The organism is Hymenobacter citatus, assembly GCF_014333615.1.
GTDB lineage: Bacteria > Bacteroidota > Bacteroidia > Cytophagales > Hymenobacteraceae > Hymenobacter > Hymenobacter citatus.
The window spans coordinates 172,682-288,024 of sequence record NZ_JACSCY010000001.1 but is presented as its reverse complement, the minus strand read 5'-3'; the positions used below and the strand labels follow the sequence as shown (position 1 = coordinate 288,024).

86 protein-coding genes (2 of these 86 running past the window's edge) are annotated in these 115,343 nt (G+C 58.3%); 36 read left to right on the top strand and 50 right to left on the bottom strand.

Annotated elements, in window-relative coordinates:
- Positions 1-152 carry the 3' portion of a DUF427 domain-containing protein gene (locus H8B15_RS01135; RefSeq protein WP_185283399.1) on the top strand. 130 nt of this gene lie to the left of the window's left edge, so 152 of the gene's 282 nt are visible here — the last part of the coding sequence; its start codon lies beyond the left edge, outside the window; it ends in the stop codon at positions 150-152.
- Between the two features lie 94 nt (positions 153-246).
- A complete protein-coding gene (locus H8B15_RS01130; RefSeq protein ID WP_187317812.1) occupies positions 247-870 on the top strand; it encodes a hypothetical protein in 624 nt (207 codons plus the stop codon).
- A gap of 149 nt (positions 871-1,019) precedes the next feature.
- Here H8B15_RS01130 and H8B15_RS01125 read toward each other — a convergent pair whose 3' ends face one another.
- The 14 genes from H8B15_RS01125 to H8B15_RS01060 all read right to left on the bottom strand — a co-directional run bounded on the left by H8B15_RS01125 (position 1,020) and on the right by H8B15_RS01060 (position 18,808).
- Positions 1,020-1,997 (bottom strand): acyl-ACP desaturase, encoded by a 978-nt coding sequence (locus tag H8B15_RS01125; RefSeq protein ID WP_187317811.1) that lies wholly within the window; start codon positions 1,995-1,997, stop codon positions 1,020-1,022.
- Between the two features lie 116 nt (positions 1,998-2,113).
- Positions 2,114-3,748 (bottom strand): hypothetical protein, encoded by a 1,635-nt coding sequence (locus H8B15_RS01120; RefSeq protein WP_187317810.1) that lies wholly within the window; start codon positions 3,746-3,748, stop codon positions 2,114-2,116.
- A gap of 354 nt (positions 3,749-4,102) precedes the next feature.
- A complete protein-coding gene (locus H8B15_RS01115; protein WP_187317809.1) occupies positions 4,103-5,062 on the bottom strand; it encodes a GNAT family N-acetyltransferase in 960 nt (319 codons plus the stop codon).
- Between the two features lie 47 nt (positions 5,063-5,109).
- A complete protein-coding gene (locus H8B15_RS01110; protein ID WP_187317808.1) occupies positions 5,110-5,517 on the bottom strand; it encodes a sugar 3,4-ketoisomerase in 408 nt (135 codons plus the stop codon).
- 75 nt (positions 5,518-5,592) lie between these two features.
- The gene (locus H8B15_RS01105; protein ID WP_187317807.1) at positions 5,593-6,582 is read right to left on the bottom strand and encodes a glycosyltransferase family 2 protein; all 990 of its coding nucleotides are present in this window, start codon (positions 6,580-6,582) and stop codon (positions 5,593-5,595) included.
- Positions 6,579-7,835 carry an MATE family efflux transporter gene (locus H8B15_RS01100; protein ID WP_187317806.1) on the bottom strand — a complete coding sequence of 419 codons (1,257 nt, stop codon included), beginning with the start codon at positions 7,833-7,835 and terminating at the stop codon, positions 6,579-6,581. Before H8B15_RS01100 ends, H8B15_RS01105 begins: the two co-directional genes overlap by 4 nt.
- A 69-nt stretch (positions 7,836-7,904) precedes the next feature.
- Complete coding sequence (locus H8B15_RS01095) at positions 7,905-8,936, bottom strand: GNAT family N-acetyltransferase (RefSeq protein WP_187317805.1); 1,032 nt, start codon at positions 8,934-8,936, stop codon at positions 7,905-7,907.
- A 210-nt stretch (positions 8,937-9,146) separates the two neighbouring features.
- On the bottom strand, positions 9,147-10,451 hold the full coding sequence (locus H8B15_RS01090) for a sensor histidine kinase (protein ID WP_187317804.1): 1,305 nt from the start codon (positions 10,449-10,451) through the stop codon (positions 9,147-9,149).
- A 418-nt stretch (positions 10,452-10,869) separates the two neighbouring features.
- Positions 10,870-12,240: a sigma-54-dependent transcriptional regulator gene (locus tag H8B15_RS01085; RefSeq protein ID WP_187317803.1), complete on the bottom strand. Its 1,371-nt coding sequence runs from the start codon at positions 12,238-12,240 to the stop codon at positions 10,870-10,872.
- Between the two features lie 107 nt (positions 12,241-12,347).
- A complete protein-coding gene (locus H8B15_RS01080; protein ID WP_187317802.1) occupies positions 12,348-13,523 on the bottom strand; it encodes an ABC transporter permease in 1,176 nt (391 codons plus the stop codon).
- 20 nt (positions 13,524-13,543) lie between these two features.
- Entirely contained in the window at positions 13,544-14,794 is a 1,251-nt protein-coding gene (locus H8B15_RS01075) for an ABC transporter permease (RefSeq protein ID WP_187317801.1), read from the bottom strand.
- A gap of 101 nt (positions 14,795-14,895) precedes the next feature.
- Entirely contained in the window at positions 14,896-15,624 is a 729-nt protein-coding gene (locus H8B15_RS01070; protein WP_187317800.1) for an ABC transporter ATP-binding protein, read from the bottom strand.
- Positions 15,625-15,963: 339 nt separating this feature from the next.
- Complete coding sequence (locus H8B15_RS01065) at positions 15,964-17,463, bottom strand: TolC family protein (protein WP_187317799.1); 1,500 nt, start codon at positions 17,461-17,463, stop codon at positions 15,964-15,966.
- 94 nt (positions 17,464-17,557) lie between these two features.
- Positions 17,558-18,808, bottom strand: a complete 1,251-nt coding sequence (locus H8B15_RS01060) for an efflux RND transporter periplasmic adaptor subunit (RefSeq protein ID WP_187317798.1) — start codon at positions 18,806-18,808, stop codon at positions 17,558-17,560.
- A gap of 234 nt (positions 18,809-19,042) precedes the next feature.
- On the opposite strand from H8B15_RS01060, the gene corA reads away from it, so the two are divergent.
- Positions 19,043-20,254 (top strand): magnesium/cobalt transporter CorA, encoded by a 1,212-nt coding sequence (corA, locus tag H8B15_RS01055; RefSeq protein ID WP_187317797.1) that lies wholly within the window; start codon positions 19,043-19,045, stop codon positions 20,252-20,254.
- A 187-nt stretch (positions 20,255-20,441) separates the two neighbouring features.
- Here corA and H8B15_RS01050 read toward each other — a convergent pair whose 3' ends face one another.
- Positions 20,442-23,177, bottom strand: a complete 2,736-nt coding sequence (locus H8B15_RS01050) for a hypothetical protein (protein ID WP_187317796.1) — start codon at positions 23,175-23,177, stop codon at positions 20,442-20,444.
- A gap of 130 nt (positions 23,178-23,307) precedes the next feature.
- Between H8B15_RS01050 and H8B15_RS01045 the strand changes: the two genes are divergently transcribed.
- Positions 23,308-24,780, top strand: coding sequence for an APC family permease (locus H8B15_RS01045; RefSeq protein ID WP_187317795.1), 1,473 nt, complete (start codon positions 23,308-23,310; stop codon positions 24,778-24,780).
- A gap of 81 nt (positions 24,781-24,861) precedes the next feature.
- On the opposite strand, the gene H8B15_RS01040 is transcribed toward H8B15_RS01045, so the two are convergent.
- A complete protein-coding gene (locus tag H8B15_RS01040) occupies positions 24,862-25,308 on the bottom strand; it encodes a carboxypeptidase-like regulatory domain-containing protein (RefSeq protein ID WP_187317794.1) in 447 nt (148 codons plus the stop codon).
- Positions 25,309-25,765: 457 nt separating this feature from the next.
- The gene (locus tag H8B15_RS01035; RefSeq protein ID WP_187317793.1) at positions 25,766-26,143 is read right to left on the bottom strand and encodes a hypothetical protein; all 378 of its coding nucleotides are present in this window, start codon (positions 26,141-26,143) and stop codon (positions 25,766-25,768) included.
- 187 nt (positions 26,144-26,330) lie between these two features.
- Here H8B15_RS01035 and H8B15_RS01030 point away from each other — a divergent pair, with 187 nt between their 5' ends.
- Complete coding sequence (locus H8B15_RS01030) at positions 26,331-26,561, top strand: hypothetical protein (protein WP_187317792.1); 231 nt, start codon at positions 26,331-26,333, stop codon at positions 26,559-26,561.
- 152 nt (positions 26,562-26,713) lie between these two features.
- On the opposite strand, the gene H8B15_RS01025 is transcribed toward H8B15_RS01030, so the two are convergent.
- The 6 genes from H8B15_RS01025 to H8B15_RS01000 form a co-directional block, all read right to left on the bottom strand.
- Positions 26,714-27,961 carry a tol-pal system protein YbgF gene (locus H8B15_RS01025; protein WP_187317791.1) on the bottom strand — a complete coding sequence of 416 codons (1,248 nt, stop codon included), beginning with the start codon at positions 27,959-27,961 and terminating at the stop codon, positions 26,714-26,716.
- A gap of 618 nt (positions 27,962-28,579) precedes the next feature.
- Positions 28,580-29,638 carry a LacI family DNA-binding transcriptional regulator gene (locus tag H8B15_RS01020; protein WP_187317790.1) on the bottom strand — a complete coding sequence of 353 codons (1,059 nt, stop codon included), beginning with the start codon at positions 29,636-29,638 and terminating at the stop codon, positions 28,580-28,582.
- A gap of 288 nt (positions 29,639-29,926) precedes the next feature.
- Positions 29,927-30,826, bottom strand: a complete 900-nt coding sequence (locus H8B15_RS01015; RefSeq protein WP_187317789.1) for a hypothetical protein — start codon at positions 30,824-30,826, stop codon at positions 29,927-29,929.
- Between the two features lie 60 nt (positions 30,827-30,886).
- The gene (locus H8B15_RS01010; protein ID WP_187317788.1) at positions 30,887-31,429 is read right to left on the bottom strand and encodes a heme NO-binding domain-containing protein; all 543 of its coding nucleotides are present in this window, start codon (positions 31,427-31,429) and stop codon (positions 30,887-30,889) included.
- Positions 31,430-31,564: 135 nt separating this feature from the next.
- Entirely contained in the window at positions 31,565-32,419 is an 855-nt protein-coding gene (locus tag H8B15_RS01005) for an anti-sigma factor domain-containing protein (RefSeq protein ID WP_187317787.1), read from the bottom strand.
- A 2-nt stretch (positions 32,420-32,421) separates the two neighbouring features.
- The gene (locus tag H8B15_RS01000; protein WP_343069120.1) at positions 32,422-32,979 is read right to left on the bottom strand and encodes an RNA polymerase sigma factor; all 558 of its coding nucleotides are present in this window, start codon (positions 32,977-32,979) and stop codon (positions 32,422-32,424) included.
- Positions 32,980-33,213: 234 nt separating this feature from the next.
- Here H8B15_RS01000 and H8B15_RS00995 point away from each other — a divergent pair, with 234 nt between their 5' ends.
- Positions 33,214-34,611, top strand: coding sequence for an NAD-dependent succinate-semialdehyde dehydrogenase (locus H8B15_RS00995; RefSeq protein WP_187317786.1), 1,398 nt, complete (start codon positions 33,214-33,216; stop codon positions 34,609-34,611).
- 140 nt (positions 34,612-34,751) lie between these two features.
- On the opposite strand, the gene H8B15_RS00990 is transcribed toward H8B15_RS00995, so the two are convergent.
- The 4 genes from H8B15_RS00990 to H8B15_RS00975 all read right to left on the bottom strand — a co-directional run bounded on the left by H8B15_RS00990 (position 34,752) and on the right by H8B15_RS00975 (position 41,958).
- Complete coding sequence (locus tag H8B15_RS00990; RefSeq protein WP_187317785.1) at positions 34,752-35,525, bottom strand: ElyC/SanA/YdcF family protein; 774 nt, start codon at positions 35,523-35,525, stop codon at positions 34,752-34,754.
- A gap of 62 nt (positions 35,526-35,587) precedes the next feature.
- Positions 35,588-35,929 (bottom strand): thioredoxin family protein, encoded by a 342-nt coding sequence (locus H8B15_RS00985; protein WP_187317784.1) that lies wholly within the window; start codon positions 35,927-35,929, stop codon positions 35,588-35,590.
- A 388-nt stretch (positions 35,930-36,317) separates the two neighbouring features.
- Positions 36,318-38,108 carry a DUF885 domain-containing protein gene (locus tag H8B15_RS00980; RefSeq protein ID WP_187317783.1) on the bottom strand — a complete coding sequence of 597 codons (1,791 nt, stop codon included), beginning with the start codon at positions 38,106-38,108 and terminating at the stop codon, positions 36,318-36,320.
- Between the two features lie 241 nt (positions 38,109-38,349).
- Entirely contained in the window at positions 38,350-41,958 is a 3,609-nt protein-coding gene (locus tag H8B15_RS00975) for an ATP-dependent DNA helicase (RefSeq protein WP_187317782.1), read from the bottom strand.
- Between the two features lie 397 nt (positions 41,959-42,355).
- On the opposite strand from H8B15_RS00975, the gene H8B15_RS00970 reads away from it, so the two are divergent.
- The 10 genes from H8B15_RS00970 (at position 42,356) to H8B15_RS00925 (ending at position 57,787) form a co-directional block, all read left to right on the top strand.
- Positions 42,356-42,901 carry an RNA polymerase sigma factor gene (locus H8B15_RS00970; RefSeq protein ID WP_187317781.1) on the top strand — a complete coding sequence of 182 codons (546 nt, stop codon included), beginning with the start codon at positions 42,356-42,358 and terminating at the stop codon, positions 42,899-42,901.
- A gap of 343 nt (positions 42,902-43,244) precedes the next feature.
- Positions 43,245-44,135 (top strand): FecR family protein, encoded by an 891-nt coding sequence (locus tag H8B15_RS00965; protein ID WP_187317780.1) that lies wholly within the window; start codon positions 43,245-43,247, stop codon positions 44,133-44,135.
- An 18-nt stretch (positions 44,136-44,153) separates the two neighbouring features.
- Entirely contained in the window at positions 44,154-47,612 is a 3,459-nt protein-coding gene (locus tag H8B15_RS00960; protein ID WP_187317779.1) for a SusC/RagA family TonB-linked outer membrane protein, read from the top strand.
- Between the two features lie 63 nt (positions 47,613-47,675).
- Entirely contained in the window at positions 47,676-49,157 is a 1,482-nt protein-coding gene (locus tag H8B15_RS00955; RefSeq protein ID WP_343069119.1) for a SusD/RagB family nutrient-binding outer membrane lipoprotein, read from the top strand.
- Between the two features lie 90 nt (positions 49,158-49,247).
- Positions 49,248-50,876, top strand: a complete 1,629-nt coding sequence (locus H8B15_RS00950) for an alpha-L-fucosidase (protein WP_187317777.1) — start codon at positions 49,248-49,250, stop codon at positions 50,874-50,876.
- A gap of 188 nt (positions 50,877-51,064) precedes the next feature.
- Positions 51,065-53,380: a glycoside hydrolase family 20 protein gene (locus tag H8B15_RS00945; RefSeq protein WP_216859033.1), complete on the top strand. Its 2,316-nt coding sequence runs from the start codon at positions 51,065-51,067 to the stop codon at positions 53,378-53,380.
- Positions 53,381-53,386: 6 nt separating this feature from the next.
- Positions 53,387-54,691: a GntT/GntP/DsdX family permease gene (locus H8B15_RS00940; protein WP_187317776.1), complete on the top strand. Its 1,305-nt coding sequence runs from the start codon at positions 53,387-53,389 to the stop codon at positions 54,689-54,691.
- Positions 54,692-54,862: 171 nt separating this feature from the next.
- Complete coding sequence (locus H8B15_RS00935; protein WP_187317775.1) at positions 54,863-55,327, top strand: RidA family protein; 465 nt, start codon at positions 54,863-54,865, stop codon at positions 55,325-55,327.
- 269 nt (positions 55,328-55,596) lie between these two features.
- The gene (locus H8B15_RS00930; protein WP_187317774.1) at positions 55,597-56,709 is read left to right on the top strand and encodes a D-TA family PLP-dependent enzyme; all 1,113 of its coding nucleotides are present in this window, start codon (positions 55,597-55,599) and stop codon (positions 56,707-56,709) included.
- Between the two features lie 4 nt (positions 56,710-56,713).
- Positions 56,714-57,787: a dipeptidase gene (locus H8B15_RS00925; protein ID WP_187317773.1), complete on the top strand. Its 1,074-nt coding sequence runs from the start codon at positions 56,714-56,716 to the stop codon at positions 57,785-57,787.
- Positions 57,788-57,820: 33 nt separating this feature from the next.
- Here H8B15_RS00925 and H8B15_RS00920 read toward each other — a convergent pair whose 3' ends face one another.
- Both H8B15_RS00920 and H8B15_RS00915 read right to left on the bottom strand, forming a co-directional pair.
- On the bottom strand, positions 57,821-58,825 hold the full coding sequence (locus H8B15_RS00920) for an endonuclease/exonuclease/phosphatase family protein (protein ID WP_187317772.1): 1,005 nt from the start codon (positions 58,823-58,825) through the stop codon (positions 57,821-57,823).
- Between the two features lie 358 nt (positions 58,826-59,183).
- Positions 59,184-60,626, bottom strand: coding sequence for a M48 family metalloprotease (locus tag H8B15_RS00915; RefSeq protein ID WP_187317771.1), 1,443 nt, complete (start codon positions 60,624-60,626; stop codon positions 59,184-59,186).
- 354 nt (positions 60,627-60,980) lie between these two features.
- Here H8B15_RS00915 and H8B15_RS20920 point away from each other — a divergent pair, with 354 nt between their 5' ends.
- Both H8B15_RS20920 and H8B15_RS00905 read left to right on the top strand, forming a co-directional pair.
- Positions 60,981-62,405, top strand: a complete 1,425-nt coding sequence (locus tag H8B15_RS20920) for a DNA/RNA non-specific endonuclease (protein ID WP_187317770.1) — start codon at positions 60,981-60,983, stop codon at positions 62,403-62,405.
- Between the two features lie 135 nt (positions 62,406-62,540).
- Complete coding sequence (locus H8B15_RS00905) at positions 62,541-64,238, top strand: sensor histidine kinase (protein ID WP_187317769.1); 1,698 nt, start codon at positions 62,541-62,543, stop codon at positions 64,236-64,238.
- Between the two features lie 166 nt (positions 64,239-64,404).
- On the opposite strand, the gene bglX is transcribed toward H8B15_RS00905, so the two are convergent.
- The 11 genes from bglX to rsmA form a co-directional block, all read right to left on the bottom strand.
- Positions 64,405-66,723, bottom strand: coding sequence for a beta-glucosidase BglX (bglX, locus tag H8B15_RS00900; RefSeq protein ID WP_187317768.1), 2,319 nt, complete (start codon positions 66,721-66,723; stop codon positions 64,405-64,407).
- A gap of 104 nt (positions 66,724-66,827) precedes the next feature.
- Positions 66,828-67,628: a carboxylesterase family protein gene (locus H8B15_RS00895; RefSeq protein ID WP_187317767.1), complete on the bottom strand. Its 801-nt coding sequence runs from the start codon at positions 67,626-67,628 to the stop codon at positions 66,828-66,830.
- Positions 67,629-67,841: 213 nt separating this feature from the next.
- Positions 67,842-69,260: a glucoamylase family protein gene (locus tag H8B15_RS00890; RefSeq protein ID WP_216859032.1), complete on the bottom strand. Its 1,419-nt coding sequence runs from the start codon at positions 69,258-69,260 to the stop codon at positions 67,842-67,844.
- 112 nt (positions 69,261-69,372) lie between these two features.
- Positions 69,373-70,857 (bottom strand): RagB/SusD family nutrient uptake outer membrane protein, encoded by a 1,485-nt coding sequence (locus H8B15_RS00885; RefSeq protein ID WP_187317766.1) that lies wholly within the window; start codon positions 70,855-70,857, stop codon positions 69,373-69,375.
- Between the two features lie 27 nt (positions 70,858-70,884).
- Positions 70,885-74,181 (bottom strand): TonB-dependent receptor, encoded by a 3,297-nt coding sequence (locus tag H8B15_RS00880; protein WP_187317765.1) that lies wholly within the window; start codon positions 74,179-74,181, stop codon positions 70,885-70,887.
- Between the two features lie 126 nt (positions 74,182-74,307).
- A complete protein-coding gene (locus H8B15_RS00875; RefSeq protein WP_187317764.1) occupies positions 74,308-75,339 on the bottom strand; it encodes a FecR family protein in 1,032 nt (343 codons plus the stop codon).
- A 148-nt stretch (positions 75,340-75,487) separates the two neighbouring features.
- A complete protein-coding gene (locus tag H8B15_RS00870) occupies positions 75,488-76,075 on the bottom strand; it encodes an RNA polymerase sigma factor (RefSeq protein WP_187317763.1) in 588 nt (195 codons plus the stop codon).
- Positions 76,076-76,221: 146 nt separating this feature from the next.
- Positions 76,222-77,115, bottom strand: a complete 894-nt coding sequence (locus H8B15_RS21220; RefSeq protein ID WP_187317762.1) for a nuclease A inhibitor family protein — start codon at positions 77,113-77,115, stop codon at positions 76,222-76,224.
- A gap of 201 nt (positions 77,116-77,316) precedes the next feature.
- A complete protein-coding gene (gene greA, locus H8B15_RS00860; protein ID WP_185283340.1) occupies positions 77,317-77,790 on the bottom strand; it encodes a transcription elongation factor GreA in 474 nt (157 codons plus the stop codon).
- Between the two features lie 145 nt (positions 77,791-77,935).
- Complete coding sequence (locus H8B15_RS00855; protein WP_246455261.1) at positions 77,936-78,886, bottom strand: NAD(P)-dependent oxidoreductase; 951 nt, start codon at positions 78,884-78,886, stop codon at positions 77,936-77,938.
- Between the two features lie 174 nt (positions 78,887-79,060).
- Positions 79,061-79,846, bottom strand: coding sequence for a 16S rRNA (adenine(1518)-N(6)/adenine(1519)-N(6))-dimethyltransferase RsmA (rsmA, locus tag H8B15_RS00850; protein WP_187317761.1), 786 nt, complete (start codon positions 79,844-79,846; stop codon positions 79,061-79,063).
- A gap of 132 nt (positions 79,847-79,978) precedes the next feature.
- On the opposite strand from rsmA, the gene H8B15_RS00845 reads away from it, so the two are divergent.
- The 12 genes from H8B15_RS00845 to H8B15_RS00790 all read left to right on the top strand — a co-directional run bounded on the left by H8B15_RS00845 (position 79,979) and on the right by H8B15_RS00790 (position 92,604).
- Positions 79,979-81,430, top strand: coding sequence for a leucyl aminopeptidase family protein (locus tag H8B15_RS00845; protein ID WP_187317760.1), 1,452 nt, complete (start codon positions 79,979-79,981; stop codon positions 81,428-81,430).
- 200 nt (positions 81,431-81,630) lie between these two features.
- A complete protein-coding gene (gene pdxA / locus H8B15_RS00840; RefSeq protein ID WP_187317759.1) occupies positions 81,631-82,647 on the top strand; it encodes a 4-hydroxythreonine-4-phosphate dehydrogenase PdxA in 1,017 nt (338 codons plus the stop codon).
- Positions 82,648-82,753: 106 nt separating this feature from the next.
- Positions 82,754-85,630 (top strand): glycoside hydrolase family 2 TIM barrel-domain containing protein, encoded by a 2,877-nt coding sequence (locus H8B15_RS00835; protein WP_187317758.1) that lies wholly within the window; start codon positions 82,754-82,756, stop codon positions 85,628-85,630.
- Between the two features lie 273 nt (positions 85,631-85,903).
- Positions 85,904-86,251 (top strand): helix-turn-helix domain-containing protein, encoded by a 348-nt coding sequence (locus tag H8B15_RS00830; protein WP_185283335.1) that lies wholly within the window; start codon positions 85,904-85,906, stop codon positions 86,249-86,251.
- A gap of 77 nt (positions 86,252-86,328) precedes the next feature.
- On the top strand, positions 86,329-86,862 hold the full coding sequence (locus H8B15_RS00825) for a YceD family protein (RefSeq protein WP_187317757.1): 534 nt from the start codon (positions 86,329-86,331) through the stop codon (positions 86,860-86,862).
- A 49-nt stretch (positions 86,863-86,911) separates the two neighbouring features.
- Positions 86,912-87,136 carry a 50S ribosomal protein L32 gene (gene rpmF, locus H8B15_RS00820; RefSeq protein ID WP_187317756.1) on the top strand — a complete coding sequence of 75 codons (225 nt, stop codon included), beginning with the start codon at positions 86,912-86,914 and terminating at the stop codon, positions 87,134-87,136.
- 71 nt (positions 87,137-87,207) lie between these two features.
- Positions 87,208-88,149 carry a phosphate acyltransferase PlsX gene (gene plsX, locus H8B15_RS00815; RefSeq protein ID WP_187317755.1) on the top strand — a complete coding sequence of 314 codons (942 nt, stop codon included), beginning with the start codon at positions 87,208-87,210 and terminating at the stop codon, positions 88,147-88,149.
- A 57-nt stretch (positions 88,150-88,206) separates the two neighbouring features.
- The gene (locus tag H8B15_RS00810; RefSeq protein ID WP_187317754.1) at positions 88,207-89,211 is read left to right on the top strand and encodes a beta-ketoacyl-ACP synthase III; all 1,005 of its coding nucleotides are present in this window, start codon (positions 88,207-88,209) and stop codon (positions 89,209-89,211) included.
- A 116-nt stretch (positions 89,212-89,327) separates the two neighbouring features.
- Positions 89,328-89,891 carry an elongation factor P gene (efp, locus tag H8B15_RS00805; protein WP_187317753.1) on the top strand — a complete coding sequence of 188 codons (564 nt, stop codon included), beginning with the start codon at positions 89,328-89,330 and terminating at the stop codon, positions 89,889-89,891.
- 30 nt (positions 89,892-89,921) lie between these two features.
- Complete coding sequence (accB, locus tag H8B15_RS00800) at positions 89,922-90,422, top strand: acetyl-CoA carboxylase biotin carboxyl carrier protein (protein ID WP_187317752.1); 501 nt, start codon at positions 89,922-89,924, stop codon at positions 90,420-90,422.
- Between the two features lie 118 nt (positions 90,423-90,540).
- Positions 90,541-91,887, top strand: coding sequence for an acetyl-CoA carboxylase biotin carboxylase subunit (gene accC, locus H8B15_RS00795; RefSeq protein ID WP_187317751.1), 1,347 nt, complete (start codon positions 90,541-90,543; stop codon positions 91,885-91,887).
- A 99-nt stretch (positions 91,888-91,986) separates the two neighbouring features.
- Complete coding sequence (locus tag H8B15_RS00790; protein WP_187317750.1) at positions 91,987-92,604, top strand: Uma2 family endonuclease; 618 nt, start codon at positions 91,987-91,989, stop codon at positions 92,602-92,604.
- Here the strand turns inward: H8B15_RS00790 and H8B15_RS00785 are convergent.
- Both H8B15_RS00785 and H8B15_RS00780 read right to left on the bottom strand, forming a co-directional pair.
- Positions 92,601-93,173, bottom strand: coding sequence for a DUF3109 family protein (locus H8B15_RS00785; RefSeq protein WP_187317749.1), 573 nt, complete (start codon positions 93,171-93,173; stop codon positions 92,601-92,603). The genes H8B15_RS00790 and H8B15_RS00785 overlap by 4 nt on opposite strands.
- A 115-nt stretch (positions 93,174-93,288) precedes the next feature.
- The gene (locus H8B15_RS00780) at positions 93,289-94,452 is read right to left on the bottom strand and encodes a glycosyltransferase family 4 protein (RefSeq protein ID WP_187317748.1); all 1,164 of its coding nucleotides are present in this window, start codon (positions 94,450-94,452) and stop codon (positions 93,289-93,291) included.
- Positions 94,453-94,563: 111 nt separating this feature from the next.
- Between H8B15_RS00780 and H8B15_RS00775 the strand changes: the two genes are divergently transcribed.
- The 3 genes from H8B15_RS00775 (at position 94,564) to murA (ending at position 99,084) form a co-directional block, all read left to right on the top strand.
- The gene (locus tag H8B15_RS00775; RefSeq protein WP_187317747.1) at positions 94,564-96,819 is read left to right on the top strand and encodes an ATP-dependent helicase; all 2,256 of its coding nucleotides are present in this window, start codon (positions 94,564-94,566) and stop codon (positions 96,817-96,819) included.
- 147 nt (positions 96,820-96,966) lie between these two features.
- Positions 96,967-97,662, top strand: a complete 696-nt coding sequence (locus tag H8B15_RS00770) for a DUF4290 domain-containing protein (RefSeq protein ID WP_187317746.1) — start codon at positions 96,967-96,969, stop codon at positions 97,660-97,662.
- 117 nt (positions 97,663-97,779) lie between these two features.
- Positions 97,780-99,084, top strand: a complete 1,305-nt coding sequence (murA, locus tag H8B15_RS00765) for a UDP-N-acetylglucosamine 1-carboxyvinyltransferase (protein ID WP_187317745.1) — start codon at positions 97,780-97,782, stop codon at positions 99,082-99,084.
- 84 nt (positions 99,085-99,168) lie between these two features.
- Here murA and H8B15_RS00760 read toward each other — a convergent pair whose 3' ends face one another.
- From H8B15_RS00760 to H8B15_RS00725, 8 genes are all read right to left on the bottom strand, one after another.
- Positions 99,169-99,504, bottom strand: coding sequence for a phage holin family protein (locus H8B15_RS00760; RefSeq protein WP_187317744.1), 336 nt, complete (start codon positions 99,502-99,504; stop codon positions 99,169-99,171).
- A 98-nt stretch (positions 99,505-99,602) separates the two neighbouring features.
- Positions 99,603-100,694 (bottom strand): agmatinase, encoded by a 1,092-nt coding sequence (gene speB, locus H8B15_RS00755; protein WP_187317743.1) that lies wholly within the window; start codon positions 100,692-100,694, stop codon positions 99,603-99,605.
- 110 nt (positions 100,695-100,804) lie between these two features.
- Positions 100,805-101,428, bottom strand: a complete 624-nt coding sequence (locus H8B15_RS00750; RefSeq protein WP_187317742.1) for a chemotaxis protein CheC — start codon at positions 101,426-101,428, stop codon at positions 100,805-100,807.
- Positions 101,429-101,507: 79 nt separating this feature from the next.
- Positions 101,508-103,142 carry a chemotaxis protein CheA gene (locus tag H8B15_RS00745; RefSeq protein ID WP_187317741.1) on the bottom strand — a complete coding sequence of 545 codons (1,635 nt, stop codon included), beginning with the start codon at positions 103,140-103,142 and terminating at the stop codon, positions 101,508-101,510.
- The gene (locus H8B15_RS00740) at positions 103,139-104,209 is read right to left on the bottom strand and encodes a chemotaxis protein CheB (RefSeq protein WP_187317740.1); all 1,071 of its coding nucleotides are present in this window, start codon (positions 104,207-104,209) and stop codon (positions 103,139-103,141) included. Before H8B15_RS00740 ends, H8B15_RS00745 begins: the two co-directional genes overlap by 4 nt.
- A gap of 53 nt (positions 104,210-104,262) precedes the next feature.
- Entirely contained in the window at positions 104,263-104,646 is a 384-nt protein-coding gene (locus tag H8B15_RS00735; RefSeq protein ID WP_185283316.1) for a response regulator, read from the bottom strand.
- An 89-nt stretch (positions 104,647-104,735) separates the two neighbouring features.
- Entirely contained in the window at positions 104,736-105,248 is a 513-nt protein-coding gene (locus tag H8B15_RS00730; RefSeq protein WP_187317739.1) for a chemotaxis protein CheW, read from the bottom strand.
- A gap of 76 nt (positions 105,249-105,324) precedes the next feature.
- Positions 105,325-109,116 (bottom strand): HAMP domain-containing protein, encoded by a 3,792-nt coding sequence (locus tag H8B15_RS00725; protein WP_246455260.1) that lies wholly within the window; start codon positions 109,114-109,116, stop codon positions 105,325-105,327.
- Between the two features lie 345 nt (positions 109,117-109,461).
- Between H8B15_RS00725 and topA the strand changes: the two genes are divergently transcribed.
- From topA to H8B15_RS00710, 3 genes are all read left to right on the top strand, one after another.
- On the top strand, positions 109,462-111,945 hold the full coding sequence (gene topA / locus H8B15_RS00720; RefSeq protein ID WP_187317738.1) for a type I DNA topoisomerase: 2,484 nt from the start codon (positions 109,462-109,464) through the stop codon (positions 111,943-111,945).
- Positions 111,946-112,018: 73 nt separating this feature from the next.
- The gene (locus H8B15_RS00715; RefSeq protein ID WP_187317737.1) at positions 112,019-112,711 is read left to right on the top strand and encodes an SIR2 family NAD-dependent protein deacylase; all 693 of its coding nucleotides are present in this window, start codon (positions 112,019-112,021) and stop codon (positions 112,709-112,711) included.
- Between the two features lie 59 nt (positions 112,712-112,770).
- Positions 112,771-115,343 carry the 5' portion of a BamA/TamA family outer membrane protein gene (locus H8B15_RS00710; protein ID WP_187317736.1) on the top strand. 1,153 nt of this gene lie beyond the right edge of the window, so the window shows 2,573 of its 3,726 coding nt (coding positions 1-2,573); its start codon is at positions 112,771-112,773; its stop codon lies off the right edge, out of view.

Sequence of the window (115,343 nt, the reverse complement as noted above, 5' to 3'; positions counted from 1 at the left end):
GCCCCTGGAAAGGGCGCGCCAGCTACTACTCTGTGCGGGTAGATGGTGAGCTGAACAAGGACGCGGCCTGGTATTATCCCGAGCCCAAAGAAGCTGCACAGCAGATCAAAGGGCGTGTGGCTTTCTGGAAAGGCGTGCAAGTGACTTCCTAACGGGCGTAACCCTCTGGGCGGGCCGGCGTTTGTAGAAAGATGCAGCCGTGGCTGATACCCTTTTTCTACCTACTCTCCTGCTCCGACGAAGCCTATGCCTGCTTTTTCCTTACCCCGTTTTTTGCTACCCTTGCTGGGCGCCACATTGGTGCTCAATGCCTGTGACTCGCAACGCTCTACTACCGAAACGGCCGACCCGGCTACCATGCGCTCGGTGCCTACCGAGGCCGTGAGCTTCCGCAAGGAAGTAACCGACGGCGACCATCGCTTTGTGGTGCAGACCACCGGCGAGGGCAGCCAACGTCAGCTTATGCTTCGGGCCGAGAAAAACGGCCGCGAACTGACGACCACCCGGCAACCACTTAACGGGCAGGTGTCCGATGTGATGGTAACCAACCTCAACGAAGATGGCTTTCCCGAGCTGCTGATCTTTGTGGCCGACGCGGGCAGCGGCTCTTACGGGCAGCTGTTAGGATACGAATTTATGAACCAGGGCCGCCGCCCAGTAGACCTACCCGACCTGAGCGGCCCTGCTGCCCAAGGCTACCAAGGGCACGACGAGTTCAAAGTAGTGGGCCACGAAGTGCAGCGCATGTTTCCCATCTACCAGCCTGCCGATGCCAATTGCTGCCCCTCCGGCGGCACCCGCACCGTGCGCTACACCCTACCCCCCGAAGGCCTCACGCTACAGCAGGTAGCATTTGCCGATCAGAAGTAAGCCTTGTAAGATTTACGTCACAAAAAGGCCGTCCTGCTGAGCGGAGCCGAAGCATTTCTACTGCTAGTAATTTGATTACTCACGGTAGAGATGCTTCGGCTCCGCTCAGCAGGACGGCCTTTTACTATTTGTCTAAGCCTATGATGGGCTTAGTCAATCCACTTGAATTTATACTCCAGCTTAGGGACGGGCATACGGTCGGCCACGCGGCGCAGGCGGGCGGGTAGGGCCATCACATAGTCGCGGGCTTTCTCGGCGGCGGCGTTCAGGTCGGTGCGGTCGGCAATTTTCCAATCAACCAGCAGCGTGTCCAGAATGTCGGTGTAGTCGGCGCTGGTGTACACACCGATGCGCTGGGCAGCGTCGGTGAAGTGGCCGAAGGTTTTGCCCATTTCGATGCCCAACTCGCGCATGTAGTGCGCCGGCATCACGATTTTCTTGCGCATCATGTCCTCAAAAGCCAGCATCATTTCTGAGGGGTCTACCTCAAAAATCTTGTCGACGAAGGTTTTGTAGACGCGGGCGTGGCGGGTTTCGTCGCCGGCAATCATGCCGCAGATTTTGGACAGTTGGTCGTCGCCGGCTTTGCGGGCAAACTGGCCCACGCGGCGGTGCGAGATGTTGGTGGCCATTTCCTGGTAGCTGGTATACACAAACGCCCGGTAGGGGTCGTGCGCCGTGCCTAGGTCGAAGCCATCGGCAATCAGGTGCTGGGTAGAAGCCTCAAACTCGCGCATGTTCACGCGGCCCGAGAGGTAGAGGTAGCGGTTGAGCAGGTCGCCGTGGCGGTTTTCCTCGGCCGTCCAGCCCCGAATCCACTGCGCCCACCCGTTGTCCCGGTCGCGGTTCAGGTCGTCCAGCTCGTGAAACCAGGCCTCATAGTTGGGTAGGGCTTCTTCGGTGATGGTGTCGCCTACCAACACGGCCAGCAGATCATAGCTAAGGCCGGCAGCCCGCTCACGGAGCAGCTTCACCTCATCAAAAAACGTATCGAGGCGCGAATCAGGAATATAGTCAGATGGCTGCCAGCTGTCTTCTACGGTACGGAGAAAGGTGCCAATATTTTCCTTGACGAACGATTCGAGGTGCATCAGCACTTCGGCGCGGGAGATGGCAGTAGAAAGCATAGCAGGAGAAGCAAAAAAAGAGAAAAAAGCAATTACGCGTCAAATGTATGTATTCACTACCCCGTATTGGGCAGAATAAGTCCATTTGTCTCCTAAAAAATTTTGGCTTTACTAGGTTACTTCACGGGATGTACATCCGGTGCGTACGGCTGCGGTTGGCTAGCAAGGCGGGTAGAATCGGGCGCCAACACGCGTAGCTCCACCGCTGGTTGGGTGGCTGACCTGGTGCGTTTCAGCTGATTGTTAATTACTTCTGCCCCGGCTGGGGTTAGCACCCATTGCACGCCCTGCTGCGTAGCCAGATGCCGCAGCGCATCGGGAACAGCCCGCGTGCCGGTGTGGGCTGCCCGTAGGGTTGCCTGCTCGGGGCTAAGGGACTGCCAACCCGAAAGCGACACAATACGCCCTGGCAGCGGCCATGTTGCGTCGAATGGGCTGCGGGATTTGTAATATGTTTCCAGGCCATCGGCTACGAGCAAGGTGGTGGCTGGCTGTGCCAGGCTGCGCAGCATGTGGCTATTGGCGCGCTGCTCGGCATGAAGCACCTGCCGCCGGTGCACGGTTTTGTAGCCATACAGGCCCATCACTACCACCAACCCTACCACCACCGGCCACGGGCGGCGCGGTAGCCGCTCGGCGCGCTTCAGCATAAAGACGCCATTGGCCAGAACCCAGGCATCGAGATAGGGCAACGCCAGGCGAGGGGGCAGCTTGAGGATGCCCGCCAGTAGCAGCAGCCCTACCCCAAAGGCCAGCTGCACCAGCACAAACTCGCGCCGCCCAATGTGCCTGGCGCGGCGCGCCACCCACACCCAGGACAGCAGCAGCAGCACAAGCAGCGGAAAATAGTTCTGCACCAGCAACTGCGCGGTTTCCCGGAGTTTGGCCGGTAGCGTCTGCTGCACAAAGTATGTCGCATCCAACGGCAGTGCCCGCTCGAACAGTGCCTCGTTAACCAGGGTAGAATCGGCCAGCAGCCAGTGCTGCACGGCGCGCACGCCCAGGCTATCGGGGGCGGTGCGGGGGGTAGGGCGCAGCAGCTGGTAGTCGTTGAGGCTGGACTTAAGCACGTCGAGGCGGCGGTAGGTGGCGGCCGCGGGCGAGCGGGTGAGACTAATGGCCAGCGCGCCTACCAGTGCCAGCGTAGCCGCACTGGCTACTACCCGCCAGCTACGCCGCCCACCTAGCCACCAGGCGCCCGGCACGGCCAGCAGCAGCCCCAGCACCGCCGCGCTCGGCCGAATCAGCCACGCTAGGCCAAAGGCCAGTATCCCTACCGTTAGCGCGGTATTTCGCGCTGGCCGCGCTGCCGCGTACCACACGCCCGCCGCGGCCAGTAGCAACGGTACCCGCATGTAGTTGAACCACATAGCATGTTCCAGCCATCCTATCAGGAAAAACAGCGCCAGGGCCAACACCGTTTCGCCCGGCCGCAGCCAGGCACGCAGTAGCCTGTATAGCACTCTAAAAAGCAAGGCAGTAGCCAGGTAGAGCAGGCCGTACAGCAGCAAGCCGTACCAGGGCACGGCGGGCCATTGCTGATAGAGATACGCCAGCGGCGCGGCTACCCCGTGGAAATAGAGGTGCAGGCTGGTGATAGGTGCGGCGCTCATACGGCCCTGTAGAAACAGGGTCAGCACGGTGTCGTCGTTGGTTTCGTAGTAGCTACCGAGCCCCACTACGGTAGCCAGCAGCAGCAACGCGGGCAACAGCCAGACAAAAAGCCAGCGCCGGGATTTGCGGTATACCATAGCCCGCAAAGAACGGGGATTTAGGGTAGTGTTAGCGCCGGACTGATTTTTATGCTGCTCCCCAGCGGCTCGGCTGCTTAACTTGCCGCGTGAACTTCTCTGCCTCTCGCCTACCCTTGCTCACGCTGCTGTTTGTTGGGGTGATGACCGTCGCGTTTTTCGTCTTCGCCCACGAAGGGTTGTATGCGCCATCGGCACATGAGTAACTACCCTCAGCAACGACGAGCTGACCCGCACGCTCATCCGCTACTCCCCCGACTCTGTCCTGAGCTGGTTTCCGCGCCGGCAGCTAGTGGCGCAGGACGGCCCAGTGGAGTTGTATAGGATAAACAACCTTAAATCAACCAATTAGAGCTATAAGACTTTTGTATAGGTTTCTACCACTTCTGCTCTGGCGCCGAATCCCTCTTTATAACTGAGCAGTCCATAATTAACATCTCCTTTCACAGTGGATATACCAAATGAAAACCGTCGATAATCAGCTTGCGCCAGCTGCATAATGTGAAATAGAATAGCGTCAACGGCACCAACCAGCTTACCCTCTGCATTTGCAGAAATATACTGACTATGTATATAGCCTTTATTTATTTCCTTAAATACTACTACCCCTCCTACTATCCTATTTTCAATGTGAGCCACATACAGCGCTATGTTGTCGGGATGTTTCTTTGCCAGATATTCTATTTCGGCTAGCGTATGCACTGGCTTCACGCCGTGCGCCTGCCAAAGATTATCGGTTAATAGTTGCCAAAATACATCAAATTGTTCTGAAAGCTCCACTTGCACAGCACTCTTACGTGCTTTACGAAGATTATTTTTCTGCCGGGAGCCCATCTTGAAATCCTGCGTTAAATCAACAACAGAATTCAATTCTCTATCTTTTAATTCAAAACTATTTTTATGAAGTACAAATAAACTATTATCGGAGTATCGCTTACAAAATACTTTTGGTATTAGCTTTATTGTCAGCTGAGCAAATCCGTTATTTTTTAGGAAGCTAAACAAGGCCCGATATACTTCTTCCAGCGCTGCATATTGTAAATCAACAGCTGTAGCTAATCCGCCATACGTTAGGCCTGGATGCGCTATAAGCATCCCATCATGTTCTCGTTGCCGTGGCATAGCCGCCGCAAACACAGCGACTAGTTTGTTATTATTCCATAGCAAAAACGAAAAATCATCAAATCTATCTTGATGATATTCCATAAATGAACGCTTCAGGATGAAGCCACCGTTAACGGATTGTTCAATTAGCTCATCCCAACTAAGCGCAAATTCTGAAGTGTATCGCTTGATTTGATAAGCAGCAGCCATAGCACTACAACAAGATGTATTTAAACTAACCTATAGTGGACCATTCCTTATTTATTAGCTAATGATTTAAAATCCTCAAAGTTTCTGATGTAATCCTCTTCATTGTATTCAGTGGAAGCCAAACAGAGCAGAACGGCATCATGAGAGAAATTAATGGTTCGCCAGTGCATTTCAGGAATAAACAATCCAGTATCTGGTTTCTCCAAACGGAATGTTGTTTTTTCTCCCCCTATGTTCTCCAATATAAATTCAATGCTCCCATGCACAGCAATAACTACTTGTTGTAGCTTGTGGTGCGCGTGGTGTCCTCTGGCTACCGTTTCAGGCGTACAATAAATCCAGTAGGTTCGCTGTATCTGAAAAGGCAATGCACTGTTTCCAGCTACAGCTATATAGCCTAAATCGGGCGCACCTATTGTATCGAAAGTAAGCAAATACGGTTTTTGCACGTTCATTATTCTGTTCAAAAAGCATTGCGCAGCGTATCCATGCTGGCGGGGTGGGCGGCACTGTACAGCGCCAATTGATAGCTACGCAAAAGACTGGTTTAGCAGGCGTACTACCTTCGGAGCCAGGCGATACGTCAGCCAGTCGAGCGGGCGTACGGCGCGCAGTTGCCGGAGCAGCCGGTACAGGTCGTGAATTTCCACCTGGTTGCCCCAACGTACGGCCTGGCGCAGCTCCCAGCGTACGCGCACCGCCAGCGCAGCCCGTTCGGCGGGCGTGCGACACAGCGCTAATCCTTTGTAACACACCTGGATAGTGGACGCCAGGTAGGGGTCGTGCGGACGGTAGGCCACACTCGACTTACTACCAGGGTGCAGTCGCTTGCGGGTAGAAACGACGTCGAGAAAGCGAAATTGCCACGAGCGCGCAGCCCGTACCCAGAAGTCGAAATCCTCGTACGTCAGCGTTTCGTCGTAGCCGCCGAGGCTGAGCAGCGTGGTGCGGCGCATCATCATGGTGGGGGTACTGATGAAGTAGCGGCACAGCACATCGGCAAATATCCAGCCCTCGGCGGGGCGGGGATGCAGCCGGCCGCGGGCGTCGCGGCGGTGGTGTAGGCGTACAGGGCGCGAGGCTTCGTCAATCAACTCCGCATCGGTATACACAACGCCGTATTCGGCTGGTAGCTCCTGAAAAGCTGCTACTTGCTGCATTATCCGCGTGGGGAGCAGCACGTCGTCGGTGGCAAAATCGATGATGAATTCGCCCTGCGACTGACGAAAGGCGGCGTTGAAGGCGGCGCAGTTGCCCACATTGTGAGGTAGAAACAGGGTTTTCCAGCGCGGGTTGGCCTGCGCATAGCGGGCCAATACGGCTTGGCTGTTGTCGGTGCTGGCATCGTCTACCAGTATCACCTCCAGATGCGGGTAGGTCTGTGCCAGAATTGAATCCAGGGCCTCGATCAGGAAAGGCGCATGGTTGTAGCACAGCGCCACAATGGACACCAACGGCATTGCCTCTACCTGGTGGGCAGACGGTGCAGCGGGGCGGAGGTTGGCATCGGTAGTACTCATGCGGAAGGGCGCCAATCGGCCCGGAAATATACGGCGCACGCCACTAGCAGCAGGCAGTAGTGCACGGCGTGGGTCAGGGTGGCGCCCAGCAGTTGGTAGCGCGGCAGCAAGATGGCCAATATGCTTACGTAGAGTGCAGCGGCCCCCATCTGCACCACCACGTAGCGCCCTACCTGGGCGCGGGCCGTGAGCTGATACAGCAGTAGCCAGCTCAGAAATTTGGCCCAGTCGCCAAGCAGTTGGGGCGCAAGCAAGGGCCGGGCCGCCAGAAAGCGCGGCTCGAACAGCAACGGCAGCAGCCAGCTTTGCAGCAGGTAGATAAGGCTGAGGCACACGGCCAGCACCGGAGCCAACAGAAAGAGCACCGTGCGCACATAGCGCCGCATGGCAGCGGGCTGGCCTACCAGCGCCGCCAGCCGGGGGTAGTACACACTGCTTATCACCGCCGAAAACACCATCGTGTAGTTATCAGACAGCTTCGCTACGGCCTGCCACAAATCGGTACGAGCCAGGCCGTAGCGTGCTATTAGTAGGTCGCGCACGGCAAAGTCTACGGCTTTGCCGAAGAGCAGTAGGCTCACGGCCATCAGCAGAAACCGCCCCAGCCCCCGCAATGCCGCTGCACTCATCCGGCCCCGCCAACGATGCACCAGCCCACCCCGAAATGCCAGCGCCAGCGCCGGCACAGCCATGCTGCCCTGGGCCAGCTGATAGGTCAGCAGCGCCTCACCTGCCGAGCCGCCCCGTAGCAATACCACTGCCACGGCGGCTACGCTCATTGCGCTCAGCAGTACCGTGAGCAGCACGTAGTTGCGCAACCGGCCGGCAGCCAACAGTAGCGTTTGCAGCAGCGCATAACTCACCAACAGCACTACCCCTACCCCAAAACCCAGCCGCAGCTTGAGCCCCGTCCCCAACAGCTCTGTAAGCAGAGCAGGACGCAGCAGCAGCAGGGCCATACCCAGTAGCAACGTGCCCGCATTCAGCAGCACTCCGGCGCCCAGCCACGCCCGGTAGCGCCCCGAGCCGGCCCGCAACGGCGCCAGGTATTTGGTGATGCCCACGTTCACGCCCTCACCGGGCAGGGTAGTGAATAGACTCAGCAGATTCTGGAAGTGTGCCAGCAGCGTCAGCCCACCGGGGCCGCCGTACACTGCCAACAATTTGTTGAGCACCACGGCTCCTACCCCCCGCGCTGCCACAGCCACGCCTGCCCCCGCCGAGCCTCTCAGAAACCGTTGTAGCGTAGACATGGTGATATGGTGAGTGGTGAAATGGTGAGTTTGATGTTCTCACCGCGTCAATGGCGCAAGTTGCGCAGTTTACGCCAGTAGAACGTCAAAAGCACCATCTCGCCACTCCAACGTCGGGCGCGGGCTAAGTACGCCGCCGAGGTGGCGCCGGAAGGTCAGCAGCGACTCATCGGGGCCGGTAGGGAGCGTGGCAATGCCTAAGTCCAGCAGGCGGTAGCCGCTGGCTTGCCCAAAGGCGTGTAGGCCTTGGGTAAGGAGAATGACTGGACTAAACGTATTCCAACTGAGTGGGCTGGCTGGGGGAATGCAGTAAAGTACTTCGTCGTTGACGCGGATGAGTACCGCCATGGCGGCCCAGGCACCGGCTGTGTCGCGCACAGAGAACAGAAAATAGTCGTTGGGAAATGCGCGAAACTGCGCCTGCAACCGCTCCAATGGCACCGACAAGCTTTGCCCTTTTTCTTGCTGACACTGCTGCATAAACTCGTACGCCAAGGGTAGGAACAGCGGCGTTTCCTGCTCAACGCGCAGCCCGTGGCGGTGACATTTGCGTAAGCGTCGCCGCGCCGAGGGATGCAATCCTTCCTCGAAATTCTGCGCTAACGGAAGGATGTGATTGGTTTCAGTCAGCGTGATGCGGTATCCTGATTCTTCCAATACGGATAGCAGCACATTGCTCGCGGCCTCATCGTAACTCGTAGGGTAGGCGCGCACATGCACCTGTGCTACCCCGTTTGCAACTAGGGTTTGGTGCACCGTCGTTACAAAGGCCTGTACTATAGCCGCAGGTACGTCAGGTGCTATTTGCCAACCCCCAAACGGTGCCTGCCAGGGGCTGTAGGCTTGGTGCTCTACTACGGTCAGCGGCCATTGCCCTACCGTTTGCCCCTGCTGGTGGTCTTCGAGGTAAAAGAATAGCGCTTCGCTAGGGGCGTGTTGCAAGGCTACGTACGCCGGCCGCAGATATAGATAAGGCTCATAAGCCAGCGGCAGCGTGACATCGGGCGCAGGTGGCACCGCGCACCGCAGTTGGTAGCGGTTATCGGATGAAGAAAGTGGCGTGATGGTAGGAAGCAAGGCAGCAGGGCGAATACTACTCAAAAGTACGGCAGATTTCGCGTCTATTGAAAAGAGCATTTGCACTCGCTCGGCTGTGCCGAGTGCTGGAAAAGACTATCTACCAACGACTCGTTCTATCGTGAGAAAGTCCTTCGCAAGCTCAGGATGACAAACTTCCTACCCTACCCTACCCTACCCTACCCTACCCTACCCTACCCTACCCTCGACTCACTCACTCACTCACTCACTCACTCACTCACTCAACCAAATAGTAAACACCGTGCGGCCGGGGGCCACAGTTTCCAGCCGGAACGGAAAGCCGTGCTGTAGCAGGATGTCGCGCACCAGCGTGAGGCCGATGCCCTGGCCGTCGCGCTTGGTGCTGAAAAAGGGCGTGAATAAGCGCTGCTGCACGTGCGGCGGAATAGCCGGGCCGTTGTTTTCCAGTTCGATGAGTAGCGGATCGAGTTGGGTGCGCACTGTGAGGGTACCGCCGTCGGGAAGGGCTTCCAGGGCGTTTTTGGCGATGTTGAGCAGGGCCTGCTCCAGTTGCTGCTGGTCCAGAGAGGCCCACAGCGGCGCGTCGGTCAACTGCCAGCGCCACGTGATGTGGCGCCGCTCGCTCACCACGTGCAGCAGGCGCGCCAGTTGGTGCAGCAGGGCATGTACATCGGTGGGGTAGCGGGTAGGTGGGGGTAGGCGCACCAGGTTGGCAAAGCCGCCCACAAAGTTGCTCAGGTTGGTGTTGCGCTGAATGGATACGTCGAGGGCCTCGCGGAAGTCGGGCTGGTCGGTGGGGCTGAGCTGGGGCGCGTAGTGGTGAAAGCTTTGCAGGATGGAGTTGATGGCCCCGATGGAGTTGTTGATTTCGTGGGTCATCATCCGAATCAGCTGCTCGTAGGCCTGCTTTTCCTGCCGGATCAGCTCCTGCGTCAGCTCTTCCAGCAAAATAAAATAGCGCGTGAAGCCCCGGTCGAGGAAGTGGGCGCGGTGGGCGCGGTAGGTTTGCACGCCTGAGAGGCGCACCACCTTGGGCGCGTCGGGTGGCAGCTTGCTCAAAGTAGCACCCCACACGCCGGGGAGGGTAGCCAGCGGCTGCCCCAGCAGCGCGGCGGCGGGGAGCTGCAGCATCCGCTCGGCGGCAGGGTTGGCGCTTTCAATGGCACCCTCGAAGCTCAACAACAGCACTCCGGCGGGCGAGGCGCGCAGCAGGCTATCCAGCAGAAAGCTCTTCTCGTGCTGCGTTACCCGCTCCCGGCGCAGCTCGTCTATCATGTGGTTGTACACGCCGATGAGCTGGTCCATTTCGCGCTGACCAACGGGCACAAACTTCAGCGAGAAGTCCTGGGCCTGCATGGCCTCGGTACCGGCCGCAATCAGCTGAAACGGCCGCACGAAGCCCCGGTACAGCTGCACTGCTAGCCCAATGCTTATCAGCAGCAGCACTTCCGCACCGATAAACAACGGCACGTTGGTGTGCCGTAGCTGCGCCGCCAGCACCAGCAGCACCGCGTGGATCAGTGTGACAAATAGCAGGAATTGCAGGCGCAGGGACATGGTGAACGGTGTAGAGGCGCCTTGCAGGCGCTCGGCATGATGGGCGTTTAATCGGTAGACCGCAGGAACTCAGGCTGCAAGAACGTCAGACCGCAAGAACGTCATTTCGACTAGCAGGAGAAATTTCGCGTGCTGATGCTAGCAGGTTGGTCATTTCCGCTGTCGGGTGCCGGTCCGACGCCGTAGGCGTCCGACCGGTTGCCGGCTGCTGCCGCTCGCGCCGCATGGCAACCATCAGCACGAAGCTTGTTCAACGGCAACCGGTCGGACGCCTGCGGCGTCGGACCGGCACCCGACAACTTGCCTGAATTCATCTACCAGATACTATTCTACATCAGCACGCGAGATTTCTCCCGCTGGTCGAAATGACGTTCCATTTTAGCAACGATGGGCGCCTGCAAGGCGCCCCTACCCGTCCCTACTCGTAGGGAATCTCGTATTTCTCCAGTCTCCGATACAATGCCGGGCGACTCAGACCTAAGGCTTTAGCTACCCGGCTGATGTTGCCCTGATAATGTTCCAGGGTATTCCGAATCATCTGGGCTTCCAGCTCGTCCAGCGTCATGGTGCCGGGGGCAGGCAGCTCGCCGGGCTCGGGGGCACGGTTGGGGAGGGACTGTGCCTGGGCTTGGAAGTCTTCGGGCAGCAGCTCGTCGTGGCCGGAAACCAGGACGGCGCGCTCTACCAGGTTTTTCAGCTCGCGGATGTTGCCGGGTAGCGGCTGTTCTTGCAGCCAGTGCAGGGCCCGCACGCCTACCTTCAGGGCGGGGCGGGCGTAGGTGGTGCGCAGGCCGGCCACAAAGTGCTGCACCAGCAAGGGAATATCCTGGGGTCGTTCGCGCAGGGCGGGTAGGCGCACGGTAATCAGGTTGATGCGGTAGAATAGGTCTTCGCGGAAGCGGCCGGCGCGCACTTCTTCGGCCAGCGTGCGGTTGGTGGCGCAAATCACCCGGATATCGAGGCGGCGGGGCTTACTGTCGCCCAGCACCTCGTAGGTGCGGTCTTGCAATACGCGCAGCAGCTTTACTTGGGAGGACAGGTCCAGCTCACCTATTTCGTCCAGGAAAATGGTGCCGCCGTTGGCCAGCTCGAAGCGCCCTACCCTATCCGTCTTGGCATCGGTGAAGGCCCCGCGCCGGTGGCCAAACAGCTCACTTTCAAACAACGACGCCGAGATACCGCCCAGATTCACCTTCACAAACGCCTTGCCGCGGCGCGGACTATTGCGGTGCACAGCCTCGGCAATCAGCTCCTTGCCCGTTCCCGACTCACCCTCAATCAGCACCGAGGCGTCGGTGGCGGCCACCTGCCCTACTTGGCGCAGCATGTGCAGCAGGCCGGAATCTTGCCCCACAATATCCCGGAAATCGTACTGCTGATCGAGCTGGCGGCGGGTGGGCGTCAGCGTCTTTGCTTCCTCAAGGGGTAGGCTGAGCAGCGTGCGGATGGTCTGAAGCAGGGCGTCGTTGTTCCAGGGTTTGGTTATGAACTCGGCGGCCCCGGCCTTCATACCTTCCACGGCCAGCGCAATACTGCCCCAACCAGTGATGAGCACCACGGGCACTTGCGGGGCCAGCTGTTTCACTTGGGCCAGCAGGTGCAGACCGTCCTGGCCGGTGGTGTCGAGGGAGAAGTTCATGTCCATGAGCACCAGTTGGGGCGTGGTTTCGCGCACTATCCGCAGGGCAGCCTCCGGATCTGCAACGGCCTGCGCAGAGTAGCCCGCTTGCTTCAGCAGCAGACTAAGGGAGATGCGAATGGCGGGGTCGTCGTCGATGATCAGGAGCATGTTGTCTGGTTGTTCCGGTGTTGTTTCTCGCAGAGATTCGCGGTGGTTGAGTGGGTAGGGTTGGCCGCTCGACCGCCAATCCGGCCGAGCGTCTTCGGTGGTTTTGCCTACTCTTCCCGCAGCGCCACGGCGGGCTGAATGCCGGCCGCCAGGCGGCTGGGGTAGAGCGCGCACACGGTAGCCAGCAGGTAGAGCAACCCCGCCGCCAGCACCATGGCCGTGAGGTAGACGCTGGTTTGCACGCTGAATACCCCGAGCAGCGGAAACTGCGCCGCCACCAGCAAGCCCAACCCCAGCCCGAAGGTAGTGAGCACCAAGATTTCGCCCAGTACCTGCCGGCTGATGTTGCCGGCCGTGGCGCCCATGGCGCGGCGCACGCCTATTTCGCCGCGGCGGCGGCTGATGTTGAGCCAGAGCACGCCAAACAGGCCCAGGGCCACGTTCAGCAGCAGAAAGAAACTCATGCTACCTAGCAAAATAGGCCGGGTCAACAACTGCTTCATCTGGCTCTGGTGCATTTCAGCGAGTGGCTTAATGGTACTCGACCAGCCCGGCCCAATGCGCCGGACATCGTCGGCCAGCTGTTTTTCGAGGGCGGCGCCACTGCCGGGGCGCACCTTCAGCAGGATCGACTGTGGCAGAAAGATGGTATCCGTAGGCAGAATCTGCCAAAGCACAGATGACAATGGTTCCTGCAGTTCACCGTCGGTACGATAGGCGCTGACTACGCCGATAATACGCTGCTCTTTCTTGTCGAAAGGAAACATTTTGCCCACCGCAGACTCGCCATCGGGGTACATGGCGCGCTGCATCCGCTCGTCGATAACCACGGGCGGGTTAGCGCCCGATGCTACGTCGCTCCTATCAAACCACCGACCCGCTACCACCTTTAGGCCCAGCACCTTGGGCAGCTCTGGCCCCACGTTGTAGACGTTTACATTGTTGATGGAGCGCTTCGTTTTGCCCTTTTCATCCTTCATCTCAATGGAACTCCGACTGTCATTGAACGAGAACGGCGTATTGGAAGCCGAAAGCGCTACCTCCTCCACACCCGGCGTAGAGCGGAGCCGGGCCAGCAATTGCTGCAAGGTGCCAAACTGCTCGGCGCGGGGCTGCTGCCCGGTGGTAAAGTTCAGCTGCCACACATCGGTGTAGGTGAAGCCCAACGGCTGGCGGTAGTTGCGCCAGAGTGTGGTACCAATGCTGCCCACCGCAAACAGCACTACAAAGGCCAGAAACATCTCCACAATCAGCAGGGCGTTGGCCCGGCGGCGGTTCCACATCAGAGTAAACAAATGGCGTATCATACGGCAGCTCCTCCTTTTAAAGCCTGATTGGCAGGCAGTTTCGACATCTTATAAGCCGGGTAAGCGCCCGACAACAACCCAAAAACCAGGGCCAGCAGCAGGCCTACCCCGAACACGCGGACGTTTAGCCCCAGCTCCGCGTAGGGCAAGAAGTGGCTGCTATTGATCAAGGCTAGCACAGCGGCGGCCAGCAGCAGACCCAGCACGCCGCCCAGCAGCGTCAACAGCATATTTTCGATTAGAAACTGCCCTACCAAGCGCCGGGCCGTGGCCCCGAAGGCCTTGCGCACGCCTATTTCGGCGGCGCGCTCCAGGGTGCGGCTCACGTTGATGTTGATGAGGTTGAGGGCGGGCAGCAGCATAAACAACAGCCCCAGACCTATCCACTGCCGCCAGAAATGCGCCGCGTCGCCATCCTGGCCGGCGTCGTTGTTGTGGTTGGTCATGTAGTGCGCCAGCAGCGTGCGGGCGTAGGAGCGTATTTCCTGAAATTGTTTGGGGTCGGGGATGGGTAGGCGGTGCAGCATCTGCTGGTACTCTTCCTGCACGGCTGGTACGTCGGCCGCCTGCCGGGCCAGTACAATTGCCTGAAAATCGCCCAGATAGTTAGGGTCGCGCAGGTCGGCCATGGTGGTGGTCACGGGTAGCCAGCATTCGGCGTAGGTTAGCTCCCGTACGGTGGGCACGTCGCGCACCACGCCCACTACCCGGTAGGGCTTGCCATCTACCTGCACGGCCTGCGTTACGGCCGCGGCGGCTGTGCCGAAACAACGGCGGGCAATGGTTTCGTTGAGCACCACCACGTGCGCGGCGTCGCGCACTTCGGCCACGCTGTATGGCCGCCCGGCCACAAAGTCAAAGTCCAATACCTGCCACAGGTTGCCATCCGTGTAGCGGCGGTCTGCTTTCACAGCCTGTTGCCCCACGTAAAGTGTTATACTGATTGGGTAAGCCTCGCTGATAGACACCTTCTCCGGCATGCGTAAGGTACTGACGTGCTGTTTCAAAAACGAATAGCCTACGCCGGAAGAGCTCATCGACCCATCGCCCCGCAATATCATGCGGTTGATGAATAGTAGCCGATCAGTGTGGAGCTCAGGCCGCCGCGCCCCCACGGCGTGGTCAAATAGGGCATACACCACCAGCAAAATCATCAGCGTAAAGCTGATGCCAAACAAGCTGATGAAGGTGAAGAACTTGCGCCGAAGCAAGACCTTCCAGGCTATTTTAAGGTAGTTGAGAAGCATAGAGAAGCGGTGAGATGGTGAGTGGTGAAATGGTGAGTTGCTGGAATAACGGCGCGGCTTGAACTTCAAACTCACCATTTCACCACTCACCATCTCATCATTTAATTGACCTGGCTGCCGTCGAAAAAGCGGATGATGCGCTCGGTTTTGAGGGCCTGTTGCTCGTCGTGGGTCACCATCACGATGGTGGCGCCCTGCTGGCGGTTCAGGGTCAGCAGCAGGTCCATAATTTCCTCGCCCATCACCGAGTCGAGGTTGCCGGTAGGCTCGTCGGCGAGGATGATTTCGGGCCGGCCGGCCAAGGCGCGGGCAATGGCTACGCGCTGGCGCTGCCCGCCCGAAAGCTGGCTGGGGAAGTGCCGGGTGCGGGCGCCCAGCCCCACCGTATCGAGGGCGGCCAAGGCGCGCTGGCGGCGCTCCTTGCCACTCACACCACTGCGGTAGAGCAGGGGCAGCTCCACGTTGTCGAGCACCGAGAGGTCGTTGATGAGGTGGTAACTCTGGAACACGAAGCCGATTTTGTGGTTGCGCAAGTGGGCCAGCTCCCGGTCGGAGTAGCTGGTCACGGCGCGGCCGTCGATGGCTACGGTGCCGCTGGTGGGCTCATCCAGCAGCCCCATGATGCTGAGCAAGGTAGACTTGCCGCACCCGCTCGGCCCCATCACCGACACAAACTCCCCGCGCTGAATCGACAGGTTCACGTGGTTCAGGGCCACCGTTTCGATGGTTTTGGTCTGATATATCTTTTCGATGCCCGTGAGCTGGATAACGGCCTCGGCAGCGGCCACCACTGGGGCTGGCTGGGTGGCAGGGGTAGGAAACTGGTTCATAGGGGGTAGGCGAAAGTGGAAGAAGTGTCCGGTTGTATGCGGCGCAACGCTGGTTTCTAGTAACTATAGCCAAGCCATGTGCCATTCAATCAAATATCTATTTATCAACTAATTACGATTAATTGCCGTGAGACGCGCTTGCTAAAATATGTCCGCAAACGAACACGTTGTTCGGATTCATCAAACCAGCATCCGTAATAGCCTTACCTTTTTAGATTGTCATCCTGAGCAGAGCGAGGGACCTTCTCACGGCAAGATTATTACCAAACGCTTGTTGTTCTGGCGTGAGAAGGTCCTTCGCTCCGCTCAGGATGACAAGAGTTGTGGACAATCTCCATCCTACTCCTGCCCCAGCGGCTGCTCCTGCTCGAAATCGTACAGCGTAAGGGCTCGCAGGCGGTAGTGGGCTACCCAGGCGGCGCGCAGGGCGGCAATGTAGGCGCGCTTGGCCTGGTCTTTTTCGGCGAGGGCAATGTTGAGGTCGGTGAGGCTGATGCGGCCTACCTTGTAGGTTGCCTGGGCAATGTCGTAGCGCTGCTGGGCCAGGGTGTCGGCTTGGGCGGCTAGGGCTAGCTGCTCGTGCAGGCCACCGAGCTGGGCCGCCTGCGTGGTCACGCTTTGCTCGAAAGTCAGCTCTTCCTGGGCCACCGTTAGGGCCACTTGCTGACGACTCAGCTCGGCCGTTTTCCGCACCGAGCGTTGCCGACCCCAGTCCACCACCGGCAGCGCAAACCCCAGGCTTACTTGCTGTTGCTGCTGGGGTTGATGGTAGGTACGCCAGAAGTCCTGTGCACTGTTTGTATAGCCTACGTTGGCCTGGAGCGTCGCCAGAAAGCCGGTGGTGCCGCGGGCTTGCGCTACGGCGCTTTCGGCTTCCAGCAGGCGCCGCCGGAAAGCCAGCGGTGCGGCGCGGTACTGCCGGGCGTAAGCCAATGCTTGGGTAGGCGCTACTACCGGGCGCGGGGCCACGTCGGGCACCGCGAGCAGCAGCGTATCGGCGCGCAGGCCGGTGTAGCTTTGCAGGCCCACGGCGGCTTGCTGGGCATCAAGGCGGGCCTGCACCAGGGCCTGGCGCGAGCGGAGCAGGTTCAGCTCCAGCAGCAGCAAATCGTTTTGGGAAAGGCGGCCCAGCTGTTGCCGCTCCCTACCCAGTCGCAGCAGCTCGGCGTTGGCCTGAGCATTTTGGGTAGCCACGCGGGCATTCACCTGTTGCAGCAGCACATCAAAATACAGCTCCGTGATGCGCTGGGCAATGACTTCGCGCTCCTCCACAAACTGCCGGCCGGCTTCCTGATAGCGCAGCGGCTCGATGCGACGCGCCCAGCGCAGCGCATTGTAGCGTCCCAACGGCTGCGTCAGACCCAGGCTAAAGGGCTGATTATTATAAAGGCGGGTGCTGCGGTTGAAATCGTCGAAGCGCTGGGCCTCGGAGGTGACGTACACCGAGCCGCCCGTCACGCCAATGGCCTGGCTCAGGGTGAGGCCCAGGGTAGAGTAGTTCTGGCGCACCGCCTGAAACTCAATGGTACCATCAGGCTGCACCACGGGCGTAATCACGCGGCTGAAGTTGGGCACCGTGCCCTGCAAAGCCAGCTGCGGCCGGTAGTTCGACTGGTAGGTGCGGTACTGCCAGTAGCTGGTTTCGCGGGTGGTAGCCGCCTGCCCCGCCACCGCCGATTCCTTCAGCGCCGCGCTGATAACGCCGGGCAGCGTGAGAGTTTGGGCGCGTAGGGGTAGGGAGACGAATAACAGGAGAAGCAATGTCAGCAGGTGGAGCACCCCACCCCCCGGCCCCACACTCGCTTCATGCGCGACATCCTCCGGGAGAGGGGGAGCCATGGTGGCGCGGACTTTTGCTACTGTTTGCTGATGTTTGGCTCCCCCTCCCCCTTTGGGGAGGGGGCTGGGGGGTGGGGTCAATCGTTGCATCATCCTATTCCGTTAGCCGCAGACGCGGGGTGTCCTGGTGGTCTTTCATGTCGCTGAGAACGATTTGCTCGCCGGGGCGCAGGCCGTTCAGCACTTCCACGTAGTCGAAGTTGCTGTCGCCGAAGCGCACGGTGCGGCGCTCGGCCCAGCCGTCTTTCACCACAAATACCGGCTGCTCGCGGCCGCCTTGGTAGAAGGGGCCATTTTTCACGCGCACGGCCTTGGGGTGGGCCTTGGTCACCACAAACACGTCGGTGCGCAGGTTGGGGCGCAGGTCGGGGTGGTGGTCCTGGGCCAGCTGGGCGTAGAAGGTCACTACGCCCTTGTCGGCGGCGGGGCTGATGGTGCCGATGGTGCCGCGCAGGTCGGTGTCGTTGTTGAGGCGTACTATTACATCGCCGCCGGGGCTCAGCTGGCCGGCGTAAGTATCAGCAATGGTGGCGCGCACCCGGAAGCTGCTCAGGTCGGCCACGCGGGCCAGCACGTCGCCCTGGCGCACGGTGCTACCCAGATCCTCATTCACCCAGGTCAGCACGCCGGGCCGGGGGCTGCTGATGTCGGCCTGGGTGAGCTTACCGGCCAGCTCCGCAATGCTGCGCTGCTGCATCTGCATGGTATAGCCCAGCTCGCGCACGTCGGCGGCGTTGGCGCGGCGCTGGTTGCCGATCTGCTCTTGTAGGCGGCGCAGCTCCAGCTGGGCTACTTTTAGATTCAGCTCGGCTTGGCGCACGCTTTCGGCGGTGCCGCCGCCGATTTTTAGTAGGTACTGCTCGTCGCGCAGGGTGGATTGCAGGCTGCCTACCTTGGCGCGCTGCACCTGCTCCTGGGACTGCAAATCGTTGAGGGCGCGCTCCAGCGTGAGGCGCAGCTGGTCGCCTTTATTGCGGTTTTGCTGCTGGGCGTCTTCCAGCTTGGCCAGCTCCGTGGCGGTCAGGTCCTTATCCAGCTCCAGAATAGGCTGGCCCGGCTGTACGCGCTGCCCTACCTGCCGCACCACGCGGCGCACGGTACTGGCAATGGGGCTGGTGAGCACGGCCTCGCGGGCCGGAATGACCAAGCCCGCGGCCGTCAGCGACGCCTCTACGGGGCCGGTATCCACGGTGGCGGTCAGGATTTCGGGGCGACGGATGCTGGGTTGCAGCACCGTGCGAAAGGCCACGAGTGCCGCGCCTACGGCTGCTAGCCCCAAGGTTAGCCACAGCCCCAGGCGTAGGTAGCGGCGGCGTTGTACCGTTGGCGAAATAGCTCTGTCCATTTTTGTACGGGAAGAAGATGGTTTCCCATATGCATTGCCAAGCGCCGCGCCAAATTCACAATCATTTATATGTCAAATAGTTAAACCATAACACTTCCTCGGTCACTGCACAAAAACTGTCCGCTTACGGACAGGCTGTTCGCTCCTGGCATTGCCAATAGCGGTTCCCTACCCACTCACCTTTTACCCGCCCAGCTACGTACTTTAGCGATACGCATTTCTTTTTTACCTTTTATGAATTCCACCACGGCCCCTCCCGTTGCTGTCCCTACCCCGCCCCTACCCCACCCCGATGACGAGGACCACGACCTGGAGGAGGCCAGCGGTATTTCGGACCGCGACGCTACCCGCGAAGCCCGCGACCAGGTAGTAGGGCAGCGGCCGGGTACGCTGGTGATTTCGCCCCGCGCCCTGCGCCCGCGCCTGTTTTTGTACTCCTACGACGAGCAGCACATGCTGGAAGAGGAATATGATACCTACGACGAGCTGATGCGCTATTTCCGGGCCCATCCCGAGCAGCGCCATTGGATAGACGTGCGTGGCTATGGCAACCTGCACCTGATGGAGCAGTTGATGGCCGATTTCGATATTCACCCGCTGCAAATGGAAGACGTGCTGGGCGACTACCAACGGGCCAAAGTGGAGCTGTTCGACGAAAACCGGCTGTTCCTGGTGTCGCGCATGACCGAGTTTACCGACTCCCGCGACATCGACGACGACCAGCTTTCCATCTTCACCGGCACCAACTACGTGCTCACGTTTCAGGACGACTATGAGGACTGCCTCGAGAGTGTGCGGCAGCGCCTGCGCTCGGGTTTCAGCAGCATCCGGCGACGGCCCCCGCTCTACCTTGCCTACGCCCTCACCGACGTGGTCCTCGACCACTACTACCCCACCATGGCCGCCATCGGCGACTACATTGAGACGCTGGAAGACCGCATCCTCGCCGACCGACCCTCGCGCCGCCTGCTCAGCCGCATCTTGCAGGTGAAGAAGGACATTGTGCGTTTCCGCCGCCTGGTGTACCCCGAGCGCGAGAAAATTGCCGAGGTACTGCGCATGCCCGACGAAGTAGTGCCCGAGGAAATGAAGGTGTTTTTCCGCGACTGCTACGACCACGCCATCCAGGCCATGGACCTGGCCGAGAGCTACCGCGAATCGGTGAGCAGCCTGGTAGACCTATACATGTCGAACCAGAGCAACCGCATGAACGAGGTGATGAAAGTACTCACCATCATCAGCAGCATTTTCATTCCCCTGAGCTTCGTAGTAGGCCTCTACGGTATGAACTTCCAGCGCGACGGCCCCAACGGCCGCATCAACTACCTCAACATGCCCGAACTCTACAGCCCCATCGGCTACCCCGTGCTGCTGGTAGTTCTCCTGCTCATTGTCATCGGCCAACTGGTATATTTTTACCGGAAAGGCTGGCTGTCGGATAAGTAGTAAGTGGTGAAGTGGTGAAGTTGTGAAGTAGAAAAACGTCTGTCATCCTGAGTACAGCGAAGGACCCTATCACATTAGGACGAGTCGTTGTAACGCTTGTCGTTCATGCGTGAGAAGGTCCTTCGCTGCGCTCAGGATGACAGACGTTTTTCTACTTCACAAACTCACAACTTCACAACTTCACCTTTTACCACGGTACCAACGTGCGGTGCAGCTCGGGGCCGGCTACGCGGTAGAGCTGGTAGGCGCGGCGGGTAGCGTCGTAATCGAGGGCAATGGTGGGGGCGCTGCTGGCGAAGGGGCGGCCGCCGATGAGGCGGCCTTCTGCGTCGTAGAGATACACGTTGCCGGGGCCGGGTTCGGTGAGCGTGACCACCTGGTGCTTCTCGCCGAAATTGAAATACTGCACCGGCTTGATGCCTGAGGTGAGGAAACGGCGACTGAGCAGTTGCTGGCCCGCAGGGCTAAACACCGCAAGCTGGCCGTGGTCGTCTTCCCGCACCACCACGTAGGAGGTGTTGTTTTGATCCGGGATTAGGCGGAAAACGGAGTTGCGGCTCCAGGTAGCTACCCGGCCTCGGCTCACAATCTCGCCGCTGAGCGCAAACGTCACCCGCTCGCCGTGCTGGGTTACCATGGTGAGGCGAGTGCGGCGCAGGGTAGGGCCGCGTTCTACCAGCACCCCGCTTTGCAGCCGCGCCCCCAGGCTAATGGGGAAGCCGGGGTAGAGTCCGCCCTGGGCATCGTAGGCGTACACGTAGCCGTTTTCCAGTGGCACCACGATGATGTCGCGGCCGTTTACGCTCAGGTACTGCGGCTCGCCGGCCAGGCTGAACTCCACGCGCTTGGGTTGCCAGCCGGCGTAGGGCTGACCATTGGTATCGTACAGAAACAAATTGTTGCCGCCCCCCAGCACTAGCAGGCGCGTGGCGGCATTGCCTGCTGTAGGCGAGGCTACTAGCCCCGTAGCCCGCACCGTATCGGGTAGGTTGAAGGGAAAATTAGGCACTTCTGCCCCACGTTCGTTCAGCAAGTGCAATTGGGTAGGCGTTAGCAGCAGGTGCTGATTGTTGCCGTCGCGCCGCAGCCGCTGAATAGGCTGCACCAGCGGCCCCGGCAGCGAGTCGGACCAAGCCACTATGTTTTCGGGTGTCACGTAGTGCAACACCTGGGCCGCGTCCTGCACCAGTACGCCGGCGTTACGGGTTCCGGCCACGGACACCAGGGCCGGTCCCGAGGTCAGGGCGGTTTTGAAGGTCAGCACGGCGTCGTTGCCGTTGGCGCCCTGCGCCTGCGCCACGGCCGGCCCAATAGCCGGATGGCGCAATAGAAACTGCGTGAAGTACTGCGCGGTCGTGTCGTTTTCGTTGGTAGCGGGCACCCACTGAAAAGCCATCTGGGGAAAGCGCTTGAACAGGTTTTCATTGCGCAGCAGGCCCGCCCGACGGTCTTCCACGGCGGCGCGCAGCAGTAAATTCCAGGCGTTGCGCACATCCAGCAGCACACTTAGGCGGGCCAGCGGAGCAGTTTCCTGCAAAAAGGCTACCTGCACCGGCGAGCGGCTCCACACCTCCCGGGCGGCTATATCTGTGAGCCAGGTGCGCAGGGTAGCCGCATCGGTTCCAAAGGCCACGTAGTTGCCTACTTGCGTTACCACGGGCTGCCCAAAATTGGCAAACTGCGGCCCCAGCAACCGAGCCGGCAACTCGGGCACACCGGTTTGATACAGCTGGTACGGCCCTACCCGCTCAAACGACGGCGTAGTGCCCGTGGCTCGGCGCAGTTGCCCCAGCAAAATACCGGCGCGGTCGGGGGTAGCGCAGTAGGCCAGCGCCAGCTTGCCCGGCACTGCCCGCGCCGACGGGGCTGCCAGGTAGCACAAGGCCACCTCGCGCGAGAACTGCCCCGCCAGGCTATCCAGCAGCGGCTGCGTGAGTTGACTCAGCGAATCGGTGGCGGCGGGGCGGGGTTCGCGCAGAATGCCAGCCGGCCCTACCCCCATATGCACCAACAGCGCCGTGCGCAGCGAAAGTACCTCGGCCATTTGCAAGCGTTGCACTGGCTGACCACGGAGGCGCTGGTGTAAGGAGCCGCGGGCAGTTTCGGGGTTGCTGAAACCGCTTAATACCAACTTATTACCCGCCAACCGGATTCCCAGCATACCATTACGGCTCAGGCTGGTGAGGGCCGTCAGGTCGCCTTCCAGCTCCGACCTGAAAAACACGCCCAGTAACTGTGGCAACCGCCGGTAGTTCACCAGCAGGGTAGCATCGGTATCGGGCATGTTCAGGTAGTCGGTATTCTGAAAATCGGCGGCTACCGTGGGAGCCTCGGGGTGTTCCAGGCGCAGCACCACGGCTTCTATCAGCGCTGGGTTGGCGCTAATCAGCAGTTGATTACGGTAGTTGAAGTAGGTGAGGCTGGCCCCTTTACCACGCTGCTCAATGGTCACCAGCTGGTTGTCGTGAAAGGTGCGCGTGCTAACCTGGTAGCGCGCATCGCGGCGCAGGGCATCCTCTAGGGCCCGCACCTGCCGGTACTCGCGCACGGTGGCTACGGGCACCTGAAACAGTACATCAAACGTGCCCGGCGCCGTGACGTGCACAGAGGTAAATACCCGTTTGCGGCCCAGGAAACGCAGCACCACATCGCGCCCCCCCACCAGGCTATCGGCCAGCGTCAGGTTGTCCTCTACCTGCTGGAAATAGCGCACGGCCGTGAGGTTGTCCCAGAGCTGGCTTTCCTGCAAGTGGCGCACCAGTGTGGGGTGGTCGTCGGTGGTGAGCACCAGCGCCGCGTCGTCGGGTACCAGCGTCCAGGGGTCTACGGGCACGGCCGCCACGGTATGGCGATAATACACATAGGAGCCCAGGGCCGAAACCAGGAGCAGCCCTACCAGAAAGACGAGTAGCTTGTGCGACATGCAACCGCAAAAGTAGCTATTCGTGATTGGGCACGACAAAGTTGTGACGGCAGGTTGCTGGTTTCGCTAGCTGGCTACCCGACAGAATCTAATTATCTTCCGCCTCTGAACACACTCCTACTCCCTCTTTATGTCTGAAAAACAAGGCCACTTTCAGCGGGCCATTACGCTGTTTGATGCCGTCATGATTGTGACCGGCGGCATGATTGGCTCCGGTATCTTCATCGTTTCCACCAGCATTGCCCGGCAGGTGGGCTCGGCGGGCTGGCTGCTGGTGGTCTGGGTTATCACGGGCCTTATCACGCTGGCCGGGGCCGTGAGCTATGGCGAGCTATCGGCCATGTTCCCGAAGGTAGGCGGGCAGTACGTGTACCTGCGCGAGGCCTACAACAAGCTGGTGGCGTTTCTTTATGGCTGGTCGCTGTTTACGGTCATCCAAACCGGCGTTATTGCGGCTGTGGGTGTGGCCTTTGCCCGCTTCACGGGCGTACTGGTGCCGTGGTTCAGCGAGCAGCATGTGCTATTCAACGTTGGGCCGCTGGCCTTTACCACGGTGCAGCTGCTGGCTATTCTGATGATTGTGGCCCTCACTTGGATCAACGCCAACGGCGTGCGCAGCGGCAAGCTGATTTCCAACGTGTTCGGCAGCACCAAGCTGATAGCCCTGGCCCTGCTCATCTTGTTCGGCCTAATCTTGGGTATCAACCACGAAGCCGTCGAACTCAACTTCACCAATATGTGGCAGGCAGCCAGCTTCGACGACCTGGGCCAGGCTACCCCCCTGGATACCTGGGGCCTGGTAGGCGCCATCGGCCTAGCCATGACCGGCTCCCTGTTCAGCTCCGACTGCTGGAACAACATCGGGTTTTCGGGCGATGAGATTGTGCGGCCCGAGCGCACCATTGTGCTCAGCATGGCTATCGGCACGGCCATCGTCACGGCGCTCTACCTGCTCATCAACGTGGTGTATCTGCTGGTGCTACCCATCCCCGGCAACCCCACCGCCGCCGCCACCGATGTGGTAGGGCGCGGCATTATGTACGCCACCAACGACCGGGTAGCCACCGCCGTGGCCGAAAGCATGCTGGGCCGCACCGGCGCCTATGTCATGGCCGTGCTCATCATGATCAGCACCTTCGGGGCCAACAACGGCATCATCCTCAGCGGCGCCCGCGCCTACTACGCCATGGCCAAAGACGGCCTGTTTTTCCCGCCCCTAGCCCGCCTCAACCGTGCCGGCGTGCCTGGCGTGGCCCTCTGGACCCAATGCGCTTGGGCGTGCCTACTCTGCCTCACGGGCTCCTACGGCGAGCTGCTTAACTATGTGATGTTCTCGGTGATTTTGTTCTACGTCATCACCATCATTGGCATCTTTGTGCTGCGTCGCACCCGCCCCAACGCTTCCCGGCCCTACAGGGCCTTTGGCTACCCGCTGGTGCCGTTGTTCTACATTGTGCTGGCCTCGGCCTTCTGCGCCATTCTGCTGTTCAGCCCCGCCACGGCTACTTTCTCGCAGCGCGGGCTGCTGCTGCTGGCCCTGGGCGTGCCGGTGTATTTTCTACTGGGTCGGCGGTTCAACAAACCCCTACCCGAAGACCAGTAAGCGGCGGCTGCATGGCCGTCCGCCCTCCAACAACAACGCCCCGTCAGCACTGACGGGGCGTTGTTGTTAAGGGATATTCTATTACCGTTTGATGCGCTTGAAAGCATCCGGCCGGTATTTCAGTACCACGGTTTGGTTGGTAGCTGTCGGGCGGGCGGATACTTCATCGTCGTAGTAGCCCGCAGAGCCGCAACGGAGCGTGTAGCTACCTACCGGAACCGTGAGCTTATAGCAGCCGTCGGCGTCGGTAATAGCCATTAGGCGGGTGCCCTGCACCAGAATGGTAGCTCCCACCAGTGGGTCTTTGTCCACATCAATCACGCGTCCCTGTATCGTCATCATTGGCACGCGGGCGCTAGCAGTTGTTGTTACACGGGGCGCCTCTACCTCTTTTTCATCCTCCTCTACAGTTCCCGCAACGGTAGTGCTAGCTAGCAAAGCGTCATCTGCATGTCCTTGAGCGTAGCCACTCACGCGTACTACAAGCAGCATCAGAACAAGAACGAGCGTGGGTAGCAGTGACTTCATCTGGTAATGACTTGATAATGCTCTCAATAACAGTATCGCCCGGTTGCATAATAGGTAAAGTTCAACTTCTTAAACTTTACCAATCTCCCGATCAGGCATACAAATATATTGCACTATTATTATAAATCCATATCACTTTAAAAATTTTTATTCCAATATTGACTAAAATTATTCTAATAATGAATCAGCACACTTTCACTAAACACTCTATATTCAATACAAGGCTGCATTTCTAAATTCAAAATGGGTTCCAGTATACTATTCTACCACTCAGACTATTTGTGTATAAAAACAGGGCTTTACTGATAACGTCTGTGTATGCACCATTACATCAGCCACGGTCGTTACCTTGGCAATGCCACATTATAAGAGCAGTTAGCTTCCCTTGTAAAGCAAGAATCCCGCACGTTGCCGTGCGGGATTCTTATCAAACGCTGTAATCGCAGAAACGAAAACATTAGTCGTGCGCAGGACGCGCAGGGCCGCTGGGCGAATCTTCGCCAAAGTCCTGGTCCTGCGTGCGAATGCTGTTACCCATTTCGTAGCTACCTTCTTTGGTGAAACCAGGGCCCTGGGCCGTTTCGCCCTCTGCGTGGTGCTCGTTGCCGCCTTGTGGGTGAGTTTCGTCGCCGCCAATGTGCAGGTTTTCGAGCTGGTCTTTCTGGTTGCTGCGCTGTTTGTAGCCATTAGCACCAGTATAACGAGCTGCCGAAGGGTCGCTCATCTCTTTGCCGTTGCTTTGGCTTTCGTCAAACTCTTTTTCGTTTTCGAGCTGCTCGTTTTTCGGAATGATGTTTTCCTGATCGGTGATGCTACCGTCTTTATCTGTGGCCATATGCTAGGGATGAATTGCGTGGAAAAATACTCTTTAGCAATACGTACCTAGGCGGGCATAGTTGGGATACAGCCTCCTTGCAACCTGGCCGCAACAGATAAACCTGCGTACTGAGAATGTTTTCGGATTTTTGCTCGCTCTTTCAGCCGGTAGCATCCTTCTGCTTACCCTTAGCTCTCTCCTACCCGTGGATTTCTCTAAACTCTACCACCCCAGCGCCCTCAACAGCTACCAGTTCATTGCCCTTACGGGTCTTATCATGAGTGGTGGGGCGCACTTGCTGCTACATTTTGTGTTTCATCACACAGTGCAGGGCTTCAATTGGCTCTACGTGTGCTGGGCGGCCTTATATATAATAGGTACGCTGCGTAACCTCTTCGGAAAGCCCGATGCGGGCCACGGCCATCATCACCACTAATAAATGGTGAAATTGTGAGTAGTGAAATTGTGAATTGCTATTAATCGTAGTAAGGTGCAGGATCGGCGCACAAGCGAAGAACTCGTCTTCGCTTGTGCGCCGATCCTGCACCTTACCTTGGGTGCTTGGTTGCCCTAGCACCCTCACATGCTCTAATTGTTCTTCAGGTAGATTTGGGCCTCACGGCACATATCCGATTTGCGCTCGGCGCGTTCCGCTACCACGGCATAATACTGCTTGGCGCGGCGCACATCTTTTTCGCCGTTTGCTAGGTGTGCTAGGTTTAGGTTGGCGTAGAGATAGAAGCCGCTTTGGGTTTCGCTGGTGCTTTCGGCAAACACGATGCAGCGCTGATAGTATTCTTTCGCCTTGGCCAGATTACGCACTTTGTTCTGCATAATCCAGCCCATAAAGTAGGTAGCGTAGCGGCCGCTGGTACCCTCGTAGCCGGGTAGGCCCCGGTTTAGCTTATCCAGAATATCCTTGCTGATTTTCTCGCACTCCCAAAATTCGCCCTCATTGAAACACAGCATGGCGTACAGTCGCTCGAAGTAGGCATTATCAGGATAGGTTTGGTGCAATTGCTGGGCAACGGCTAAAGCTTCTTGGGCCGAATTTTTCTGCTCAGACAGCACTTTCATCAGAAAGTACTTAGCTTCCGGCGCGGCGTAAAAGCCGTTGTTGGCTACCATGCGCAACTGCTCGATGCCTAGTTGCTGGTTGCCCTTTGGGAAGAACAACAGTATCGGTTTCAGTAGCTTGTAGGTTTCAGACAACCACACCGAGTAATAGTTGATCAGGGCCTGGCCGCACAGAAACTCGGGGCTGAGGTCGTTGGCCTGCTTGCTAATTTCGAGGTAATCGAGGGCGCGCTTGCTGCTCACGGTTACGCGGCGCCAGTTGTGCCGCTCCCCGTTCAAACGGGCATCAAACCCGTAGGCGGCAGCCAGAAAAAAACAGGCTTCGTAGTTTTTGTTATCGGCTTCGTAGAGGCGGGTGGCGTAGGTGATGGCCGTATCCATGTAGGCAAACAGCAGATTATCGTACTGCTTGGTTTGCGCAATGTTGGGCATAATCTTCCACCAAGTAGTCAGGCCCATCAGGAAGTAGGGCATGGGATGCTGGGGATAGCGCCGCCGCAACGACCGGAACTGCTTCTCGGCCTTGTCGTATTTGAAATTGTAGAGGTTGTGCATAGCCCCATCCAGCTCCGTCTGAATGTCCTTGTCCAGCAGCAGCCACCCATCGATGTCCACCGCGCTGGGCAATATGTCTACATTCTCGATGTCAATGTTACGGATGGGTGCCTCTTGCCGACTGGTCGTATCTGGCTGCTGCTGTGCGTGTAGCAGCAGAGGTAGTAGCAGAAGTAATAGAAAGGAGTAAAACGTTTTGCTCATACACGAATGGTTGGGGCGGGCGTGGCAACCAATAGTACCGTTGGCTGTTGGCTACTTGCGTGGCCAATAGTCATTTCATTTTATATAAAAAGTGATGCTATCAGCCGTGTACTACCATCAATAGTTAGCTGCATTCACCTACATACATGATACAACAACTTTCGCTCAGCAATATTAATGCTGTTTTTGCACTTCAATCATATTGAAACGTTTCAATATAGATAAAACCATCTTTTAACAACAATTAAACTGCACTTTTACATGATAAGGCTATACTTATAGGTGAAGTATATTCTTGTTTATATACTGTGATTCTCAAAAAAACACTCCTAATACAAAAAGGAGAAGCCTTTTGGGCCTCTCCTCTTTATATACTAAATTTTCAGCTAGGCAGTTTTACAAAAGGCAACTAGGATTTTGTAGAACTACTCTACTACTCGCCCCTGTGGAATGTGCCCTACCTCGGCCGATGGCCTGACCGACAGACACGATAGTCACAGCGCCATGGAAAGGCAAGTTGATCGTAAAACCATCGCCCCCCTACACCAGATGCAGTACGCCCCGGTAATACAGCCGTAGGGCCATGCTACCGGGGCGTGTGCTAGTAAACTTATCAGACTACCGCATCGATGACTCGCGGATGTGTAGCTGCGGCTTTAGTACCACGCGGTGAGGCGCAAAATTGTCGCTACGCTTGAGCATTTGCAGAAACAGCTGCACGGCCGAATGGCCCATCTGCTCGCCGCGCTGGTCTACCGAGGTCAGCTTGGGCGTGGTGAGGGTAGTGAAGGGCTCATTGCTGAAGCCGGCAAGGGCAATATCCTGAGGCACCCGAATGCCTTGAGCGTGCAGCACTTCCAGCGCGCCGGCCACAGGAATATCACCAGAGCCGAAGATAGCGTCGGGTGGCTCGGGCAGTTGCAGCAGCTCCCGCATAGCCTGCTCGCCGGCATTCTGCTGCAGTTTGGGTAAGAAGTGCATCAGCTGCTCGTCGTGGGGTAGGCCAAACGCTTGTAAGGCGTTGAGGTAGCCTTTGTGCCGGTTGCTGTAAATGTTCAGGTGCTGCGGGCCGGCAAAGTGGGCAATGCGGCGGCAACCCTGCTCCAGCAGATGACGCACGGCCATATAGGCGCCTTGGTGGTCGTCGAGGACCACGCCGCTCACGTTAGACACCTCCGGCATCCGGTCGAAGAATACCAGCGGAATGTTCTGCTGGCGCACTTTCTCAAAGTGCTGAAAATCGTGCGTGGTGCGGGCCAACGACACCAAAATGCCTTCTACCTGCGCATTCAGCAGCGCGTCGATATTGTTCTTTTCGCGCTGCACGTCCTCGTTCGACTGGCAGATCATCACGTTGAAGCCTGCCTTGCTGGCTACCGTTTCGATGCCGTGCATAATCGACGGAAAAAAATGCCCGTTGATATGGGGCACTATCACACCCAGCATGTTGCTGCGGCCCCGGCGCAGGGCCGCAGCAAGGTGGTTGGGCTGGTAGTTCAGTTCCTTGGCTACTTCCCATACGCGCTGTTTCGTTGCCTCGCTGATGTCGGCGTGGCCGTTGAGTGCCCGTGAGATGGTAGAAGGCGACAGATTCAGGATCTTTGCCAGATCCGTGATGGAAGCGCGTTTGTTGAGTTTTTGTGCCACGGCGTGATGCGTATGCGGTAAGGTAAGCATACGGAGGATACCCGCATACCTATTTCCGCTCGTTGTTCAGAAAAGAAGCCAGTGCCAGCCATGCAGGCACCCATCCAAGGGCACCCATCACTGACTACTTACTGGCTTAATCAGCAAATTACCGGCATAAATGCAAATGCAAGCAACGTCAGTAGGTTATTTCTTATTTAATTTTTTTCGGTATTACTCCGAAAACAGCTACGTCGTTGGTAGCACACCTCCTGAAATGGAAGACCAGTTGCACCAGACTAACCGGGCAACGTTGCTGCTTGTTTGAGGGGGCCTACCCTACTGCGCACCGTACGGCACACGGGCTACGGATTTCAATCGGCGCAGGCGGCCGTTCCACGTAGTCTGGCGCAACAACAAATGCGGGTAGTCGTGGGCAAACCAATACACGTTTTTTCTTTGCGAATTGAGGTCTATAGTCACGCGCCAGCTGGCGGCCAGGGTATCGGTGGCCACCTGGTCGGCTACCGTCACGTGAGCCTGGTAGAGAATCGGCGGCGCGGCGCTACTGGTTTGCTGCTGCCCAGCAATGGTTGCATCAAACGAGGGTCGGTTAGCAAATTTCAGGCTACGCAGGCAGTAGCTTAAGGCATCCTCAAACAGTACCTCGTGGCGCAACAGGCGCCAACCGGCACCTTGACCATCCTGATAAGAGTTGTAGGTTTCTACGTACTGCAAGTCATCATCCACAAACGCCTTAAACGTATTGCCGGCGGGCTCTTGCAGGGTAGTGGTGAGCTTGTGCAACACCGTGGGCCGGTCGCGCCGAAAGAATAGGGTAGTCAGAAAATGAAACGGCGGCGTATCAGTGGGCAGCGAGCCAAACTGGCTGATGTGCATCACCGGAAAAATATCGTTGCGCTGGAGGCTATCCGTCCGTACGTCGAACTGCTGGTTGAACTCTTCCAGCTGTGTCACCTGCGTCAGCTCATAGGATAGCACTTCGCCGTTGACGACTCGTTGGGCGTCGTAGCGCGCTACTTCGGCGCGGCCATCTTCCCACAGCGGGCGCATGGCCCAGTCACTATCAAAATATGCGTCAAAGTGTTGCCGCCGCAGGGTCTGCGCGGGCTCGCCTCTCTCCTCGTTGGAGTCGGCGGGGGCTGAGGAGCAGCCAGCCAGCAGCAACGAGGCGCCAATGCAAGTCATTATCCCTTTCCAGTGCACTGTTCTACTCATAAGCAATGTGCGCGTTAGCTCTTGCTACCACCTCTACATGCGCGTTTGTTCACTACTTTACTAAGCAAGCAGGCGCACCCGCATTTGTACCCGCTCGCCATTCTCGCTGGTAAGCGGTTCTACTACAATACGATCTTCCTCATCGAAATAGCGCGCCAGCCCGCGCACGATGCCTACCGCCAGCGCCCCCATGCGCCGGGGCGATACATACTCGATAAATACCTCATCAGGAGCGACGCGTCGCACGTCGAGCACAGGTGGCCTGTTGCCTGCATGCGCGGCGCGTACTCGCGTGTGCATGGCCATTTCGGTGTGTTCCAGCATGTCCAGCGTCCGCCACTCCGGCTGAATATACTTTTGGTACATATACAGCAAGTCTGGCACCAAGTACTCACCAAATCTTTCGTGCAACTCATCTGCCGAAACTCCAGCCATTTGGGCCGCCTGCCATACCAGAGTATACATGTGCTCGTCGGGGTACACGTTGCGGTGGTCGAAGTCGACCTCTGTAAGACCAGAGCGCTCTATCAGACGCACCCAGGTACTATGGTCATACTGCGTCTGCACATAGCGTTTCAGCAGCGAAAAGATGGTTCCGTGCACGGAATAAAGGCGAAATAGATAAAGTTTAGCCTATATACGCAAAAAAGCGCTTCGCAGCCAATAGTTCAGCTACGAAGCGCTCAAGAACACCGAACTGCGGTTTTTACTTCTCAGTGAAGCCGCTGCCTGTTACGGTTAAATATTGCCTACCACCGTCATGGTCGATAGTGTGGGGGTAGGGCTGCCGCCGGCGTCCTCTACCGTCATGGCGAAAGCCTGGGCACTGGCAATGTCCTTCATATGTTGCAGGCTTTCGCCAGAGGCCGTGGCATAATCCAACACACCGGCGTCTACAGGCTTACCATTGTCGAGAGCCCATAGCTGGTATTGCTTGCCTGCAGGCGGTTCGGGCAGGCTCCGTACATCTACGTATACGGTGCGGGTGTTGGGGTTGTAGAGCACCTTGGCGCTGGCCTTGGGCGCGGCAGGCGTGCCGTTCAGGGCTACTGTCCGGAACTCGTCGCTGCGCAGCACCGACAGCTCGTTGGTTTGCTCACCCAATCGTTTCTCTACTGCCATGTGCGAGGCTGCCAGCAACGACCGGTCGCTTTCCACAGCAGCCAGGCTGGTTTCGGCGTTCTGCCATTTCGAATAGAGCACAAAGTTGATGCCCACGCTCAGCAGCAGAAACGCAATGGAAGCGGCCATCACCCAGTTGAAGCGGGGCGCAGCCGGTGCAGCCTCTTCTACCGGCGCCGAGGTGATGGAGCGCACCACCGGCTCGGGTGCAGCCACAGGTGCCGACGCAGTTTCGTCGGCGTCGATGGCCGCTTTCCAGCCGGCCAGCACCCGGTCGCGCATGTCGGCGGGTGGTGTTTGGGCATACAGAGCCGCATAGCCGCTGAGAGCTTCTATCACGCTATCCAGCTCCTGCCGGATAGCGGGGTGCATGGCAGCCAGGCGTTCTACCTCTGCCTGTTCTACCGTTGGTAGCTCGCCGAGGGCGTACTGCTCCAGAATGCCTGATTCGATGTATTCCTGAATGTCCACGGCTATCGAATCAGTTTTGATAATACCTTAATTGCTGCCCGGGCCCGAGTTTTTACGGTGCCCAACGGCAAGTCGAGTTCTTCTGCCACTTCGCTTTGAGTAAAACCGCCAAAGTATAACAGGTCAATCACTTGTTTCTGTTCAGGGTTGAGCTGATTTGTGATTTCCTGCAGTCCGATATGCTCAGGCTGAAACCCGGAGGAGGCCGCCTGGCGCATGACACCACTATCCTCCAATGGTGTCATGCGAGTACCTACGCGGTACTGCCGGGACCGGATTTTATCGATGGCTAAATTGCGGCAAATATTCAGTACCCACGTAAAAAGTCGCCCTTTGGACGAATCGTAGAACTGAAAGGAATGCCAGATTTTGACCAGACCTTCTTGCAACACGTCCTCGGCTATTTCTTCCTTTTTCACGATGCGCAGGATGACCCCGTACAGCGCCGCCGAATATTTGTCATAAAACAAGGTCATGGCCGACTCGTCGCGGTCACGCAAGCGCTGCACGAGTAGGTCCTCCGGGTAGGAGGTCGATGACTCTAGGATAGTAGCTGACACAGATTAGTACAATAAATGGGCGAGTGAAGCAGCGGTGGGGAGGGCCCGATAGGCTGGCAAAATACGGGATAAAGTTTTATTCGCGTAGTGCAGCTCATTTTCCCTGGTATGCCCCTCCCCTACCGAGCCTTCTACGTGCGGGCGGGCAACGGTTGTGTTACAAGTTTTCGGGTATAGCAGACGCTGGCAATAGTGGCTGCGTAACCATAAGCTTCCCACCCTTGTTGTTCTGTAATGGCTATCATCTCCATCAACCCCTACACTGGGCAGGTGCTGCAAGAGTTTGCGCCCTTTACCTGGCCCGAAACCGAAGATATTTTACGGCAGGCACACGAGGCCGCTGCCGCGTGGCGCACCACCTCTTTTGCCCACCGCGCCGAGCGCATGCGCCACGCCGCCGCCCTGCTGCGCGAGCGGGAGCAGGAGCTGGCCCGCCTGATGAGCCTCGAAATGGGCAAGCCCATTGCCGACGGTCGCGCCGAGGCGCAAAAATGCGCCACCACTTGCGACTATTACGCCGAGCACGCCGAGCAATTCTTAGCAGATGAGGACATCCGGACGGCGGCCCGGCGCAGCTTCATTGCCCACGAGCCGCTGGGGGTAGTGCTGGCCATCATGCCCTGGAACTTCCCGCTGTGGCAGGTGATTCGCTTCGCCGCGCCTGCCCTGATGGCCGGCAACGTGGGCCTGCTGAAGCACGCGCCCAACGTACCGCAGTGTGCGCTGGCCCTGGAAAAGATTTTTCATGATGCCGGTTTTCCGCCGGCTACCTTCCGCACCCTGCTCATCGATACGGGCCATGTGGAACCGTTGCTGGCCGACAACCGGGTGCGGGCCGTGACCCTCACGGGCAGCACCCGCGCCGGCGCCAGCGTGGCCGCGCTGGCTGGCAAATACCTCAAAAAGAGTGTACTAGAGCTAGGCGGCTCCGATGCGTTTATTGTGCTGGCCGATGCTGACCTGGACGTGGCGGCCAAGAATGCCACTCAGGCCCGCATGATCAATGCCGGGCAGAGCTGCATTGCCGCCAAACGCTTCATTGTGGAGCAGCCGGTAGTAGCCAAGTTTACCCAGAAGCTGAAAGAGCATATGGCAGCTTTTCAGACCGGCGACCCGCTCGACGAGACTACGCAATACGGTCCCCTCGCCCGCCCCGACCTGGCCGATACGCTGACCCAGCAAGTGCAGGATTCTGTAGCCAAAGGTGCCCACGTGGCGCTAGATGGCGGCCAGGACGCGCCCGGCGCTACCCTGTTCCGGCCCATGATTCTGACCAACGTGCAGCCCGGCCAGCCGGCCTACCACGAGGAGTTCTTTGGCCCCGTAGCGCTGGTGCTGGAAGCCCGCGACGCCGACGATGCTGTGCGCCTCGCCAACGACTCGCCCTACGGCTTGGGTGGCTCTATCTGGACGCGCGACGTGGCCCGCGGCGAAGCCCTGGCCCGCCGCGTGGAAGCCGGCGCCGTTTTCGTCAACGCTATTGTGAAATCATCGCCGGAAATGCCGTTTGGCGGCGTGAAGCAGTCGGGCTACGGACGGGAACTTTCCTACCTCGGCATCCGTGAGTTTGTCAATCAGAAGAGCCTCTGGATTGCGGCGGACGAGAAGCCGGAGGAAAAGAAAACGGAGTGAGTCGATATAAAGACGCTTGTCATCCTGAGCCTGCGAAGGACCTTATGCCCGTAGAACGAGTCGTCGTTACGCCTGTCGTTCAGCTAACAGAAGGTCCTTCGCGCTGCTTAGTATGACACACTTCTTTTTTACTCACAACTTCAACAATACCCCAGCACCTTATACACCACGTAGCCGGCTAACTCGTGTAGCAGGATGCTCCAGTCGGCCAGGGCTTTGGCATCGGGTAGGAGCCAGTAGACGGGTGCTAATTGGCGATTGACGGAATAGTAGCCCGCCGGAAAAGGTGTTGGGTGCAGCCCTACCCGTCGAAAACAACCCAGTGCCCGGCGCTGATGAAACGCGGAGGTGACCAGCACCAGCGACTTAATTTCTGGATGTTGAGCGAGAAGCTGCTTGGTATACAGAGCATTCTCGTGGGTGTTGCGGCTGCGCTTCTCCAATAAAATATCTTGTGCTGGCACACCCGCAAGGCGTAGCAGCGTAGCGAGTTGAGCCGCCTCGGAGCGCCCGGTTTTGCTGCCCCCTACCTCCCCCGAGCCCCCTGACACAATGATGCGCCGGATGCGGCCGGCACGGTACAACCACAACGCATTGGTAAGGCGGTCGGCGCCGGTGTTGAGGTATACCCGGTCGTGGGGCGACTTGCTACCTTTGGTGATGCCAGTGAGCAGCACACCGGCATCGGACTGGGCGGGTAGCTGCGCGGGCCGCACCGGCGGTAGCTCCCAGGCAAGTAGGGCCTCGTTGATGAGGGCACCGTTGGTGAGTAGCACAAACAACACAGCACACGCCATCAACAACCGGCGCTGCCACCTCGGCTGGCGCACTACTATGGCCGCCAGCAGCAGCCCCAGCAGCCACACGGCCGGCATGATGGCGTAGAAGAGAATTTTGGAAAGCAGAAAAAACACGCCCGCAAAGCTACGCAGACCGTAGCAGTGCGGGCGTGCCCTCGCAATTATTGGCCAGTGCCTTATACCACAGGAGCCGGCGTATAGACCAACAGCTGTGTCAGGTAAGCCTTCACTTCTTCTTCTGTTTTCAGCGTATCACACTCTAGCATACGGCCTTTGTAGTAGATCACAAAAAACGGCGCAATACGCTCGTCCATCATCTTTTTGGCTACCGGGTTCTGGTCCGAATCGAGGCGCAGAAAGGCAATACCCTGGTACACCGGTTCGGCCGCAAACTTCTCGAACGGCGGCGCCAGCAAGTCGCAGATAGCGCAGTTAGCCGACGTGAACTTGGCAATTACTTTGGGGTAATCATGAATCAGCGTACGCAGGCCTTCGTCGTTCGTATCGATTATTTTCATGGACAGCATGTTTCGGGCGGCAAAGATAGGGGTTGGATGGGTGTATGTCCTGCGCAGACGCAAAAATGAACCCATTAATTCCCATATTGAAATATTGAGACGTAAAACGCTTATTATAAGCACCGTATAGTCTAGCCTGATTCCTAAATAATAAGGATTGAAAAACGTTTGTCCTGCTGAGCGGAGCTGAAGCATCTCGCGTGCTGATGTGAGATACTATCTTTCGTCAGCACGCGAGATGCTTCGGCAAGCTCAGCAGGACGTTCTTTTTTGCGCGGATTTTAACCTAGGGGCAAATTTCCTGACTAAAAAAGCCCGGCAACGGTACCCTAACGGGCCGTTGCCGGGCTTTTCCGCAACCTATTTTATTTATGTAACGGAGGCAGTGCTACTCCGCTTTCTTCAGCATGAGCTGCCGGATGTATTTCACTGGGGCATTGCCATAGCTCAAAAATTGCTCATTGAACTGCTTCACGCTGAAATCCTTACCCTCGCGTTTCTTCACTTCCTCACGCAGGCCGTAGATATCGGTGTAGCCGCTGAAGTAGCTGCTGAGCTGCACCTGGCTGAGGGTAGCGCGGCGCCACTTGTTGCGGGCCTCGGTTTCCTCCTGGAACCCGTCGCGGCGCAGCAGGGCCACGGCCTGGGCCTCGGTGATGTTACCAGCGTGCACTTCGTGGTCGAGGATGGCGTTCAGGGTCACGCGCATGTTCCACTTGTCCCACATCAGCCAGATTTCGTCGGAGCCGCCGGCGTAGCCGTTTTCCAGCATCATGCGCTCCGAGTACACGGCCCAACCCTCAATCATGGCGCCGTTGCCGAAGATGGATTTGATGAGCGAGGGCGCACGGTTGGCGTACACCAGCTGCGTATAGTGCCCCGGAATGGCCTCGTGAATATTCAGGATTTGCAGCGTGTAGTCGTTGTACTCGCGCAGGTAGCTTTCGGCCTGGGCGTCGGTGAGGTTGTCCAGGGGCTCCACGTTGTAGTAGGTATCGGCGCCCTTGTCGTAGGGGCCGGGGGCCGATACGCTGGCGCCCGCCCCGCCGCCGCGCATGTACTTGGGCGTTTCGCGCACCACCAGCGGCTTGGTGGGGTCCTGGGTGAGCAGCTTCTTATCGTCTACGAACTTGGTGAGGGTAGGAATCTGCGCCTTCACCGCCGCCACAAAACCGTTTTTTGAAGCGTGTTTTCTTGACAAAACATTTATTACGTCTTTGACTATTTGGGTGCTATCCTTAGGCATTACCTCATATTCTATGTATTTACGATAAATACGATGAGCCCGCACCTGCATATCGCGCAGCAGGTCCTGCTTGTGCGCCAGCGCTTTTTGGTACACCTGCTCGGCCGTGTAGCTCGACTGAATATCATAGGCAAATTTCCGATCAAACAGCGCCTGGCCCAATCGGAAGCTACGAAAGTCTTTTTTCGGCAATACTTCCTCTTTCAGAAAGCGTATGTACTCCTGCATGGCTAGGCGCGTCACGCCAATGCGCGTAGTGAGCTGCTGCTTTTCCGGCTCCGACAGCCCCGAGCGCGCTACCGAGTCGGCCAGCGCCTTCCCAAATACGTCCATCCCGCCCTGCGTTTGCAGAATCGCCAGTTCGGTGTGCTCTCGAGTGGGCCGGTTGACGTTGGATTTGGCCGCTTCGTAGTACTCAGTGGAGCGGTTAATTTTGAGGGAAATATTGCGCAGGCGACGGTCTAGGGGCTGGTAGCGGCCGTTCAGGATTTCGGCTACTCCGCCGCTGATGTTGTAGTTGGAGGGGTCCCACTGCCAGGCTTGCAGCGTGTCGTTGTACCAGCGGGCGCCGTGCAGGTAGTTCTGCATCAGCTGGTAGTCGATCTGGTTGTCGGTTGATAGCTCGTTGAGCTGCCAGGTCTGCATCTCCTTGATGCGGCGCGCCACAAAGGCGGCCTCCACCTGCCGCCGCCCGGCCGAGGGAATAGTTAGCAGCGAATCATAGCGGTGGTAGCCCGCACCCGAAGCCCATTCGGGATTGTAGTACCACAGCGAATCAATGAACTGGGTTTTATAGCGGCCGAAAGCAGCATCGGGCTTGGCTTCGGTCTCGGCTATTTTGCGGCTTTCAGATTCGCCGCCGCAGTTGGCCAATAACGAGGTAGCAGCCAGTAAGGTAGGTAGGATGAGTTTTGAGGAGAAAAGGTGTGGCATAGGGGGTGGTTGAATAGAAAGGCAAGGTAGGAGGAAAAAGTCTGTCATTTGGAACAAAATCCGCATGTCATCCTGAACGCAGTGAAGGACTTTATCACGTCTGAATAAGTCGTTGATTCGCCCGTCATTCCTGCGTGATAAGGTCCTTCACTCCGTTGCGCTGCGTTCAGGATGACATGCTTTTTGCTCGCCCCAACCTATATAACGGGCGGCTGCAAGCCGCCCCTACCCCACCATTCTCCTACCCTCCCAGCAACCCTACCAGCTTCTCCAGGCTCAGGCCGCGGCGCTGGAACTCGGTGCCGAGCTTGAGCAGGTGCAGCAACGGGCCGGTGGTGCGCGTGAGTAGGGCGTGGGCATGTGGGTCGGGGGTGAGGGGGATTTCCAGTTCCTCCAGCACGTCGGCGTAGAAAGTAGCGGCCACGCGGGCGTCGAGGATGACGAAGGCACCCCGGTCCTTCTCGCGGCGCACGAGACGCCCGAAACCCTGGCGCAGCTTCAGGCGGGCTGCTGGGCGGTAGAACTGATTCCAGAACACGTCGTCGGCCTCGTAGCGCTTGCGGTGGCTGATGAGTACGTCGCCGAGCGAGGGGAACGGCAGGCGCCACACAATCACCTGCGAGAGGGTAGGCCCGGCGAAGTCCACGCCCGTCCACATGCGGTCTACCCCCAGCAGCACCGATTGCGCCACCCGCCGAAACCGCCGGATTTCCCATTGGCTGGCCCCGCGCTGGCAGATCAGCTCGATGTCGTGCGCGGCCAGTGGGGCGGCCAGCCACTCGGCGGCAAAGCGCAGGTCTTCTACCGATGTGAACAGCACCAGCGTGCGGCCTTCCAGCGCTACCAGCAGCGGCAGCAGGGTGTGCAGCTGGGCCACACGCCAGCTTTCCAGCGCCGCCGGTGTCAGCCCCGCCCGAAACGGCGGCAGGTAGGCCGGCACGCTGCCCAGCACCGGCTCGCGTTCCTCATCCTTGAAATCGAACACCGAGGTAATGCGCTCCTCGGCCACAAACGGCACCCGCTGGTCGAGCTGGCGGCGGAAGTAGTCGAGCTTGTTTTCGACGTACAGCGTGGCCGAGGTGAAGATGACGGTCCGAAACAGGTCGAACAGCGGCGTGGCGGGCTCGTTGGCCAGGCGGCCGGCGGCCTGTCGGGCCACGGCCTGGCGCTCGGCAAAGGTTGCGGCGGGCTCATCTTCCAACTGCTCCAACACGGCCAGAGAGGTAGGGTCGTGGGTGGTGAGGTAGGGCCAGAGGTCGTAGGGCTTGCGGATGAGGTTCCAGCCCAGCTCGTCGTGGTCGCGGGTGCGCTCCAGCACCGGCACGAAACCGCGGCACGGGAATTCTCCTAGCAAGCGCGTGAGCACTTCCACCTGGCTCAGGGCCGTATCTACCAGGCGCACGGTGCGCAGGCGCAGGCGCTCGTCGTGGTCGGGGGGCGAGTCGAATTCTTCCTCGTCCATGTCCACGGCGTTGCCCAGGTTGAGGGCCGTGCCCAGCTGCCGGGCAATGAGGCCCAGTTCGCGGGCAGCGGCGGTGAGGGGCGCCAACAAGGGACGCAGGGCGGCTTGCAGGGGCTCGGCCAGGGCCAGGCGCCCTCCCCTACCCCCGTAGGCCGGGCGCACCCATACCTCGTCCTGCCAGTGCGTTTCGCCCACCGGGAACGGCAGCCGCGCCGCCTCCCTACCCCGCGCCAGGAAATGTTGCCCTACCTCCTGCAAGACATTGCGGCTCGCTAGCAGCGGCTCGCGCACGGCTTCTACGGCCTGCCGCACCGTGCGCAACGCCCGCCGGCGGCGCAATGGGTCAGCCGCGGCGGCAGCGGCGGCGGCGGCCAGGTGGGCAGTATGGAGGGCATCGGCGGCGGCGGGGGTTTCGTGCATGGCCTCGGCTACCTGGTGCAACAGGGCGGCCTGGTCCACGAGGTCGTGGAGGCGAGCTTCATCCCAGGCTTCGTAGGCGCGCTGCTCGGCGTCGGTGGCGCCGGGGCGCTCATCCAGCGGAATCTTGCTCCACAGGGCGTATTCTTCGTCGCTGAAACGGGCGTCCAGCTCGCGTAGCAGGCCTTCGGGCGGACGGCGCGTGCGCTCCTTTTCCGTAGGCGGGGTTTCCTCCGGCCGGCGCGGCACGGCCGACGGACCACCCAGCAGCGGCTCCACGATTTCCTCCACCAGCTCCCGCGCATTAAACGTGCGGGCCAGCGCCGAGCGGAAGTTGTCGGGAAAACGGTCGGCTTCGTCCACAATGCACACCTTAGCCCGCTCCAGCAGCTGCGGGGGTAGGAGCGCCAGCTTGTGATGATTTACGATAATTAGGTTGGCTTCCTCGGCGCGCTTGCGGTGGGCGGGATACACGCAGGCGGTACGGTCGGGTAGCTTCCCGTGGCGGCAGGCGCGGTCGGCCGTCACGCGGCGCAGTAGACCAAACAAGGCGCCACCGAGGCGGTCAGCTACCTGGGGCGCAATGTTCTCCACCTCGCCGTGGGTGTCGCGCAGGCGCAGGGCCAGGTATAGCCAGGCCAAGCGCTCGGCCCAGTCGGCGGTACGCTCAAAGCTGGCCTCGAAGTTCCTACCCAACGCCTCGGCGCAGAGGTAGCAATTTTTGCCCTTCAGCATGGCCGTGCGAATGGCGGCGTAGCGGGGCACGCGTTTGCCATCGGGCTGGCGCAGCAGAGCGGGCAGCTCGCCGTGCTGCATCTGCTCCTGGAGGTTTTTGGTGGAGGTAGCCACAATCACGGCCGCGCCGGGCGCAATACGCAGGTATTCCAACGCGGGCACCAGGTAGCCGAAGGTTTTGCCGGTACCAGTGCCGGCTTCCAGGGCATAGGGTCCCTCCTCGCCCGCAATGGCCCGCGCCACGAAACGGGCGTAGCGCAGCTGGGGTTCACGCACTTTCAGCTCGTCGGCGCCTACCTGCTTGCGCAGCTCGGCAAAGGCTTCGGTTACGTGTTCTTCTTTTAATACCTGGTTGATACCCAGGCCGGGCGTGGTGGCATCGTCGGGCTGGTCGCGCCAACGGGCCAGCCAGTCCAGCAGCAGCTGTTGCGCCTGTTGGGCCTGAGGGCGCTCGGGGAAGGGCGCGGGCCGGGGCATCCGGCGCTGGGTAGCCTCGCGAGTGGTTTCGGTGGGGGCCGGGGCATCGTCGCAGCAGTCGGGCTGCTGGGCCAGGGCGCGCAGCAGCCGGAAGCCGCGCAGGGCCACCGGCCGGCGCACGGCATCGGCTACGATGCTGTGTAGCAACGCGTAGGCGGGTAGCCAGGAGCCGCTACCAGCACCCTGCACGCGCAGCAGACTGGCCAGCACCCAGCGCACGCTTCGGCGCATGGCATGCAGTACGAAGGGCAATTGGGGTAGGCTCTTCTCGTAGCCCACCCGCTCGCGCCAGGCTTTGTCGGCGAGAAGCTTTTCCTTGAGGTCATCGGCATCGTCGAGTACCTCCTGGGGTAGGAAGAAGGCCAGCAGCTCATCCAGGGCCGCGCAAATGGGTGGTTTGGGGAGGTCAGCCAATACCACTTGCTCCAGCCACAGGCGCTCGGGTGAGGGCTGCCCGGCGCGGTCCAGAATCAGCAGTGCATCAAACTGGGCAAAGGCGGCCTGCACCTCCGCTTTGCTTTCCAGCCAGGTAGGGGCTTCGGCGGCTTTTTCGTTGCTGATGCGGCAGGCCTGAAACACGGCCGCCGAATGCTCCCGCTCGGGGTTCAACAGCCACGCTTGCACCTGGGCATCGGGCACCAGCGGCAGCAGGCCCACGTGCAATAGGCCGTGGCCGTTGCCGGGGTGGTAGGGGCCGGTGGCAAACACGTGCACCACGGCCGCCCGCACGGGTTTCGCCGCCGAATCGAATAAGCTCATACTTCTTTAATCCGGCGCGAAGAGGGTGATGGCGCGCCGGGGGAAGCTTCAAAGATACGGTACATGCGTCGGTACTACACATGGCCATTACACGACGCTACACTGTTACTTGGTAGTTTCTGTGTCACCGTTAGCTGTACCGTTCAGGACTTCCGCTTTAAACAGGAATGACTCACGGCACTACAACTATAGCATCTCATACTTCTTGCAAATTTTATAAAAAATATTATATCAAAATAAATAAAGTACTATTACAATCTGCTTTTATTAAAAAAAGCTAACCAAGATTTAAGATTCATTGAATTAAATGGTATTTATGGGTTGGTATAGTAGGCTCTACTATATCATACGGCTCCATTCATTACATAAGTTTTATTTCTGATTCTACTAATCTCTCATGCCTTCCCCTGAAGAAGTATTGGTGTTATGGAATCTTTTTAAGCAAGGTGACTGGAGCGCTTATACTGCTTTGTATGATCAGCATTTTACCCCATTGAATAACTACGGCTATAAATTCACTAAGAATGTTACTCTAATTGAAGATGCTATACAAGATTTATTTATTGGTTTATGGACCAATAGACAAAACCTAAGCACTCCTGTATCAGTCAAAAATTATTTATACAAATCCTTACGCAATATCTTACTTCGGAAAGCGCAGAATCAATCCCGATTTGTGGAAATTTCCGATGACAATTCAATACCGTTTGAAGTTTCCTTCGATCAATACATAATAGTAGGAGAAGAAGAAAAAGAGCTACGAACTAAGGTTAATTTTTTTCTTACTAAGCTTCCGCCCCGGCAGCAAGAAATTATTTTTCTTCGTTTTTACGAAGACTTTGATTATCAAGAAATTGCCGATATCATGGGTATAACGGTATCCTCAGCCTATAAACTCCTTTACAAAGCGTTGCATAGCATGGAAGTAGCCTTGAACAAGTAACGCCACAGTTTGAGTGCTTTCACGCGGCTGGTAATCCAGCACTTCCTTACAACACATAATGCGTTGATATTCAATTTATTTGGCAAATAAATTTCTATTGTCGTTACGTCATCGTTATGTTTTTCTTATTTTTTTCTTCTGGGGGAGGGATAATTCAGTACCCCCAAGTCTATAGGAAGTGTACAGTTCGTGCGCTTCTATGGATTTTGCCAAATACGCTTCCTTCACCACAACCGACCTATTGGCAGACGATGACTTCGTCGCTGCGGTGCTTCGTCCCACAGCCGAGTCTACCTACTTCTGGCAGCAGGTAGCAGAGCGCTACCCAGTTGTACAGGTGGCCATGACGGAGGCAACCAGTGTTATTCGCGCTTACCGAACGCAGGACACGTTTTCCAACCAGGCACGGCAAGCAGCTGTCTGGCAGCGCATTGCGGCGGAGGCAGGGCCAGTAGCCCGCCCTACCCGGCAGCTTCCCCTACCCATGCCCAGACGCCGATTGGCGAGGGTGCTGCGCGCCGCGGCCGTGGCCCTACCCGTGGGTTTGGGCTCTCTCGCACTCTGGTACAACCAGGAGCAGCGTTTTCAAACGGCTTTTGGCGAGCTGAAAACCGTGGTGCTGCCCGACGGCACGAGCGTATTGCTAAACGGCAACTCGGTGCTGACTTACCAGCGGGGCTGGGGGAAAAACAGCCGCGAAGTATGGCTGCAAGGAGAAGGCTTTTTTCGAGTAGTACACCTCAATACGGACCCTGCGCACATTAAGCCCACCGAACGTTTTGTAGTGCATTGCCACGATTTATCCATTGAGGTACTAGGAACTACATTCAATGTGCACAATCGTCGCAAAAAAGTTGATGTGGGATTAGTATCGGGCAAAATTAAATTAACCGATACAGCAGCAATTGCACCTACCTCGCTGGTTTTAGCACCAGGCGACTATGTAGAATATGCCGCCCATACCATTACAGCTAAACAAAAATTAGCTCATCCCGAAAAATTAACTACGTGGTCGAAACGGCAATTTGTTTTTACCAATGCTAGGTTAGTAGATATTTTACAGACGTTAGAGGATTCTTATGGCTACCAAATTAAATATGCAGATAATGCCATTAAGCAGTTAAAAATCGAAGGAGAAATACAGGTTACGGGGGTAGCGCCCTTATTAGAAATTATTTCAACCTCCTTACACGTGAACATCTACCAAAACGGAAAACAAATAATTGTTCACTAACTCTTTCAATTTAACTGCATGAGAAAACTTGACTCTACGAGTTCCGGTAAGTGGTGCGTTCCATTGCTGGTCGTTTTATTGAAGAGTGTTCCTACCCACGCGCAAGTGGCGTTTGCGGCACACACAACACCTCAAAAATCGTCCTATGATCAGCAGGCGCAATACCCCGCCGAAACCGCAAAAAAGCCGTTGCGGGAGGCTATCGACGAGCTGAAGTCCCGCTATCAGATTCAGGTGGCTTTCCAACAGGGCCTACTGGATGATAAATACGTAGTGGCAGCGGCTGTTGCAGACCTTAGCAGTTCAAAACTAACCGCAGAAAATAGCCTGGCCCAGTTGCTGGTTGCGGTGCATTTGCAGTTCAAGCGCATTGGTGCCAAGCAGTATGTTATCTACTCCTCAACCAACGCCCAGCTCGCCGATGACGTGGTGAAGGGAAAGGTGGTGCTAGAAGATGGATCGGGCGTGCCGGGCGCCACGGTGGTGGTGAAAGGCACGCAAATTGGCACTGGCACCGACGCCGAGGGCAACTTTGAGTTGAAGCTCCCCCCTACCTCCCAGGGCCAACCCGTGGTGCTGGTGGCCTCCTTTATTGGGTACGCCAAAATGGAGGTGACGGTGACAAATCGGGCGGCTCCCCTCACCATCAAGCTCGCCAAGAGCGACCAGACCCTGGATGAAGTGGTGGTAACGGCACTGGGCATTGCCAAGCAAAAGCGCGATTTGGGCTACGCCGTGGCTGAAGTGAAGGGTGAAGACCTGGTGCAGGCCCGCGAAAACAACGTGGCCAACGCCTTGACCGGCAAGGTGGCGGGCGTGAACGTAGCGGGCCTTTCCACGGGGCCGGGCGGCTCCAGCCGGGTGATTATTCGCGGCAACGGTTCGTTGTCGGGCTCGGCCAACAACCAGCCACTGTACGTGCTGAACGGTATGCCCATGGACAACTCGGTGCCGGGGCAGGCGCCTACCGCCAACGGCGGGGGCACCAACGTGGACCGCGGCGACGGCATTGCCAGCATCAACCCCGATGATATTGAATCGATTACGGTGCTGAAGGGCGGTACTGCGGCGGCCCTGTACGGCTCGCGCGGCGGCAATGGCGTTATCTTGATTACTACCAAAAAGGGTAGAGCGCAGAAGGGCATCGGGGTAGAATTTAATTCGACCTCTACCATCGAATCCATTTCCGTTATTCCTGAGTTTCAGTACGAGTATGGGCAGGGCGATGGGGGCGTGAAGCCGACTACCCTGGCCGCTGCCCAATCGACGGGGCGCCGGTCGTGGGGCGCGCGGCTCGACGGTTCCACCGACTACGTGGGCGTAGACGGGCAGACGCACCCCTACGTGGCGCAGAAGGACAACCTTAAGCACTTCTACCAGCTGGGGCGCACCTTTACCAACACGCTGGCCTTATCAGGTGGTAATGAGGGTATTGCCTACCGCTTTTCGCTGTCGAATCTGGACAGCGAGGGCTTGCTGCCAGGCAGCACCTACAACCGCAAAACCGGCAACCTGAACCTGAGCGGGAAGCTGAGCCCACGGCTCAGCTACGAGGCCTTGGCCCAGTACAACATCGAAACGGCGAACAAACGCCCCAGCGCCGGCGACGCCCTGGCGAACCCCAACTGGTCGCCCTACATGATTGCCAACACCGCCGACGTGCGCTGGCTGAAGCCGGGCTATGATGCGAATGGCTACGAAACCGTGTGGAACGACGCCAGCGTGGCTACCAACGGCTATTTCGTGGTCAACAAATTCCAACAAGACGACCGCAAAAACCGCTTTATCGGGCAGGCCTCGCTGAGCTACGAGCTGGCGAAAAACCTGGTGCTGAAGGGCACCGTGAGCCAGGACCACTACGATTACAACTACCGCAATATCACGCCCACGGGCACGCTCTACGCGCTTACGGGGCAATACGCGGGCATCAAATCGGACGTGAGCGAAACCAACGCTTTGGCTACCCTTACCTATACTAAGCAGATTAAGGAGGTAGGGCTGTCGTTTTTGGCCGGGGCTAACAAGCGGCGCTCGTCGCTGAACGAGCTAGACCAAGCGGGCACGGGCTTCACCATTCCGTTTTTCTACAGCTACAACAACCTGGCAACGGGCACCACGCTGGCACTGGCTCAGCGCCAGGATGTGAACTCGATTTTTGGCTCTGCCGATTTCAACTACAAGAGCTTGTTTTTCCTGACTGTGACTGGCCGCAACGACTGGTATTCCACGCTCAGCCCCAGCAACAACAGCAAGTTCTACCCTAGCATCAACGGCAGCTTTATCGTGTCGGATGTGGTGTACATGCCGCGCGCCGTGAACCTGGTGAAGCTGCGCGGCGCCTACGCCCAGGTGGGGCAGGGCGCGCCCGAGCCCTACGCCGTGAACCTGACGTACAGCAACGTGCCCAGCTCGGGTAGGCCGTTGCAAAACGTGAGTAGCAACGTGCCCGGCTCCGGCCTGGCGGGCATCACCAACGCCAACCTGGGCCCGGTGCTGTCGACTACCGCCGAGGGTGGCCTGGAAGCCCAATTGCTGGACAACCGCCTCAGCCTCGACCTAACGTACTACAACCGCCTGACGGACAACGATATTGTGAATACCACCATCAGTCCTACCTCGGGCTACAACAGCGTGTATCTGAACGCGGGCAAAGTGCGCAACCGCGGCATTGAGGCCCTGGTGAGCGGCACGCCTATTCGGACGGCTAATTTTTCGTGGAACACCAGCTACAACCTGGCCTACAACGACAACAAGGTATTGCAGTTGGTGGAGGGCATCAACTCCATCAACCTGGCCTCGACGGTGGGCAACTGGGCCTACATCAACAACACAGTGGGGCAATCAGCCTTCGAGATTGTGGGAACCCGCATTCAGAAAGACGAAAACGGCAACACCGTGTTCGACGCGGCCAGCGGCTACCCGGTGGCTACGGCCCTGCAACCGCTGGGCAAGAGCGTGGCCCCGCTGACGATGGGCTTCAGTAACGATTTTCGCTACAAGCGCTTGTCGCTGAACGTGTTGCTCGATGGTAAGTTTGGCAACAAAGTCTTCTCCATCAGTGAGGTGTATGAAACGCGCCTGGGCCTGCTGAAATCGACGCTGCCGGGCCGGGAAAACGGGTTGCAGCTCACGGGCGTGACGCGCTCCGGCGACCCCTACTCCCGCCTGGTGCCGGTGAGCGGCTTGCGCAACTACTACGACAACTACAAGAACTACTCGGAGCTATTCCTGCACGATGGCGGCTTTATCAAGCTGCGCCAGGTGATTCTGGCCTACAACCTGCCGGCGTTTCAGATCAGCAGCTTCAAGCTGCAATCGGCCACCATTGCCTTTGTGGCGCGCAACCTGCTGATTCTGATGAAGCACACCAACTTCGACCCGGAGCAGAGCTTCAGCAACAGCAACTACCAGGGTTTGGAGTCCATTGGCCTACCCCGCACCCGCTCGTACGGCCTGAACCTGTCCGTGAAATTCTAACTCTCAGTCTCCACAACGATGCATAGATTTTTCCTTAAGTGTGTTCTACTGGTCGGGGTTGGTGTGCTGACGCTGACCGCGTGTACCAAGGATTTCGAGGAAATCAACACCAACCCCAATGCCGTGGGTACCATCACCCCGGAGTATGTCTTCACCAAGGCGCAGTACGATGGGGTAGCCAACATGCTGTACTTGCTACTGGGCACCATGCAGTACACCACCAGCTTCAACGACGTGGCCGGGTTTGGCTCCAAGTATATTGCCAGCCAGGTGAACTCGTCGTCGGCGGCCTTTAGCACCGCCTACCCCAATGCGCTGAACGAAATAAACCTGGTCATCAATGCCGTGCGGGACGACCCTGCCAAGGTGAACATGCTGGCCGCGGCGCGCATCTGGCGCGTGTACTGCTACAGCCGCCTCACCGATGTGTATGGCGATGTGCCCTACTTCCAGGCCAACCAGGGCTACACCGATGCGCAGTACACGCCTGCCTACGACCCGCAGAAGGACATATACGCCGATATGCTGAAGGAGCTGGACGAAGCCGCCACAAGTCTAGACCCTGCCAAGCCGACCTTCGGCGCCGCCGACCTGCTTTATAATGGCAATACGGCCCAGTGGAAAAAGTTTGCTTACTCCCTGATGCTGCGCCTGGGTATGCGCCTGACCAAGGTAGACATTGCCGCCGCCCAAACCTGGGCTACCAAGGCCCTGGCGGGCGGTGTGATTACCGAAGATGCCGACATTGCGAAGGTTAACTACTTGGCTAGTGGGCAGATTATCAACCAGAACCCGCTGGCCTACAACCTGCTCATCAACGACTACATTGCCGCCAACGGCAGCACCAACCAGGAGGGCGGCAAGTACCAGAAGGTATTTATCGACTACCTCAAGCAAACCCGCGACCCGCGCCTGGGTATCATCTCGGTGGTGTATACTGGCGGCACGCCCAACCAGACCGACACGGCCTTTGCCAAGCAGCAGGGTATGCCGGCCAACCTGAGCGCCAAACCCGCCAACTTTGCCCAGCTGAGCGAACCAAATCCTAAAACGGTCTTGCTCCTGAACTCTCCCCGCCTGGTTTTCACGGCGGCCGAGTCGTATTTCCTGCAAACCGAAGCTGCCCTGCGGGGATGGTCGGGCGGGGCAGCCCCTACCCTGTACAGCAACGGCGTGCGGGCGGCCCTGCGGCAGTGGGCCATCATCAGTCCTACGGATGGGGCACTCTCAGCCCAACGCATTACGGGGTATGTGAACAACAACCAGCTGGTGGCTGGCAGCTTCGACGATAAGATGAAGCAGATCTATACGCAGTTTTGGGTGAGCATTTTCCCGGATGCGCAGGAGGCCTTTGCCAGCTATCGACGCACGGGCGACCCTACCCTCACGCCCAACAACTACCCCGGCAATGCCACCGGCGGCCAGTTTCCGCGCCGGTTCCTGTACCCAGTATCTGAGCAGAACCTGAACACGGCGGCCTACAACGCGGCCATTGCCCGCCAGGGCCCTAATACCTTGCTCACGCGGGTGTATTGGGATAAGTAGACGGTACCCCAGCCCCCGGCCCCCTTTCCCGGAGGGGGCCGGGGGCTGGGGTAACCACCAGACCGATCAACAGAACCTTACGCTTTCAGAATGAATAGAATACTAAGTATCTGTTTACTCCTACTTCTCGGCGGCCGGGCCGCGCTGGCCCAGAACGATGTGGTGAACGACGACGAGAAAAGCAGCTACAACCTGAACAAGCCCGAGCGCGAGCAGTGGCTGAAAAACACCGCCGCCGGCTTGTTTATCCACTTCAGTGTGGATGCGCAGCTGGGCGTGGTAATTAGCCACTCGCTGGTAGGCGCTTCGGATGAGTACGCCGACCGGTTTTTCAACGAGCTACCCAAAACCTTCAATCCCAGCCAGTTCGACCCCTACCAGATAGCGGTACTGGCCAAGCTGGCGGGTATGAAGTACATTGTGTTCACCACCAAGCACCACGCGGGCTTTTGCATGTGGGACACCAAAACCACGGATTTTAACATCACCAAAACCCCTTATAAAAAGGACCTGCTGAAGGAGTTTGTGACGGCCACCCGTGCCGCGGGCTTGGATGTGGGCTTCTACTTCTCGCCCGAGGACTTTTACTTTCTGCACACCAACCACCTGCCCATCAGCCGCGACAACGTGAAGATGGACGCGGTCCTCACCAAAAAGTACGAGGACTACAACCGTCGGCAGTGCGAGGAGCTGATGACCAACTACGGCAAAATCGACGTGTTTTTTATTGATGGCGAACCGAAGGAAGTGGTGAAGGAAACCTGCTGGCGCTTGCAGCCCAACATTCTGATTACACGCGGGGCCATCAAGACGCCCGAGCAAACCCTACCCGGCACGCCTATCACGCAGCCGTGGTTGTCGCCTATCACCATTGGCACGGCGTGGCAGTATCAGCCTACGAATGAGCGGTATAAGTCAGGCACACAACTCATTGACTTGCTGATAGAAGCCCGCTCGAAGGGCGGCTCCTTGCTGCTGAACGTGGGACCCAAGCCCAACGGCGCCCTACCCCAGGAGCAGGAAGACCGCCTGCGCGAAATGGCCGCTTGGTACTTCCTCAACCACGAGGCCATCGACAGCACCCGGGCCTGGGTGGTGAACAAGGAAAACAACGTGCTCTTCACGGCCAAGGGCGACGCCCTCTACGCCATCGTGACGGAAGTGGCCGACTGGAAGGAGGGCGAGCGACGCACCTTCACGCTGCACTCGGTGAAGGCCCAGCCCAATACGGTGGTGAGCGTGCTGGGGCAGAACAGCAAAATCATGGAGTACAAGCCCAACCTCGACGTGAGCTGCCGCTACAAGCAAACCGCCAACGGCCTGGAGGTGTCGGTGGTGAAGGCCCAGCGCATCTACGACGACCACCGCTGGCCCAACGCCGTAGTCATCAAGCTCGACCACGTAGCGCCCGCCATGGCCGCGGCCGTGACCGTGGAAACCGGCGCCGCCAAAGCTGCCACCGCCGGCCACGCCCTCAACGGCCGCCTCTACAACTACCAAGGCAAACAGGTGACGCGCGCCCGCTTCGCCTATCGCGCCTACCGCGGCCGCGTGGAAACCCTCTACGCCGACCCGTGGAAATATTCTGATTGGGTGAAGGTAGGGCCCGATGGCCGTTTCGTGGGCACCGTAAAATCGCCCAAAGGCGCCTTCGAGTACAAGGCCGAAGCCGAGCAAAGCGGCGTGAATGTGGAAGGGGATACCAAGCTGGTGAATTAGGTCGAAGTACCGCGAAGCTCTGCTTCGCGACCGTGTGACCGACGCGGTAGAACCTATTCTGCGCGTCCGGTCGCGAAGCAGAGCTTCGCGGTACTTCCACTACCTTCCGCGTATTGAGCGCAACGCCACCCCTCCCTGGGTGTCTCTACCCTACCCTAACCTCTTCCTGAACCTCCTATCTTTCCGTTTTGCACCCTACCCGCCTTGCCACCTACAACCGCTGGATTCTGTTACTGCTTGTGCTGCTGGGAGGAGTAGGAATGGCGCCAATGGGCTGGGCACAGGCGGCGCTACCCATTATTCCGCGGCCGGTGCAGGCTACCACCACCGGACAGGGGTTTACCCTCAGTTCGCACACTCGGCTGGTGGTAGGACAAGGCCTACCCGACCACCAAGCTGCCAGCTTCCGGCAGTACGTACGCCAAACCACGGGCCTCACAATAGAAGAAAAGCCCACGAAGCGCCGCACCGACGTAGTGCTGTTGCAACTAGACAGCGCTGCCGTGCCGCAGCCCGAAGGCTACACACTGACCATCGACCGCCGCCGCGTGACGATAACCGGCCACGACGCGGCGGGCGTGTTCTACGGCTTGCAGACGCTGAGTCAGCTGATTCCAACGAAACCAGCTGACCGCGTAATGCTACCCGGCTGCACCATTACTGACTATCCGCGCTTTGCCTACCGCGGCATGCACCTCGATGTGAGCCGGCATATGTTCCCGGTGGATACGCTCAAGAAGTGGCTGGATGTGCTGGCGTTTTACAAGATCAACACCTTTCACTGGCACCTCACCGACGACCAGGGCTGGCGCATCGAAATAAAGAAGTACCCGCGCCTGCAAACCGTGGCCGCTTTCCGCGACGAAACCCTGATCGGCCACAAGCGCGACCTACCCCATCGGTTCGACGGGCAGCGCTACGGCGGCTACTACTCCCAGGACGACGTGCGCGACTTGGTGCGCTACGCCGCCCAGCGTCACATCACCATCATTCCCGAAATTGAGCTGCCCGGTCACGCCTCGGCGGCGCTGGCGGCCTACCCCGAGCTGGGCTGCACGGGCGGCCCCTACCATACTGCCACTTTTTGGGGCGTGTTTGACGACGTGTATTGCGCCGGCAACGAGGCCACGTTTGCCTTTCTCACCGATGTGCTGGACGAGGTAGCGGCCCTGTTTCCGGGCCAGTACCTGCACATCGGCGGCGACGAATGCCCCAAAACCCGCTGGAAAGTGTGCCCCAAGTGCCAGCGCCGCATCCAAGAGGAGCACCTGCGCGACGAGCGAGAGTTGCAGAGCTACTTCGTGCGGCGCATCAGCAAGCACCTAGCTACGCTGAACAAGCGCCTGCTGGGCTGGGACGAAATCCTGGAGGGCGGCCTACCCCCCGCCGCCACTGTGATGAGCTGGACCGGCGAGCAAGCCGGCATTGAGGCGGCGCGCCTGGGCCACGACGTGGTGATGACGCCCGAAAAGCAAGTCTACCTCGACTACTTCCAAACCCTCTACCCCACCGACTCGCTGGCGGCCGGCGGCTACACGCCCCTAAGCCAACTCTACCGCTACGAGCCAGTACCGGCCGAGCTGACGCCCGCCCAGGCCCGCCACGTGCGCGGCGTGCAGGCCAACGTCTGGACTGAGTATATGCCCACGGCCGGCAAACTGGAATACATGGTATTTCCGCGCCTGCTGGCCCTGGCCGAAATTGCGTGGTCGCCGCCAAGCGGGCGCGACTACCCCGCGTTTTTACAGCGCGTGCGCACCCACGACAGTGTACTGCGCCACCGAGGCGTGGCGCCCTCGCGCACCTACGACTGGGTGACTGACTCGCTCTGGGCCGGTCCACGAAACCTACCTCAGCTACAACTGCGCACCACCGCCCCTGCCGGCGTATTGCGCTTCACCACCGATGGCAGCGCGCCTACCCCGCAAAGCCCGGTGTACCAAGCGCCTCTGTCCATCGCCCGGAGCTGCGTGGTGCAGGCGGCTGTGTTTGAGGGCGCTACCCCGGTGCAGCCCGTCTACCGCCGGGAATTTACGGTGGGCCTGTCCACCGGTAAGCCCGTCACGCTGGCCCACCCGCCGGCGGGCAGCTACCACCAGGGCCGCTCGTTGTGGGGCATGGTGGATGGCGCGGCGGGCAGCCCCCGCTACAACGAGGGGCAGTGGTACGGCTTCAGCGGCACCGACCTGGAAGCCACCCTCGACCTGGGCGCTGTGCAGCAGATTCGTACCTTGGGCACCCACGTGCTCAACTACCACTGGCAGAAAATGTGGCCCCCTACCGCGCTGGTCTTCGCCGTCTCCACCGATGGCGTGCACTACCGCGAGGTGTACCGGCAGACCGATTTTCCCAAGAACGGCATCAACCCGGTGCGTGCTACGATTGTGCCGGTTTCGGCGCGCTACGTGCGCCTTACGGCTCAAAACCAAGGCGTTGTTCCGGCCGGGGAGTATGGGGCGGGCGGCAAGGCTTGGCTGCTGGTAGATGAGCTGTTCGTAAACTAAGACCGCATGACCATCACAATTGTTCTGCTCTGCATCGTAGGCCTGGTGCTGCTGATTGCGCTCGGCAAAATCAACGCCTTTGTGGCCTTTCTGCTGATTTCGGTGGTAGCCGGCGTGCTGCTGGGCATGCCCCTGGCTGATATCCCGAAATCCATCGAAAAGGGCATCGGCGACACGCTAGGGTCGTTGGTGATTATCCTGTGTTTCGGGGCCATGCTGGGCAAACTACTGGCCGAAAGCGGGGCCGCCGAGAAGCTGGCCGCTGCCCTGATGCGCGCCTTCGGCCCGCGCTACATTCAGTGGGCCATGGTGGTGACCGGCTTTGTGATTGGCATTCCGCTGTTCTACGGCATCGGGTTTGTGCTGCTGGTGCCGCTCATTTTTTCGGTAGCCTACCAATACAAGCTGCCCGCCATCTACATCGGCCTGCCCATGCTGGCGGCGTTGTCGGTGACGCACGGCTTTTTGCCCCCACACCCTTCGCCTACTGCTTTGGTGGTGCAGTTTGAGGCGAACATGGGCCAGACCCTGCTCTACGGCTTGGCCGTGGCTATTCCGACCATCATCATTGCCGGGCCGCTGTTTGCCCGTACGCTCACGGGCATTGTATCGCGGCCGTTGCAGGCGTTTGCCGCAACCGAGCCCGCCGCCAATCCGCCCGGCACGGCCAACAGCTTTTTCACGGCCCTGCTGCCGGTGCTGCTGCTGATGCTGGCCGCCGGCTACCCCTTCCTCACCGGCCTACCCTTCCAGCGCGTGATGGCCCTGCTGGGCCAACCCTCCATCGTGATGCTGCTGGCCGTGGCCTACGCCACCTACTCGCTGGGCCTGAAGCAGGGCCGCACCATGCCGCAGATCATGGTCATCTACGCCGATGCCGTGAAGGACATCAGCATGATCTTGCTCATCATTGGGGCGTCCGGGGCCCTCAAACAAGTGCTCACCGACAGCGGCGCCAGCTTGGCCATTGCCGAGCAGCTCCGGCACGTGGCCCTACCCCCGCTGGTGCTGGGCTGGCTGATGGCGGCCATCATTCGGGCCTGCGTGGGCTCGGCCACCGTGGCGGGCCTCACTACCGCCGGCCTCATTGCCCCGCTGCTTCAGCAAACCCACACCAACCCCAACCTGATGGTGCTGGCCGTGGGTGCGGGCAGCCTAATGTTCTCCCACGTCAACGACTCGGGCTTCTGGCTGTTCAAAGAATACTTCAACGTGAGCGTAAAAGACACGCTCCGCTCCTGGTCGGTGATGGAAGCCCTGGTGGGCGGCCTGGGCCTGGTAGGTGTGCTGGTGCTGGATGCGCTGGTGTAGAGACACAATATTTTGTGTCTCTACGTTGCTGATGTTGTTCAGCCGGCGCGGCTTCAATCGTTCAATAAACAGACACAAGACGTCGGTCGTGTCTTTACTGCATTCAGCCGGCGCGGTGCCGGTTGTTCAACGACGAGACACAAAATATTGTGTCTCTACTTCCTTACTTACATGTCAACTCCTTCCGAAAACTTTGCCGCCACCGGCCTGAACCTGCCGCCCGCCCCTACCCCCCTGGGCGTGTACAAACCCTACCTCATCGACGGCAAGTACCTCTACGTATCCGGCCACGGCCCCGTGCAGGATGATAAGAGCCTGATTATCGGCCGTATCGGCGACGCCCTGGATATGGAACAAGGCAAGCTGGCCGCCCGGCAGGTAGGCCTCACCATCCTCTCTACCATCGCCACGCACGTGGGCAGCTTGGATAAGGTGAAGCGCGTGATTAAAGTGCTGGGCATGGTGAACTGCACCTCCGATTTCGAGCGCCACCCCTACATCATCAACGGGTGCAGCGAGCTATTCGCTCAGGTGTGGGGTCCCGAAAACGGTATTGGCGTACGCAGCGCCGTGGGCTTCGGGTCGCTGCCGGATAATATTCCGGTGGAGATTGAGGCGTTGTTTGAGTTGGCGTAATACTCTAACGGATAGGCGGTCATGCTGAGCGAAAGCGCAGCCGTAGTCGAAGCATCTCTACCGCTTCGTTCGCACGATGTAGAGACGCATACTTGCATCTCGTCGTCCGGCCACGTGGCTGATATCGTTCAACGACGAGACGCAAGTATGCGCTTCTACACCGTTCAAACGGCTTTCAGAGGCTTCGACCAACTCAACATGACGATTTCTACATAACGCCAATTTGCTTGACGCCCTGCCTCCCGCTTTTCCCCTACCCTCTCCCCGCCATGGATAAGGAAGAAAACTGGTTTACCCTCCAAAACCCCGACCAGCTGGACACCCCCGCGCTGGTGGTCTACCCCGAGCGGGTGCGCCGCAATCTGGACCAGCTCACCGCCAGCATCGACGATATGGACCGGCTGCGGCCCCACATCAAAACGCACAAGAGCGCAGAGGCCACCCAGTTGATGCTAGACGCCGGCATTCGCAAGTTTAAGTGCGCCACTATTGCCGAGGCCGAGTTGCTAGGCCAGTGCTGGGCTCCCAACGTGCTGCTGGCCTACCAGCCGGTAGGGCCCAAAGCCACACGCTTCGTGGAGCTGGTGCAGCGCTACCCTCATACGGCGTTTTCGTGCCTGATTGACAACTACCCAGCGGCGCAATACTTGCACCAACTGGCCGGTGCCGCCGGGCTTACTGTATCCATATTCATTGACCTAAACGTGGGCATGAACCGCTCGGGCATTGCGCCGGCGGCCGCCTTTGAACTTTACCAGCAGTGCGCGGCCCTACCTCATTTGCACGTGGTGGGCCTGCACGCTTACGACGGCCATATTCACGAGCCCGACCTGGCGGAGCGCACGGCCCGCTGCCACGCGGCCTTTGCCCCGGTGCAGGCGCTGGCCGAGCAGCTGCGCGGGGTAGGACACGCGCCGGTTATCGTGGCGGGTGGTACGCCTACCTACCCCATCCATGCGGCGCGACCGGAGGTGGAGTGCAGCCCCGGCACGTTTATCTACTGGGACGGGGGCTACGGCCAGGCGTTTGCGGAGCAACCGTTTGAGCCGGCGGCGCTGGTGCTCACGCGGGTGGTGTCGCTGCCTACCCCTACCACCCTGTGCGTGGATTTGGGGCACAAGGCCATTGCCTCCGAAAGCCCATTAGACAAGCGCGTGACCTTTCTAAACGGCCCTGAACTGCGACCGGTTGGGCACAGCGAAGAGCATTTGGTACTAGAGGCCGGCCCCGGCCACCCGTACCGGGTAGGCGACCTGCTTTACGGCCTGCCCCACCACATTTGCCCCACCGTGGCGCTTCACGCGCAAGCCTATACCATCGACGACTATCATCTGACCGGCACGTGGCTTACCGTGGCCCGCAACCGCACCATAACCATTTAAACGCATGCTGATTGTAGACGCTCACCTGGATCTGAGCATGAACGCGCTGGAGTGGAACCGCGACCTGACTCAGCCCGTGGCTGCCCTCAACGCCCGCGAAGCCGGCCTCACCGACAAGCCCGACCGGGGCAATGCCGTGGTGAGCCTTCCCGAGCTGCGCCGGGGCCAGATTGGGCTGGTAGTAGCCACCCAGATTGCCCGCTTCGTGGCGCCCGAGAACCCGCTACCTGGCTGGCACTCGCCGGCCCAGGCGTGGGCTCAAACCCAAGGTCAGCTGGCATGGTACCAGGCCATGGAAGCCGCTGGCGAGATGGTGCAGGTGCACAACCTGCCTACCCTGGAGCAACACCTGGCCCTGTGGACCGATGATAGTACGCCCGCCGAGCGCAAGCCCATTGGCTACATCCTGAGCCTGGAAGGTGCCGACTCGCTGATAACAGTTGAGTATCTGGAGCAGGCTTACCGCTCCGGCTTGCGGGCTGTGGGGCCCGCCCACTACGGCCCCGGCCGCTACGCCCAGGGCACCGACGCCACCGGCCGCATGGGGCCGGAAGGCCACGCGCTGCTACGCGAGATGGAACGCCTCAACATCATTCTGGATGCGACTCACTTATGCGACGACAGTTTCTGGGATGCGCTTGACCATTTCAATGGCCCCGTGTGGGCCAGCCACAACAACTGCCGCGCCCTGGTCGACCACAACCGCCAGTACAGCGACGCGCAACTCAAGGCTCTAATAGCCCACGGTGCCGTAATTGGCGGCGCCTTGGATGCCTGGATGATGGTACCCAACTGGGTGCGGGGTGAGTCGACGCCGGTAGGTATGCAATGCAATCTGGAGGTGCTAGTCGACCATCTGGACCACATCTGCCAGCTGGCCGGCAACACGCTGCACGTGGGCATCGGCTCCGACCTAGACGGCGCCTTTGGCCGCGAGCAGTGCCCCTACGACCTAGAAACCATTGCCGACCTGCAACATCTCCCCGATCTGCTGGCCAAGCGCGGCTATACTGCCCAAGACGTTGAAAATCTATTGCACGGCAATTGGCTGCGGTTTCTGCGCCGGGCGTGGGCGTAAGTTCTTTTATACTCAAGCTGTTGCAATCCCTCTTTACTCCACTAGCACCAGTTCCGCATACAGCGGAAAATGGTCGGAGTCGATGCTGGGCAGGCGTTTCAGCTCCACCAGGCGAAATTCCTTGGTTACGAACAGATGGTCTAGGGACCAGCGGATGGGGAGCCAGTGGGCATCGAAGGTATTAAACAGACCTCGTCCCAGGTTCACGTTGTACAACTCGCCATCGACCCCAAACATGCGGGTGGTGTGCGACCAAGACACGTCATTGAAGTCGCCGCAGACCAGGGCGGGGCGGGTTTCCTGTTTCACCATGCGTCCTAATTTGCGCAAGGCCACGTCCTTCATGCCCACGCTGTTGGGGTAGTTGTCGGGAAAAGGCGGGGTAGGATGCACGCCGTACAACGTGACCACGCGGCCATTGGGCAGGCGCAGACCAGTGCGGATGGAGGGCACATTTTTCTGTTGCAGCATGTGCTCTTGTGGGTCTACCAGCGGCAAGCGCGAGTATAGCACCAAGCCATAGGTATTGTCGTGGGGCAGCTCCAGGCGGTAGGGATAGTGCGGTTGCAGGGGGCCCAGGGCCTGCACCCACCATTGGTCGGTTTCTACAGCCAACAGCACATCGGGCTGCACGTCGCGCACCAGCTGAAGCAGCGGCGCAGCCTTGCGGTTTTTCATGTACACGTTGATTTCGAGCAGACGCAGGCGGCCGGCGAGGTCGGCCGCCTGAGCGGGCGTGGCGTCGGGTACGGGCCGGGCGGCCAGCGGGGCGTAGGGCAGCAGCAAATGCGCCTGCAATGCCAATCCTGCCACCGTACCTGCCAGCAGCAGCAGGCGCGCTATTTTATGCCTCTGCCAGCCTAGTAGCACCAGCCCTAGTAGTACTAACGCATGCAGAATAAGGGCTTGAAACCGAAAAAAATCGAGTACCTGTAACCACCATACCGACACCGTAAACAGCGAAAGCAGGGTAACCAGCAAGACCAACGTGCCTACTACCGCCACTAGGTAGCTGGCAATCCGTTTAAACAAGGGCATGTAAGACAAAGAAGCCGTTTGGGTAAGACAACGTAAAGCAAAATGAACTGTCCCGTTGCGTTTGTCGAAGCAAAACAGCCTGCATACTAGACTTGCTCCTACATTAGCATTCGCTCAAAAAAAAATGTCATGCTTGATCTGTCAGATGCTTCGACGAGCGGATGCCAGGTCAAGCATGACAGGCGTTTTTTCGATTCTTATTATTCAGGAACAAGTCTACCTTATAGATAGGCTTGAAGCAGCAAGGCGCAAGCACAATACTACGTTACGCTGTCGTATCTACGGATACGCAAAGCCCCCGGCCCAACAAAACCGTAGTTTCATCGGCGCCGGGGGCTTGTTGTACCTGCGCGGGGCCCTACTTTCCTACCACTTTATACAACATGCCCGCGCTGAGCTTATCGGTGGTTTTCATACCGTTCAGGATGGCCAACTCCTCGTAGCGCTTGCTGGGAATGCCGTTGGCCGCAAAGGCCTGCGCAAGCGTTTGGCCGGCTTTGGCGGTCTTGATGCGGATTTTCTCCGACTGACGGTTCAGCTTGTTGGCGTCGGTAAGGCGGGCAAAGCCTTGGGCTGTGCGCTGAAAGCTGGGGCCATAGGTGCCGAGCGTGTTGGGCGCGCACAGACCAATGAACGCGTAGAGCGTTTTGCCATCCTGAATCACGTAGGAAAGCGTGCTGGCCGTGATGCCCTGTCGGCCGGTTTGCTGGTCCTGCCCTACCTGGCTGCCCTGGATAGCCACCGCCGGAAAGCCATTGATGGTGGTGCGCGAAGCCTGCGGCGACTGCAATTTTAGCTGCTCGGCCAGGCTTTGGGCGGCGCTTTCGAGGGTACCGTTGCCGGCCGTGGTCAGGATTTGCACGGCTTTGCCATTGGGCTCGGCCATCTGGAATTGCGAAGGCGAGTTCTGCGACTTCCAGCCAGAAGGAATAGGGAAGCGAAACTTCAGATCGGGATGATAAAACACCCCGCCTTCCACGAAACCCTGACGCGGGTCTTCACCGTAGGGCAGGCCCTCGATCAGGCGCAGGTAGGAGTTGCGGTTCACAGTGAGGGCACGGCCACCCGTTTGTTGTTTGGCCTGGGCAGCCAGCTTTTTCACCGTGGCGTAGCGGTCGGCCGAATTGGGGTGCGACGACAGAAAATCCGGCACGGCATCGGCCCCGGTGGCGGCTTGCTCGCGTTGTAGGGTCTGGAAGAAATCGGCCATGTAGCTGGCGTCGTAGCCGATTTTGGTGCTGTAGGCCACGCCCAGCTCATCCGATTCGCGCTCATCGTCGCGGCCGTATTTCAGAAACAACAGCCCTACCCCCTGCGACAACGGCTGGGCAAGCTGGGCTATCCGGCTCGAAAAGATGGACCCCAGCAGCAGTGCCCCGGTGGCCAGGGTAGAGCGCGTTTGCTGCTTCTGCCCATGCCGGGCCGTGATGTGCCCAATCTCGTGGCCCAGCACGCCGGCAAATTGCGCTTCATTATTAAAGTGCGCCATAATGCCGCGGGTGAAATACACGTTGCCATCGGGTGCAGCAAAGGCGTTGATGATGGGCGAATCGACGATGGTGAAGTTATAGCCGTAATCGGCGCGGTTGGATACGGCGGCCATCTGCTGGCCTTTCACATCGATGAACTTCTGCAAAGCCGGATTATCGAGCAGGCCAAATTGCGCAATCACCTGCGGATCGGGCTGCTTGGTTTGCTTGGCCTGCTGGGGCGAGCGGAAAGCCGTGGTGCCGGCCAGGGGCAGCAGCAGGGCCAGCGCGCCCAGGCGGGCGTGGCGGGCAGAGAATGAGACAAATGACATAGCAGACGAGGAGAGAGGGTGGGAAAACAGAACAAGTGCACCGGCTTCAATACAGAGAAACAAGTGGCTAGCCTACTCTAGGCGAAAGTTGTACCAATCGTGGCAAAAGTAGGACAACAGCCGGTTTATTGTACCCATACTGTTCAACTTCACTATTGGTTGCCCAGCCAGTGGCCAGAGCACTGTGCAGCTGCTGGAGGCGACTTGCCGGGTACAGGAAGCGTATTCACTACGCCCACCGGCACCGGTTTTTGGACAGAATGCCGTGCGCGTCAGCGGAGCCAGAGAATTGTCTGGCGCCGTTGTGGGCAGCACCGTCGAGGTACTCTGCCATCGGCCTCGTACTTTCGCACTATGGCCCGACTTTTCCTGCTCCTGCCCCTGGCACTGCTTGCCTGCTCCCAGCAGTCTGCCGAAACGCACACGGCGGCCGTGGTGCTCCCTACCCCCGCCCAAACCACAACAGCCCAGGCGGCCCCGCCCCTCACCGAAACCTTCGAAACGGGTAGCAAAGGCGCCTACGCCACCGCCGACGAAGCCCTACCCTCCGGCTCCTGGCACTTTGTGGAAGCCCTGATTGGCACATCGGACCAGGACCACAAGGACGGCCTGCGCGCCGCGCGCCTGCGCGCAGGGGGCCGCTTGGGCATGAATTTCGACGCGCCGACTGGCGTGCGCACCATCCGCATCAGCAGCGCCAGCTACGGCACCGACCCCGCCAGCACCTGGGAGCTATGGCTGAGCCAAGACGGCGGCCGGCGCTACGCGCGGGTAGGCCAACCCGTGCGCACCGCCGGCGCGGGCTTGCTGACCACCACCTTCACGGTGCCGCAGGCGGCTCTCGTGCGCCTGGAAATCAGGAAAGTAGACACTGGCAAAGGCCGCCTGAACATCGACGACATCGAGCTGCTCTCGACCAGCAGCGGGACTACTGCTCCCCCGCCGTCCCCCACAACCCAGTCCCCCAGTCCCTCGGTCCCTACCCAAACTCCCAAGCCCCCAAGGCCCCAAGACCCTACTTCAGATCCTAATTTGCTTCTCGGCAACCCCAGCGGCGCCACAACCAGCCTGAGTACGCCCAGCAACTACCTGATGACGAAGCCCCAGTACACGCTGGGCTACAACGCCCAGCGCGGTACGCCTACCTGGGTGAGCTGGCACCTGAGCAAAGCCGAAATGGGCTCGGCTCCGCGTCAGGATGACTTTCGCCCCGACCCCGCCCTACCCCGGCAGTTCTACCAGGTAACGCCGAAAAGCTACTCCGGCTCGGGCTTCGACAAAGGCCACAACTGCCCTTCCGCCGACCGCACCTACACGCTGGACGACAACTCGGCTACCTTCCTGATGACCAACATGATACCCCAAGCACCCAACAACAACCAGCGCACGTGGTCGGCGCTGGAAGAGTATGGCCGCAGCTTGGTGAAGCAGGGCAAGGAAATCTATATCGTGATGGGTAGCTACGGCCGGGGCGGGGTAGGCGCCAACGGCCCCGCCACCACCATCGACCAGGGCCGCGTAACCGTGCCCAAGCGTGTGTGGAAAGTGCTGGTAGTATTGCCTGAGGGCGCCAACGACCTCCAGCGCATTGCCGCCGGGCAGGCCCGCATCATTGCCATCGACACGCCCAACGACAACAGTGTGAGCCCCAACTGGGGCCAGTACCGCGTGAGCCTTGATGCGCTGGAAGCTGCCACCGGCCTGGACATGCTGAGTGCCCTGCCCGTGGCCGCGCAAACGCGCCTGCAAGCCGGCGTCGACGCCGGCCCTACCCGCTAAAACTAGGGCTTTCTGCATCACCTGAACAATATGCTACGTAGAATTTGCGGGTTGCTTCGTGGCGGCTGCCTACTTTTGCTTTCTATACTGTTACCAATTCGGTAATAGTGATACCACGCGCAGTTTTACAGCCATATGAGTGCAGATATCTTATTTACGGGAGGGGGAGAAATGGGCGAGCGAATCAGGACGCTGGACTGGTCCCGCACCAAGCTGGGGCCCGTAGCTGGCTGGCCGCAAAGCCTGATTACGTCTGTGCAGATTATGCTCGGCTCGCGCTTCCCGATGATGGTGCATTGGGGACCAGAACTGATTCACTTCTACAACGATGGCTACGCTACCATCTTGCAGACTAAGCATCCCGGCGCGCTGGGCCAGCCGGCTCGGGCCTGGTGGAACGAGATGTGGCCTTTCCTGACGTCTATCTTCGATCAGGTATGGGAGGGTCATAGCACGCACTTCGAAAACCAGCTGGTGCTACCCAATCGCCAGGGGTTTGTGGAGGAAACGTATTTCACCTTCAGCCATAGCCCCATCCGCAACGAAGACGGCCACGTAGCCGGCATCTTTGTAACGGCCATCGAAACCACCATGACTGTGCTGAATCAGCGGCGGCTGGCCATGTTTAGCTCCCTAATGGCGCACGCGGCCCTGGCCACCCGCCCCGTGGAAGCGGCGCAGCACCTAGTAGCCTCCCTGGCCACCGACGCAGACGATATTCCGTTTGCGCTGTTGTACAGCATCGACCACCCGGCACGGCTGGCGCGCCTCACGGGCTGGTTTGGCCTGCCCGCCGGCGAGCCAACGGCCCCCAGCGAGCTACCCCTTACCACCAGCCGGTACTGGCCGATAGCCGAAACGCTGTCGGCCCGCCAGCCTCTACTGGTAGACGACCTCCCTACCCGTTTTGGTAGCTGGCCAGCCCAAAACTGGCCCGCAGTGCCCACACAGGCCCTGCTGCTTCCCCTGCGCCTGCACGAAACTGATGCCGTGGCAGACAAGGTTCTAATTGTGGGCTTGAGTCCCCGCCGCCCGCTAGACGCCAATTATTACGCTTTCTTCTCCCTGGTAGCCGATTACGCCGGGCGGGCCCTGAATCATGCTGCGGCCACTTACGAGGCCAACCGCCTCAACCAGGCCTTGCAGGAAGCCAACAACTCGCTGGACACCTTTGTGCACATTGCAGCCCACGACCTGAAAGGCCCGGCCAACAACCTGCAAAGCCTGGTGGAGGTGTACCGCGAGGAGCCGGCTGGCGCGGCTCAGGAGCACGTTATGGCCCTTCTAACCAAGGAAGTGCACCGGCTCACGAGCACCGTATCGGGCCTGCTGGAGATACTGCGCAGCCAGCACACGGCAGCGCCACCAGCCGAAAAGCTGGAGCTGGCTGGCGTGTTTGGCCGCGTATACGCCGATCTGCTGGCCTACATGCACGCGCAGGGCGGGGCCATCACGACCGATTTCAGCCGGGCGCCGGTGGTGGTATCTCCCCCGGCCTACCTCGAAAGCATTCTGAAAAACCTGCTGCATAATGCCCTTAAGTACCGTGCGCCCGACCGCGCGCCCGTAGTGCACGTGAGCAGCCGCACCCGCGACAACAACGTGGTGCTCACCATTGCCGACAATGGCGTCGGCATTGACCTGTCGCGGGACCGGGACCGACTGTTCAGCCCCTTTACGCGCCTCACGGCCGAGGGTGAGGGCGCCGGGCTGGGCCTGTATATGGTTCGCTCGCTAGTACAGCAGCAGGGCGGCGCCCTGGAAGCCAGCAGTACCCTGGGCGTGGGTACCACCTTCACCGTTGTGCTGCCCTCTACCCGCTCTGAGGATTAGATTAGGCTTACACAACAAACAGCAAGGGCGCAACAAGTACTTGTCGCGCCCTTGCTGTTGGGGTAGTAGCTGATAGAGTATGTAGCCAAACGCTGCTGTAAGTTGTTCAACGATGCGACACAAGATAGTGTGTCTCTACTTCAGTAAGCCAGCAATCTGCGCTATGTTATTGTAGCCGGAAGCTGGCCATTTGCACGTCGCGGGAGTTGCCGCCTACCATCACTTGGAAGTCGCCGGGCTCGGCCACAAAGTTCAGATCGTTGTTGTAGAACTTGAGGGCGTCGGGCGCAAGGCGGAAGGTAAGCGTGCGGCTTTCACCCTTTTTCAGCATCACTTTCTGGAAGCTTTTTAGCTCTTGCACGGGGCGCGAGAGGCTGCCTATCATATCCCGCAGGTAGAGCTGGGCCACCTCCTCACCGTCGTAGTTGCCGGTGTTGCGCACGGTTACTTTCACTTCCAGCGGCTGGTTTTGGCCCAGCGTGGTGGTGCTCAGCTCGGGCTTGCCGTACTCAAACGTGGTGTAGCTCAGGCCGAAACCGAAGGGGTAGAGCGGCTCGTTCACCTCATCCAGGTAGCGCGACTTGTACTTGTCCATCGGGTCGGTGCCGGCGTAGGGGCGGCCGGTGCTCTTGTGGTTGTAGTACAGCGGAATCTGCCCCACCGAGCGCGGGAACGTCATCGTGATTTTGCCCGAGGGGTTGTAATTGCCGAACAGCACGTCGGCCATGGCGTTGCCGGCCTGAGTGCCGCCAAACCACGTTTCCAGAATAGCCGAGGCGTTTTGGTCTTCCCAGGTGAGCGTGAGCGGGCGGCCGTTCATGAGCACTAGCACCAGCGGTTTACCGGTTTGCTTGAGGGCTTTGAGCAGGGCCAGCTGCTGGCCGGGTAGGCCGATGTCGGCGCGGCTGGCGGCTTCGCCGGTCATGCCCTGACTTTCGCCCACGGCGGCCACAATCACGTCGGCCTGCTGGGCTACCTGCACGGCTTCTTTGATCATTTCTTCCGACGAGCGTTTGTCCAGCTCCAGGTTGCCGCCGTGGTGGTTGAGGCGGTCGAGCATCTGCTGATCGTCGGCAATGTTGGCGCCTTTGGCGTACACGATTTTCACCGATTTGCCGGCCACGTTTTGGATGCCCTGCTCCAGCGACACGGCCTGTTTCCAGTCGCCGGCGCCGCTCCAGTTGCCAATCATGTCGCGCTGGCTCTGGGCCAGCGGGCCGATCAGGGCAATAGTGCCCGACTTTTTGAGGGGTAGGGTTTGGTTTTCGTTTTTCAGCAGCACCATGCTCTTACGGGCAATGTCGCGGGCATCGGCTAGGAAGTCCTTGTTCATGATGACCTTCTTGGCCCGCTTCTCCGACACACCGTGGTAGGGGTCTTTGAACAAGCCCAGACGGTACTTGCCTTCCAGCACGCGGCGGCACGCCAGGTCGATATCGGCTTGCTTTACAAGGCCGTTTTTCAGGTCTTCGCCCAGGTGCTTCAGAAACAGCTCCCCTACCATGTCCATATCGGCACCGGCTTTCAAGGCCAGGGCTGCCACCTCTTTCTCGTCGCCCATGCCGTGCGCTACCAGCTCGTTGATGGCCGTGTAGTCGGTGGCCACGAAGCCTTTAAAGCCCCATTTCTCGCGCAGCAAATCCGTGAGCAGCCAGCGGTTGGCGGTGGCGGGAATGCCGTTCACGTCGTTGAATGACGACATCACGGATCCTACCCCGGCATCGACGGCGGCTTTGTAGGGCGGCAGGTACTCGTTGTACATGCGCACCTTGCTCATGTCGGTGGTGTTGTAGTCGCGGCCGGCTTCGGCGGCGCCGTAGAGGGCAAAGTGCTTGAGGCAGGCCATCACGGCGTTTTCCTTGGTGAGGTCGGAGCCCTGGTAGCCGCGCACCATGGCTTCGGCCATGCGCGAACCAAGGTAGGGGTCTTCGCCGGCACCCTCGGCCACGCGGCCCCAGCGCGGGTCGCGGGCAATGTCCACCATGGGCGAGTACACCCAGTGCAGGCCGTCGGCCGAGGCTTCTTCGGCGGCAATGCGGGCGCTGCGCTCCACGGCCTGCACATCCCAGCTGGCAGCCAGCCCCAGCGGAATCGGGAAGATGGTGCGGTGACCGTGGATGACGTCGTAGCCAAAAATCAGCGGGATCTTCAGGCGGGTTTGCTTCAGGGCCAGCTCTTGCAGCTTGCGGGCCGCAATGGGCGTGTAGGTGTTAAACACGCCGCCCACGTTGCCCTTCGAGATGTTCTCGTTCACGTTCTTGCTCACCACCGGCCCGGTCACATCAAAGCCCACCGACACCAAATTCAGCTGGCCGATTTTCTCTTCCAGCGTCATTTTCTGCATTAGGTTGTCGATGAACGCCTTCATCTTGGGGTCGTCCTGCATCACTTGGGGGGTAGGCGCTGGTTGCTGTTGGGCGTGCAGCGGCGCCGTGAACGTGAGGCCCAGCGTGAGCAGCAGGGCAGCGCGGGAAAGTGTATTCATGGGTATTCTGTGTGGGAAATTTGAGTTCACTAAATCGGTTTGGGTAGGCAGTTGGTGGAACCCAGGTCGTTGATGGAGTCAGCGAAAACCGGGGTGCCCCTACCCTACTTGTGTTGGCTGAACAGCCAGGGTAGCAGCTCCGGCTCGGCAAAGGCACTGTCCCAGCTGTTGTGGTTCACGCCGGGGTATTCCGTGTATTTCACCTGAGCGCCAGCTTGTTTTATGGCGGCTACCATCTCGTGGGAGTATTTGGGCGCCACCACGTCGTCGACAGAACCGTGAAACACCCACAGCGGCAGGCGCTTGGCGTAGCGCTTCACCGAGCTTGGTTCGCCGCCGCCACAAATGGGAGTAGCCGCCGCAAACAGCTTCGGCTCGCGGTACAGGGCTTCGAACGTACCCATCCCACCCATCGACAAGCCCATGATGTACACCCGCTTTTTATCGACGTGCTCCTGGCGGCGTAGCTGCTGCACCAGGTCCAGGGCGGCGCGCAGGGGCCAATTGGGGCCATCGGCGTAGCGAAACTGGATGTCGAGCGGGTGCTGGGTGCGGTCGATTTTCGTGGCGGCCCAGTAGCTGTCCTCGGGGCACTGCGGAAACACCACAATGGCCGGAAAGCGCTGCCGGTTCTCGGGGTTCAGGAACAGCTTGCTGCCGTGCGTGAGCTGCTTTTCATTGTCGGAGCCCCGCTCGCCTGCCCCGTGCAGCACCAGTATCAAAGGGTACTTTTTGGCGGGGTCGTAGTTTTCGGGGTATAGGATGCGGTAGGGCAGCGTGTGGCCGCCCTTGGCGGCGTAGGTGCGGGGCTGGAAACCGGGCTCTTGCTGAGCGTAAGCGACGGTAGCGGCGCAGGCGAATGTCAGCAGGGTAATGAGTAGGTAGCGGAAGAGGGAGTTTTGCATGGGATGTTGAGCAAATACTAGAGCTAGAAAACAAGAAAGCTAGTTCCCCTCCTCAGATGAGGAGGGGCTAGGGGTGGTTGACCGGAGCCGAAGGACGTTTTTTAATGCTAGATTCTAGAGGTCGTTAAACGGCTGTCAACCACTCCTAGCCCCTCCTCATCTGAGGAGGGGAACTAGCTTTCTAGCCTCTAGCTTTAGTTCTCCCTCCTACCCTCACTTCAACTGCGGACTTTCCAACCCCAGCTTTTTCAGGCCTTTCTGCACATCAGGGCTGCTCATGAAGAGTTTCCACAAGAGGCCCGTGCGGTGGTTTTCAATCATGCCCACAATCGGCCCCTGGTCGATGGCGAGGTAGGACTTGGCGTACCAGTTGTGCTCCTGGCTGAAGGCATCCACGAAGCCATATTCGCCCCAGATTTTGTCGCCCAAGTCGTTGTAGAAATGCTTCAGCGCCGCCATCGATTCCTTGGGCGCGTAGGGCATGGCCGACAGCGCCGCGGTGGGCGAAATCACGCCCAGGTCCTCGGTGGGCGAGTGGGCGGCGTAGCCTTTGTAGCTGTCCGAGGCGGTGAGGCCCCAGGTGTCTTTGCCGTAGCCCTTGTACTTCTTGGAGTTCTGCACGCAGTAGTCGTAGTTGATGCGCGTGTGGGCCTGGTTTTGCTGCCAGTAGTCGGCGTACTGGTCTTTGAGGCCGCGGGGGTCGATGCCCAGGAAAGAGTAGTGCGAGAAAAACAGCGGCCCGCCGTAGTCGAAGCCCAGCGGCAGGGTAGTGCCCAGGTATTTCTTGCCGTTTTTGAAGTAGTTGCCGGTGGCCCAGCCTTCGTCGTACACTTTCTTATCAATGCTGTAGCGGGGCGACGACGCGGCCAGCACGTAGGTCACGAAGCACTCGTTCCAGCCGTGTATCTGGTGGTTCATGCTCCAGTCGTTGTTGGGGCTCCAGTGCCAGTACAGCACGTTTTGGTTCTGAGTGTACCAGCTCCACTCCACCCCTTCCCACATCCACAGCACCTTGTTGCGCAGGTTGCTTTCGGTGGGCGTGTCTTTGGTGAAGTACTGGCGGGCGCAAATCAGCCCCTCAAACAGAAACGACGTTTCCACGATGTCGCCGCCGTCGTCTTTGGGGCTGAAGCGGATGGTTTTGCCCGTCTCGCCGTTCAGCCAGTGCGGAAACGCGCCGTGAAACATATCAGCCTTCCACAGAAAGTTGACAATCTTCCCTACCCGCTCGGCGGCCTGCTCCCGCGTAATCCACTTGCGCTCGGCGGCCACAATAATGGCCATGATGCCGAAGCCCGTGCCGCCGGTCGTCACCACCTCGTCGCCATAGTCGAAGCTCACGTTGCTCCGTTCCCGCGCCATGCCCGACACGGGGTGCCCAAAGTCCCAGAAGTACCGGAACGTCTGGCGCTGCACCTCATCCAGCAACTGCTCGTCGGAGAGGTTTTTCTGGCGCGGGGCGGTGTAGGTGAGTTTGGGCGCAGTGGGAGCGGTTTGGGCCTGAGTGCTGAGCGGTAGCAGACTTGCCGCGCCCAGGCAGGTAGCAAGTAGATAGGAAAAGGGCTTCGAATTGTTCATAAACAAAGGTGTAGGGTAGGAAAAGCGCGGGGTAGGAAAACGAAAGAACGTCATGCTGGGCTTGTTGAAGCGTCTCTACTGCTTCGTTAGGTAGTATTCAACGAAGCGGTAGAGATGCTTCGACAAGCTCAGCATGACGTTCTTTTCAATCTATTAGATCAATATTCTAGTAGCCAGGATTTTGGGTAATCAACCCACCACTGATGTCGATGCGGTTTTGCGGAATCGGGAATACCTCATTTTTGCCATCCACAAAATTCTTACCCACGGCTCGCAGCACGGTGCCGGCACGGCCCTGGCGCACCAGGTCCCAGAAACGGTCGTGCTCCATGGCCAGCTCCACGCGTCGCTCGCGCCAGATGGCTTGGCGTAGTTCCAACTGGTCGGTGGTCGTCACGTCGGGCAGCACGGTGGTGCTGGTGCCACGGGCGCGTTTGCGCACCAAGTTCAGGTCGGTGAGGGCCTTGGCTGAGTTACCCTGTTGGTTGGCGGCTTCGGCATTCATCAACAGCACATCGGCGTAGCGCAGAATGCGGATGTTCTTGCCCGAGTCGCCCATGCCGTTGGGCGAGCGAGGGTCGGTAGCGCGCACATAAGCCTTCTGATTGTAGCGCGGGTTATCAATCACCGTCGGAATGGTTACACCATCCCCCAAGTTTTCGCCGGCGTAGATGATGGTTGCCTGGCGGCGTGGGTCACCCTCTTCATAGGCGCTGTTCAGGTTTTCAGAAGGCGAGTTGAAGCCCCAGCCACCCGTCGGGATGGGTGCACGCGGGCTTTGCACCTCGGCGTACTGCGAGCCGCCCCCACCCTGCGGCAGGGTAGCACACTGCACTTCAAAGATCGACTCGCTGGAGTTTTCGCCTTCCAGATTGAACAGAAGCGCGTAGTTGTTGTAGAGGCTGTACTCGCCGGAGGCAATTACGGCATCGGTGAGGGAAAGCACTTGCCCCCAGTTATTCTGGTACATATACACTTTGGCCAGCATGCCTTGCGCAGCTCCCTTGGTGATGCGGCCCAGGTCGGCGGCGGGATAAGCAGAGCGTACAGGTAGAGCCGCCACGGCCGCATTCAGATCGTCAATGATGAACTGATAGGTCTGCTCGCGGGTGGCGCGGGGCTTCGAGGAATTGCTCCCGTCGCGGGGTGGTAGCTCATCAATAATTGGTACGCCGCCGTAGGTGCGCACCAGGTTGAAGTAGAAGTAGGCACGCAGGAAACGGGCCTCGCCAATTAGGCGGGCTTTCAACGCATCGTCCATCTGAATATCGGGCACGCGCAGAATTACCTGGTTGGCGCGGGCAATACCCAGGTAGTGGCCCTGCCAGAACCCGTCGAGCAGACCGTTGGCGGCCGTGGCCGTAAAGTTATCCAGCTCGCCCATGGCGGGTGCGTCACCGGGGGTGCTACCCTTGTCGGCATCGTCAGAAGCCACGCTGGCAATGCCGATGAAGGAGAAGGTGTGCACGGAGAAGTCGCGCAGCTGGTTGTATATGGCGTTGGTGGCCTGCACGGCGCCGTCGGAGGTAGCAAAGAAGTTTTCGCTCAGCTCCTCGCCCAGCGGCTGGGTGTCCAGAAAATCCTGGCAGCTGCTAACGGCCATGCTCAACGAGAGACTAGCCAGGGCAATGATATAGTGTTTCGCTTTCATGATGCGATGTGCTTAGCAGGTTCTGAATTACAGAGAAATGTTTACCCCGGCGTTGTAGGAGCGCGTCACGGGCACCACGTTCAGCTCGATGCCGCGGCCGGCATCGTTGCCGCCTACCTCCGGCGAGAAGCCCGAGTAGTTGGTGAAGGTGAAGGGGTTGAGCGCATTGACGTAGAAGCGGATGCCGCCTACCCCGAACGACTCGGTAATGGCCCGCGGGATGGTGTAGCCCAGCTGAATGGTGCGGAAGCGCAGGAAAGCGCCCGACTCAATGAAGTAACTGGAAACCTGCGGAATAACGTTCGATACGCGCGGCTCGGAGGTAGAGGGGTTGGTGGGCGTCCAACGGTCCAGGCGCGAGGCCTCGAAGTTTTCGTTGGTGAAGCGCACGGCCTTTTTACCGTTGTAGATCTTGTTGCCCGATACGCCTTGCAGGTCCACCGCAATATCGAAGCCTTTGTAGGCCGCGTTGGTGTTCAGCGCGTAGGTGAGGTTGGGGATGGGCGAGCCCAGGCTTACGCGGTCGTTCTGGTCGATTACACCGTCGCCGTTCACGTCGCGGAAGCGCAGCTCACCGGGAGCCTTGCCGCCGGGCTGATTGGGCGCGGCCGCTACCTCGTCGGCGGTCTGGAAAATACCGATTACGTCGTAGCCGTAGAACTCGCCGATGGAAGTTCCTACCCCGGTGCGCGTTACCACGTTGCCATTGCCCAGGCTACCCCCAATGATGGGCTGCCCGCCGTTGCCCAACGACACAATGTTGTTGCGCAGGGTAGACAGGTTGGCATTCACGCCATAGGTGAATGCCTCCTTCACATCACCACGCCAGCCCAAAGTAAACTCGAAGCCTTTGTTGTCGACGGTACCAATGTTGCGGTACAGCGACCCTACCGATACCGGCACCTGCGTTACCAGGTCGTTGGTGCGGCGGTCGAAGTAGTCAGCCTCAAAAGTCAGGCGGTCATCCAGGAAGCCGGTTTCGAAGCCGATGTCCAGCTGGTTGATCTTTTCCCAGCGAATTTGCGACACGGTAGGGTTAGTCTCGGTTTTGCCGATGTTCAGCGACTCGCCGGGGCCGAAGATGGCGTTCAGGCCGTTGTTGATGCGGGCGTAGTACTGGTAGCTGGGCACGTTCACGTTACCCACCACGCCATAGCTAGCGCGCAGCTTCAAGTTATCAAATACGCCGAGGTCCTTGATGAAATCTTCCTCCGATAAACGCCAGCCGGCGCCAATGGCCGGGAAATACCCCCACCGGTCGCCCTGCGAGAAGCGCGAGGAACCGTCGGCACGGAACGTAGCCGTGAGCAGGTAACGGTCCTTGAAGGCGTAGTTGGCGCGTGCCAGGCCCGACTGGAAAGCGTATTCGCTGGCCGAGTTGTTGGCGATGTTGCCTTGGGCGTTGCCCACGTTCAGGTACCACAGGTCCTCGTCGTAGCCGGGCACATCGTTGCGCTGGCCGAAAAGTTCTTCGTTCTGGTCGCGCTGCATGGTATAGCCGGCCAGCAGGGTCAGTCGGTGGTCGTCGCCAAACTGCGTGTCATAGGTTAGCGTGTTTTCCCAGAGCCAGGTGGAGTTGGTATTGGTCCGGCGACCCAGGCGGCTACGGTCGTTGCGCTGGTTCTGCGACACGAAGTACACGGGCGCATACACGCGGTTTTCAGTGTAGCCCAGATCGGTACCGAAGCTGGTGCGGAAGGTCAGGTTTTTCAGCAGGTTGGCTTCGCCGAACACGTTGCCAATCAGGCGGCCACCTTTGTTCCGCTCGTTGTTATAAGCCAGCTGCGCTACCGGGTTGGCTACGTTCTGGTTGAGCGAGTAACTGTAGTTGCCGGTGGTAGGGTTGAAGACCTGCTGGGCCGGGTCGGCGTTGTAAGCGTTGCCGAACACTGAGCCCGGCGTGATATTCTCCTGAATGCGGCTGATGGCCACGTTGGCTCCTACCCGCACGCGGTCGGTCAGCTTATACTCGTTGTTGACACGGAAGTTGATACGCTCAAAATCCTGGCCTTTCACGATGCCTTGCTGCTTGTTGTAGCCGCCGCTGATACTATACGTCGACTTCTCCGAGCCACCCGAAGCGCTCAGCTGGTAGTCCTGAATGAAGCCTTTTTGCAGAATCTGGTCGAACCAGTTCACGCCGTTGCCATAGTCGTAACCGGGGCCGCGGAATAGGTTGGTGGCGTTGGGGGTAGTGTTCAGAATGGCCTCGTTCAGCAAGGTTTGGTACTCGCTGGCATTAGCCATTTTCACCTGCTTGGCAATTTCCTGGTAGCCGGCGTAGGCGTTCAGCGAAATGCGCGCCTTACCTGATTTGCCCTTTTTCGTGGTTACGATGATTACGCCGTTGGCGCCCCGCACCCCGTAAATAGCCAGCGAAGAAGCATCTTTCAGCACTTCAATGGACGCAATGTCGTAGGGGCTCAGAAACTGAATGTTGTTGGTGAACATGCCATCCACCACAAACAGCGGCTGGTTGGCGGCGTTGTTGTCGTCGCCAGCCGTGCGCACCGATGTCACACCGCGAATGCGAATATTCGGTGCGGCGCCGGGTGCGCCGGAGGTAGAGGTGATGTTTACGCCGGCAATTTTGCCTTGCAACGCCTGCTCGGCGTTAGCTACCGGACGGTTGGCAATTTCCTCAGCTTTCACCGAGCCAATAGCGCCCGTTACGTCTGCTTTGCGCTGTGTGCCGTAGCCCACCACCACTACCTCGTTCAGGGTTTTGGTGTCGGCGCCCATTGTGATGCTGATGGCCGTACGACCGTCGACGGGCACTTCCTGGGTGTTGTAACCGATGAAGGAGAACGTGAGGATAGCGTTGTCAGACACGGTAAGGGAGTAGTTGCCCTCCGCGTCGGTCTGGGTGCCGTTAGTGGTGCCTTTCGCTACTACGTTAACACCGGGTAGGCCACCACCCTTTTCGTCCAGCACGCGGCCGGTTACGGTGATGTCGGCTTGCGTAGCAGGCTGCAACACGATACCGTTGTCCACTACTTCGTACTTCACCGCTACCGGCGACAAAATGGTACGCAGCACCTCTACCAACGGCTGGTTCACGGCTTTCACCGACACCCGCCGGGTGGCCTTAATCACCTGCGGGCTGTACATGAAGTGCGTGTTGGTCTGCGCTTCCAGCTGCCCGAGCAGGTCCTTCACGGTTTCGTTGTTTGCCTGCACCGTCACGGGTTGGTTCAGGATTTCCTGGGCTAGCGCTGGTCGGCCCCAGGCAATGCTGGTGCAAAGCATTAAGCCAAATAGTTGCAGTAGCAGCACGCTCTTGAAGCGTTTGCCTAGCGGTGGGATTTGTAGAAGAGGACTCATACAGCTTGTTAGGGTTGGTGAGAAGGGTTTGGGAATTAAGCGAAGCAGTAAAAAGCGTTAAACACAGTCGCAATCGTTTGCGGAAAGTTCAGTGGAAGGAGGTTGGTAAAAAGTGGTGGAACCGTATTAGGATTTGCAGCCCTGGCTATACAGCTGCACGTGCGTGTCTACCGACTTGTAAGTGGCGCCCAGGGTCTTACACAGCAAACCTAAGTTGCTGAATAACTGATCTTTTTGCAGCACAACGCTTACTGTGCAGTTTGCTAATGCTACCTTATCGTAGAGAATTTCTACCCCGTAGGCCCGTTCCAGGGTGGCAATCACGTCGGCCACGGGCTGGTCGTCGAAGGAAAGGGTAGACGGCGGCGTGAGCAAGGCGGGCTGCGCCACCAAATCCTTGTGCAGCTCGTGCGCCGTTGGCGAATACACTGCCTGCTGATTAGGCAGCAGCTCCACGGCGGCGGGTACGGCCGCCACGGTGGCTGTTGCCAGCTTACGGGGCTCCACGCGTACTTTGCCACGCAACACCTGCACCCGCGTATTGGGCTGGTCAGCGTAGGCTTGCACCGTGAAGCTGGTACCCAGCACGGTGGTCAGCATTTGCTCGGTGTATACCTCAAACGGCTGCTGCGGATTATGAAACACATCAAACGTAGCCTCGCCCGACAAAAACACCTGCCGACGGGCCGCCACAAAACGGCGCGGGTAACGCAAGCGGCTGCCTGAGGCTAGCACCACGGTGCTGCCATCGGGTAGGGTAAGCCGGCCGGGCGCGGTGCGTACGGTCCACTCCGTTTGGGCAGTGGCCACCTCCGGCGCGGTAGGCGCAACCCAGGAGTTAGGGAGCTGTTGGAGTGCTGCCAGACCTATGCCCAGGGCCACAACGGCCGCCGCGGCCCAGCGGGCGGGGGCGCACACGTACCATGGTTTGGGGGCAGCAGTTAGTGGGATGACCGGCGTTTCTAGGCCGGTTTGCTGGGCAATGCGGGCCCATAATGCACGCTGCACTGCTTCCCGCTCCTGCACAGTTAGGGGGGAGCTGGGGGGCACGTGCTGTTCCAGGGCAGCGTACCAGTGCTCTACTTCGCGCTGCTCGGCGGGCGTGCATTCGCCACGCTGGTACCGCTGCAATAAGGTTTGAAAGTACGCGTCTGGCATAAAAGGAGCCTTGGTTTGCTCCTATAGTCGAACAACCGCGCTTTTACCCTGGTGCCGACATAAAAAAACCTGATGCTTCAACACGCATCAGGCGGTAGATCAACAAATAACCAGCTGATTATCAGTATAAACTATTCAATAAAAATTTTTACTTTATCAACCAAAAAAAAGGAAACAAGGCCAAAAAATCTTTCAACCGAACGCGCAATAGCTTTAGGGCGCGTGTTAGATGATACTCCACCGTTTTGGGCGACAAGTGCAATTGATCAGCAATTTCTGCTACGCTCTGGTGCTCCAGCCGGCTCAACCGAAATACCTCCCGCGTCGACTCGGGCAATTGGGTGATGCTTTCTTCCAGGGCCATTGACAGGTCGTCGGCCGCTACCAGCTCCTCAGTGCTTCTGTCCAGCGATAGCGGCTGCATCTGCCGGTAGCTCAGGTAGCCCGCATGGGTGGTGCGCACCCGTAGGTAGTCGATAATCCGGTATTGCAGGGCTTTGGTTAGATAATGAGGTAGCTTTTCGATGTGGCTGCTGGCGCGCTTGTGCCACAGTGCCGTAAACAGGTCCTGCACCAGTTCCTCGGCGGCCTCGCGCGAGCCCAGCTTGCGCTGCGCGGTGCTAAACAGGGGCCACCAATACCGCTCGTATATCTCTGCAAACGCCCGCGCGTCCCCGTCGCGCAGCGCCTGCACCAGGGCTGCGTCGTCGGATGTAGCGTGGGAGTTTGGGAGCATAGGGCAGTGAAAAATGGGAGGATGATCCTGGGGTAAGCATCAGATTTACAGCGCATAGCTCATAATCGGCCATGTAAATGTATTGTTGATAACAGCACACCCATAAAAAAGATACCCGCGCCGGGTGCCGGCGCGGGCCTGTAATCTTAGGTTTCGCTAAGGTAGGTTTTGAAGCCTATCAGCTGTCCGTCGGCCGTCTTACCCAGCGCGTACACCGTGATGCGTGGTCCCTTGCCCAGGCGGTACACCTGCGTGTCATCCAGCTCCTGCTTCAAAAACATCTGCAATGCTTTGAAGCGGTTGGCGGCTTTTACCGAACCCTGTGGGCCATTGTCAGCAGTTTGCTGACGCAAAAAGACCGTCAGTTCCTGCGTTTCTACGGGCTCCTCGGCGGGGGCGCCTACCAGCTCGCGCACGGTTTCCGGTGTTAGTTCGGCCTCGGGCGCAGGGTAGCGCACAGGTTCCAGAGGGGCTTCGGTTTCGGCTACGTAGCGCAGGCCCTGCATGAGCTGGCGTAGCTGCGCGAAGGGCCCTTCGTTATCGGAGGCCGGAGCTGCCGCGGCTACGTTGCTGCCCACCGTTTCACGCTCGGCCTTGCTTTCCAGGGGCGGGGTGTGCGCTTCGCCTACCCCGCTGGCTTCGGCGGCCGGTACCTGGGCGGCAATGGCAGCGGCCAGCTCTTGCATACGCTCCTCGGGTACTTTAATCTTGGGGTTGGCGAAGTTCATATCCGCCACCTGGTTCATCGGAATCAGGTGGATGTGGGCGTGGGGCACTTCCAGCCCAATCACGGCTACCCCGATGCGCTTGCACGGCACCGCAGCCCGCACGCCCTTCGCCACGCGCTGGGCAAACAGGTGTAGCGCGGCCAGCTCCTGTGGGGGCAGATCAAAAATGTAGTCGGTTTCCTTTTTCGGAATCACCAGCGTATGGCCTTCCACCAGGGGCGTGATGTCGAGAAAAGCCAGGTGCGCGTCGTCCTCGGCTACTTTATAAGCCGGCAGCTCGCCGGCCACGATACGGGAGAAAATAGAAGGCATGTGGTGAAATGGTGAAATAGTGAGATGGTGAGTTGATGTGTACTATGCGCTTGCGGCACCTGTAGGACAGGTAAAACACCATGTCCAAAGTACGTGGGGAAACGCAAAAGGGCGAAGTCGGTGACTTCGCCCTCTTCTTCAAAAAACAGTAAGATAACGATACCATTAACTCACTATTTCACAAGTTCACCATCTCACCGCCTACCGGCTGATTTCCAGAATCTCGAATTGCAGCTTGCCAGCGGGCACGGTAATCTCGGCCGTATCGCCGGCCGACTTGCCCAACAGGCCTTTGCCGATGGGCGACTTCACGGAGATTTTGCCGGCGGCCAGGTTGGCTTCTTCCTCGGCTACCAGCGTGTAGTCGAGCACCATGCCGTTTTTCAGGTTTTTCAGCTTCACTTTGCTCATGATGAGCACTTTGCTGGTGTCGAGGTTGCTCTCGTCGAGCAGGCGGGCGTTGCCCACAATTTCTTCCAGCTTGGCTATTTTCAGCTCCAGCAAACCCTGGGCTTCCTTGGCGGCATCATATTCGGCGTTTTCGCTCAGGTCACCCTTGTCGCGGGCTTCGCGCAGGTCGTCGGCCGCTTTAGCCCGACCACGAATTTTCAGGTCTTGCAACTCGTCTTTGAGTTTCTGCAAGCCTTCGGGGGTATAATAATTAACAGTAGCCATGTCGGGTTGGTGGATTAGCTAAAAAAACAAGGAGAACGGTCAGCAGCGCCGACCGTTCTCCGAAACAGGTTTCCTGCAAATATACACATTCGCCGCAAACCAAGCACGGGCGCCGGCCCGGTGCGGTAGCAGCGGCTCCTTGCTCCTACCCCGCGTGCCGGCGCAGAAAATCGTGGATTTTGCGCGTCAGCACCTCGTTGATGCGGTGGTAGGACTGATGCGTCCAGCCGCCGATGTGGGGCGTAAATACCACATTGGGGTCGGCCTCCAGGGCATCGAGGGTAGCGCGCTGGGCGGGCGTGAGGGTGGCGAGCTTTTCGTTTTCGAGCACGTCGAGGCCGGCGCCGCGCACGTGGCCGGTAGCCAGTTGGCGCACCAGAGCGGCGTGGTCCAGCACCTCGCCCCGCGCCGTGTTCAGCAGCCAGATCGGGTGTTGAAAACCGACCAATAACGCTTCGTTCACAAAATGATGATTGGCCGCCGAGTAGGGAATGTGCAGGCTCAGCACCTCGGCGCGTTGCTGCAACTCGGTTAGCGACACGAGGGTAGCATACTGGTCGGGGGCACAGTTGGGGTCGTGGTCGTAGGCCAGCACGGTGCAGCCGAAGCCCGACAGGCGCCGGGCAAAGGCCTTGCCCATATGGCCGTAGCCAATCAGGCCGATAACCTTGCCGCCTACCTCCTCGCCGCGGTTGGCCTCGCGCCGCCACTGCCCAGCGCGCACCTCACGGTCGGCCCGCCCGATGTTGCGCAGCACACTCAGCAGCAGCCCCACGGCAAACTCGCCCACGGCATCCTGGTTGCCCTCGGGGGCGTTCAGCAGCGTTACGTTGACCGCGGCCAGGGCTTCCTCATCAATATTATCGACGCCGGCACCGGCGCGGGCCACCCAGCGCAGGGCCGGGCCATGCGCCAGCAGCGCCGCCGTAACGCGCAGCTTGGAGCGCACCATCAGGCCGTCATAAGGGTGCGCAGCCAGGGCGGCGGGCACCTCAGCGGCGGTGAGGTCGGGGCGGTAGTGCAGCTGCACCCCAATTTCTGCCAGCATGTCGGGCAGACTGGGGTGCATTTCGTCGATGCAGAGGCAGGTTTTCAATTAAGAAATGAAAATTAAAAATGGAGGATGCTTTACGTAGAGGCGGGGCTATTTATACGCTTGTCATCCTGAGCGGAGCGAAGGACCTTCTCACGTTAGCACGAATCGTTGTGACGCCTGTCGTTCTCACGTCATAAGGTCCTTCGCGCTGCTCAGGATGACAGATTGCAGGGTTTACTGCTTGTGCTGCTCCACCCACTTCGTCAGTTCCACGAACTGCTCTACCCCCAGCTGCTCGGCGCGCTTGTCGAACACGGCGTCTGTAGTAGCTTCGGCAGGCATACCAAAAGGTTTGAGGGCGTTGCGCAGGGTTTTGCGGCGGGTCTGAAAAGCCTGCTTCACAACTTGGAAAAAAAGCTTTTCGTCGCAGCCGAGGTGCTCGGTGGCGTTGCGGGTGAGGCGAATCACGGCCGACTGCACTTTAGGCGGTGGGTTGAACACGTGCGGCGGCACCGTGAACAGGTATTCCACTTCGTAAAACGCCTGCAACAGCACGCTCAGGATGCCGTAGGTTTTGGTGCCAGGGCCTTCGGCCAGGCGGTCGGCCACTTCCTTCTGAATCATGCCCACTACCTCGCGCACCTGCTGCCGGTGGGCCAGCACCTGGAAGAAAATCTGGCTGCTGATGTTGTAGGGAAAGTTGCCAATGATGCTCAGCGGCTCGCCGGGGAACAACTCCTGTAGGTCCTGGCGCAGGAAGTCGGCGGAGATGATGCGGTTTTCCAGCGTCGGAAAGTGCTGCTGTAGGTAGGCCACCGATTCGCGGTCAATTTCCACTACCGAGGTGCGGTAGGCGGGGTTTTGTAGCAGCGTGCCGGTGAGCACGCCCATACCGGGGCCAATTTCGAGTACCTCGCGCACGCCGTCGGGTAGGCGGAGCGCCTCCACGATGCGCCGGGCAATGTTGGGGTCGGCCAAAAAATGCTGACCTAAGTGTTTTTTGGCTCTAACAGAATCCACGGGCGGAGCGTTTAGGGAAAAGGCCGGGCAAAGTGCCTACCTTGCGAATCGCCAAAGATACGCCCGAAACCGCCGTTTTGCGCGGCTCTGCTGTTCTGGCTTTCGACTTTCAGTACTTCTCCTACTGTCTTTATGTCTCTCCAACTCGCCTACGCCTCCACGGCGCCCAACGCTTCCGACACCGTTTTCATCCTGCCGGCTGGCACCACCACGCTGCCCGATGCCGCCGCTACCGACCTGCCCGAGGCCGCCCGGCAGTACGTCAACGACCAGCTGGCCGTCGACAGCAAGCTCATCAGCGTCAACCACTTCACGCACCAACACTATTTTGTGGTGGTGGCCAACAAGCCCACGCCAACCCTCACGGCCGAGGCCCTACGCAAAAGCGGTCATCAGCTGCACGCCCGCCTGAAAACCGATAAGGTAGCCACGCTCTACGTGCAGGACCTGACCGCCGACACCACCGGCGCCCTACCCCTCGCGGAGGGCATCGCTCTGAGCGCCTACCAGTTTGCGGGCTATAAGACCGACGAGAAGTCGCAGCAAGCGCCTACCCTGACGCAGCTCTACCTTACTGGTTCAGCCTTCACGACTCAGCTGGTCCAGGAGCTGCAAGCGGTAGTCGAAGGCGTGTTCCTGGCCCGCGACCTAGTGAACGCACCGTATAATAAGCTCAACGCTACGCAGTTTGCTGAACGCATGGCCGCGGCGGGCGAAGAAGCCGGTTTCCAGACCGAAATCCTGGATTTGGTGCGCATTGAAGCCTTGCGTATGGGCGGCCTGTTGGGCGTGAACCAAGGTTCGCCCGAGCCGCCTACCTTCACTATTATGGAGTACAAGCCCGAGGGTGCTACCAACAACAAGCCGTTTGTGCTGGTGGGCAAGGGCGTGGTGTACGACACGGGCGGCCTCAGCCTGAAGCCTACCCCCAACAGTATGGATATGATGAAGTGCGACATGGCCGGCGGCGCGGCCGTGGTGGGCACGCTCTACGCCCTGGCCAAAAACCAGGTGCCGCTGCACGTCATCGGGCTGGTGCCGGCCACCGACAACCGCCCCGGCGGCCCCGCCTTCGCCCCCGGCGACGTGCTAACCATGTACAGCGGCCTAACCGTGGAAGTGCTGAACACCGACGCCGAAGGCCGCCTGATTTTGGCTGATGCCCTGGCCTTCGCCAAGAAATACGACCCCGCCCTGGTCATCGACATGGCCACCCTCACCGGGGCCGCCGCCCGCGCCATTGGTCAGGAGGGCATTGTGGGTATGGGTACCACCGACGACTACATGCAGCAGCTCCAGCAGTCGGGCCGCCGCGTGCACGAGCGCGTGGTGGAGTTTCCGCTGTGGGAGGAGTACGCCGAGCATATCAAGTCTGATATTGCCGATATCAAAAACCTGGGCCGCGCCGAGGCAGGAGCCATTTCGGCGGGCAAGTTCCTGGAGCGCTTCGCCGAGGGCTACCCCTGGATTCACCTCGACATTGCCGCCCCCGCCTACCTCATGGCCCCCGACAGCTACCGCGGCAAGGGTGGCACCGGCACCACCGTGCGCCTGCTCTACGATTTCCTGAAAGCGCAGGCGTAAGCAGCTTTCTAGTAGTTAGTCATTGAAAATCGTCTGTCATCCTGAGCGGAGCGAAGGACCTTATCACGTTTGCACGACTGACGTAACAACGTCCTGTTCTCGTGTGATAAGGTCCTTCGCAAGCTCAGGATAACAGACGATTGGTTAACCCACGGAAATCAAAAACTCACAACTTCACTCCTCACAACTTCACCATTTCCATGAGCCACCTACCCCGCATCGGCATTTCCGTTGGCGATTTGGCCGGCATCGGGCCGGAAATTATTTATAAGACCTTCCTCGATACGCGCCTGCTGAAGTTCTGCACGCCCGTGGTGTATGGCATGGCCACGTCGCTGTTCGACGATTTTCCGGTGGATGAGCAGGTAGGACCGCTCACGTTCCGGCAGGTGCGCTCGGCCGCTGACATCGACCCAGGCAAGCTCAACGCCGTGACGTGCTGGGACGAAGACTTCGTGCTCACGCCCGGCCAGCCTACCCAGGCCAGCGGCACGGCCGCCCGCGAGTCGCTGGTGGCTGCCTGCCGCGACCTGAAAGCCGGCCTGCTCGATGGCCTCGTGACGGCGCCCATCAGCAAGGAAAACACGCAGTCCGACAAGTTCCGCTACCCCGGCCACACCGAGTTCCTCACCAGCTTCTTCGGGGCGCCCGAGAGCCTGATGCTGCTCGCCAGCGACGACCTGCGCGTGGCTACCCTCACGGGGCATATCCCATTGAAAGACGTGGCTACCCGCGTCACGCCCGAGCTGCTGCGTACCAAACTGCAAATCCTGCTGAACTCGTTGCGGCAGGATTTCGGGATTGAGAAACCACGTGTGGCGGTGCTCGGCCTGAATCCGCACGCTGGCGAAAATGGCCTGCTGGGCACCGAGGAAGGCAAAATCGTAGCGCCCGTTATTCAGCATTTTTTGCAGGAAGGCCACCTCGTGTACGGCCCCTACCCTGCCGATGGCTACTTCGGCACGGGGCAGTACCACCAGTTTGATGCTACGTTGGCGCTGTATCACGATCAGGGTTTGATTCCGTTTAAAACGCTGGCCTTCGAGCGGGGCGTGAACTACACCGCCGGCCTACCCATTGTGCGCACCTCCCCCGACCACGGCACGGCCTATGGCCTGGCCGGTCAGTTCCGCGCCGACCCTACCTCCTTCCGCGAAGCCTTATATATGGCCTGCAACCTGGTGCGCCAACGCGCCGGGCAAGTAGTGGTGTGGTAGCCGCCGCCAGATACAGGACACTACCGGATAGTTTGTGCCCGGCCGATTAGGTACTTTACCTAATCGGCCGGGCACGGCTTTTTCACTCATTTCTCTGCTATTTCCAGTGAAGTTATTCCTCGTATTGCTCCTGCTCCTGAGCAAATTCTGCGCGCCGCTCGCCTTGGCCCAAACAGCACCGCAGAAGCAGATCCAGTACCTCTCCGGTCGCGACAACCGCCCCACCGTGCAGTGGAATTTTTACTGCACCGGCGGGCGCAAAAGCGGTTTTTGGACCAAAATAGCGGTGCCCTCGTGCTGGGAGCAGCAGGGTTTTGGCGCCTATAACTACGGCCGCGACTACAAAACCTACGGCAAGAACTTCCGCTTCGCCGACGAGCAGGGCAAGTACAAGCACACCTTCCGGGTGCCAGCCGGCTGGCAGCAGAAGCGGGTGTTTATCGTATTCGAAGGCTCGATGACCGATACCGAAGTCAAATTAAACGGGCAGCTGGCCGGCCCTATTCACCAGGGCGCGTTTTACGAGTTCAAGTACGACATCACCGACAAACTGCGCCTCGCCGGCCAGGAAAACCTGCTGGAAGTGACGGTGAGCAAGATGTCGGCCGATCAATCCGTAAACAACGCCGAGCGGCTGGCCGACTACTGGGTGTTCGGCGGGATTTTCCGGCCCGTATATCTGGAGGCCTACCCCCAGCAGTTCGTCACGCGCACGTCCATTGATGGGCAGGCCGACGGCCGCTTCGGGATGCAGGCCTACCTGCGCAACGTGCCGGCCAACACGCAGGTGCAGGCCGAAATTCTGGACGCGTCGAGCAACGTTGTGGGTACGGCGCAAGCCACCACGGCTGCCAACGATACGGTGGTGACGCTCCGCACCACCGTGCGCAAACCCTTGCAGTGGACCTCAGAAACGCCCCATCTGTACCACGTACGCACCACGCTGAAATCGAACGGCAACACGCTGTACCAGACCACCGACAAGTTTGGGTTTCGCACCATTGAAATCCGGCGGGTCAAGGGCATCTTCGTGAACGGCACGCAGGTGAAGCTGAAGGGCACCAACCGCCACAGCTGGTGGCCCGAAACCGGCCGCACCCTCAACGACTCCATTCAGCTGGCCGATGTGCGTCTCATCAAGCAGATGAACATGAACGCCGTGCGCATGTCGCACTACCCGCCCGACGTGAAGTTCCTGGACCTCTGCGACTCGCTGGGCCTCTACGTGCTCGACGAGCTGGCCGGCTGGCAGAAGGCGTACAGCACCAAAGCCGGCACGCCGCTGGTGCGCGAAATGGTGACCCGCGACGCCAACCACCCCAGCATCATCTTCTGGAGCAACGGCAACGAGGGCGGCACCAACAAGGAGCTGGACGATGATTTTGCCTTCTACGACTTCTCCCGCCGGCCCGTCATCCACGCCCACCACCGCCCCGGCAATGAACACAACGGCATCGACACCAACCACTACGAGAACTACTACAGCACCGAGAAAATCCTTCAGGACTCCCTCATTTACATGCCCACCGAGTTTCTGCACTCGCAGGACGACGGCGGCGGTGGCACCGCCCTGGCCGATTTTTGGGAGCTGCACTGGAAGTCGGCGCGCTCGGGCGGGGGGTTTCTGTGGGCACTGGTAGATGAGGGCATCGTGCGCACCGACCAGCGCGGCATCATCGACGTGAACGGCGTGAACGCGCCCGACGGCGTGGTGGGGCCGCACCGCGAGAAGGAAGGCAGCTTTTACGCTATTCGCGACATCTACTCGCCTATCAAAATCAACCTAACGGAGCTGCCGGCCAAGTTCAAAGGCACCGTGCCGGTAGAAAACCGCTACCATTTCCTGAACCTGAGCCAGTGCGCGTTCCGGTGGGAACTGGTGAATTTCCGCAAGCCCACAGACCCCTTCACGGGATATATAAGCCAGCAGAAAGGCACTACTAAGAGCCCTGCCGTGGCGCCACTGGCTACTGGCCAGCTCCGGCTGGACTTACCCAAAAACTGGCAGCAGTACGACGCCTTGGTGCTTTCGGCCTATGACCCGCAGCAAAACCTGGTGCAGCGCTGGACCTGGAAAACCGGCTCCAACATGCAGCTGCTTATGGGCGTGCTCCCTACCCCCGCCAAGGGCGCGGTACAAGCCACCGAAACCGACTCGACGCTGACGCTGACGGCCAGCAACATCAGCGTGACCTTCAACAAAACCAACGGCCACGTGACGGGCATCAAGGGCAACAACGGCTCCACGCTCTCCTTCGCCAACGGCCCGGTGCTGGTGAGCGGCACGGCGGCCTTTCAGGGCCTCACGCACCGCCCCGAGGCCGACGGCGAAGTGGTGGAAACCCGCTACACCGGCGACCTGAAAGCCGTGCGCTGGAAAATGCATGGCTCTGGCTGGTTGCAGCTCGATTATGAATACGCCCTGCCGGCCGGCGACTATCCATTTGAGGGCATCACCTTCACCTACCCCGGAAACTACGTCCTTGGGGCCAAATGGCTGGGCAAAGGCCCCTACCGCGTCTGGAAAAACCGCTTGCAGGGTGTGGGCCTCAACGTGTGGGAAAACCCTTACAATGATACCCAAACCGGCGCCGCCCCCTGGATTTACCCCGAGTTTAAGGGCTATTTTGCCGATGTGGTGTGGCTGGAGATGAACACCGTGGAGGGTAAGTTCCTGGTTGCCAGTCCCGGCCCTGGCCTCTACGTACGCCGGTTCGAGTTCTATGGGCTGTCGGGTGTGAAGCCGTTTCCGGCGCTGCCCGTTGGCAATCTGTCGTTTCTGGATGCCATTCCGCCGCTCGGCACCAAGCTAGCCCTCAATATCGACACTAACACGTCCAACCTGGGCCCGAGTGGCGAGCTGAACCACGTACGCCCCGGCGATGCGTCAAAGAAACGCACGCTTTACTTCTACTTCGGCCTACCCCAAACCGACAGTAAGCCTCAGCCCTATACCGCTCCAGTGAAGGACGAGTTATTCTAAGCTCAGCCCATACTTATCTAATGAGGCGGTTTTCGCGTTGGAATTGCGAAATGAAACAACGGCGGTATCCGTTCGATAAGTGAGTTGCGTTGCTCTGCCGCAACTTTCTACCTTGTATTCGAATAAATATTTATTACACAACATTTTGCTTTATAGCGTGTTACAGCACCCACAACACATATAAATCTTTCCAAAATCGAAACTTTATTTCGCGTCTGAAATTTATTCACGACCTTTGCGCCAGCTTTTACAACCTGGTTGCTTTTCAGTCGCATGACCCTCTCCACTCCCGCTCAATATCGCCAAGCGCTACGCCGCCTGGATGCGCTGCTGGCGGTGGCCGATGCCGGGGAGGAAACGCAGGCACTGGTAACGGCACTGGCGCAGTACGAAACCCGACTACAACACCTGCCCAGCCTACCCGTTACGCTGGCCGAAATGATTGAGCTGAAGCGTCAGCATTTGCAGCTCAAGCAAAAGGAGCTGGCGCAGCTGCTGGAGGTACCGGCCGGCCGGTTGTCGCAGATTTTGAGCGGCAAGCGACGCGTGACGTTGGATTTGGCTAAAAAGCTCTACGAACGTTTGGGCATCAGTCCGGAATTCATTCTAAAAACTGCCTAAGCCACTTTCTGCGTCTACTGGCCCTTTTATAAACCGCAGAAATCTTTCTACTTTTGCCCCCTGCTATTTAGTCGACTGTGAAAAAAGACTCTCAATTTGACCTCAACATCGCCAAACTGGCGAATAAGATGCATCATTATGCATTTGAGTTGGGGCCGGACTTCTTCGCCCGATTCGATCAGCAGTTGATTCAGGAAGGCAACCTGCACGTAGACTTGGACCTACTCAAGACGGACCGTCTGCTGACCCTCGACTTTCACATCAAAGGCACCGTACAGGTTACCTGCGACCGGAGCTTGGACGATTTCGATCAGCCTATTGATGTGCAGCGGCAGTTGCTGGTGCGCTTCGGCGATACCTACGCTGATCTGGACGAGGACGTGTTGCAAATCACGCCTGACACGCAGGTATTACCCATTGCGCAGCACCTGTTTGACTATATCGGCTTGGCTATTCCAATGAAGAAGCTGCACCCACGCTTCCAAAACGAGCCCGACGAAAATCCTGATGCCGACAGCAAACTCATCTTCACAACCCGCACTGAGGGCGACGATGATGAGGATGACGACTTCACCGACCCCCGCTGGAACGCGTTGCGCAACCTGAATTAAGCGCTAGGTCATTCAACATTTAACACTTAACATTTAACATTTCAATACCATGGCTCATCCTAAGCGCCGCACCTCCTCCGCTGTACGCGACAAACGCCGCACCCACGACAAACTGACCCCCAAAGCCGTTACCGTTTGCCAGACCACCGGTGAGCTGCACCTGCGCCACAAGGCTTACGTAGTAGACGGCGACCTGTACCTGAACGGCAAAGTAGCTATTAAGGACTACGCTCCAGTAGCATCGGCTGCGGCCCCTACCGAAGACGAGGAATAGCCCACGCTACCCCTCGCCGCTGGCCCCTCCCGGCCGATTAACCTGACCTCTGACTTCCTTAACACCCGTTCATGAAGATAGCCCTGGACGCAATGGGGGGCGATTTTGCTCCCCAGGCTGCCGTCGATGGTGCCGTGCTGGCCGCGCAACAATTAGCCGGCAAAGCTCAAGTTGTGCTCATCGGCCAGGAAGAGGCTGTACGGCCGCTGCTCCAGCAACACGGTGCAGCGGCTGAAAGCCTGGCTTTTGTGCCAGCCACACAGGTCATTGCGATGGGTGAGCACCCGGCTAAGGCCTACCAGCAAAAGCAAGATTCGAGTATTGCTGTAGGCTACCGAATGCTGCATAGTGGTGAGGTAGATGCCTTTTGCTCGGCGGGTAGCACGGGCGCCATGCTGGTAGGTGCTATGTTTAGTGTAAAGGCCGTGCCAGGCGTGTTGCGCCCGGCCATTGCCAACTTTGTTCCGAAGCTGCACGGTGGCTACGGCATCTTTCTAGATGTAGGCGCCAATGCCGAATGCAAGCCCGAGATGCTGGAGCAATTTGGTGAATTGGGCTCTCTCTACGCACAATATGTATTAGGCATCACTACCCCTAAAGTGGGCCTGATGAATTTGGGCGAAGAAGAGGGCAAGGGCACTGCCCTGCTGCAAGCCGCTCACCAACTGCTGAAAGTCAACCCGCATATACACTTCATTGGCAATATAGAAGGGCGCGACCTGTTTAACGACAAGGCAGACGTGGTAGTATGCGACGGCTACACCGGCAACGTGATGCTGAAAATGGCCGAGTCGGTTTATGATATTCTGGTTGAGCGTCATATCGTAGATCCGTTCTTCGAGAAGTTCAACTACGAAGCCGCTGGCGGTAGCCCTATTCTAGGCATCAACGACAACGCGATTATTGGCCATGGCGTGAGCACACCCACTGCTATTTGTAGCATGCTGGTGCAAGGCTATCAAATGGCCCAATCTGGTATTTCTGATCAAATCAAAGCTACCTTCAAGTCTTAACAACAGCAGTCCGGCTCCGGCCGGACTTTGTGTTACCGCGCTTTCCTCACCCCACAGATGAAGATAACTGCCGCCATCACCGGAGTTGGGTCCTACGTACCCGATTATGTGCTTACGAACAAAGAACTCGAAACACTGGTAGACACAACGGACGAGTGGATTGTAAGCCGAACCGGGATTCAGGAGCGACACATTCTGAAGGGTGAAAACCAGGGCACGTCGGTTATGGCTATTAAAGCCGTAGAACAATTGCTGGCCAAAACCGGTACTCGCGCCGAGGAAATCGATCTACTGATTTGCGCTACCACCACGCCGGATCTGGTTTTTCCGGCTACTGCCAATATTATTTCGGCGGCTATTGGCACCACCAAAGCATTTAGCTTCGACATGCAGGCTGCGTGCTCGGGCTTTTTGTATGCCCTCACCACAGGAGCGCAGTTTATCCAGACCGGTACGTACAAAAAGGTAGTGGTAGTAGGAGCAGATAAAATGTCGAGCATCATCGATTATACAGACCGCTCTACCTGTATCATTTTTGGGGACGGCGCTGGCGCCGTACTCCTCGAACCCACTACCGACGGCCTAGGCTTATTAGACCACGAGCTGCATTCCGATGGCCGCGGCGAGCAGCACCTGCACCAGAAAGCCGGCGGTTCACGCCGTCCGCCCTCTGCCGAAACGGTAGCTAACCGCGAGCATTTTGTCTACCAAGAAGGTGCGGCTGTCTTCAAATTTGCCGTGAAAAACATGGCCGACGTAGCCGCTCAGGTAGCCGACCGCAACCACCTTTCTGCCGACGACATTGCCTGGCTGGTGCCACACCAGGCCAACAAGCGTATCATCGACGCTACCGCCCAGCGCGTGGGCATCGGTCCAGAGAAAGTGATGCTCACTATTCACAAGTACGGCAACACCACCAACGCCACCATCCCGCTTTGCCTAGCCGACTACGAGCAGCAGCTTCGTAAAGGCGACAACCTCATTTTTGCTGCCTTCGGGGGTGGCTTTACATGGGGCGCGCTATACCTGAAATGGGCATATGACGGCGCTTCGCGCAATTAGGGATTAACGATTGAAGTACTAACTGACTGTCCAAAGTAATTTTTACCTAACAGCAAGTCAGTTCTTGCTTCTTACTTTAATTCTTAATTTTTACTCCTTAATTCCTAATTAAAACCATGGCTACTACCGCAGACTTCCGCAACGGGCTCGTGCTGAACTACAACGGCGACCTGCACGTCATCACTGAGTTTCAGCACGTGAAACCCGGCAAAGGACCGGCTTTCGTGCGCACCAAAATGCGCAACATCAAAACCGGCAAAACGCTAGATAACACGTTTAATGCTGGAGTAAAGGTGGAAACTGCTCGTGTGGAGCAGCGCCCGCACCAGTACCTATTTCAGGACGACTACGGCTATACCTTCATGGACAATGCTTCATTTGAGCAGGTAGTACTGCCCGAGGCGATGGTGCCGTTTGCCGATTTGATGAAGGAAGGCCAAGAGGTAACTATCCTGTTTCATGCTGAAACCGAGCAACCTCTCACAGCCGAGCTACCTACTACGGTTGATTTGGTAGTAACTTACACCGAGCCTGGTTTGCGCGGTGATACAGCAACCAATACCCTCAAGCCGGCCACTGTAGAAACAGGTGCCCGCATTCAAGTACCGCTATTTATTGATACCGACACCAAAATCCGCATCAAGACCAGCGACTACAGCTACGTCGAGCGGGTTAAGTAATTCTGCCAGCAACTCCACCCTACCGTGCTCATGAAAGCCAAAGAACTACAAGACCTCATCGACTTCATTGCCAAATCGGGCCTGAACAAAGTCAACATTGAAACCGAGGAATTTAAAATCTCGGTTCAGCGCGAGCCCAGCTACAAGCCGGTAATTAGCAGCGCTGCTCCGGCGCCAGCGGCTCCGGCCGCCCCCGCTCCGGCAGCAGCCCTACCTACCGCTCCTGCTCCAGCAGCACCTGCAGCGGCGGCAGTTCCAGCCTCAGAAGCTGCGCCCGCCACGGGTGGCAACTACCAGTCGCTGAAGGCGCCCATGATTGGCACCTTCTACCGCAGCAGCAGCCCCGAAGCACCCATGTTTGTACAGGTAGGCGACCAAGTTGAGAAAGGCCAGGTAATCTGCATCATCGAAGCCATGAAGCTATTCAACGAGATTGAAGCCGAGCAGGCTGGCCGCGTGGTGAAGATTCTGGTCGACAACGCTACCCCCGTTGAATACGATCAGCCACTGTTCCTGATTGAGCCAATGTAATTGCTGGGGTCTTAGGGTCTTGGGGACTTAGAGTCTTGGTTTTGCTGCCAGCTCTAAGTCCGCAAGACCCTTTCTTTTTTCCAAGACCCCAAGCTCCTAAGACCCTAAGACCCCACTCATGTTTAAGAAAATCCTCATTGCGAACCGGGGCGAAATTGCCCTGCGAATTATTCGCACCTGTAAGGAAATGGGTATCAAGACGGTAGCCGTGTACTCGACTGCCGATAAAGACAGCCTGCACGTGCGCTTCGCCGATGAAGCTGTGTGCATCGGGCCGCCTACCTCGTCGCTATCCTACCTGAACATTCCAAGTCTGATTGCGGCCGCTGAGATTACCAATGCCGACGCCATTCACCCTGGCTACGGCTTTCTTTCAGAAAACGCGGAATTCTCGCGCATCTGCCAGGAAAACGGTATCAAGTTCATTGGGGCCTCGCCTGAAATGATCAATCAGATGGGTGATAAGGCCTCGGCTAAAGCGACCATGATCAAGGCTGGTGTGCCGTGCATTCCGGGCTCTGTAGGCCTGCTCGATTCACTGGAGCAGGGCAAAAAGGTTGCTACCAAGATTAAATACCCGGTTATTCTGAAGGCTACAGCCGGCGGCGGTGGACGCGGTATGCGTATCATCAACTCGGAAGAGGAGTTTGAAAAGGCCTGGAACGACGCTCGCACGGAGGCCAAAGCGGCCTTCGGCAACGATGGTGTGTACCTGGAGAAGTTTGTAGAAGAACCGCGTCACATCGAAATTCAGGTGTGCGGTGACCAGTACGGCCACGTGTGCCACCTCTCGGAGCGCGACTGCTCCATCCAGCGCCGTCACCAGAAGCTGGTGGAGGAAGCCCCCTCGCCCTTCATGACCGACGAGTTACGCGAGCGGATGGGCAAGGCAGCCATTGCTGGTGCCTCGGCTATTGGCTACGAAGGGGTAGGGACCATTGAGTTTCTGGTTGACAAAAACCGGGATTTCTACTTCATGGAGATGAACACCCGCATTCAGGTGGAGCACCCCGTGACGGAGGAAATCATCAACTACGACCTCATCAAGGAGCAAATCAAAGTAGCCGCCGGCATCTCAATTTCGGGTAACAATTACTACCCCCAGATGCACGCGATGGAGTGCCGCATCAATGCCGAGGACCCCACGAATGGCTTCCGCCCTTCGCCCGGCAAGATCACGACGCTGCACATTCCCGGCGGCCACGGCGTGCGCGTGGATACGCACGTATATGCGGGCTACACCATTCCGCCCAACTACGATTCGATGATTGCCAAGCTCATCACCACGGCCCAAACCCGCGAGGAGTGTATCGTGAAGATGAAGCGCGCCCTCTCGGAGTTTGTAGTGGAAGGCGTGAAAACGACTATTCCGTTTCACTTGGCCTTAATGGACAACCAGAACTTCCGGGACGGTGATTTCACCACGAAGTTCCTGGAAACGTCGTTCGACTTTTCGACCCTATAGGTCGTTTTGCAAGCCCGATAAAGAAGCGCCGAAGGAGTTCCTTCGGCGCTTCTTTGCGTTTAATCTGCGTATTTTACGCTGTATACCTTATTTCGCTTTATGCCTACCCTACCCGACTACACGCGCCGCTATACCGTGGAGGAATACTTTGCGCTGGAAGAAGTGTCGGATATCCGGCATGAGTACTACCACGGCGAAATTTTTCCGTTGGATGGTCCGCAGGCTATGGCGGGCGCTACCTTCGCGCATAACACCATCAAGCAGAACTGTGTGATTGCGCTACGGCTGGGATTACGCGGTAAGGGCTGCCGGGTATTTGACGAGAATGTTCGCCTGCGCATTAACGCCGACGACCATTTCACATATCCCGATGTAATGGTCACCTGCGCGGAAGAAGATCAGCTGGAAACTCGTATTGTACAACACCCTACTCTACTAATTGAGGTGCTATCGAACTCCACGGAACTGCGCGACCGAAGTTGGAAATTGCAACAGTATCAGCTTCTACCATCGTTGCGCCAATACGTGTTGATCTCTCAGAAGCGGGTGTTTGTAGAAAGTTATTTGCTAAATGAGCGAGGCGCCTGGGAGCTCACCATGTTGCGTCAGTCGCAGGAGATTCTATATTTCCCTTCTCTTCATTTGCGCATGACAGTAGCCGAAGTATACGAGGAAGTTGGGCTACCCCCACTGCATTTAGCTGAAACTATTTCTTAACCCTGCGCACTACCCTCAATCTCCTGCACCAGCTCGCCGTACCACGCCTCGCCATACTTCCGAATCAGCGGCTCTTTCAGGAACTGGTACACGCGCACGCCTAGCTCGCCGCCGAATGCGCAGGCCGGATTGCAAATGCCCCACCGGTCGTAGTTCAGCGCTTCAAAATCCTCGTATTTGCTGATACGGATGGGGTAGAGATGGCAGCTAATGGGCTTTTTGAACGTGGTAGCCCCAGCCAGGTAGGCCTGCTCGATGCCGCATTTCAGGATGCCGCGCTCGTCGTAGAGGGCGTAGGCACACTCCCGGTCGTTGATGGTAGTGGTGCTGAAGTCGCCTTCCCAATCTTTGATATAAAGGCCTTGTTGCTCAATGGCTTCGCGGCCGGCTTCGGTGAGGTAGGGCTTAATGGCCTCGTATTCCTGCTCCAGAATGCGCAGCTCGCCTTCTTCCAGGGGGGCGCCCAGGTCTCCCTCTACGCAGCAGGCACCCTTGCAGGCTTCCAGGTTGCACACGAAAAAGTTGTCGCGCACGTCGTCGGAGATGACGGTATTTTGAATGATGATCATGGCGTGGTGGCCGCTGAAGTTCCCGGAGGTAGGCGACGCGTGTAAACAGCACTACACTTGCGAAACGCGACGCAGAATTAAAAGACAAAGATAACTATTCGCCCGCGGCTTCGGGCTACAACAGGTGATGCAATGCGGCTTCGGTTAGCTCGCACTGGCGCTGGTAGGCGTAGGTGCGGACGGCCTCATGCTGGGCACGCTTCCCCATTTCCTGCGCTTCTTCTGGCTGTTGCAGGCACCAACCTACGGCTATAGTCCAGGCAGCGGTATCACCCAGCGGGTAGAGCAGGCCCGTTTCCTGTTCTGTCAGAATTTCGCGGGTGCCGCCGGTTGCAGCGGCCACAATGGGTAGCCCCGCCGCCATGGCCTCAATGGTGACCATACCGTAGGTTTCGTTGACCGAGGCCACCAAGAACACATCGAGGGCGCGGTATACTACCTGCGGTTGGTCGGTGAAGGCACGAAGATGCACGCAGGAAGTCAAACCCAATGCAGCTATTTGCTCTATCACGGCTACTCGGTAGTGACTGGCCGCTTCTTGGTTTCGGGTGGCCTCGCCCACCAACACTAAGTGCAGCTCTTGGTTCGGAAACTGTTGTCGCAGGTGGTGAAAAGCGTCTACTACGAACTGCTGCCCCTTGCCTTCATCGAAGCGACCAATCAGGCCGAGCAGTTGGCCTGTGGCCGGTAATTGAAGCTCTTCGCGCGCCTGCTGCGAAGTGAGACCCGGATGTAGAAAACGGTCTAGCTCAATCCCGAGCGGTACTACATGCACGCGGCGCATATCCATGTGGGTCTTCTCCCCTACCTGCTGGGCCAGACCAGGCAGCGGGGTCAGCCAAGCATCCAGCGCCCGGTAGCGCCAGGTGTGGATCAAGTCGCGTTTAGATAAGCCCAACTGCATGTGTTGCTGATACACCAACCGCACGTGCGGCGCCAGCCACCGCTTGCAAAGCACGGCCAGCGGCAGATCCTGGTTTTGCGTCACAATGAGCACGCGGGCACCGTGCCGTCGCAATGCGGTGCGCAACCGCCAGGCAGCGGGAACATCCACGGCGCGTAGGGGGTTGGATAGAAAGCAAACAGGTATTCTCTGCTGCTGTGCCTGCGCCGCCAGCGGCGTCCCTACCGACGCAATGAGCTGCACGGGCCAGCCACGTTCGAGCAACCAGCCGGCTAGCTTAACGGTGTTGATTTCCAGACCACCCCAACTGGCCGAAAGACACAGAATGGCCAGCGGAACCGGTGTGGGAGCGTTGGCAAGACCAGCAGCAGACATAGAGCGGAAAGGCAAGGGCACAAGCGAAAAAGAACCGCAAAGATACTTCGTTTCGTCTGCCGCCCGCAAAGCCGTATCTTTGCTAACCCGCCAAAACGCTTAGCTTTTCGCATGGCCTTAGATTATCTTTCTTTACTGAACCCTTCGCAGGGCGCCGCGGTGATGCAGACCGAGGGCCCGTGCATGATTATAGCCGGCGCCGGTTCCGGCAAAACGCGTGTGCTTACGTATCGCATCGCCAACCTGCTCGAAAAAGGCGTCGATTCGTTCAACATTTTAGCCCTCACCTTCACCAATAAAGCGGCCCGCGAGATGCGGGCGCGTATTGAGAAAGTGGTAGGCCCCGAGGCCAAAAACCTCTGGATGGGCACGTTTCACAGCATCTTCGCCCGTATTCTGCGCTCTGAGGCCGACAAGCTGGGCTTTCCGCGCAGCTTCACGATCTATGACACCCAGGACTCGAAAACGCTAGTAGGCCAAATCCTGAAAGAGCTGGAGCTGGACGACAAGCTCTACAAGCCTGGTATGGTACTGGGCCGAATTTCTGCCGCCAAAAACAAGCTGATTTCGGTGCAGCAGTACCTCAACGACCCGGCCATTCGGGCCGACGACGAGGCGGCATTGCGGCCCAAGATTGGCGTTATCTACCAGCAGTACCAGCAGCGCTGCTTCAAGGCTGGTGCTATGGACTTCGACGATTTGCTGTACCAGACCAACGTCCTGTTCAAAGACCACCCCGATGTGCTGAACAAGTACCAGAACATCTTCAAGTATGTGATGGTCGACGAGTATCAGGACACCAACTACTCGCAGTACCTCATCACACGGAAGCTGGCGGCCAAGGAGCGCAACATTTGCGTGGTAGGCGACGATGCCCAGAGTATTTACGCCTTCCGAGGTGCTGATATTCAGAATATTCTGAATTTCGAGAAAGACTACCCCGAGTTGCAGGTGTTTAAGCTGGAGCAGAACTACCGCTCTACCAAGAACATTGTGCGGGCGGCCAACTCGGTCATCAAAAACAACCAAGCCCAGCTGCGCAAAGACGTTTTCTCGGATAACGAAGAAGGCACGCTGATTGAGGTGCTCAAGGCGGCTTCTGATAACGAGGAAGGCAAGCTGGTGGCGCAAAGCATCTACGAGGACAAGATGAACCAGCATCTGTCCTACGACGATTTTGCCATCCTGTACCGCACCAACGCCCAGAGCCGCGCCATGGAAGAATCCCTGCGCAAGCTCAACATCAAGTACAAGATTGTGGGCGGCTTGAGCTTCTACCAGCGCAAGGAAATCAAGGACTTGGTAGCCTACCTGCGCCTCACGGTGAACCCCAACGACGAGCAGGCCCTGCGCCGCGTGATTAACTACCCCAAGCGCGGCATCGGCGACACCACCATTGCCAAGCTGGTGGAAGCGGCCGAGCAAAGCAACCACTCCTTGTGGGAAGTGGTGAGCAACGCCGACCAGTTCCTACCCGCGCGCGTGTCCAATCCGGTGGTGGGCTTCGGAGAAAAAATCAAGGAGTACACCGCCAAAGCGGCCATCCACGATGCGTACGAAGCCGCCAAGCAGATTGCCAAGGAGTCGGGCATGATTGAGGAATTGTACGCCGATAAAAGCATTGAGGGCTTGTCGCGCTACGAGAATATTCAGGAATTGCTGAACGGGATTAAAGCGTTTGTGGAAGACCCCGAGCGCGAGGAAAAGTCGCTGGGCGCGTTTTTGCAGGATATTGCGCTGGTGACGGACGCCGATACCAAGGACGCGCAAGCTGAAGGCGAGCAGGTGACGCTGATGACGATTCACTCGGCTAAGGGTTTGGAGTTTCGCAACGTGTACATCGTGGGCATGGAGGAAAACCTATTTCCCAGCCAGATGATGATTACCTCGCGGGCCGACCTGGAGGAGGAGCGCCGCCTGTTCTACGTGGCCATCACGCGGGCCGAAAAGAAGCTCACGCTCAGCTACGCTACCTCGCGCTACCAGTGGGGCAACCTGCGTAGCTGCGAGAAAAGTCGTTTCCTGGACGAAATCGACCCGCAGTTTGTTGACTTCAAGTTTGCCGCCACGCCGGCCGGACCAGGTGCGGGCGAGTCGTCGTTTGGGCACGTGTTTGAACGGCGCTCCAACCTTGTGCCACCCGCTCCGCGTAAAACCGTCGCTACCAAATACGTAGCGCCTTCCGATTTCAAACCTTCTGACACCAGCAGCCTGCAGCCGGGCCAACGCGTAGAACATCCTAAGTTCGGCTTTGGCACCGTAGCCAAACTCGAAAAGCAGGATGGCACTACCAAGGCAACTATCAAATTTGAGGAGGTAGGCGAGAAAACGCTACTCCTGAGTTTCGCGAAGCTGCGCGTGCACTAGGGAAATGTTGAGTTGAAAACTCAACATTTCCCTACCGTATATTTAACCTCGAATTGCACTAAATCGGAGTAGGGCATTTCTTGACTGGCGCACGGCAACCGCTGTGCGCTAGGTGTATTTCCTACCCTCCGGTTGTTTTCTTTCCTCATGACTATCCCTACCGAACATAATTTGCTGGTGCGCGAGTACGGCCAGAGCACCTATGAGCTGGTGCAACAGCTGCGTACTATTGAAGACCGCGACGAGCGCACCCGCCGCGCTCAGCAGTTGGTACAGCTGATGTTGCGCCTGCAACCCAGCTTGCGCGACCAGCAAGACGTGCAGCAAAAGCTTTGGAACCACCTCTACATCATGGCCGGCGAGGAGCTGGACGTGGACGCGCCCGTAACCCTGCAAGGCACGCTCAACCAGGCCAAACCCGCCCGCGTCCCCTACCCTGCCAAAGCTCCCAAACTCAAGACCTATGGCCGCGGCGTGGAGCTGATGATTGAACAGGCATCGGCGTTGGAAGACCCCACCGAGCGCGAGCAAGCGGCCATCACCATCGGGCGCACCATGAAGTTTCTATACCGCTCCTACAATAAGGAAAACGCCAAGGATGTGACCATCCTGAAGCACCTGAAGGAGTTATCGGGGGGCAAGCTCACGCTCGATCCGGCACAGGTAGATGCGCAAAACCTATTTGAATTTACCACCAACGGCCGCCCGGTACCCTTTATCGTACCGCAGCCCCGCAACGACCGTAACGACCGGCGCGGTGGTTCCGGCAACAACAACCGCCGCGATAAGCAGCGCGGCCGCGGTAAAAAAGGTCGTCAGGAGCCGCAACAGCCACCACAGTAAGCTTTATTGTTAGCTGTTGGCTAATGGCAGTTAGCTGTTAGCTTTGTTCCCTCAATTTCTCTCCCAACGCTTTAAAAAGCTAATAGCTGACAGCCATTAGCTACTAGCTCCTAGAACATGGCATCTTTTGAAGTAATCGGCGGCCAGCCCCTGAAAGGCGAAATCATCCCGCAGGGCGCCAAAAACGAAGCGCTCCAGATTTTGTGCGCCGTGCTGCTCACCGCTGAACCCGTTACCATTAGCAACATCCCCGACATCCGCGACGTGAACAAGCTCATTGAGCTGCTGCGCGATATGGGGGTGAAAGTGGGTAAGATTGGCGTTGACACCTACGTATTTCAGGCCGACGACGTGCACCTGGACTACCTCGATACCGAAGCCTTCGTGGCCCAGGGTAGGGCGCTGCGCGGCTCTGTAATGATTCTGGGACCCATGCTGGCCCGTTTCGGTAAGTGCCAGCTACCCCGCCCCGGCGGCGACAAAATTGGCCGTCGGCCGCTGGATACGCACTTTGTGGGTCTCGAAAAGTTGGGTGGTAAGCTCACACTGGAAAGCAACGACTTCTACCGCATCAGCACCGACGGCAAGCTGCAAGGCACCTATATGCTGCTGGATGAGGCCTCCGTAACGGGAACCGCTAACCTGGTAATGGCCGCTGTGCTGGCCGAAGGCACCACCACCATCTACAACGCTGCCTGTGAGCCCTACCTCCAACAGCTGTGCAAGATGCTAGTCCGCATGGGCGCCAAGATTAACGGCATCGGCTCCAACCTGCTCACCATCGAAGGTGTAGAAAGCCTCGGCGGCACCGAGCACCGCATGTTGCCCGATATGATCGAAATTGGCTCTTTCATTGGCTTAGCAGCCATGACGGGCTCCGAAATCACCATCAAGAACTGCCAGATTGCGGAGTTGGGTCTGATTCCGGACACGTTCCGCAAGCTGGGTATCAAGCTGGAATTTCGGGATGATGACATTTACATTCCGGCCCAGGAGCACTACGAAATCAACACCTACCTCGACGGTAGCATCCTGACCATCTCGGACCACACTTGGCCTGGCCTCACACCCGACCTGCTCAGCATCATTCTGGTAGTGGCAACCCAAGCCAAAGGCACGGTGCTGATTCACCAGAAAATGTTTGAGTCGCGCTTGTTCTTCGTGGATAAGCTCATCGATATGGGCGCGCAGATTATCCTCTGCGACCCGCACCGCGCCACCGTTATCGGGCTGGATAAGCGCACGCGTCTGCATGGCATTACCATGACCTCACCCGACATCCGGGCTGGGGTAGCGCTGCTTATTGCGGCCCTGTCGGCCGAAGGCCGCAGCGTGATTGAGAACGTGGAGCAAATTGACCGTGGCTACCAGAACATCGATAAACGCCTGACGGCGCTGGGCGCGCAACTGCGCCGGCTGTAAGGGTAGAGCCCTACCCATAACGCGCAAAAAAAGCCGGCTGCTCTATTTGAGCAGCCGGCTTTTTCGTTGTTGCTTACTGTGCAGTTAGTCAACTACTTTGTCCACTACCGTCGTTACCAACGAGAGCACAATGCTAAACAGCAGTGCTGCAAAGAATCCGCTGATTTCAAAACCGCTCAGCAAATAGCTGGCTAGCATTACAATCAGGGCATTGATAACCAACAGGAAGAGGCCCAGCGTGATGATTGTAATGGGTAGGCCAATCAGCTGTAGAATTGGTTTCACGAAAGCATTCAGCAAAGCCAATACGATAACCAACCAGATAGCTGAGCCAAATCCGTCGATGTGCGCGCCGGGCAAAAAGGAAGCTAGCAGGTACGTAAGAATGGCTGTCAGGAGGAGTTTGAGGATGAAGCCCATGATTTGGAGAGAGATGAGGGAGAAAGAAAAAGACCAGCTTGCAACCGCAAGCTGGTCTCTTCATACGAAAACGCAGCATTAGCGTTTAGCTATATAGTTTATTCTACCTTGCGCGCTTTCAAACGGCCCTGCGAAACGGCCATCCAGTTGCACAGGTTGTAGAGCAGACGGGCCCCTACAATAGCATTCCATTCGGTGTCGCCGGGGGCTACTTCGTTCAGGTCGAAGCCGATGATTTCGCGGCCCGAGCGCACAATTTGCCGCACCAAGTATACGGCTTCCTCAAACTCCAATCCGCCTGGTACGGGTGTACCAGTACCGGGGCACAGCTTAGGATCCAGTCCATCAATATCAAAACTGATGTATACTTTCTGGGGTAGCTGCGCGATGATCTTACCGCACTGCTTTTTCCACGATTTCTTGGCGTACATTTCATCGCGCAGGAAGCGGTTATGGAACATTACCACGCGCCCACCCGATTGGTCGATGGTTTCGGCTTCCTGCTGGCACAAATCGCGGATGCCTACCTGCACCAGCTTCTTCACCTGCGGCAGTTGCAGAGCATTATGCATGATGGAAGCGTGCGAGTACGTGAAGCCCTCATAGGCGGGGCGTAGGTCGCAATGCGCGTCAATTTGTAGAATACCGAATTCCTGGTGGCGCTCGGCCAGGGCGTGCAGGTAGCCCAACGGCGTGCTATGGTCGCCGCCCAGTACCACCACAGCTTTACCCGCGTCGAGGTAGGCGCCGGTCTTATCTTTCAGCCACGTGAGCAGCTCTTGGCCGCGTTGACTGATGGAACTGGCCGTGTTGGCAAAACGCGTGGCGTCGGCTTCAGGCTCACCAGCTTCCAGCCACCCGATATAGCTAGCGGCCTGCTCGCGGAGGGTGCGGCTTTCCTGGGCCCAGTGCTCATCTACTTCCTCCATGGCCAAACCCAGACGCCACGCGTCTGGAATGTCCGGGTCGTAGAGGTCCACTTGCAAAGAGGCGTCACGGATGGCTTCGGGGGCTTCGGCAGTGCCGGCACGGTAGGAAACCGTGACTTCCCACGGCACGGGCACAATTACCATCTGTGCTTCCTCCACCGTGAAGGGTAGGCCATATACACCGCCCGCCGTGTCGCCAAGGGCATTGGGGTCGAAATTAGCTAACTTTTGTTCCAGCGAAGAAGCAGCGGAATGTTCCATGAAAAAGCGGTAAAAACGAATACAAACAAAGCGCTGGCTATCATCTGGCTGCATATGCTAGTAGGCAACCAAATAATAGCCAGCGCGAAAATACTTCGCAAACGGCGTACTTAGGCCGATGCCTGCCCACCCATAAAGTTATAGGCGCGGATAATTTCCAGCATTTTGGCGAACGTCTCACGGTCAAAGAAAATCATCAGCGGCAGCTCCACGGAGTTGTCTTTGTCCGAAAACTGCGTGATAACGGAGAAGATGAGCGGCTGCACCATAGGCCGGTTGGTCATCAGGCTATTGAGCGAATCGGCAATGTTGCCGCGGGGCGCTACGGGTGGTGCCCCATAGATATTCGATTTTAGAATATTAGCCAGCTGCGTTACCAAAGCCCCCGTGATAATGTTGCTGATTTCCAGCAGCAACGATTCCTGCATCGCATCTATTTTGATGCTGTCGCTCACGTTCATACGCAGGCATACCTTGGAAAGCCGTTGCACATGCTGCCCTGAGAAGAACATGAGCGTGGTCCCGTTGAAGTCACCCTTGATATCCGACTGAATAATGACGTGCGTGCCTTCATACTCGTGCACGCGCCCCAGGATGTTGCTGCCCGGCACCAAGTCCAGGTTGGGCACCTCCAGTAGCACCCGCTCCTGCGCAATCACCGCGAAGGAGTCAGCTGCCCTGGCAAGGCCAATGTTCAGAATCTCGCGGATGATGTCCCGCTCTAGTTCTGTCATGTGCAAATCCATAGAAATGTATCAATTAAGCGAGCTCTCTCAACGGTTGAGATTGTCCGGTGTCTGCAAGTACGTGTTTTTATGGGCGCTTGGCTAAAAAAAGTCGGGTGAGAGCTGGTACATCCAGCACCAGGCAGACCTGGCCGCTTCCCAAAAGGGTCACTCCCCCAAACAAATCAATAGTATCAAGCGGTTTACTCATGGGTTTGATTACGATGCTCTGCTGACGCAGAAACCGGTCGATGATCAGGCCCAGCTTACGGTTGTTGTAGTTGACGATGATGATGTCCTGCCGGCCTTGCAATTCGTGGCGGTTGGCGGGGGGTAGTGGGCCGTCGCTATTGTGTAGCAAGCGGCGCAAGTCTACCACGGGTACGTTTTCGTCCTGCACTTCGGCCAGCAACAGGCCGCCTACCACGTGCAGGTCTTCTGGCTGCAACGACACCACCGAGTCGGTATGCATGAGCGGAATAGCGTAGCTGCGGGCATCCAATTCAAAAAGCAGGGCACCTTTCACCGCGATGGAGGTAGGCAGCACCAGCGTGAACGTGGTGCCCTTACCTAAGGTAGAGCTAACGCGCAACTGCCCGCCGAGCGAATCGATAGCCAGCTTCACCACATCCAGCCCTACTCCCCGACCCGAAATGTCGGTGATTTCTTTCGCCATGGAGAAACCTGGCTCAAACAGAAAGGCCCGCACGGCATCGTCGTCTAATTGCTGCGCGGCTTCAGCGCCAACTAAGCCGCGTTCCACGGCCTTGCGACGCACGCTGTCTACGTTGATACCAGCTCCGTCGTCGGATACCTGAATGAGTACGTTGTCGCGCTCCGTTTGGGCGGCCAGCGTCAACTGTCCTTGCGCTGGCTTGCCGGCTTTCTCGCGCACGTCGGGCGCCTCAATCCCGTGCCCAATGGCGTTGCGCACCAAGTGCAGCAGCGAATCGGTGATGATTTGTAAAATGTTGCGGTCAATCTGAATATCCTGCCCGTCTACCTCCAGCGCAATATCTTTTTTCTCGGCAGCGGCCACGTCGCGCACTACCCGCGGAAACTTGTTGAACAAGGAGCCTACGTTCACCAGGCGCACATCCATGATGCTGTACTGTAGCTCATCAGAAATACGGAACAAATGCGCCGCCGTGGCTTGCAAAGCTGGGCTGTCGCTTTCCTTGCTCAGTGTCAGAATCCGGTCGCGGTCAATAATCAGCTCCCCTACCAGATTCATCAAGTGGTCGAGCTTCTTGATCTGGATATACACCAGATCCGACAGCTCCAATTTGCGGTTGGCGTCGTCGTCATCGGCTTCTGGCTGATCTTCCAAGACGGGCTCCTCGCCATTCACTAACCGGTCGAGGTTCGCCAGCAGCGTGTCGGCCGAAGGGAGCTCATTACTAGCCCCCACTGCCCGAATCATTTCCCCGATGGTGTCTACCCCGGTGAACAGCACCGGCACCACGTTGCCCTCGAAGGTGCGCTCTTTGTCGCGAATGAGACCAAAAATGGTTTCCATCCGGTGCGCTACCTCGCTGATAGCAGGGTAGCCCATGGCCCGGGCATTGGCCTTCAGGTTGTGCATTAAGCGAAACAGCTCATTGAGCGCCGCCGAATCGGCTGGATTCCTCTCTAACTCACTGATATGGCGGCTCATGGCGTCGTAGTACTCGAGCGCCTCCACCATAAATATTTCGCGGTATTCTTCTTCTCTCGATTTCATAGCTGGGTAGCAGGAGAAAAGGAAGAAACCAACCGACGGCCGGGTCGGGCTCGCAACGCAAACTGATTGATATAGCCAGGAATATCTTTTAGCGATAGTTCCTGATCAGCATACCCCGCTTGCAATACCGATTGGGGCATAGCGGCTACAGCAGCCTCGCGCTGCACAATCACCTGCCCGCCGCGCTGCCGGATAGCACGGGCGCCTTGGGTACCATCGTTGCCCAGGCCGCTAAGAATAACCCCCAATGTAGGCCGACCCGTAGTTTGCACAACGGATTGCATCAACAAATCAATAGAGGGCAGATTGTTAGGTGCATGAAGCTCTGCCTCTATAAAGCTGGTTTGCCAGCTAATCCAAGGGGTGCCAGTGGCAGTTTTGATGGTGGTATTGCCGCCACCGGGCATCACTATTATTTTACCGGGCGTCAGGATGGTGCCGGCTTTACCATTCACTACGGGCAGCGACGTAACACGGCGCAGGCGGTCTACCAGTGTCTGGGTGAAAACAGCCGGCAAATGCACTGCCACTAGAATGGCACAGTTGGAAGGAAGTAATTGATGCACTACACTTTCCACAGCTGCCGAACCGCCTGTAGAACCACCTAGCACTACAATACCGCTAGGCAGCGAAGTAGGCCCTGCTTCCGGCAATGCTTGGGCAAAGGTCACAGGCTGAGCAACAACTGATTGTAGCTTCTGCAACAAATACAATCGCCAATCACTAAATGACGGACTTTCCTGCGGTATCCAAGGCCCAAAATAGTCGTGCACGTTCCAGCGGGTAGCCTGCCGGAGGCGGGCGCCACCCAGCGAAAAAGCACTATACAAAATCACGGGCACCGGATGCACCTGTGCCAGCTCAGCCAGTTCCATCATGCCACTTTCATCGGCAATCACCAGATCTACCTGGTACTGCCGAGCCATAGCGGCTATCCTCCCCCGTGCTGGTTGCACCGGCACCACTTGCCAGGCAGGCTCTCTACGCAACAGGCACACCAACTCCTCCCGCACCAGCGGTGGCAGATTGCCAATCAGGACAGAAACAGGGGTGGAGGGATTAGACACGGAATAGGTAATACAAGTGGCGGCACCGCATGCCGCACACAAATAAAACAGGCTTAGGCTTCGCTGGAACCGCTGGTTTGTAAAGCGCTACCCACAATTTCCAGCACTTTCTCCTCCGAGAAAGGTTTGACGATATAAGCTGTAGCTCCGCTTTCTAAGGCTTCGTTTACAATTACCTCTTGCCCCACGGCGCTGCACATCACCACTTTCACGTCTGGTTGATCTTCGCGGATGCCTTTCAGCACGTCGAGGCCCGTGTTGTCGGGTAGAATGACGTCGAGGGTGATGAGGTCGGGCCGGGTCGCAGCAGCCATTTCCAGGGCTTGCTGACCATTTGCGGCTTCGCCTACCACTTCATAGCCCGCGTCGGTGAGCATATTCTTGAGCATCGTGCGCATGTAGAAGGAATCGTCTACAATGAGAATGCGGTTTTTCATACGAAAAAAGTGCAGTAGTCTGAGTTTAGAGAAGAGGGAGCAGGACAGTGGGCCGCCCCGGCTCTTGTACGTAGAGGAACAGGCGAAGATTAGCTTTTTGCAGGTAGCTGCATGATTTCGGCGGGCGTTAGCAGCTTCAGCATATCCAACACCACGATAATACGCCCGTTTACCTTGGCAATGCCCTCGATGTATTTGTCGTGAATGTTGATATCCTGAATAAACTCGGGCGCTTTTTCGATGATGGATGCCGGAATGGACAACGGCTGCGGCACCTCACGCACCACAATCCCGATGGTGTACTCCTTGCCCTCAATAGCCATTGTATAGCTAACGGCAGGCATTTCTGTTCCAGCTGAGCGCAGCTGAAACCGCTCCTCCAGATCGATAATCGTGATGATATCACCCCGCAGGTTGGCAATACCCTTCACGAAATCAGGCGTTTTGGGCATGCGCGCTATTTCCGGCGTCAGCGTCACTTCCTTCACCTGCTCAATCCGAATCCCGTAGTCTTCGTCGCCCAAGCGAAATACAATTAGCTGAATAAGAGGCTCCTGCTTGGTAATTTTCTTGTCGTTGGTGGCGTTGTCAGAGTCTGCCATGCAGCAAATGCTTACGGATGTGGTAGGTAGGCCAGTCTACATGCAGACTGGCCTACTTCCTACCCCAGGAGGTTATTTATTTTGTGCGGGCCTTACGTGTCGGTTTGGCAGAAGTAGACGCTTCCGGCTTGGTGGCCTTGCCATCAGCCGACGGCTTCTCGGCACGAGCTTTCGCGCGGGTTGGTTTTTTTTGACCGTTGCTATTCTCGGTTGACTCGTCGAGTGCAGCAGGGGCCGTACCACGCCGAGCAGCAGGAGCTGCGGGCCTAGCCGGCCGTGGAGCAGCTGCCTGAGGCCGGGGGGGCGGCGTACTGCCATTCGTTGACAACGTAGCAGCAGCTTTTGCTTGTTCACGCCGCCGTAGGCCCAACCGTCGTTGTGGCTCCGGTTCGGGCTCAGGCTCTGGCTCTTCGTCCTCCATCAGCAGGAAGGCAGCTAGGCCGTCTTGCAGGTCGTCAGCAATATCTGTCAGGTTCTGGCTGGAGGTCGTCAACTCCTGCATGGAGGTAGAGAGCTGCTTGGCTGTGCTGGCTACCTGCTGGGTGCCCGAGGCCGTTTGCTCAGCAATGGCTACCACTTCCTCCACGTACTTCACCACATCACCGATAGAGGCTTTCTGCACTTCAGTGGCTGTGAGAATGTCGCGGGAGGTACGCAGGGTTTCGCCGCTGCTGGTGGCAATGTTTTTAAAGGCAGCACTGGCCTCGAAGGTGGCATTTTTACCCTTCATCACGCGGCCTTCCATGGTGGAAATAGCGGCGGCAGCGGTGGTAGTATCCTTCTTCACATCATCTACCAGCGTACTGATTTCGTTGGCCGAGCGGCGGGAGCTTTCCGCCAGCTTGCGAATTTCCTCCGCTACTACGGCAAAGCCACGGCCAGCCTCGCCGGCACGGGCGGCCTCAATGGCAGCATTCAACGCCAGCAGGTTGGTTTGGGCCGCAATGTCGGTGATAACGCCCAGCGACGTGCTAATCTCCTGTGAGCGGGTGCTCAGGACTTCGATCGTGCGCGAGGTTTGGGTAGCGGCGCTGGAAATCTCTTCCATATTTTTCACCACTTCCGCCACTGTTTTCAGGCCCAACTGCGAGGTTTGCTCACCTAGAATAGCGGCCTTGATGCCTACATCAGCTTTACCGGCGGTTTCCTTGGTGGCCTGCATAATCTCTTCGATCAGCTTGAAGGCCTGATCGGTTTTCAGGGCTTGGTTCTGTGCGCCCTCGGCCATTTGCTGCATGGCCAGGGCTACATCCACCGTCACGCGGCTCATTTCCTGGCCTTTCATGGCCATTTCGCCTGACGACTGTCCCACTACCTGCGCTGAGTCGTTGATTTCGCCTAGCAGCTCGTTCAGGTTTTCAACGGCCAGGTTCAAGGCGCTCGACATAGCTTCGATGTCGCCGGCAGTAGGTACTTCCACGTGCTGGGTCAGGTCGCCCTCGGAGATGCCCCGCACTACACGGCTTACTTCCAGCACCGGCGATGCAATGGATTCGAGTAGGTCGTTGAGGGTGTCGACTAGTTCTTTCCAGGAGCCGCTTACGCCGCCTACGGTAGCGCGCTCAGTGAGTTTGCCTTCTACCCCGGCTACCTTGGCTACACGGCTTACCTCCACCGCGAGACGGTTGAGGTCGGCTACCATGCGGTTGATGGTGTCGGCCAGCTCGGCTACTTCGCCTTTAGCGTCCAACTCCAGGCTCTGGGTCAGGTCGCCCTGCGATACGGCCGTTACTACCTTCACCAAGCCGCGTACTTGGGTGGTCAGGTTGGCGGCCATGGTATTTACGTTATCCGTCAGATCTTTCCATACGCCGCTCACGCCGGGTACGCTGGCCTGACCGCCCAGGCGGCCCTCGGTGCCTACCTCTTGCGCCACGCGCGTTACCTCACCAGCAAAGATGTTCAGCGAGTCAACCATGCGGTTGAGGTTTTCCTTGAGTTGGAGCAGCTCGCCTTTCACATCAACGGTTACTTTCTGGCTCAGGTCGCCACGGGCTACAGCGGTGGCCACGTTAGCAATGTCGCGCACCTGACTGGTCAGGTTCGAGGCCATCGTGTTCACGTTGTCCGTCAGCTCTTTCCACGTGCCGGCTACGTTCGGTACTACAGCTTGACCACCCAGGATACCCTCGGTGCCTACCTCGCGTGATACGCGCGTCACCTCGCCCGCAAACACATTCAAGGAGTCCACCATCTGGTCGAGAATATCTTTCAATTCCAGAATCTCGCCCCGCACGTTTACCGTCATTTTCTGGCTTAGGTCGCCCCGTGCTACGGCGGTAGCCACGTTGGCAATGTCGCGTACCTGGCTGGTCAGGTTCGAGGCCATTGTGTTCACGTTGTCGGTCAGCTCTTTCCACGTGCCGCTCACGTTGGGCACTACGGCTTGGCCGCCGAGTTTGCCCTCGGTGCCTACCTCCCGTGATACGCGCGTCACTTCGTCACCAAACGTATTCAAGGAGTCCACCATCTGGTTCAGAATGTCCTTCAGCTCCAGGATTTCTCCTTTTACATCCACGGTCATCTTCTGTGACAAGTCGCCGCGGGCTACCGCGGTAGCCACGTTGGCAATGTCGCGTACCTGGCTGGTCAGGTTCGAGGCCATCGTGTTCACGTTGTCGGTCAGCTCTTTCCACGTGCCGCTCACGTTGGGCACTACGGCTTGCCCGCCGAGCTTGCCCTCGGTGCCTACCTCCCGCGATACGCGCGTCACTTCGTCGCCAAACGTATTCAAGGAGTCCACCATCTGGTTCAGAATGTCCTTCAGCTCCAGAATCTCGCCCTTCACGTTCACCGTCATCTTCTGGCTTAGGTCGCCACGGGCTACGGCGGTGGCCACGTTGGCAATGTCGCGTACCTGGCTGGTCAGGTTGGCGGCCATGTTATTTACGTTGTCCGTCAGGTCTTTCCACACGCCAGCCACGCCGGGCACGCTGGCTTGGCCGCCTAGGCGGCCTTCGGTGCCTACCTCCTGCGCCACGCGCGTTACCTCGCCGGCAAACAGGTTCAGCGAGTCTACCATCTGGTTGAGGTTCTGCTTGAGCTGGAATAGCTCGCCTTTCACATCAACGGTGATTTTCTGGCTCAAGTCGCCTTTGGCTACGGCGGTGGCCACGTTGGCAATGTCGCGTACCTGACTGGTCAGGTTCGAGGCCATCGTGTTCACGTTGTCGGTGAGGTCCTTCCACACACCGCCCACGTTCGGCACGTTGGCTTGACCGCCCAGGCGGCCCTCGGTGCCTACCTCCTGTGCTACGCGGGTTACCTCGCCAGCAAATACGTTGAGGTTGTCGATGGTCTTGTTGATGGTTTCGGCCATCAGCTTGAAGTCACCTGACACCGGAATCTGGAACGTCTCGTCCAGATTGCCTTTCGAGATATTCTTCAGCACCTTGCCTACTTCCAACACCGGCACGGCAATGCTGTCTACCAGGCCATTGATGTTGTTGATCATATCGCGCCAGAAGCCGGAGGCATTCTCGGCCGAGGCGCGGGCCTTCAGGTTGCCTTCTACTCCCGCTACTTTGGAAATGCGCGACACCTCGCCCCCTACCCCGCTAATCATCTCCACCATGGAGTTGTAGGCCTCGGCAATATCGGCAAAGATGTCGTTGTTCTGCTTGGTTAGCCGCACCGATATGTCGCCTTTTTTAAAGGCGTCGAGGGCGTAGAGCACACGGTTGAGCTGGTCGTCGATATAAGCAGCTTCCTGGGCGCTGGTGGCTTGTCGTTGCAAGCCGCGGGTCTGGCCTACGCGTCGGGCCAGACCCGCGGCCTTCTTTTCATCAACGGGCTTCACCGCCTGATCGGACTCCGGTGCGGAAGGAGCAGGGTTGGTCGTCGGTTGGATATTCTTACCTGATGCCATATAATACGAGATGGACGGGCTGAGAGCAGTTCGATAAATCCTATCAGTTTGCGTGAGCACGACGGTTTTACCTGACTGGCAAAGGTAGTAAATACGTCGTTGGGGCGCGCAGGCTTTTTTTCGGGAACGGCTTTTGTCAAAATGAGCAACAGCTGAACTACTTACACCCCCGCAACTGTATTTATCAATGATACGCCGACCTTATGCAGACGACGGGTAGCACAGTACATGACGCGGCACACCGGATTATTCCAGCATCTTTGCCCCTAAATCAACTTTTACTGCGCCCACCCGTTTTCTTAGTTGATCCCCACCTCCAGTACCCCACCTCCGGGCTTTCTTCCTATGATTAAAAATCTAGTTATTGTTGAGTCTCCTGCCAAGGCAAAGACGATTGAAGGATACTTAGGCAAAGATTTCATTGTGAAATCTAGCTTTGGACATGTCCGCGACTTGCCGAAGGACAACAACGCTATTGATATTGCCAATGGCTTCAAGCCTACCTATGTAGTTTCGCCAGATAAACGCGAGTTGATTTCGGAGCTGAAAAAACTATCGAAAGAAGCTGAAACGGTGTGGTTGGCCAGTGACGACGACCGCGAAGGCGAAGCTATTTCGTGGCACTTGGCCGAAACGCTGAACCTGACCAACGCGAAAACCCGCCGCATCGTATTTCGCGAGATTACGAAGAACGCGATTCTCAACGCCATCGATTCGCCCCGCGAAATCGACCTGAACCTGGTGAATGCCCAGCAGGCCCGTCGCGTGCTCGACCGTTTGGTAGGCTTTGAGCTGAGCCCGGTGCTGTGGAAGAAAATTAAAGCAGGTTTGTCGGCTGGGCGGGTGCAATCCGTGGCGGTACGCCTGGTAGTAGAGCGCGAGCGGGAGATTCAGCAGTTTAGCGTGTCGTCGGCTTACCGTGTAGTAGCTCGCTTTGATGCTGGACAGGGTGCCGTGTTGGAAGCCGAACTGCCTACCCGCTTCAAAACCCGTGAGGAGGCCGATGCCTTTCTGGCGCGTTGCGCAGGCGCAGTTTATACCATTGAGAATCTAGAAAAAAAGCCCGGCAAACGCTCGCCGGCGCCGCCTTTCACTACCTCTACCCTGCAGCAGGAAGCCTCGCGTAAGCTGGGCTTCTCGGTGGCGCAGACCATGAGCGTGGCTCAGAAGCTGTACGAAGCCGGTAAAATCAGCTACATGCGCACGGACTCCGTGAACCTGTCGGCGGAGGCACTAGCTGGGGCACAGGCTGAAATCACGCGGGCCTACGGCGCAGAGTACGCGTTCCAACGGCATTTCAAAACCAAATCGGCCTCTGCGCAGGAAGCGCACGAAGCCATTCGTCCTACCGATTTCTCGTTGGCCAAAGCAGGCGGCGAATCAGCCGAGCAGCGGCTGTACGACCTAATCCGGAAGCGCGCTATGGCTTCGCAAATGGCCGACGCGCAGATTGAGCGCACAGTCGCTACCATTGGCATCAGCACCCAGCCGGGCGTGACGCTCACAGCCACAGGTGAGGTAATTACATTTGAGGGTTTTCTGAAAGCCTACGCCGAAAGCAAGGATGAAGGCGACGAAGATGCTGATGCAGAATCTTCGTTTTCGCGCGGCCTGCCTCCCCTGACAGTAGGCCAGCGCCTACCCTTGCAGTTGTTGCGGGCCAACGAGCGGTTTTCGCAGCCACCGGCGCGCTACACAGAGGCTTCGCTGGTGAAAAAGCTGGAAGAAATGGGCATTGGCCGCCCTTCTACCTACGCTCCTACCATCTCTACCATTCAGAAGCGCGGCTACGCCGAAAAAGACTCCCGCGAGGGCAAGGAGCGCAAGTTCCACGTGCTGACGCTGGACGGCGACGCAGTGAAAACAGAGGTAAAAACCGAAACCTACGGCGCCGATAAAGCCAAACTGTTCCCAACGGATACGGCGATGATTGTCAATGACTTCCTGGTAGACCACTTCCCAGTGATTGTGGACTATCAGTTCACGGCCAAGGTAGAAGACGAGTTCGACCAGATTGCCAACGGCCTGGAGCAGTGGGAGAAGATGATCGGCGACTTTTACGGCACCTTCCACGAAACCGTGGAGCGAGGGCAGGACATTGAGCGCAGCTCCCTGGGCTCCACCCGCGAGCTGGGCACCCATCCCGAAACCGGACAGAAGATTACGGCACGTCTGGGTCGTTTTGGCCCTTACGTGCAGATTGAGCCCCTAGAGGGCGCGCCCGAGGACGAAAAGCCGGTGTATGCCAGTTTGCGCAAAGGCCAGTTCATTGAGAACTTGACGATTGACGAGGCGCTGGAGCTGTTTAAGCTGCCGCGCATTGTGGGGCAGTACGAAGACAAGGACATGACTGCCGCTGTAGGCCGCTTCGGTCCGTATATCCGTCACAACAGCAAGTTCTACTCGCTGGGCAAAACGCAGGACCCACTGTCCATCAGCGCCGATGAGGCCATTGCGCTGATTGAAGCCAAGCGTAAAGCCGACGCGGAACGTCTGATTAAGGAATTCCCCGAAAACCCAGAGGTGCAGGTGCTCAATGGTCGGTTTGGGCCATACATTGTGGTAGGTAAGAAGAACGTGAAGATTCCGAAAGGAGAAGAACCCGCCGACCTCTCGCTGGAACGCTGCTTGGAGCTAGCCGCCGCCACCCCCGACAAGCCCGCCAAGGGCGGACGCTTCGGTAAGAAAGCCGCCCCGCCCGCTGACACTATCGAAACCGCCGACAAGCCGGCAAAGAAGGCGGCTGCGGCCAAAAAGCCTGCGGCTAAAAAAGCAGCCTCAAAGAAAACAGCTAGCGCTGCAAAAAAACCGACTGCTAAGGCTAAATAAGCTGCTCCTTTCTCCGTATACAAAAGGCCCCAAATGATTGGGGCCTTTTCGGTTTCAATGGGTTAATTATTCGATGAAAAAGAAAATTGTAGCCTTAACGGGCGCCGGAATTTCGGCCGAAAGCGGTCTGGCTACCTTCCGTGGGTCTGATGGGTTGTGGGAAGGGCACCGCGTGGAGGACGTAGCCACGCCCGAGGGCTTTGCTAAAGACCCTACCTTGGTGCTAGAGTTTTATAACCAGCGCCGCCGCGCCGCCCGCGAAGCTCAGCCCAATGCCGGCCATCTTGCGTTGGCCGAGTTGGAAAAGGACTTTGACGTGGTAGTGGTGACCCAGAATGTAGATAACCTGCACGAGCGGGCCGGGAGCAGCCACATCATCCACTTGCACGGGCAGCTATTTGAATCGCGCAGCACGCGCCACGAGGAACTGGTGTACCCCATGACGGGCGACCGGATTGAGCTGGGCGACCTGTGCGAACGGGGCCACCAACTGCGGCCAAACATTGTGTGGTTTGGAGAAGCTGTGCCGCTAATGGAGCAAGCCGCCGCCGAAGCGGCCATGGCCGACGCCTTTCTGGTGGTAGGCACCTCGCTGCAAGTGTACCCAGCGGCAGGCCTGGTCGATTACGCACCGCGCCACTGCCCGGTATACGTCATCGACCCGCACCAACCGCCCCTCACCAGCCGCCGCCACGTGCATTTTATTACAGAACCGGCTAGTACGGGTATGGTGAAGGTAGCCGCTGAATTGCGGGCCATGCTCTAATGAATTTCTAATCTACTTTTCAGTTGGTTTTTCGTAAGAATGGTTTCACCCTCCGTTCTATGCGAAAACTACTATCCTCCCTGTTGGCAGTTGTTTTACTGTCAACCAATCTTCTACATGCCCAATCTTCAGCTCTCCCTACTCATACGGTTTATCTGTTAGGCAACACGGCCACAGCTAAACTACCTACCAGTCACCTCCAGACGCTACGCCGCACGCTGGAGCAAACGCCGGGCACGTTTACGGTGGTGCATTTAGGTGACGTGGTGAGCAATAATGGCCTTGGTAGCAAGAAAGACTCGATGCGGGCCGGCGAGACCGAACGCGTCGACGCCCTGATTGGCCTGGTGAAAGATCTGCCGAAAGGCCGTATCTACTTCGTGCCCGGCGACAAAGACTGGGACAACTCCGGCCGCGACGGTTTGAAACGGGTGCGCCGGCTGGAAAAGTATATCGAGAAGCAATTGGGCGGTCAGGATGCCTTCCTACCCAGCAACGGCTGCCCCGGCCCCGACATCATCGACGTGGCACCCAACGTGCGCCTAGTAGCCATCAACTCGCCCTGGTGGACGCACCCCTACCACAAACCCGAAGCCCCCGATACAGACTGTAAGACCTTGACTCAGGATGAATTCCGAGAGGAGTTGCAGGACGCGCTGGAAGAAACCGACGGCCGTAATGTGCTGCTACTGGGGCACCAGCCGGTGATTAGCAACGGCATCTACGGCGGGCACATGCCCCTGAGCCGCCATTTACTACCCCCCGTGTTCGGCACGCTCTACGCTGCCTACCGCCAAAATGTAGGCGCCCCGCGCGACATGGCCAATCCGGCGTATAAGGAGTTCACCAAGCAAATGCTGGCTACGCTCCAGGAAAACCCCGGTGTGATTTATGCCGCCTCGCACGACTACAGCTTGCAGCTTAATCAGTTCCAAGGCAGCTACCACCTGATTTCGGGTAGCTTCGCAGAGAACAAGCACGTGGGCGTCAACGGTAAGTCCTTATTCAATAAGTCGGAAGAGGGCTTCTCGAAGCTGGAGTATTTCGCCGATGGCACGGTGAAAGCGTATTTCTACACGTTTGATGCGGCTGGCACTGCTGCCAAAGAGGCCTATGCTAATACCGTGTTTCAGTCGGCGTGCCAGGAGCCGCGCCTACCCAACGTGCCCGTGAATGCCTACATTCCGGAGTGCCCATCGGCCCCCAAGGGGGTAGCCGCACCCAAGCCCGATGCCCCTACCCAAGCCACCGTGACGGTAGCACCTGGCCCGCAGTACGCGGCTGGCGCGTGGCGACGCTTCTGGATGGGGCCTCTCTACCGCACCTCCTGGACCCAGCCGGTGAAGGTGAAAACACTGGATTTAGCTACCGAAAAAGGCGGTTTGCGGCCTTTTGGGCGTGGGGGCGGACGCCAGACCACGTCGCTTAAACTCATTGCCGCCGACTCGTCGGAGTACGTGTTTCGGTCGGTGGATAAGGACGTGACGCGCATTCTCCCACCGGAGCTGCGCAACTCTGTGGCCGCTGATGTGCTGCGCGACATCACGCCCACAGCCCACCCCTACTCGGCGCTGGTCATCAGCTCGATGCTGGACAAGACGGACATCTTGCACGCCCGGCCGCGCCTGTTCATCCTCCCCGACAACCAGCAGCTCGGTCCCTACCGCGAGGATTACGCCGGCCTGCTGGGTACGCTGGAAGACCGCCCCAAAGACCCCAAACCCAACCTACCCGGCTTCGGCAACTCCGATAATGTGCGGCGCTCGGGCAGCTTCTTCCGCCAACTCTACAAAGACAACGACAACCGCATCGACGCCTACCAACTGGGCAAAGCGCGCGCCTTTGATATGCTGGTGGCCGACTTCGGCAAGCACCAGGACAACTGGAAGTGGGCCGGCTACGACAAGGGCAAAAAGACCATTTACGAGCCCATTCCGCGCGACCGGGACCAAGCCTTCACTAAGTGGAACGGCGTGCTCACCTACCTCGCCAACCGCCAGTGGGCCGTACCCAGCATCGAGGATTTTCAGGCGGAGTTTCATGATCTGAAAAGCCTGAACTGGCCCGCTCGCCACCTCGACCGGTTCTTGTTGCAGTCACTCAGTAGGCAGGACTGGCAGCAGATTGGGCAGTATATGCAGCAAACCATGACGCCTGCCGTCATCGACGAGGCCACTGCCACCCTCCCCCCCGAGCTGAAGGATATTTCGACCAATGAGCTGAACCGCAAGCTGAAAGCCCGCGTGCAGGAATTGCCCAAAGCCCTGGACGAGTACTACCTGCTGCTGGCTAAGCGCGTGGACGTGGTAGGCTCCAACAAAGCCGAGGTGTTTTTGGCCGACCGCCTACCCGACGGCACCCTACGCGTGCGCATGTACGATAAGGACACCGACAAACCCGACCAACTCGGTGAACTGCTATTTGACCGCACTTTCTCCCCCCGCGAAACCGACGAGGTAAGCCTCTACGGCCTCGATGGCAAAGACGTTTTCCGGGTGACGGGCGAGGTGCGCAAGAGTGTTCTGCTGCGCATTATTGGCGGGGAAGGTAAAGACCAGATCGTGGACAACTCCCATGTGGCGGGCCTGCGTGCGCTCACTAAAGTGTACGATGTGCCCGATACCGATCTGCA

Bases quoted from the DNA above. Each gene is read 5' to 3' on its own strand.
- H8B15_RS01130 (WP_187317812.1), top strand. From the start codon at position 247: ATGCCTGCTTTTTCCTTACCCCGTTTTTTGCTACCCTTGCTGGGCGCC.
- H8B15_RS01125 (WP_187317811.1), bottom strand. From the start codon at position 1,997: ATGCTTTCTACTGCCATCTCCCGCGCCGAAGTGCTGATGCACCTCGAA.
- H8B15_RS01120 (WP_187317810.1), bottom strand. From the start codon at position 3,748: ATGGTATACCGCAAATCCCGGCGCTGGCTTTTTGTCTGGCTGTTGCCC.
- H8B15_RS01115 (WP_187317809.1), bottom strand. From the start codon at position 5,062: ATGGCTGCTGCTTATCAAATCAAGCGATACACTTCAGAATTTGCGCTT.
- H8B15_RS01110 (WP_187317808.1), bottom strand. From the start codon at position 5,517: ATGAACGTGCAAAAACCGTATTTGCTTACTTTCGATACAATAGGTGCG.
- H8B15_RS01105 (WP_187317807.1), bottom strand. From the start codon at position 6,582: ATGAGTACTACCGATGCCAACCTCCGCCCCGCTGCACCGTCTGCCCAC.
- H8B15_RS01100 (WP_187317806.1), bottom strand. From the start codon at position 7,835: ATGTCTACGCTACAACGGTTTCTGAGAGGCTCGGCGGGGGCAGGCGTG.
- H8B15_RS01090 (WP_187317804.1), bottom strand. From the start codon at position 10,451: ATGTCCCTGCGCCTGCAATTCCTGCTATTTGTCACACTGATCCACGCG.
- H8B15_RS01085 (WP_187317803.1), bottom strand. From the start codon at position 12,240: ATGCTCCTGATCATCGACGACGACCCCGCCATTCGCATCTCCCTTAGT.
- H8B15_RS01080 (WP_187317802.1), bottom strand. From the start codon at position 13,523: ATGTGGAACCGCCGCCGGGCCAACGCCCTGCTGATTGTGGAGATGTTT.
- H8B15_RS01075 (WP_187317801.1), bottom strand. From the start codon at position 14,794: ATGCTTCTCAACTACCTTAAAATAGCCTGGAAGGTCTTGCTTCGGCGC.
- H8B15_RS01070 (WP_187317800.1), bottom strand. From the start codon at position 15,624: ATGAACCAGTTTCCTACCCCTGCCACCCAGCCAGCCCCAGTGGTGGCC.
- H8B15_RS01065 (WP_187317799.1), bottom strand. From the start codon at position 17,463: ATGGCTCCCCCTCTCCCGGAGGATGTCGCGCATGAAGCGAGTGTGGGG.
- H8B15_RS01060 (WP_187317798.1), bottom strand. From the start codon at position 18,808: ATGGACAGAGCTATTTCGCCAACGGTACAACGCCGCCGCTACCTACGC.
- corA (WP_187317797.1), top strand. From the start codon at position 19,043: ATGAATTCCACCACGGCCCCTCCCGTTGCTGTCCCTACCCCGCCCCTA.
- H8B15_RS01050 (WP_187317796.1), bottom strand. From the start codon at position 23,177: ATGTCGCACAAGCTACTCGTCTTTCTGGTAGGGCTGCTCCTGGTTTCG.
- H8B15_RS01045 (WP_187317795.1), top strand. From the start codon at position 23,308: ATGTCTGAAAAACAAGGCCACTTTCAGCGGGCCATTACGCTGTTTGAT.
- H8B15_RS01040 (WP_187317794.1), bottom strand. From the start codon at position 25,308: ATGAAGTCACTGCTACCCACGCTCGTTCTTGTTCTGATGCTGCTTGTA.
- H8B15_RS01035 (WP_187317793.1), bottom strand. From the start codon at position 26,143: ATGGCCACAGATAAAGACGGTAGCATCACCGATCAGGAAAACATCATT.
- H8B15_RS01025 (WP_187317791.1), bottom strand. From the start codon at position 27,961: ATGAGCAAAACGTTTTACTCCTTTCTATTACTTCTGCTACTACCTCTG.
- H8B15_RS01020 (WP_187317790.1), bottom strand. From the start codon at position 29,638: ATGCTTACCTTACCGCATACGCATCACGCCGTGGCACAAAAACTCAAC.
- H8B15_RS01015 (WP_187317789.1), bottom strand. From the start codon at position 30,826: ATGAGTAGAACAGTGCACTGGAAAGGGATAATGACTTGCATTGGCGCC.
- H8B15_RS00995 (WP_187317786.1), top strand. From the start codon at position 33,214: ATGGCTATCATCTCCATCAACCCCTACACTGGGCAGGTGCTGCAAGAG.
- H8B15_RS00985 (WP_187317784.1), bottom strand. From the start codon at position 35,929: ATGAAAATAATCGATACGAACGACGAAGGCCTGCGTACGCTGATTCAT.
- H8B15_RS00980 (WP_187317783.1), bottom strand. From the start codon at position 38,108: ATGCCACACCTTTTCTCCTCAAAACTCATCCTACCTACCTTACTGGCT.
- H8B15_RS00975 (WP_187317782.1), bottom strand. From the start codon at position 41,958: ATGAGCTTATTCGATTCGGCGGCGAAACCCGTGCGGGCGGCCGTGGTG.
- H8B15_RS00970 (WP_187317781.1), top strand. From the start codon at position 42,356: ATGCCTTCCCCTGAAGAAGTATTGGTGTTATGGAATCTTTTTAAGCAA.
- H8B15_RS00965 (WP_187317780.1), top strand. From the start codon at position 43,245: ATGACGGAGGCAACCAGTGTTATTCGCGCTTACCGAACGCAGGACACG.
- H8B15_RS00960 (WP_187317779.1), top strand. From the start codon at position 44,154: ATGAGAAAACTTGACTCTACGAGTTCCGGTAAGTGGTGCGTTCCATTG.
- H8B15_RS00950 (WP_187317777.1), top strand. From the start codon at position 49,248: ATGAATAGAATACTAAGTATCTGTTTACTCCTACTTCTCGGCGGCCGG.
- H8B15_RS00940 (WP_187317776.1), top strand. From the start codon at position 53,387: ATGACCATCACAATTGTTCTGCTCTGCATCGTAGGCCTGGTGCTGCTG.
- H8B15_RS00935 (WP_187317775.1), top strand. From the start codon at position 54,863: ATGTCAACTCCTTCCGAAAACTTTGCCGCCACCGGCCTGAACCTGCCG.
- H8B15_RS00930 (WP_187317774.1), top strand. From the start codon at position 55,597: ATGGATAAGGAAGAAAACTGGTTTACCCTCCAAAACCCCGACCAGCTG.
- H8B15_RS00925 (WP_187317773.1), top strand. From the start codon at position 56,714: ATGCTGATTGTAGACGCTCACCTGGATCTGAGCATGAACGCGCTGGAG.
- H8B15_RS00920 (WP_187317772.1), bottom strand. From the start codon at position 58,825: ATGCCCTTGTTTAAACGGATTGCCAGCTACCTAGTGGCGGTAGTAGGC.
- H8B15_RS00915 (WP_187317771.1), bottom strand. From the start codon at position 60,626: ATGTCATTTGTCTCATTCTCTGCCCGCCACGCCCGCCTGGGCGCGCTG.
- H8B15_RS20920 (WP_187317770.1), top strand. From the start codon at position 60,981: ATGGCCCGACTTTTCCTGCTCCTGCCCCTGGCACTGCTTGCCTGCTCC.
- H8B15_RS00905 (WP_187317769.1), top strand. From the start codon at position 62,541: ATGAGTGCAGATATCTTATTTACGGGAGGGGGAGAAATGGGCGAGCGA.
- bglX (WP_187317768.1), bottom strand. From the start codon at position 66,723: ATGAATACACTTTCCCGCGCTGCCCTGCTGCTCACGCTGGGCCTCACG.
- H8B15_RS00895 (WP_187317767.1), bottom strand. From the start codon at position 67,628: ATGCAAAACTCCCTCTTCCGCTACCTACTCATTACCCTGCTGACATTC.
- H8B15_RS00890 (WP_216859032.1), bottom strand. From the start codon at position 69,260: ATGACGTTCTTTCGTTTTCCTACCCCGCGCTTTTCCTACCCTACACCT.
- H8B15_RS00885 (WP_187317766.1), bottom strand. From the start codon at position 70,857: ATGAAAGCGAAACACTATATCATTGCCCTGGCTAGTCTCTCGTTGAGC.
- H8B15_RS00880 (WP_187317765.1), bottom strand. From the start codon at position 74,181: ATGAGTCCTCTTCTACAAATCCCACCGCTAGGCAAACGCTTCAAGAGC.
- H8B15_RS00875 (WP_187317764.1), bottom strand. From the start codon at position 75,339: ATGCCAGACGCGTACTTTCAAACCTTATTGCAGCGGTACCAGCGTGGC.
- H8B15_RS00870 (WP_187317763.1), bottom strand. From the start codon at position 76,075: ATGCTCCCAAACTCCCACGCTACATCCGACGACGCAGCCCTGGTGCAG.
- H8B15_RS21220 (WP_187317762.1), bottom strand. From the start codon at position 77,115: ATGCCTTCTATTTTCTCCCGTATCGTGGCCGGCGAGCTGCCGGCTTAT.
- greA (WP_185283340.1), bottom strand. From the start codon at position 77,790: ATGGCTACTGTTAATTATTATACCCCCGAAGGCTTGCAGAAACTCAAA.
- H8B15_RS00845 (WP_187317760.1), top strand. From the start codon at position 79,979: ATGTCTCTCCAACTCGCCTACGCCTCCACGGCGCCCAACGCTTCCGAC.
- pdxA (WP_187317759.1), top strand. From the start codon at position 81,631: ATGAGCCACCTACCCCGCATCGGCATTTCCGTTGGCGATTTGGCCGGC.
- H8B15_RS00830 (WP_185283335.1), top strand. From the start codon at position 85,904: ATGACCCTCTCCACTCCCGCTCAATATCGCCAAGCGCTACGCCGCCTG.
- rpmF (WP_187317756.1), top strand. From the start codon at position 86,912: ATGGCTCATCCTAAGCGCCGCACCTCCTCCGCTGTACGCGACAAACGC.
- plsX (WP_187317755.1), top strand. From the start codon at position 87,208: ATGAAGATAGCCCTGGACGCAATGGGGGGCGATTTTGCTCCCCAGGCT.
- H8B15_RS00810 (WP_187317754.1), top strand. From the start codon at position 88,207: ATGAAGATAACTGCCGCCATCACCGGAGTTGGGTCCTACGTACCCGAT.
- efp (WP_187317753.1), top strand. From the start codon at position 89,328: ATGGCTACTACCGCAGACTTCCGCAACGGGCTCGTGCTGAACTACAAC.
- accB (WP_187317752.1), top strand. From the start codon at position 89,922: ATGAAAGCCAAAGAACTACAAGACCTCATCGACTTCATTGCCAAATCG.
- accC (WP_187317751.1), top strand. From the start codon at position 90,541: ATGTTTAAGAAAATCCTCATTGCGAACCGGGGCGAAATTGCCCTGCGA.
- H8B15_RS00790 (WP_187317750.1), top strand. From the start codon at position 91,987: ATGCCTACCCTACCCGACTACACGCGCCGCTATACCGTGGAGGAATAC.
- H8B15_RS00785 (WP_187317749.1), bottom strand. From the start codon at position 93,173: ATGATCATCATTCAAAATACCGTCATCTCCGACGACGTGCGCGACAAC.
- H8B15_RS00780 (WP_187317748.1), bottom strand. From the start codon at position 94,452: ATGTCTGCTGCTGGTCTTGCCAACGCTCCCACACCGGTTCCGCTGGCC.
- H8B15_RS00775 (WP_187317747.1), top strand. From the start codon at position 94,564: ATGGCCTTAGATTATCTTTCTTTACTGAACCCTTCGCAGGGCGCCGCG.
- H8B15_RS00770 (WP_187317746.1), top strand. From the start codon at position 96,967: ATGACTATCCCTACCGAACATAATTTGCTGGTGCGCGAGTACGGCCAG.
- murA (WP_187317745.1), top strand. From the start codon at position 97,780: ATGGCATCTTTTGAAGTAATCGGCGGCCAGCCCCTGAAAGGCGAAATC.
- H8B15_RS00760 (WP_187317744.1), bottom strand. From the start codon at position 99,504: ATGGGCTTCATCCTCAAACTCCTCCTGACAGCCATTCTTACGTACCTG.
- speB (WP_187317743.1), bottom strand. From the start codon at position 100,694: ATGGAACATTCCGCTGCTTCTTCGCTGGAACAAAAGTTAGCTAATTTC.
- H8B15_RS00750 (WP_187317742.1), bottom strand. From the start codon at position 101,428: ATGACAGAACTAGAGCGGGACATCATCCGCGAGATTCTGAACATTGGC.
- H8B15_RS00745 (WP_187317741.1), bottom strand. From the start codon at position 103,142: ATGAAATCGAGAGAAGAAGAATACCGCGAAATATTTATGGTGGAGGCG.
- H8B15_RS00735 (WP_185283316.1), bottom strand. From the start codon at position 104,646: ATGAAAAACCGCATTCTCATTGTAGACGATTCCTTCTACATGCGCACG.
- H8B15_RS00730 (WP_187317739.1), bottom strand. From the start codon at position 105,248: ATGGCAGACTCTGACAACGCCACCAACGACAAGAAAATTACCAAGCAG.
- H8B15_RS00725 (WP_246455260.1), bottom strand. From the start codon at position 109,116: ATGGCATCAGGTAAGAATATCCAACCGACGACCAACCCTGCTCCTTCC.
- topA (WP_187317738.1), top strand. From the start codon at position 109,462: ATGATTAAAAATCTAGTTATTGTTGAGTCTCCTGCCAAGGCAAAGACG.
- H8B15_RS00715 (WP_187317737.1), top strand. From the start codon at position 112,019: ATGAAAAAGAAAATTGTAGCCTTAACGGGCGCCGGAATTTCGGCCGAA.